This window comes from Variovorax sp. P5_A3 (genome assembly GCF_056400665.1).
Window position 1 is genome coordinate 113,709 of record NZ_JBFUKW010000007.1, and the last position, 110,679, is coordinate 224,387.

Sequence of the window (110,679 nt, forward strand, 5' to 3'; positions counted from 1 at the left end):
GAAGATCGGCGTGTCGGCGCCCGGTTCGTCCACCAACATGGTGTCCAATCTCGTGCTGTCGCGCGGCGGCCTGAAGGCGAGCGACGTGAGCTACATCGGCGTCGGCGTTGCCGCCGGCGCACTGACGGCGTTGCGTTCGGGGCAGATCGACGCGATCAGCAACACCGACCCCGTGATGACCATGCTCGAGCAGAAGGGCGACGTGAAGATCATCAGCGACACGCGCACGCTCAAGGGTACGCAGGAGGTCTTCGGTGGCCTGATGCCGGCGGCGTGCCTCTATGCATCCTCGGAGTTCATCCAGAAAAATCCCAACACCTGCCAGGCGCTGGCGAATGCCATCGTGCACGGGCTCAAGTGGCTGCAGACGGCGGGGCCGGGCGACATTATCAAGACGGTGCCGGAGACTTATCTGCTGGGCGACCGCGCGCTGTACCTCGCTTCCTTCGACAAGGTGCGCGAAGCGATCGCTACCGACGGACTGGTGCCGGCCGACGGCCCGAAGACCGCCCTGACCGCGATTGCGAGCTTCGATCCCACGGTCAAGGCCGACAAGATCGACTTGTCCAAGCTCTATACCAACGATTTTGCGCGCCGCGCCAAGGACAGGTTCAAAGCCTGACCTCGACGTCCCGCAACCCGGCTCCGGCCGGGTTTTTTCTTGCAAGCCATGGCCGACTACGCGCTCGAACTTCTCGATATCAGCTGCACCTTCCGCTCGAAGGACGACCACAGCCAGCGCTATACCGCAGTCTCCCGCACCACGTTGCGCATCCGCGATGGCGAGTTCGTGTCGGTGGTCGGGCCAACGGGTTGCGGCAAGTCGACCTTGCTCAACGTGGGCGCCGGGCTGCTGGAACCGTCATCGGGCACGGTCAAGGTGTTCGGTGAGCCGCTCGCCGGCATCAATGCACGCGCCGGCTACATGTTCCAGTCGGAAGCGCTGATGCCATGGCGCAGCGCGCTCGACAACGTGATGGTGGGCCTGCAGTACCGCGACGTGCCCGATGCAAAGGCACGCGCGCAGGCCGAGGAATGGCTGGCCCGCGTCGGGCTCGGCGGCTTCGGCGATCGCTATCCGCACCAGCTCTCGGGCGGCATGCGCAAGCGCACGGCGCTCGCGCAGGTGCTTGCCTTGGACCCGGACATCATCCTCATGGACGAGCCGTTCAGTGCCCTGGATATCCAGACGCGGCAGTTGATGGAGAACGAGGTGCTCGACCTGTGGGCGGCGAAGAAAAAGGCCGTGCTGTTCATCACCCACGACCTCGACGAGGCCATTGCGATGAGCGACCGGGTTGTTGTTCTTTCTGCTGGTCCGGCGACGCATCCGATCGGCGAGTTCGCCATCGACCTCCCGAGACCGCGCGACGTGGTAGAGGTCCGTACGGACCCACGCTTTGTCGAACTGCACACGCAGATATGGAACGTCCTGCGCGACGAGGTCCTGAAGGGCTACGCGCAACAGCTCAAGAAAGTTGCTTGAGATGAGGATTCGGCCGAGCGAAAGCAATGCGCGCTTCTGGCAGATCGCGGTGCTGGTCGCGCTGTTGGTCGCCTGGCACGTGGCATCGCGCAACCAGCAGTTCGCGTTCTTCCTCGGCGAGCCGATCCAGGTCACGGGGCGGATCTGGAGCTGGTTCATGCCGGTGGGCATTCCGCCGAATCCTCTGTTCCCCGACGGCTTGGCGGGCAATGCCGACATCTATCTGCATCTGGGCACGACCTTGATAGAGACCGTGCTGGCCTTCGTCATCGGCACCTTGCTGGGTCTCGCCTGCGGCCTCTGGCTCGCATTGGCGCCGACCGCGAGCCTGGTCTTCGACCCCTACATCAAGGCCGCGAACTCGATGCCACGCGTGATCCTCGCGCCGATCTTCGCGCTGTGGTTCGGCCTGGGCATCTGGAGCAAGGTGGCGCTGGCGGTCACGCTGGTGTTCTTCATCGTGTTCTTCAACGTCTATCAGGGCGTGCGCGAGGTCAGTCCGGTGGTGCTGGCCAACGCACGCATGCTCGGCGCGAACCAGCGGCAACTGCTCCGCACGGTCTACCTGCCGAGCGCCACGAGCTGGGTGTTCTCCAGCCTGCACACCTCCGTGGGCCTGGCCTTCGTCGGTGCCGTGGTCGGCGAATACCTGGGGTCCGCGCGTGGTGTCGGCTACCTGATCCTGCAGGCAGAGGGCACTTTCGACGTCAACACCGTGTTCGCGGGCATCGTCGTGTTGACGGCGTTTGCATTGGTGCTCGACGGCATCGTCGGCGTGATCGAGAAGCGCCTCATGAAGTGGCAGCCGCGCAGCGGCGAGACCGAAAAGCTCTGAGGCCGGCGCCCGCCGCCGGCATCCCGCTTCAGCGCTTCTTCTTCGACGGCGTGCCGCCGCGCGGCTCGCGCACGACCTGGGTCGACGAGCTCTTGGAGACCTTGGTTACGTTCTTCGACGGGACGCTCGTGCTCTTCAAAGGCGGCGCGCCGCGCAGGCGTGAGAGGCCCGAGCCGACGCTTGCCGTGCGCGCCGCCTTGACCGGCAGGTACACCACCACGTTGAAGCCCTTCTGGAAGGAATGGTTCGGCTTGACGTCGTTCCATTCGGCAACGTTGGCCGGGTTCAGCTTGTAGCGGCGCGCAATGCTCGCGACGCTGTCCTTGCCACCGGCCTTGACCAGCGTGCGGCGCGTGACGATCTCGGGCTGGAAGCTCAACTGTCCGGTGTCGGCGACGACCGCCGCGACGTCTTCCTGCATACGGGAACTGCGCGGCACGATGAGCGTGGAGCCCGCCTTGATGAGCATCCTCGGCGGGATGCTGTTGATTGCCCGCAGGTCGGCGTCGGCCATGCCGGAGCGTTGGGCGGCATCGGCCACGGTCATGGTCGTGGGCACGGTCCAGGCGGTCCAACTCGCGTACTGGCCCTGCGAGTAGGCCTCGAAGTTGCGCTGGAAGACGGCGGCGTTGTCCCACGGCAGCAGGATTTCCGGCGTGCCCGCCGCGAGCAGGACGGGCTTGTGCGCCGATGGATTGAGCGCGCGGAAGTCCTCGATGTTCACGTCGGCCAGCTTGGCCGCCAGCGTCACGTCGAGGTCCCGCTTGAGCGTCACCGTCTGGAAGTAGGGGTGGTTGGCGATCAGCGGCAGGTCGGCGTTGAAGCGTTCCGGATTCGCGACGATGTTCTTGACCGCCTGCAGCTTGGGCACGTACATCCGCGTCTCGGCGGGCATGGTGAGGTCGCTGTAGGTGGTGGGCAGGCCGGCGCGCTGGTTCTTGGCGATGGCGCGGCCCACGTTGCCTTCGCCCCAGTTGTAGGCGGCGAGGGCGAGTTGCCAGTCGCCAAACATGCCGTAGAGCCTTTGCAGATAGTCGAGCGCCGCGCGCGTGGACGCGACGACATCGCGCCGGTCGTCGCGGAAGATGTTCTGCTTGAGGTCGTAGTCGGTGCCGGTGGCCGGCATGAACTGCCACATGCCCGCGGCGCGCGCGCTGGAGACAGCCTGCGGATTGAAGGCGCTCTCGATGTAAGGCAGCAGCGCGATCTCGGTCGGCATGTTGCGTCGCTCGAGTTCCTCGACGATGTGGAAGATGTAGCGGCTGGAGCGCTCGGTCATGCGCTGCATGTAGTCGGGCCGGCTCGCATACCACTGCTCGCGGTCGCGCACGAGGTCGTTGTCCAGGTCGGGCATCTTGAATCCGCGGCGGATCCGGTCCCACATGTCGGTGGGCGGCGCCAGGGTCACGACGGCACGCGACTTCGCGTCACCGGAGGTGATGGGCGAGAGCGCACCACCCGGGTAGACCGGCGCGGCGCTGCTCGAAGAACCGTTCGAAATGCCCGTGGACGAACCCGTACCGGTGGCGCAGCCTGCGAGGAAGAGAGAGCCCGCAAGGCAGGCGGCAACGATAAGTTTCATCGAAAGTCGTTTTTCCATTGACGCAGCGCGGCGAAGACCTCGGTCTCGGCGGCCTGCGGTGAGAGGCCGGCGTGAGCGTGGACCGCTCGACTGACGGTGGCTTCGCGGCTGCGAAGAAAGGGGTTGATCAGGCGCTCGGTCGAGAGCTGCGAAGGCAGCGTGGGTTCGCCGCGCGCACGCAGTGCTTCGCACCGCGCTGTGTACTGAGTGAGATCGGCGTTGTCCGGTTCCACCGCGCGCGCGAATCTCAGGTTAGCGAGTGTGTATTCGTGCGTGCAGCATACGCGGGTGTTGCCCGGCAGGGCGGCCAGCGCATCGAGCGAGGCCAGCATCTGCGCGGGTGTGCCTTCGAACAGGCGGCCGCAGCCACCCGAGAACAGCGTGTCCCCGCAGAAAACCAGCGGGGCGAGATCGCCCGCGGCGGAATTGCGCGGATCGGCCGGCAGGAAGTACGCGATGTGCCCGGCCGTGTGGCCCGGGACGTCGATCACCTCGAAGCGCAGGCCCAGTACTTCGGCATGGTCGCCATGCGAAAGACGCGCGAATGGCTCCGGAATCTTCTCGCGGGCAGGGCCGAAGACCGGCGCACCGGTGGCTTCGTGCAACGCTGCCACGCCACCCGTGTGATCGGCGTGATGGTGCGTGACTAGAATCGCGGCCAGTTGCAGATTGCCGTGCCCGAGTGCTTCAAACACCGGTGCGGCGTCCCCTGGGTCGACCACGATCGCGTTGCGCCCGTCCTGCAGCATCCAGATGTAGTTGTCGGCGAAAGCGGGCAGCGGAACGAGGGTCATGAGCGGTCAAATTATAGGTTTGCATGATTGGTTCGAGACCCCCCCCGGCCGCTATCTGCTGGCCTGGGAGCAGGCCCAGTTCGACCAGGCGGTGTCCGATCTGTTCGGCTATCACGCGCTTCAGCTCGGCCTTGCCGAGGTCGAGGGACTCCGGACCAATCGCATGCCGCATCGCTGGCTGGCCCTGTCCGACCCGGCGCAGGCGCCGCGTGGCGCGCTGGTGACCGACTTCTCGGCGCTTCCGTTTCCCGCCGCCAGCCTCGACCTCGTCGTGCTGCCGCACACGCTCGAACTCAGTCCCGATCCGCATGCGACGCTGCGCGAAGTCGAGCGGGTGCTGGTGCCCGAAGGCCGTGTGGTCATCTGCGGGCTCAATCCGGCGAGCCTGTGGGGCATGCGGCAACGGCGCGCGCATCTCTACCGTCGTCTCGGCTTCGGCGAACTCTTCCTGCCCGAGGCGGGCGACTTCATCGGCTACCGGCGCATGCGCGACTGGCTGCGCCTGTTGAGCTTCGAGGTCGAATCGGGGCGCTTCGGCGTCTATCGGCCGGCTGTGCGCAGCGAAGCCTGGCTGGAGCGCTGCCGGTGGTTCGACGACGCCGGCGAGCGCTGGTGGCCGATCTTCGGCGCCGTTTACTTTCTGGTGGCGGTCAAGCGCGTGCGCGGATTGCGGTTGCTGAGCGCCGAATGGCGCCGCGCGGCCTCACGCGCCAGCGCGCCCGTCCCGATTGCAGGCAAGATGCACCGCGACAAGACACATCGACAGCAAGAAGGAAACGGTTTTTGAACGAAGTACAGATCTACACCGACGGCGCATGCAAAGGGAATCCCGGCCCGGGCGGGTGGGGTGCATGGCTGAAGTCGGGCGCCACCGAGAAGGAACTCTTCGGCGGCGAGCTCAACACCACCAACAATCGCATGGAACTGCAGGCGGTGATCGAAGGGCTCGCTGCGCTGAAACGCCCCTGCAAGGTCACTCTCTACCTGGACAGCCAGTACGTGCGCATGGGCATCACCGAATGGATCCGCGGCTGGAAGGCCAAGGGCTGGCGCACTTCGACGAAGCAGCCGGTCAAGAATGTCGAACTCTGGCAGCAACTCGACAAGCTGGTGGCCGAGGGTGGCCACCAGATCGAATGGCGCTGGGTCAAGGGGCACTCGGGCGATCCGGGCAACGAGCGCGCCGATGCGCTCGCCAACAAGGGCGTGGACAAGGCGCTGGGGCGGATCTAAATTCGCTCGAGCGGTTCCAGCGCCTCGCCCATGCTGGCCCTGAACAGCAGGTCGTCGGTGATGCGCAGGCGCCGGCTCATCTCGCGACCGATGTTCATCTGGATCAGCGCGAACTGCTCGACGTCACGCTCGAACAGCCGGTAGAGATTGGCCGACGAAAGTTCGATGGCGCTGCAATCCACGTTGGCGCGAACCGAGGCGCTGCGCGGAAAGAGATCCAGCAGGGCCATCTCGCCGAAACAATCGCCCCGGACGAGCCGACGCAGCAGCAAGTCGTGGCCTTGCCAGCTCTTCGACACCGTGACGCGACCGGTCTCCAGCACATACATGCCGCTGGGAGGGTCACCTTCATGAAAGAAGTAGTCGCCTGCCGCGACCTTCACCACCGGAGCGGGGGCCAGCAGGAATTCCAGGGTCTCGCCGCCGATGGCGCCGAAAATGGGCATCTGCTGCATCAACTCGATTCTGGCTGCGAGCATGCGCAACTCCTCGATTCCTCGGTTTCGGGTCGCGAACCTTACACCACGCCGTCGAACATCATCACGTCGACCGAATCGCCCGCGGCCACGCTGCCTTGATCGTGGTGAAGCACGACCAGGCCATTGGCCTCCACCATCGAGCTGAGCACGCCCGAACCCTGGTTGCTGGCGATGCGCACTTCGGGCAGTCCGTCCGGCACGGCCTGCACGCGGCCACGCTGGTATTCGGTGCGTCCGGGCTTCTTGCGGATCGGGTCGATGCTCCTGGCCCGCAGCAGGGGCGGCGGTGAGGAGCAGGTCGCGTTGCAGCCCATCATGCGCAGGAGGGCTGGTCGCACGAAGGCGAGGAAAGTGACCATGACGGCGACCGGATTGCCGGGGAGTCCGAAGAGCACGGCAGGCCCGCGGGCATCGCTTTCCGTCGGAATCAGGCCCACGGCCATCGGACGGCCGGGCCGCATCGCCACGCGCCAGAAGGCCATGTCACCAAGCCGCTGCATGACGGCGCGGGTATGGTCGGCCTCGCCGACGCTGACGCCGCCGCTGGTGATGATCGCGTCGGCTTCGCTGGCCGCCCGGCGCAACGCGGATTCGAGCGCGGCCGGGTCGTCGCGCACGAGTCCGAGATCGATCACTTCGCAGCCCAGGCGCTTCAACAGGCCGAACACGGTGTAGCGGTTGCTGTCGTAGACCGCACCTTCGCGCGGCAACTCGCCCAGGCTCAGGATCTCGTCGCCGGTGGAGAAATACGCCACGCGCAGGCGGCGCACCACGGGCACCATCGGCAAGCCAAGGCTGGCGACCATGCCCAATGCGGCGGGCGAGATGATCTCGCCGCGCTGCAATGCGGGCTTGCCTTGCATCAGGTCTTCACCGGCCAACCTGCGGTTGTCGCCGCGACGCAGTGCGCTGGCCGGAAAACGCACTGCATCACCTGCGATCTGGCAGCACTCCTGCGGAACGACGGTGTCGAGGCCCGCAGGCATCATCGCGCCCGTCATGATCCTTATTGCGTCGCCGACAGCCAGCGTGCCGCGCCAGGCGGCGCCGGCCAGTACCGTGCCCACCACGCGCAGGCTCACCGAAGCGTCACTCGCGGACTTGTCGAGTACCGCGCCATCGAACGCAAAGCCGTCCATCGCCGAGTTGTCGTGCGGCGGCACGCTCACAGGGGAGACGATGTCCTCGGCCAGCACCCGACCGAGTGCGTCCCGCAACGCGATGCGCTCGCTGTCGGTGACGATGGCCTGATCGGCCAGCCGCGCGAGGAAGGCCTGCACGGCATTCACGCCAAGGGCCTCCGGGTCGTACCCGGCCAATGGGGCGGCGATGTCGGCGATGCGGCTCATGGACGGGGACCCATCAGGAACCTTCGAGCGCCTGCAACTCGGCCAGCGTGTTCACGTTGAAGAACGCATTGGGCGCGTCGCCGGGCTGGTCGAAGGGCACGAGCACCGTTCGGTGCTGCGCGGTCCACGCGTGGACCTTGCGACCGCCGACCTCGGTGAATCGAACGAGGCTTTCGAGCAACGAAGCGCGCAGCAGGCAAAACACGGGTTGAGGGCGCAGCACTGTCGCACCGCCGGGTTCGTCCGCGGCTCCGGGTGCGTTCACCATGGCGATCTCGGCGTCCTGAGCGACCAGCGCAGCCGACAGCCGACTCGCAAGGTCGAGCGCAAACAGCGGCGTGTCGCAGGGTACCGTCAGCAGGCAAGGCGTTTCGCAGTGCGCCAGCCCGCTCAGGAAGCCCGCCAGCGGGCCAGGAAAGTCCGCCAGCCCGTCAGGCCACACCGGCACGCCGAAGGACGCATAGGTCGACAGATTCCGGTTGGCGTTCATCATCATCGCGCCGACTTGCCCCCGGAGCCGCCGCACTGCGTTCAGCGCGAGCGGCGTGCCATTGAAGTTCTGCAAGCCCTTGTCGACGCCACCCATGCGCGAGCCGCGCCCGCCCGCAAGCACAAGGCCGGTGATATCGCCGGCAGCGAGGGTAGGAGGCCCGCTCATCCGCCGATGTAGCTCATTTCGACGCGGCGCGGCGCGCCGGCATCGGTGTCGGGCTCGCGCAATGCGCGAAGCTCGGAGTAGCGGTCGGCACGCCCCTGCCAGATGTGGCCGATCTCGGAGGCGATCTGTGCGTCGTCGGCATCGCCGCGCAGCAGCGGGCGCAAATCGTGACCTGCGCTGGCAAAGAGACAGAGATACAGCTTGCCCTCGGTCGAGAGTCGAGCCCGGCTGCAGTCATGGCAGAAGGCCTGCGTCACGCTGCTGATCACGCCGATCTCGCCGCCACCGTCCTGATAGGCCCAGCGCTGCGACGTTTCGCCGAGCGCGCTGGCTTCGAGCGGCGACAGGGGAAATTCCTCGGCAATGCGCCGAATCACCTCGGCAGAGGGCAGGACTTCGTCCATGCGCCAGCCATTGGTCGCACCCACGTCCATGTACTCGATGAACCGCAGCACCACGCCCGTGCCGCGGAAATGGCGCGCCATGGGGAGGATCTCGTGCTCGTTGGTACCGCGCTTGACGACCATGTTGACCTTGATCGGGCCCAGCCCGGCGGCGCGCGCGGCCTCGATCCCCGCCAGCACTTCGGCCACGGGGAAATCCACGTCGTTCATGCCGCGGAACACGGCGTCGTCCAGCCCGTCGAGGCTGACAGTCACGCGCCGGAGGCCGGCGGCCTTGAGCGCGTCCGCCTTGCGACTGAGCAGCGAGCCGTTGGTCGTCAACGTGAGGTCCAGTGGATCGCCTTCAGGCGTGCGAAGCTCGGCCAGTTGCCCGATCAGCACCTCAAGGTTCTTGCGCAGCAGCGGCTCGCCGCCGGTGAGGCGGATCTTGCGCACGCCATGCGACGCGAAGATGCGTGCGAGTCGCGTGATCTCTTCGAAGCTCAGCAACGCGCTGTGGGGCTGATACTTGTAGTCCTTGTCGAACACTTCCTTCGGCATGCAATAGCTGCAGCGGAAGTTGCACCGGTCGGTCACGCTGATGCGCAGGTCGGTCAACGGCCGGGCCATCCGGTCGAGAAGGACGCCGGTGGCGGGAACCAGGTGCCCGGCCGAAGGCGTCGCGCGACGCGCGCGGCCGATCTGGGAAACGTGGACGACATGCTTGCTCATGGGAAAGAGCAATTTAACCCATCGACCCGGCGTGCGCGCGTTCGCGCCTGCTTGACCACAGCGGGGTAAACCATGCCGCTCCTGGCGTTTTTGCGACTTCGCCCCCCCGCGACGAATCTGACCTCGCGGTCAGCCGTGCTTCACCGCGACAGTCTTGAGGGTCGTGAATCCGTACAGCGCCTCGAAGCCCTTTTCGCGGCCATAGCCCGAGGACTTGACGCCGCCGAAGGGCAGCTCGACGCCTCCGCCCGCGCCGTAGTTGTTGATGAACACTTGCCCGCTCTTCACGCGCTTGGCCATGCGGAACTGGCGTGCGCCGTTGTTCGTCCAGATGCCGGCAACCAGGCCGAACTGCGTGGCGTTGGCGAGCGCCACCGCCTCGTCCTCATCGCGGAACGACATTGCGGCCAGCACCGGGCCGAAGACTTCTTCCTGCGCAAGCCGGTGGTCGACGGGCACGTCGCGCAGGAGCGTGGGCGCCTGGTAGAAGCCGGTCTCCGGTGCTTCGTCGACGACGACGCCCGTCGCCACCATCGGGATGCCGGCGACGTGAGCGTCCGACAGGAAGTCCCACACACGCTGCTGCTGCGTCTGGCGGATGAGCGGGCCCACGTCCAGGTCCATCGCCGCCGGGCCGACCCGCAGCGCTTCGAAAGCATGGCCGAGGCGTTCGAGCAGCGGTTCGTAGATCCCGGCCTCGATGAGGACGCGCGAGCCGGCGGAGCAGGTCTGCCCGGCGTTCTGCACGATGGCGTTGATCAGCACCGGGATGGCCGCGCTGAGGTCGGCGTCCGCAAAGATGATCTGTGGGCTCTTCCCGCCCAGTTCGAGCGTGACGGGGCAATGGCGCTCGGCGGCTACTTGCTGGATCAGCGTGCCCACCTTCGGACTCCCGGTGAAGCTGATGTGGTCGATGCCCGCGTGCCGGGCCAGCGAATCGCCGACTTCATGGCCATAGCCTGTCACGATGTTGAGCGCACCGGGCGGGAAGCCGGCCTCGGCCGCGAGTTGCGCCACGCGGATCAGGGAAAGGCAGGCGTCTTCCGACGGCTTGACCACGCACACGTTGCCCGCGGCCAGTGCGCCGCCAACGCTGCGCCCGAAGATCTGCATCGGGTAGTTCCACGGAATGATGTGGCCGGTGACGCCGTGCGGCTCGCGCCAGGTGAAGACGCTGTAGCCGTCCTGGTAGGGAATGGTCTCGCCATGCAGCTTGTCGCAGGCGCCCGCATAGAACTCGAAATAGCGCACCAGGGCCAGCGCATCGGCGCGGGCCTGCTTCACGGGCTTGCCGCAGTCGCGTTGCTCGATGAGCGCCAGCTCGTCGACGTGCTCGGCGATCTTCTGCGAGAGCCTGTAGAGCAGGCGCCCGCGATCGGCGGCGCTGACCTTGTGCCAGGTCGTCTCGAAGCAGTGCCGCGCAGCGCGCACGGCGGCATCGATGTCGGCGGCGTTGCTGCGCTGCAGTTCGTCGAAGGTCTGGCCGTCGGAGGGGTCGATCACCGGCAGCGTGCGGCCGGACGAGGAAGCAACGCTTTCGTTGCCGATGTAATTGAGTTGCATGGGGGAAATCTTAGCGAGCTCCCGCCATGTCGCCGCCGCCGTCTCTCTCTCTAGCGCGCGGCGGTGCTCTTCGGCAGGGCACGGATCGCGTTGAGCATGCGCTCCACGTGTCTGTCCGGACTCAGGTTCTGGTAGTAGTAGGCGACGTTGCCGTTGGGTGCGACTACGTAAGAGAGACGGTTGGCGAAATCGGGCCGTGTCTGCATCACCGCATCGAATCCCTCGATGACCGTCTTCGACTGGTCGGACGCGACCGGGAAACGGCTCTGGCACGACTTGACCGAGAACTTCGTGAGCGTGTCGATGTCGTCGGCGGAGACACCGATCACCGATGCACCCAGTGCGCTGAACTGGTCGATCGCTTCGGCGAAGGCGTGCGCCTCGATGGAGCAGTCGGTGGAGTCTGCCGCAGGAAAGAAATACACCACCACCGGACCCTTGGCGAGCGCTTCGGCCAGTGAGTAGCGGAAGGTCTTGCCGCCCAGGGCCGCCGTGGCGGTGAACTTTGGCACCGGATCGCCGATGTCCAGCGCGGCCAGGGCGGGAGGCGCCACGGCCGCCGCGAGTGTCAGCAATGCGGCGCGCGCGAAGATCGATAGCATCATGATGTAACCCCGAATGACGGCGTTTCGAATTCTAGGACTGGCGACCACGTCGTGTGGGAAGAGGCCGTCGCCAGGATGCGGGCGCGATCAACATGAGCACCCAGTGAAAGACGACATGAAACCAGGCCCGATTCGCTTGATCAGGCTGGCGCTGCTGTTTGCCGCGATCGCGCTGCTGGCCGCCTGCGGCTCGTTGCCGATGGCGCCCAAACGGACGACCGAATTCGCACCCCAGCCCGACAAATCGACCCCGCTCGCGAAGATCGTGGCCGATTCCACGCCGCCCGACGAGCACTCCGGTTTCCGGCTGATGCCGCTGGGCGTTTACTCGCTGGATGCACGCATCCAGCTGGCCCGCAGGGCGCAGGTTTCGCTGGTCGTCCAGTACTACCAGCTCGAGAACGACGCCACCGGCCGTCTGCTGATGCGGGCGCTTCGCGAGGCCGCGGCGCGGGGCGTCAAGGTGCGCCTCCTGGTGGACGACCTCTACACTGCCAAGAGCCAACAGCCGCTCTTGGCGCTGGCCCAGACGCCGAATATCGAGGTGCGCCTCTTCAATCCCTTCTGCTGCGGACGGGACGGGTTCGTGTCGCGCTTCGCCGCATCGCCGCAGGAGATCCCGCGGCTCAACCACCGCATGCACAACAAGCTCTTCATCGCCGACGGCGTGATGGCCGTGGTGGGCGGGCGCAACATTGCGGACGAGTATTTCGTGCTCAGCCCCGCGCAGAACTTCATCGACATGGACGCCCTGGTGGTCGGCAAGGTGGTGCGGGAGCTGGAGCTGATCTTCGACGCCTATTGGAACGCCGAGGAGGTGTGGCCGATCCAGGAGATCGTGAAAGGCGAGGGCGGCCGCAACCCCGGGCCGAATGACTTCGACCACTGGATCGGCATGAGCTCGATGCCACCGAAAATCGAGCTGCCTCCCTCGGACATCCTCGGCTACGGACCGATCGGCGAAGAGCTGGACGCCGGGCGCATGGGCCTGCTGTGGGGCGAGGCCCACGCCGTTGCCGACCCGCCGAACAAGCCAAGCTACATGACCGCAGACGAGGCGTTTTCGACCAGCGTGACCATGAAGGTCTGGGAACTGCTGCTCGAAGCAAAGTTCGAGGTGGACCTGACTTCGCCTTACCTGGTGCCGGGCGAGAGGGGCATGGTGGCGTTCGACGATCTGTCCAACCGCAAGGTGAAGCTCACGCTCCTGACCAATTCACTGGCTGCGACCGACGAGCCCCTGGTGCACACCGGTTATGCCCGCTACCGTCGGCGGCTGCTGCTCGGGGGTGCGGATCTTTACGAATTGAGTCCCGCGCGGACGATGGCCAACGAACGATTCGGCTCGTTCGGCAGTTCCCTGGGTCGCCTGCACGCCAAGACGGCGGCCATCGACGGGCGGCGTGTCTTCATCGGTTCGATGAACCTCGACCCGCGTTCCGCGACGCAGAACACCGAGATGGGCGTGGTGGTCGACAGCCCCCAGCTCGCGCGAGAGATGCTCCGCGTCATCAAGATCAGCAAATTGCAGAACTCCTACCGGCTGCGGCTGTCCAAGAACACGGGCACGCTCGAATGGCTCACCAACGATGGCGAAAAAGAGATCATCCTGACCGTCGAGCCGGAATCAGGCTTTTTCCTGCGCTTCTACAACAAGCTCCTCGCACCGATCGTTCCTGAAATGCTGTTGTAATCGCCGGATTGGCCAAGCCGCTTCGTCCCCTTGCAAATCACACGCTTCGCCTCAAATGCTGGCCATGAACGATACCCAAACCCCTGCGCACAAGACCGACCTGGCTGTGACGCATGTGCTCGCCCAGCTCCTCGAGCGGCTCGAGCACAGCGCCGTGCCGGTGGGCGCCGAGCAATATCGCTCGGTCGTGATGCACCTTGTCGACGAATTCCGCGATGTGGAGCCGGGCGCCCAGCTCGGTCAATTGCTGGATGCCTACCCGGCGGCCTCCGAGGTGTATGAAAACATGAACTACCAACACGCCGGCCTGTGCCGCTCGGCTCTCGACACCTCGCTGTCGGCCGAACTGGCAGCCAAGTCCGCCATCGAGCGCGCCATGCGTCGCGCCGGACCGGAAACCGCCCATGAGTAAGGCCGAAGTCAAGACGGCGGTCGTGGCCGACGGGCTGCGCTACAAGGCGAAGGCGCCGGGCTCGCCGTTTCGCGCGTCGGCTTCATTCAGCGGCGCGACGATGTCCTGCTTCATGTGCGGCAAGCATCGTGTGCGTTCACAGATGCGCACCCGGCAGCTGTTGGGCAAGTCGCAGACGGTCTGCGCGCCGTCCTGCAAGGCGCTGGACGAATTGGTGGAATCAGGCGGGGCCTGATCCCCATTTCGGGGCGCCTAATTCGCGGATGTGACGCGGATTTGACGCCCGATTTTTAGTACTTCGTACCGCCTATCAATTCCGAAGAATTCGATCTACAGTTGGAAACAATTGATGCTGCCAATATGCATCAATACCAAAGTTCTAATTTTTGGTCGATTCAATGATCCCAATTCATTCGTCAGCCTTTCAAGGTCTGGGTTCGCGTCGATTGCACGTCAAAGGACGGACCCTGTGAGCCGCCCGCGTCACGTCATCATGCAGGTCGTCAAGCGCTCGGGCGGCGCCACGCACCACGTCGAGTTCTGCATGGACGACAACTTCGCCGAGCGCCTGCGACAACTGCGCTCGCTGGTGCCTCCGCTCAATGCGCTCAATAAGCAACGCGATCTCGTCATCGACAAGGTGCGTGTGCGCATGCCGACGGCGGTCTGGCGCTGCGGCGGGGACATCGACAGCTCGGTGGAAGGCTCGTGCATCGTCATCGCGGCCGAGGGCTTCTTCAATTGCGGCGCCAAGGACCGCAAGACGAAGGAAAAGCTCGTCACCTACACCTTCCCGATTTCGCGCCTGATCGAGCTGCACATGGAGCGGCCGGCGGGCGAGACCTTCTACATCCGCGACGGCATCTTCACCAACGACGAGCCGGCCGAATCGGCGGCAGGTCGCTGGGTCGCATCGCTGCACGAACTCGAAGAGATGCGCGTGCCCGAGGCGCCATCCGATTTCGACACGCTCCAGGGCGTGCCGCTGCGTACGGAACAGGGCGCGCTGCCCGCCCACGGCATCAGGATGAACTGACCGCGGCCGAGGGTGGCCGCGGAAGGCATCGACTACTGGATCTTGACTTCGACCCGGCGGGCCTCAGCAGGGGGGCCGTCGGCGGTGGTCTGTTCGGGCTTCGCGAGCTCGACCTTGTCCTCCGGCACGCCGGCCATCTTGAGCGCGGCACCGACTGCGATCGCGCGCTGCTTGGCGAGCTCCGCATTCTTCGCGGCATCGCCTGAAGCGTCGTGATAGCCGCTCACGAGCACCCGGCTGCCGCTTTGCACGGCCTTCACGATGTCGACCAGGGCCTCGCTCGAACCCACCGGCACTTCCGCGCTGCTGGTCGCGAAGTAGAACTTGACCACGCCGCCTTCGTTCTTGATCGAGGCGCCCGTATCGGCCGCGGCGACCGGTGCGGCAGCAGGCACCGCAGCCGCGGGTGCGGGAGGTGCGACAGCCGGCGCGGCGGGCGCTGCAGGCGCGGTTGCTGCGGGTGGCGCGGCGTGCGGTGCCATCGCGCCCGCGTCCCCGGCATGGAACTTGACCACCAGCGGCACGATCAGCAGCGCCACGATGTTGATGATCTTGATCAGCGGGTTGACCGCGGGGCCGGCGGTGTCCTTGTAGGGGTCGCCCACGGTGTCGCCGGTCACGGCGGCCTTGTGCGCCTCGGAGCCCTTGCCGCCGTGGTGGCCGTCCTCGATGTACTTCTTGGCGTTGTCCCAGGCGCCGCCGCCCGTGCACATGGAGATCGCGACGAACAGGCCGGTCACGATGGTGCCCATCAGCAGGCCGCCGAGCGCCTTCGGTCCAAGCACGAGGCCGACCAGGATCGGCACGACCACGGGCAGCAGCGAGGGGATCATCATTTCCTTGATCGCCGCACCGGTCAGCATGCTCACGGCGCGGCCGTATTCGGGCTTGCCGGTGCCTTCCATGATCCCGGGGATCTCGCGGAACTGCCTGCGCACTTCCTCCACCACGGAGCCGGCCGCTCGACCCACGGCTTCCATGGCCATCGCGCCGAAGAGGTAGGGGATCATGCCGCCGATGAAGAGGCCCACGATCACCATCGGGTCGCTCAGGTTGAAGCTGATGTTCAGCCCGAAGCTCTCGAGCTTGTGCGTGTAGTCGGCAAAGAGCACCAGCGCAGCGAGTCCGGCCGAACCGATCGCATAGCCCTTGGTGACGGCCTTGGTGGTGTTGCCGACCGCGTCGAGCGGGTCGGTGATGTCGCGCACGCTCGCCGGCAGCTCCGACATCTCGGCGATGCCGCCGGCGTTGTCGGTGATGGGGCCGTAGGCGTCGAGCGCGACCACGATGCCGGCCATGCTCAGCATCGCAGTGGCCGCCACGGCAATGCCGTAGAGGCCGCCCAGCATGTACGAAGCCAGGATCGCGATGCACACGCAGATCACCGGCCAGGCGGTGGAGCGCATCGACACGCCGAGGCCGGCGATGATGTTCGTGCCGTGGCCGGTGGTCGAGGCCTGCGCAATGTGGCGCACCGGCGAGTATTGCGTGCCGGTGTAGAACTCGGTGATCCACACGAGCGCGGCGGTCAGCGCGAGGCCGACGAAGCACGCGCCGAACAGCTTGAGCTGGCTGCCGGAGTCCGCGATCGCGTTGTCTGGAATCAGCCAGCTCGTGACGAACCAGAAGGCGATCAGCGACAGGATGCCCGCGACCGCGAGGCCCTTGTAGAGCGCCGGCATCACGTTGACCATGCCCGGCGAGGCCTTCACGAAGAAGCAGCCGATGATCGAGGCAATGATCGACACTCCGCCGAGTGCCAGCGGGTACATCACCGCATTCACCGGCGCCGCGGTCACCATCAGCGCGCCGAGCACCATGGTGGCGATCAGCGTCACCGCATAGGTCTCGAACAGGTCGGCCGCCATGCCGGCGCAGTCGCCGACGTTGTCGCCCACGTTGTCGGCGATCACGGCCGGGTTGCGCGGATCGTCCTCGGGGATGCCGGCTTCGACCTTGCCCACCAGGTCGGCGCCGACGKCGGCGCCCTTGGTGAAGATGCCGCCGCCGAGCCGCGCGAAGATCGAGATCAGCGACGAGCCGAAGGCAAAGCCGATCAGCGGATTGAGCAGTGTCGCGAAGTTCTTGTCCGGCGTGACGCCGCCCGCGAGGAACCAGTAGAAGGCCGACACCCCCAGCAGGCCCAGCCCCACCACCAGCATGCCGGTGATGGCGCCGCCCCGGAAGGCGACGTCAAGTGCCGCGCCGATGCCTTGCGTGGCAGCCTGCGCGGTGCGCACATTGGCGCGCACCGAGACGTTCATGCCGATGAAGCCGCAAGCGCCCGAAAGCACCGCGCCGATGATGAAGCCCACCGCGGTGGTCACGTCGAGGAAGATCCCGATCAGGATCGCGAGCACCACGCCGACGATGGCGATGGTGCGGTACTGCTTTGCGAGGTAGGCCGCTGCGCCGGTCTGGATGGCCGCCGCGATTTCCTGCATCCGGGGATTGCCCGGGTCTTTCGAAAGAATCCAGCTGCGCGCCCAGAACCCATAGGCTACGGCCACGAGGCCGCAGACGATGGCGAGGACGAGAGGGGTGTTGCCAGTCATGCCTTAGCTTCTCCAGTAGTTCGTTTCGTAACTTGTGGAGACGTCAGCCTGACTGTGCGCAACGCGTACGGGTCAGAGCTTCCGTCGCGTTGCTTCCTCGAAGCCCCGGTGCCGCAAGGGCATGGGACCGATTGGCCAACGCGGCCAATTTACAGGCAAAAGTCGCGTTTTGTGCGACCGCGCTGTGACATGGAAAGTAAACTTCGGGTTTGTCCGCATCCTGCAAGCAACACTTTTAACTACTCCCAAAGACACACACCATGTCCCTCGGCCAAGTTTCCCCCGGTAAAGACGCACCCGAAGCCTTCAATGTCGTCATCGAGATCCCGATGAACGCCGACCCGATCAAGTACGAAGTCGACAAGGAATCGGGCGCGATCTTCGTGGACCGCTTCATGACCACCGCGATGCACTACCCCACGAACTACGGCTACGTGCCGCAGACGCTGTCCGGCGACGGCGATCCGGTCGACGTGCTGGTGATCACGCCCTGGGCACTGGTTCCCGGCGTGGTGGTGCCGTGCCGTCCCATCGGCATCCTGATGATGGAAGACGAGGCCGGCGTTGATGGCAAGGTGCTTGCCGTGCCGACCGACAAGGTGCTGCCCATCTACAGCCACTGGAAGAAGGTCGAGGACGTGAACCCGATGCGCCTGAAGGCCATCACGCACTTCTTCGAGCACTACAAGGACCTCGAGGCCGGCAAGTGGGTCAAGGTGCTGGGCTGGGAAGGCATCGACGCCGCAAAGAAGGAAATCGTGGACGGCATCGCGAACTACCAGAAGTAAGTTTCAGGGCCGGCTATTTGCCAGTTGAGAGAAGCGCCTCGCGGCATCGGTCGCGAGGCGCTTTTTCAATGGTGCCTGCTCGGCGCTGCTGCCCTGCACGAGCCGACCGACGCCGCGCCGGCCATGTATCGGCAGGCCTTCGACGCGGCACCTTGATCTGGCGCAATACAAGTCGATGTCGAAACGACCAGCATCGAAGGTCACGAGTTGTCCACCACCGCACGGCATGACGCACGCTACCCTCCGCATCATTCGCGACGAGCATTCGGCACTTTCTGCCATGCTGCGTTCGATCCTCCTGCTGCTTGCGGAGCACCGTCGCAACGGCACGCTGCCCGATTTCGGAGCCCTGCGGGCCATGCTCTTCTACGTCGACGAGTTTCCCGAGAAGCGCCATCACCGCAAGGAGTCCGAACTGCTGTTCCCGAAGCTGCGGGCGCGAACCCCGATGTCGCGCGAGTTGCTCGACCGGCTGGACGAGGACCATGCGCGCGGGGAACGAAGGATCCGCGATGTCGAGCACGACTTGCTCGCGTTCGAGATGATGGGCGAGGCGCGCCGGGCGGCCTTCGAGCAGTCGGTGGAACGGTTCGCGAATTTCTATCAGGTCCACATGGCGATGGAGGAGCGCGAGATCCTGCCCCTGGCCGAAAGGGTCCTGACCGAGGACGACTGGCAGGAACTGGATGCGGCGTTCACCGCCAACCGCGACCCGCTCACGGGCTGCGAGCCGGAGGCCGACTACAGCGCGCTGTTCACGCGGATCGTGAATGCCGTGCCGGCACCGATCGGCCTGGGCGCATCACGCTAGCCTGGCCACACCCTCATGCGGGCCGGCGAAACGGGCTGCGCTCGTCCAGGTGCTCCATGTAGTTCTCGATGCCCGCACCCTCGCGCTCCAGGAATCGCTCCACCGCATCCGCGAATGCCGGGTGAGCCAGCCAGTGCGCGCTGGTGGTCATCACGGGCATCAGGGCACGCGCCATCTTGTGTTCCCCCTGTGCGCCTCCTTCGAACCGCTCGACGCCGTGTTCGATGCACCATTGCAAGGGCTGGTAGTAGCAGGCCTCGAAGTGCAGGCAATCCACGCGTTCGATCGCACCCCAGTAGCGGCCGTAGGCCACGAGTGGACGTTCGGAGGCGTCGTCGCCGCCCAGGCCCGCGGAGAGCGCGATCAGGCTCGACGCGATCGGCTTGCCGTCACGCTCGGCGACGAAGAGCAGCCACGCCTCGGGCATGCTGGACGCCATGCGATGGAAGAAGTCGCGGTTCAGGTACGGCGGGTTGCCGTGCTCGCGATAGGTGCGGGCATAGCAGCGATAGAAGAAGTCCCAGTCGGCGTCGCTGATGTCGGTGCCTCGCGACCAGCGGAAGCGCACGCCGGCATCGTGGACCTTGCGGCGCTCCTGCCGGATTTTCTTGCGCTTGTCGTGCGAGAGGCTGGCAAGGAAGGCGTCGAAGTTCGTCCAGTACACCCCCTCGAGGGGCAGCGAAGGCACGTCAGTGCCGAGCGTGGGGGCGATGTTCGTCCAGTGGAACTGCACTGTGTGGCGCAGCATCAGGCCGGCTTCCGAGCAGGCCGCGATGTCCTCGTCGGCGCCGAAGAGCAGATGCAGCGACGAGACTTTCGCCTGCTTGCACCAAGCAACCAATGCCTCGGCCAGAAGGGTGCGGCTCGCCTCATCCCGCGCGAGCAGGCGTGCACCCGGCACGGGCGTGAACGGCACGGCGACGACGGCCTTGGGGTAATAGGACAGCCCATGCTGCTCGTAGGCGTTCGCCCAGGCCCAGTCGAACACGTACTCGCCGTAGGAATGGTCCTTGATATAGAGCGGGCAGGCGGCGAAGAGCACCTTGCCGCGCCAGAGCGTGATGAAGTGCGTCGTCCATCCGCTGGCTGGCGATGCGCTGCGGCTGGCGTCCATCGCGTTGAGGTAGGCGTGCCGCATGAAGGGGGAGGGCGCAGCCTGCAGGGCCAGCAGGCCGTCCCAGGCGCTTGCATCGATTTCCGATACCGAACTGTGAATGCGGATGACAGGATCGCTCACTGGAGTCTCGTCAACGCTTGTCGGCCCCGAGGCTCTCGGCGATGTAGATGCCGCCCAGCACCAGTGCCAAGGCGACAGCATGGAAGGCCGACAGCGGCTCGCCAAGAATCAGGACGGCCAGCAAAGGTCCGAAGATCGGAACCAGGTTGAGGAACACGCCGGCCCGTGCGGGCCCGATCAGCCCGACCGCCTGGATGAAGGTGACCTGCGAGATGAACGAAGGCAGCAGGCCGATGAAGAGCACCAGCGCGATGCCCTTGGCGGTCGGCATGAAGAACTGTCCCATCGCGATTTCAGCCGCCACGAGCGGCAGCGACACGATGCATGCCACCGCGGCAGTGGCCGCGAAGAAGACGATGGCCGGCACTTGAGGACGCCTGCGCAGGCCGAGCGCGTAGCCGGCATACAGCAGGCACGCGACGATCATCCAGACGTCGCCGATGTTGAAGTCCAGTTGCGCCAGCAGGGCGAGTTGTCCGCGCGATGCGACGACTGCAATTCCCGCAAGCGTGAGCATGATGCCCACGATCTGCAGGCCGGTGATGCGGCTGCCGAAGAAGAGAAAGCTACCCACCAGTACGAGCACCGGAATGGTGCCCTGGATGATCGCGATGTTGATCGCCGTCGTGTGGTGTGCCGCCGCGTAGAAGAGCGCGTTAAAGCCGGTGAAACCGAACGCGCCCATGAGCGTGATGGCGCGCCACGATGGCAGGAGCGTGCGCCAGTGCATTGCGATCTGCTGGCGCGACGTGAGCCAGAGCGCGAGGCAGCAGACGATCCATCGCGAGAAGGTCAGCATCATCGGCGAGATCTCGCCCACCGCGAGTCGGGCCGCAACCGCGTTGGCACCCCACGTCAAAGTGGTGAACACCAGCAGCAGGTAGGCCTGGCCCTGGGGCCGTGGAACGAAGGTGTCGAAGAAGCTGGCGAGGGAAGATCCGGTGCGCATCGCCTGTCGAGGGTAACAGCCCCTGCGATCGCGCGTGCGCGAGGGGTCGCGGGCATGTCGCAAAGGGGCCGATGACATAATCGTCCAGCCCTTTGTTGCCTCCTCATGAGACTGAAACTCGCGGTCGCGCAGCTCAATTTCGTGGTCGGTGATCTCGCCGGTAACGCACGGAAGATCGTCGACGCGGCACGATCCGCCTACGAGCAAGGTGCTCGCCTGCTGCTCACCCCTGAGTTCTCGATCTGCGGCTACGCGGCCGAGGACATGTTCCTCCGACCGGCCTTCGTATCAGCCTGCGTTGACGCCGTCAGGGCGGTCGCGACCGAACTCGCGGACCTCGACGGCATGGTCGTCGTGGACAGCCTGCCGCCCTACGACATCCTCGACGGGATCCTGGCGCGCTACATGGAAGACGACGAGGGCATCGACGAGATCATCGCGGCGGGCTACGACCACGCCATCGTCGAGCGGGTGGCCCGCCTGATCAAGATCAACGAGTACAAGAGACGCCAGGCGCCGGTGGGAATCCGGGTCACCCATCGCAGCTTCGGCAAGGATTGGCGCTACCCTATCACCAGCAAGTTCAACGAAACCGCCGGAAGAAAGACCGTATGAAGCAAATCACCGCCATCCTCAAACCGTTCAAGCTCGATGACGTGCGCGAGGCCCTGGCCGAGGTGGGTGTCACCGGCCTCACCGTGACCGAGGTCAAGGGTTTCGGGCGCCAGAAGGGCCACACGGAGCTCTACCGGGGCGCCGAATACGTGGTCGACTTCCTGCCTAAGATGAAGGTGGAAGTGGTCGTGAACGAGGTGGACGTGGATCGCTGCGTCGACGCCATCGTCAGCGCGGCCCGCACGGGCAAGATCGGCGACGGCAAGATCTTCGTGACGAACGTGGAGCGCGTCGTGCGCATCCGGACCGGCGAAGAGGACGAAGCGGCGGTCTAGGGCTCGCCCCCAGGCTGCGCGCACTTCGTGTCGCTTCGCCTACCCCCTGCCGGGGGCAACACCGACGGCCCGGCAGAGCCGGTTCCGTGGTGTTCCTGAGTTCGCCCCCAGGCTGCGCGCACTTCGTGTCGCTTCGCCTACCCCCTGCCGGGGGCAACACCGACGGCCCGGCAGAGCCGGTTCCGTGGTGTTCCTGAGCTCGCCCCCAGGCTGCGCGCACTTCGTGTCGCTTCGCCTACCCCCTGCCGGGGGCAACACCGACGGCCCGGCAGAGCCGGTTCCGTGGTGTTTCTGGACTCGGTCGCCGCTGGCCCGCTTTAGGCGCTGCGGTTAGAGGACTTCTGCCAGTTTATCGCCGCGCGGATGGCGGCCCACTTCGTCTCTTAGCGCTTCGAGCAGGGGCGTTGCTTCTGCGCCGGTGCGGACCAGGTCCATTTGCCATTCGCCCATGAAGCCCTCGCGCACGCTGTGCGAAAGGAAGGCCAGGAGCGCGTCGTAGTAGCCGTCGACGTTCAGGATGCCAACGGGCTTGTCGTGGTAGCCGAGCTGGCGCCAGGTCCAGATCTCGAACAGTTCCTCAAGGGTGCCGATGCCGCCGGGCAGGGCGATGAATGCGTCGGCGCGTTCGCCCATCATGGCCTTGCGCTCGTGCATGGTGTCGACGACGTGCAACTCGTCGCTCTGGCGGTTGGCGAGTTCCTTGTCGACCAGGGCCTTGGGGATGATGCCGACGACGCGGCCGCCTGCGGCGCGGGTGGCCTCGGCGACGGTGCCCATCAGGCCGGTGCGGCCGCCACCGTAGACCAGTTGGCCGCCATGCTCGCCGATCCAGCGGCCGACCGACTGGGCCACGGCCGTGAATTCAGGACGCTCGCCGGGTCGGGAGCCGCAATACACACAAATTGAAAAAGAGGGAGTCATCCCGCCATCATGCCGCGCTCGTGCGTCGACTATGTGGCGAAGCGTTGCCAGAGCGCCGCGATCCAGACGCCGCTGCAAAGCAGGATGGAAAGCAGCACGGCGGCGCTGCCGAGGTCCTTGGCAGTCTTGGAGAACGAATGCCACTCCGGACCGACGCGATCGATGGCGGCTTCGATGCCGCTGTTGAGCAGTTCCACGATCAGCACGAGGACCACGGTCGCCACAAGAAGCGCGATTTCGACCCAGCCACGTCCGATCCAGAAGGCCGCCGGCACCATGACGATGGCGCAGGCGACTTCCTGCCGGAATGCGGCTTCGCGCCAGCCGGCACGAAAGCCGTCGAAGGAAATGAGTGTGGCATGCCAGACACGGGCCAGACCTCGCCGCGTTTTCTGCGGGTTGACGGGGTCGGCGTCGCTCATCGCCTGCTGAGGGGCCTGGAGGCGATCAGCCGGGTACCGGCCCACGCGTCGTGCCAGAACTGGCGCTGGGGATGGAATCGCGCGAGGAGGGCCCAGACGAACACCCAGCCGAGGATCAGCACCGCCGACTCGCCGCCCGACAGCTTGAACGGCGAGATGGCCGCGAGCGGCGGCAGAAACCAGATCCAGCTCAGCAGATAGCGCAGCAGGGCGCGACCCTGGCTGAGCGGGCGGCCGAAGCGGTCGACCACGCGGATGCCCCAGGTCTTCATGGCCAGCGTCTGCCCATGGGCCCAGAACCAGACGAAGTACACGCCGAAGACGATGAAAAGGAAGCCCTGCAGCAGGTGCCGGCGCGAATCCATCGCATCGCGCATCTGGCCCAGCGTGCTGAACAGCCAGCCGGCAACGAACACCACGGCAAAAAGCAGCATGCCTTCGTAAAGCCAGCAGGCCATCCGGCGCCAGAGGCCGGGCGCGATGAGCTTCGTCTGAATCTGAGTGGATGCTTCGTCGGAAGCCGGTCGATCGGGGGCGGGGCTGCCGGAGGAACTGGGGGTCATCGACACCTTGACACTTGCATCACGGTGCGGACGAGGGCTGCTCGGTCACACGCACCGGCGGAACGGCTGGGGCCGGTACGTCCGCGACCGGCGTGGCGGAAGTCGACGGCGCCGGCACCTGCGCCTCGGCGCTCACCGGCGGCGAGACTGGCGCGGGCCCGGCGGGCGCAGCGGGCGCACGCGCCGCCGCCGTCATGGGCGCCGGCGGAGGCGCCAGCTGGATGCGGGGCGTGTGCTGGCCGTTGGGCCCGAGTGCGGGAACGGGTGCGAGCTTCTGGGCCGGGACGGGTCGAATCGTGGGCGCCGCACCCGGCGTGCTCACCGTGCTGGCCCGCGCTGCGAGCTTGCCTTTTTCCTCGTCGCTCAGCGCCTGGTAGGCCTCCCACTTGGCCTTGCGCTCATCCACCGGGACCTGCTTGACGTCGGCGAAGTTGAGCCGCGCCTGCGCGCGCTGCTGGTTGCTCAGGCTCGCCCACTCGGTCATCCGGCTGTGGAGGACCTCCTGGTCGGCGGCGGGCAGCTTGGCGTAGTCGCGCGAGATCGCCAGCCACTTGCGCTTGTGTGGCTCTGTCAGTTCATCCCAGTAGGCGGCAAGCGGCTCCAGGGCCCGTTGCTGGCGCGTCGTGAGGTCGCGCCAGAGCGGCTTCGCGACGGTCGGCTTGGCAGGCGTCGTGTTCGCCTGCGTGGAGGACGCAGCGGGCTTGTTCGGTTGTGCCTTGGCGGAAGTTGCCATGAAGCCCGCGCCCGCCAACAGCAGACCCGCGATCACCCATGCGCCATGCGTCCAGACGCACGGACGCGCCAAACTGAGCGCTTCGGCGCGAGGAAGAGGGCGTTGCGGCATTCGGCGGTGAGCGATCAGCGTTCGGATGTGGCTTCGGTCTTCAGGAACTGCGCAAAACCGGGGTCGGTATAGGCCGCCGGCGGCAGATCGTCGGTGAGCAGGGCCGAGTCGACCTCGGCGAGTTCGTTGGCCCGGTTCTCCTCCTGCATGACGCTGATGGCCACGAGCCCGGCGACCAGGGCCACCAGCGGGATGACCGAGCCGATACGCGTCCACCACCAGCCGGCGCCCAGCACCGCCGTGCGGCCGTTCGACACCACCGCGGGGGCGGTACGCAACTGCGGAACCAGCTTGCGGCGAGCCACGGCCTGCACCCGGGCGGCCCGTAGGCGCTCGCCGACCTCGTGCGACAACTCGAGATTGCCGGCGGTGAGGCGGCTGGCAACACGCCGCCCGAATTGCTCTTCGAGCGCGGCGGAGGAGGCAGAAAGCGTTGTATTCATAGCGAAATTCCCTTGGCCTTGAGCGCTTTGCTCAAGGCATGAACGGCACGCGAGCAATGGGTCTTGACGCTCCCTTCGGAGCAACCCATCGCGGCGGCCGTTTCGGCGACATCCATTTCCTCCCAGTAACGCATCAGAAAGGCCTCGCGTTGACGGCCGGGCAGGGCGGCGATCTCTTCCTCGATCTCGCGGAAGATCTGGGCGCGCCGGGTCGTGTCCTCGGCGCTCTCGGTTTCGCGCGTGTCCATGGGGAGGTCGACGTGTCCGAGCAGGTCGAAATCACCGTCGTCGTCCATTGATTCGAAGTCGCTCAGGTTCGAGAACAACGCCCGGCGAGTTTTCTGGCGCCGGAACCAGTCGAGGGTGGAATTCGAGAGGATCCGCTGAAACAGAAGAGGCAATTCGCTGGCCGGCTTGTCGCCGTAGTGCTCGGCCAGTTTCATCATGCTGTCCTGAACGATGTCGAGCGCCGCCTCCTCGTCCCGCACGTGATAGACGGAGCGCTTGAAAGCGCGCCGTTCGACACTCTTCAGGAAGTCGGAAAGTTCTTGTTCAGTGGCCAAGCGAGTCCGGCGCCGGGGGAGCGCCGCGTGGGATGTGTCTCTGTGGGACGTTGGTGTTTTTGCCGCCGCGGATTATGCCTGCGCACTCGGATTGGCTTTGTTCGAGTTGCCAGGGGTGCTTCCGATGTCATAATCCGCGCTGCAAGTCAAAAGGCAAACGGGTCACGGTCCGGCGGTATGACAAATCCGCTCATGGTTGTGGCCTCAAGTCCTGACGCGGCTTCACAAGAGCTGGCGAAGGGGCACCCAAGGTTTTTCGTTCCCGAAAAAACACAAAGGTTGATCATGGAAATCTCAAAGGCGGAAATCACTTCCGCGGCAGCCGCATCCTCCGCGATGGGCAATCAAACGCAAGAACTCATGGGCGCCGAAGTGCTGGTCAAGGCACTGCAGGCCGAAGGCGTCCAATATGTCTGGGGCTACCCGGGCGGCGCGGTTCTCTATATCTACGACGCGTTCTACAAGCAGGACACCATCCAGCACGTGCTGGTGCGCCATGAACAGGCCGCTGTGCACGCTGCCGACGGCTACGCGCGGGCTACCGGCGAGGTCGGCGTGGCGCTGGTCACTTCCGGCCCCGGCCTGACCAACGCGGTCACCGGCATCGCGACGGCCTACATGGACAGCATCCCGATGGTGATCATCTCGGGCCAGGTGCCGACTGCGGCAATCGGGCTCGACGCGTTCCAGGAATGCGACACGGTCGGCATCACGCGGCCGATCGTCAAGCACAACTTCCTCGTCAAGGATCCCAAGGATCTGGCCATCACGATGAAGAAAGCCTTCCACATCGCACGCAGCGGCCGTCCCGGCCCGGTGGTCGTAGACGTGCCGAAGGACGTCTCGTTCAAGAAGGTCACCTACAGCGGCTATCCCGAGAAGATCGAGATGCGCTCGTACAACCCCGTTCGAAAGGGGCACGGCGGCCAGATCCGCAAGGCGCTGCAACTGCTGCTGACGGCCAAGCGGCCCTACATCTACACCGGCGGCGGCGTGCTGCTCGGCAACGCGACCAACGAGCTGCGCACGCTGGTCGACCTGCTCGGCTACCCGGTCACCAACACCCTGATGGGACTGGGCGCCTATCCGGCGAGCGACCGCAAGTTCCTCGGCATGCTCGGCATGCACGGCACCATCGAAGCCAACAACGCCATGCAGAACTGCGACGTGCTTCTGGCGGTGGGCGCGCGCTTCGACGACCGCGTCATCGGCAACCCGAAGCACTTCGCACAGAACGAACGCAAGATCATCCACATCGACATCGACCCGTCGAGCATCTCGAAGCGCGTGAAGGTCGACATCCCGATCGTGGGTGACGTGAAGGACGTCCTGACCGAACTGATCTCGATGATCAAGGAAAGCACCACGCGTCCGGATGCGGGGGCGCTCGCGAGCTGGTGGGACACTATCGAAGGCTGGCGCAGCAAGGACTGCCTCAAGTACGACCGCGGCAACAAGGACGTGATCAAGCCGCAGTACGTGGTCGAGACCCTCTGGAACATGACCAAGGACGCCGACACCTACATCACGTCGGACGTCGGCCAGCACCAGATGTGGGCCGCGCAGTACTACCGCTTCGACGAGCCGCGCCGCTGGATCAATTCGGGCGGCCTGGGCACGATGGGCGTCGGCATTCCCTACGCCATGGGCATCAAGCTCGCCAAGCCGGAATCCGAGGTGTTCTGCATCACCGGCGAGGGCTCGGTGCAGATGTGCATCCAGGAACTTTCGACCTGCCTGCAGTACAACACGCCGATCAAGATCTGCTCGCTGAACAACCGCTACCTTGGTATGGTCCGGCAGTGGCAGGAAATCGAATACTCGGGTCGCTACAGCCATAGCTACATGGACGCGTTGCCCAACTTCGTGAAGCTCGCCGAGGCATACGGCCACGTCGGCATGCTGATCGAGCGCCCGCAGGACGTGGAGCCGGCGCTGCGCGAGGCGCGCAAGCTCAAGGACCGTACGGTGTTCATGGACTTCCGCACCGACCCGACCGAGAACGTGTTCCCGATGGTCAAGGCGGGCATGGGCATCACCGAAATGCTGCTCGGCTCCGAGGACCTCTAACCTGTCGAAAAGCCGGCCCGCGGCGCGGACCGGCCCGTTGTTCAACTTACTTCCGACGAATCTATTGCCCGCCAAGCCCGCGCATTACCGTGCGCGGGGGAGGGCGGCGAAAAGAGGAGTCTGCTTGCCATGAAACACATCATTGCCGTGCTGCTCGAGAACGAGGCCGGTGCACTCTCCCGCGTCGTGGGCCTCTTCTCTGCCCGCGGCTACAACATCGAATCGCTTACCGTCGCTCCCACCGAGGATGCCAGCCTGTCGCGAATGACCATCGTCACCGCGGGTTCCGACGACGTCATCGAGCAGATCACCAAGCATCTCAACCGGCTGATCGAGGTCGTGAAGGTCGTCGACCTGACCGAAGGCGCCTACACCGAGCGCGAGCTCATGATGGTGAAGGTGCGTGCAGTCGGCAAGGAGCGCGAGGAAATGATGCGCATGGCCGAGATCTTCCGCGGCCGCATCATCGACGTGACCGACAAGAGCTACACCATCGAGCTCACTGGCGACCACGGCAAGAACGACGCGTTTCTCGAAGCCATCGATCGCGGCGCGATTCTCGAGACCGTCCGTACCGGCGCCAGCGGTATCGGCCGCGGCGAGCGCATCCTGCGCGTTTGAATATCTGTCCCACATCCACCGAATCTACGAAGGAGAAATCATGAAGGTCTACTACGACAAGGACGCTGATCTGAGCCTGATCAAGGGCAAGACGGTTGCAATCATCGGCTACGGCAGCCAAGGCCATGCGCACGCGCAAAACCTGAACGACAGCGGCGTGAAGGTCATCGTCGGCCTGCGCAAGGGTGGTGCTTCCTGGCCGAAGGTCGAGAAGGCCGGCCTGAAGGTCGCCGAAGTGGCCGATGCCGTGAAGGCGGCCGACGTGGTCATGATCCTGCTGCCCGACGAGCAGATCGCCAACGTCTACAAGAACGACGTCGCCCCGAACATCAAGGAAGGCGCTTCGCTCGCCTTCGCGCACGGTTTCAACGTTCACTACGGTTTCGTGCAGCCGCGCGCCGACCTGGACGTGTGGATGGTCGCTCCCAAGGCGCCCGGTCATACCGTGCGCAACACCTACACGCAAGGCGGCGGTGTGCCGCACCTGATCGCCGTGCATGCCGACAAGAGCGGCAAGGCGCGCGACCTGGCGCTGTCGTACGCCACGGCCAACGGCGGCGGCAAGGCCGGCATCATCGAGACCAACTTCCGCGAAGAAACCGAAACCGACCTGTTCGGCGAACAGGCGGTGCTGTGCGGCGGTACCGTCGAGCTGATCAAGGCGGGCTTCGAGACGCTGGTGGAAGCCGGCTACGCGCCCGAGATGGCGTACTTCGAGTGCCTGCACGAGCTGAAGCTGATCGTCGACCTGATCTATGAAGGCGGCATCGCCAACATGAACTACTCGATCTCGAACAACGCCGAGTACGGCGAGTACGTGACGGGTCCACGCATCGTGACCGAAGAAACCAAGAAGGTCATGAAGCAGGTCCTCAAGGACATCCAGACCGGCGAATACGCCAAGAGCTTCGTGCTGGAAAACGCGGGCGGCGCGCCCACGCTGATCAGCCGCCGTCGCCTGAACGCCGAGCACCAGATCGAGGTGGTCGGCGAGAAGCTTCGCGCGATGATGCCCTGGATCAAGAAGAACAAGCTGGTCGACCAGACCCGCAACTGATCGGACCTTTCCGACGCGACGAGGGCCACCCATGCGGTGGCCCTTTTCTTTCTGGGCGCGGGAGCGCCTGAACTACACTGCGACCGATGCGTTCGACACCCTCCATTGCCATGAATCAGACAGCCCTTTGCGCCGCGAAGACGTGCGCCGGAGGCCGATCGCATGCATGACGACACGATCCCGGACGACGTCGCGCCGCGCAAGCGCCGCAAGGGCATCTACATCCTGCCGAACCTGTTCACCCTGGCGGCCTTGTTCGGCGGGTTCTATGCCATCGTGATGGCGATGAACGCGCGCTTCGATCTCGCGGCGCTCGGTGTGTTCGCCGCCATGATCCTCGACAGTCTCGACGGCCGGGTTGCGCGCATGACGAACACGCAGAGCGCGTTCGGCGAGCAGATGGACTCGCTGTCGGACATGGTGTCCTTCGGCGCCGCGCCTGCATTGATCGCCTACGAATGGTCCTTGAAGGGGCTGGGTCGCTGGGGATGGATCGCGGCCTTCGTCTACTGCGCATGCGCGGCTCTGCGGCTTGCGCGTTTCAACGTCAATACCGGCGTGGTCGACAAGCGCTGGTTCCAGGGCCTGCCGTCGCCGGCCGCGGCGGCATTGGTGGCGGGCTTCATCTGGCTCATGACCGAATGGGGGCGACGCGGCGGCGAGGTTCTCTACCTCTCGTGGCAGCAGATCACGTGGATCACCTTCGGCTTCACGCTCTATGCGGGCCTGTCGATGGTGACCAATGCACCGTTCTACAGCTTCAAGGACATTCAGATGAAGCGGAGCGTGCCTTTCGCGGCGATCGTGCTGATCGCGCTCGGCATCGCGGTGGTCAACATCCACCCGCCAACGGTGCTGTTCGGCATGTTCGTTGCCTACGGTCTCAGCGGCTACGTCGTCTACGCTTGGCGCAAGGCCAAGGGCCAGCAGGTGAGCGTCATCAGCATCTCGACCGACGAACCCGACGAGCGCGGGCTCCACAACTGATTCGGCTGTGCTACATTTCACGCCTCCCATGAACAAGATTTCGCTGGCCCTACTACTGATCCCCTACGGGCGGAGTCGGTAGCGCGCGCGCAAATCCCTCACCACGGCCCGTTCGCACCAGCAACGGGCCGTTTTGTTTTGGGGTTGCTGGTTGATCCAACCACAGCGAGAAATATCAGATGTTGAAGCAACCCAACCTCAAGTACCGTGCCTTCGCACCGGTCGGCCTCAAGGACCGCACCTGGCCCGACGCCGTGCTGACCCAGGCTCCGATCTGGCTGTCGACCGACCTGCGCGACGGAAACCAGGCGCTGGTGGAGCCGATGGACATCGCCCGCAAGATGCGGATGTTCGAGACACTGGTGGCGATCGGCTTCAAGGAAATCGAAGTGGGCTTTCCGTCCGCTTCCCAGGTCGAGTTCGACTTCGTGCGCAAGCTGGTCGAGGAAGATCGAATCCCTGACGACGTGACGATCCAGGTGCTCACCCAGGCGCGTGACCATCTGATCGAGCGCACTTTCGAGGCCTTGCAAGGCGCGCCGCGCGCGATCGTGCATCTGTACAACGCAGTGGCGCCGATCATGCGCAGGGTGGTGCTCGGCATGGACGAGGACCAGATCGTCGAACTCGCGACCACGCATGCGCGCATGTTCAACGCGTTCGCCGCCAGGCAGCCGAACACCCGCTGGACCTTCCAGTACTCGCCGGAAATGTTCTCGGGCACCGATCTCGCATTCTCGAAGCGGGTAGTCGATGCCGTCACCGAAGTCTGGGCGCCGACGCCGGCGAACAAATGCATCATCAACCTGCCGTCGACCGTCGAGCATTCGACGCCGAACATCTTCGCTGACATGATCGAGTGGATGCATCGCAATCTGGCGCGCCGTGAAGCGATCGTGCTGTCCGTGCATCCCCACAACGATCGCGGCACGGGCACAGCGGCCGGCGAGTTCGCGTTGATGGCAGGTGCCGATCGCATCGAAGGCTGTCTCTTCGGGAATGGCGAACGCACTGGCAATCTCGACCTGGTCAACGTGGCGCTCAACCTGTACACGCAGGGCGTATCGCCTGAACTCGACTTCTCGAACATCGATGAGATCCGCGCGACGGTCGAACACTGCAACCAGTTGCCGGTGCATCCGCGCCATCCGTACGTCGGCGACCTCGTCTACACGTCATTCTCCGGGTCGCACCAGGACGCGATCAAGAAGGCCTTCGGTGCGCGAAAGGAGGGCGATATCTGGGACATGCCCTACCTGCCGATCGACCCGAAGGACGTCGGCCGCAGCTATGAAGCGGTGATCCGGGTCAACAGCCAGTCGGGGAAGGGCGGCATCGCCTATCTGCTCGAAAGCGAATACGGGCTCGAGATGCCGCGTCGCCTCCAGATGGAGTTCAGCCAGACCGTGCAGCGCGTCATGGACGTCGCGGGCAAGGAACTGACCGCGGCCGATCTCTGGGCGCTGTTCGAGCGCGAGTACGGCCTTCGTGACGCGACCGGTCCCCAGCATCGTGTGCTCGAAGAGCAAGGGGAGGGCGCGGAGGCCACCGTTGTGCTGCGTGCCGATCTCCCTTGGGAGGGTGAAATCCGGCCGATCGAGGGTCGAGGCAACGGTCCGATCGACGCCTTCATTCACGCCCTGGCCGGCGCGACAGGACATTCGATCCGCGTGATCGACTACCACCAGCATGCGATCGGTGCCGGCGCGGACGCCCAGGCCGTGGCCTACCTCGAACTGCGCGTCGACAGTTCTACCACGCTGTTCGGCGTCGGAATGGATGCGAACATCATCTCGGCGTCTCTGAAGGCTATCGTTTCCGGGTTGTCTCGGGCACGGTCGCAGGGTGCACGCAGCGCACAATCGGTGGCTGAACCGGTTTGATGCGCTGAGGCCCCATGCCCCGCCTCGGCGGGGCAGCAAGAATCCAAGGAGATCCACGATGGCTGACAAACTGATCATTTTCGACACGACCTTGCGCGACGGAGAGCAATCGCCGGGCGCTTCCATGACCAAGGACGAAAAGCTGCGCATCGCCCGCCAGCTGGAGCGGCTTCGGGTCGACGTGATCGAGGCCGGCTTCCCCGCCAGCTCGAACGGCGACTTCGACGCAGTCGCGGCCATCGCCAACGCTATCAAGGATTCGACGGTATGCGGCCTGTCGCGCGCCAACGACCGGGATATCTCGCGCGCGGCCGAGGCGCTCAAGGGCGCCGCCAACGGGCGCATCCACACCTTTATCGCGACGTCTCCGCTGCACATGGAAAAGAAGCTGCGGATGACGCCGGACGAAGTGTTCGAGCAGGCCAGGCTGTCCGTTCGCTTCGCGCGCAACTTGATCGCCGACGTCGAGTTCAGCCCGGAAGATGGCTATCGCAGCGATCCCGACTTCCTGTGCCGGGTGCTCGAAGCCGTCATCAACGAAGGCGCCACCACGATCAACGTGCCGGACACGGTCGGCTATGCCGTTCCGGAACTCTACGGCAACTTCATCAAGTCGCTGCGAGAGCGCATCCCGAACAGCGACAAGGCCGTCTGGTCGGTGCATTGCCACAACGATCTCGGCATGGCGGTGGCCAATTCATTGGCGGGGGTGAAGATCGGCGGTGCCCGGCAGGTCGAGTGCACGATCAACGGCCTGGGTGAACGGGCCGGCAATTGTTCGCTCGAGGAGATCGTCATGGCGGTCAAGACCCGCAAGGACTATTTCGGCCTCGAGCTCGGCATCGACACCCGGCATATCGTGGCGGCGAGCCGCATGGTGAGCCAGACGACCGGTTTCGTGGTCCAGCCCAACAAGGCCGTCGTGGGCGCCAATGCCTTCGCACATGCCTCGGGCATCCATCAGGATGGCGTGCTGAAGGCGCGCGACACCTACGAGATCATGCGCGCGGAGGACGTTGGCTGGAGCGCCAACAAGATCGTGCTGGGCAAACTGAGCGGACGGAACGCCTTCAAGCAGCGCCTGCAGGAGTTGGGCGTGACGATGGAGAGCGAAGCCGACATCAACGCTGCGTTCGCACGCTTCAAGGAACTGGCCGACCGGAAAAGTGAAATATTTGACGAAGATATCCTCGCATTGGTCAGCGACGAGGAGCTCTCGCACGTTGGAGAGCAGTTTGGCTTTGTATCCTTGTCGCAACATAGTGAAACAGGTGAGCGTCCTCAAGCCCGTGTCGTGTTCACGGTGCAGGGCAAGGAAGTCACGGGGGAGTCCGATGGAAACGGGCCAGTCGATGCGTCATTGAAGGCGATCGAGTCCCATGTGAAAAGCGGTGCCGAGATGGTGCTCTATTCGGTCAATGCGATCAGTGGATCGACCGAGAGCCAGGGGGAAGTGACTGTGCGATTGCAGAATGCCGGGCGTGTTGTCAACGGCGTGGGGGCGGACCCCGACATCGTGGTCGCGTCCGCCAAGGCTTATTTGAGTGCGCTCAACAAGTTGCAGAGCCAAGCTGAGAGAGTGGCGGCACAAGGTTGAGATTTACGAGGATCCTTGTATTCGTTTGAAGAAAAGGATGCAAGTAACTGATATTGCGTGTCTTTTTTGAATTCGATAAACTGCGGTTTCCTTACTTCGCCGCTGGAGAGTCATTAATGCCCGAAGCCCGTTCCCACCGAGTTTCAAGCCAGCGGTTCCTTCCCGCATTTCGCCTTGTCGCCGTCGCGCTTTGCGCCACGGCGTTTTTGCTGCCTTCGGCCTTTGCAGCCAAGAAAGAGCCGGCCAAGAAAACGGCCGTCAGCGCCGACAGCAAGCGCAAGACAGCCGCCGTTCCCAAACGCACCACCTCGGCGGACAAGAGTGAACGCGTCGTCAGCGGCGGTCGCAATGTGGTTGCATCCATCCGTCAGAAGAACGGCAAGACTGTCGTGGCCGTGCAACGTCGCTCGGTCGTTCGTGTTGCAGAAATGCCTGCGCGCCAGTCGTTCGGCCAGTTGGCCGGCCTGCACAGCACCGAAGACGCGTTGGACCTGAAGTCCAGCGTGGCCCTCGTGATCGACCAGGACACGCACGAGGTCCTTCTCAGCAAGAACGACCATGCCGTTCTCCCGATCGCATCCCTGACCAAGCTCATGACCGGCTTGCTCATCAGCGAGGCGCAACTGCCTTCTGACGAACTGATCACGATCACGCAAGACGATGTCGACACCGAAAAGGGAAGCCGTTCGCGACTGACGGTGGGTTCGACCCTCCCGCGCGGCGAACTCCTGCACCTTGCGCTCATGTCGAGCGAGAACCGCGCTGCGCACGCGCTGGGTCGGACCTATCCGGGCGGCCTGGCCACGTTCGTGAGCGTGATGAACGCGAAGGCCAAGATGCTTGGCATGAAGGACACGCGCTACGTCGAGCCGACCGGCCTGTCCAGCCGCAACCAGTCCAGCGCGCAGGACCTCGCCTTGTTGGTGAATGCAGCGTATGCCGACGCCACGGTGCGTCAGCTTTCCACTTCGCCGGAATACCAGGTCGAAGTCAACAATCGCGTCCTGCAATTCAACACCACGAACCGGCTCGTGAAGAGCCCTGACTGGGATATCGGCGTGCAGAAGACCGGGTACATCTCGGAAGCTGGTCAATGCCTCGTCATGCAGGCGAAGATCGCCGGGCGCAAGTTGATCATGGTGTTCCTCGATTCGGCAGGCAAGCTCAGCCGTATCGGCGACGCCGAACGCGTCCGTCGCTGGGTCGAAGCCAATCACATGTCGATCCCTGCTGCGCAGCAGAGCGTTGCAGCGCACATCGCTGGCTGAGAAGCCGCGGGCCTCCTGAGGGCCCTGTGATGGGCGATCAGGCGGGCGTCGAAGCGCTGGCCTTGTAGCCAAGGGCGCTGGAGATCTCGTTGGCGGTGGCTTGCAACTTGGGCAACCACCCGTCGTCGAGCCGGTCCGCAGGCGCGGAAATCGACAGGCCCGCGACAAGCTTGCCCTGATCGTCATAGATCCCTGCAGCCATGCAGCGGACCCCCAGTTCGAGTTCCTCGTTGTCGCGTGCGATGCCGTACTGGCGCGCCTTGGAAAGTTCACGCTCCAGCGCTGGCAGCTGCGTGATGCTGTTGCGCGTATGGCCGGCCAGACCGGTACGCGTGGCGTAGCTTCGCACGCGCTGGGGCTCATCCACGGCCAGGAACAACTTGCCCGTCGATGTGAGATGCAGGGGCGCACGCCCGCCGATGGCACGTACCACCTGCATGCCTGAGCGCTCGCTGTAGGCGCGCTCGATATACACGATTTCGTCCCCCTGGCGCATGCTGAGGTTCACCGGCTGCTGCGTGAGCTTGTGCAGCTCACGCATGGGCGTCATCGCAGCGTCACGGACGTTGAGGCGGCCCTTGACCAGATTGCCGAGTTCCAGCAGCCGCATGCCGAGCCGGTAGCTGCCTGCTTCCGGCCGATCGACGAACCGGCCGACGGCCAGGTCGTTCAGGATGCGGTGAGTAGTGGACGGATGCAGGCCCGTCTTTTCGCTGATCTCCTTGAGGGAGATCGCTTCTTCGCGGGATGCGAGGACGTCGATCAGCGAAAACATCCGCTCTATGACCTGGATCACAGGCGTGGCTGGAACGTCGGATTGGGGTTTTCTCATGTGCAACGCGGTTGGATACCGGTCGCGATTTTACTTGGTGAAATCGATTGTTGCCTGCCACCGGCCGTCGATTAGCACTTCGTGCGGCGTGTAACGGGCCTTGTAGTTCATCTTGGCGCTGCCCTCGATCCAGTAACCGAGGTAGACATGGGGCAGCTGGAGCTTTCGCGCCTGCTCGATTTGCCAAAGCACGCTGTAGTTGCCGTAACCCGCGCCGGCCTCTGGCTCGTAGAAGGTGTAGACCGCCGAGAGCCCGTCGTTGAGCACATCGAGGATGGAAACCATCTTCAGCGCGCCGGCACTTCCATCTGGCAGCGTTTCGCGAAACTCCACGAGGCGCGAATTGACCCGGCTCTGGAGCAGAAACTGGGTGTACTGGTCGATGCTGTCGTGATCCATGCCGCCGCCGGCGTGCCTGCCATTCTGGTAGCGCAGATAGAGCTGGTAGTGCTCGGGCACGAAGCAGAGCTTCAGCACGCGTGCCTGCAGGTTGGCATGGCGCGTCAGGACCCGGCGTTGGCTTCGATTGGGGCGAAAGTCGTTCGCGAGCACACGCAGCGGAACACAGGCACTGCACCCATCGCAGTACGGCCGGTAGGTGAACATGCCGCTGCGCCGGAACCCGCTCAGCACGAGGTCCGAGTAGGCGTCGTTGTTGATCAGGTGGCTGGGCGTGGCGACCTGCGAGCGCGCCTGCCGGTCCGGCAGGTAGCTGCACGGATAGGGTGCTGTCGCGTAGAACTGCAGCGTGTGGAGCGGGAGATCCTTGAGGTGCGTCACGTCGTTGGGGAAGGTCGCGCGGACAGGAGTTCGCTCCAGTATAGGGGCTCGAAGCGCCATGCAGGAGCCGTCTTCAGGCGCGCGTGGGCGACGTGCGACACAAAGCGTTGACGCGGCATTTCCCGGGCACCGAGGCTTGCCAGATGAGAGGTGTTTTGCTGGCAATCGATCAACCGGACGCCATGCCGCCTGCAGAAACACACGAGCGCCGCCAGCGCGATCTTCGAGGCATCGGAGCGGCGCGCGAACATCGATTCGCCGAAGACGGCATGCCCGATCGATACGCAATAGAGTCCGCCTGCCAGTTCGCCATCGATCCAGGTTTCGATGCTGTGGGCGTGGCCGGCGCGGTGCAGGGCCACGTAGGCGCGAACCATCTCGGGAAGGATCCAGGTGCCGGTCTGGCCCATGCGTGGCGCCTGCGAACAAGCCGTGATCACCGTTTCGAACCCATGGTCGATTCGAATCTCGCAGCCCTCGGTGGCGCTGAATCGGCTCAGCGTCTTGCGCAGCGACCGGTGCAGCCTGAACCGCCCGACGTCGAGGACCATGCGCGGATCCGGACTCCACCACAAGATCGGCTGGCCTTCGCTGAACCACGGGAAGATGCAGTTGCTGTAGGCCTGCAGCAGGCTTGCGACATCGAGACCGCCGCCGGCGGCGAGCAGGCCGGGCACGGGGTCCGATTCACCCCACGCCAGCGCGGCATCGGGCAAGGGGTCGCCAGGGTCAAGCCAAGGTAGTTGCATGATCGGATGTTTACACGGCTTCACCCTCTGCGACGGGTGCGCGAGCCGAATGTTCCCGAAGCCCATATAGTTGTTCTTGTGCTTGCAACAACTGCTCCAGACAAAGAGGACCACAGTGACCACAGAAACGAATCCCATGCGCTTCGGCAGCGGCCAAGCCGTCAAGCGGCTGGAAGACGAGAACCTCCTGAACGGCACCGGGCGCTACACCGATGACGTCACGCTGGCAGGTCAAGCCTGGCTGAGCTTCGTGCGATCCCCGTATCCCCATGCGCGACTGGCGTCAGTCGACACCACGTCGGCTGCGGCCATGCCTGGTGTGCTGGGGATCTTCACCGGCGCCGACCTGGCCACGGCTGGCGTCAAGCCCATGCCCGGCGCGGCCGCCTTCAAGCGGGCGGATGGCTCGGATTGCGCCACGCCCGCGCGGCGCGCCTTGGCACTCGATCGGGTGCGCTTCGTGGGGGAGCCGGTCGCGGTGGTGGTGGCGGAGACGGCCCGGCAGGCGCGGGACGCAGCCGAGGCCGTCATGGTCGATTACGAGGAACTGCCGATGGTGGTCGACCTCGCGGGTGCCATCGCCGACGGCGCGCCGCTGATCTGCGACGAAGCCACAGGCAACATCGCTGCCGAAATGCGCCATGGCAGCAGCGAAGCGACGGAAGCCGCGTTCGCCAAGGCCAGCCACGTGGTGGCGCTCGATGTGGTCAACCAGCGCGTCGTCGCGCTCACCATCGAGCCGAGGACGGTGCTCGCCGATTTCGACACCGCATCGGAACGGATCACGATCCGCATGAGTACCCAGATGCCTTCGGGCGTTCGCGACTCGATCTGCGACGCAATCGGCCTGCCAAAGGAAAAAGTGCGCGTGGTCGTCGGCGACGTAGGCGGTGGGTTCGGCATGAAGACCGGAGCCTATCCGGAGGACATTGCGGTTGCCTTCGCCGCCCGCGCGCTGCGGCGGCCGGTGAAATGGGTGGCCGATCGCAGCGAGGAATTTCTGGCGACCGCACATGGCCGGGACATCGAATCCCGCGCGGAACTGGCGCTCGACGCGAACGGCAAGATCCTGGGGCTGCGCATCAAGACCCATGCCAACGTCGGGGCGTACGCAACCGGTACCGGCGTCGCGATCCAGTTGCTGATCGGGCCCTGGGTTCAGACCAGCGTCTACGACATCCAGACCATCGACTTCCACTTCAAGGCCGTACTGACCAACACGGCCCCCACCGGCGCCTACCGCGGCGCCGGACGGCCCGAGGCCATCTACACGATCGAGCGCCTGATGGACGAGGCCGCGCGGCAAACCGGCATCGACCGGATCGAACTGCGTCGGCGCAACTTCATCCAGCCGGAGCAGATGCCCTATACGAACCCGATGAAGCAGACCTACGACACCGGCCAGTTCGAATCGGTGATGAACAAGGCGCTTGCGTTGGCCGATTGGCAGGGTTTCGACAAACGCGCGGCTGAATCGAAACGTCAAGGGCGAATGCGCGGCCTGGGCATCGCGACTTTCCTCGAATGGACGGGCGGAAACGTGTTCGAGGAGCGGGTGACTGTCGCGGTTCAGGCCGATGGCGTCATCGAGGTGTTCTCCGCTGTCAATGCGATGGGGCAGGGCATTGCGACCACTCTCGCCCAACTCGTAGTCGACGCGTTCGGGGTGCCCATCGAAAAAGTGCGGATCGTCATGGGCGACACCGACCGTGGCGATGGCTTCGGCAGCGCCGGTTCCCGCTCGCTGTTCACCGGGGGCTCGGCCGTGCGCGTGGGCGCCGAGCGGACCATCGACAAGGCAAAGGAACTCGCAGCGCAGGAACTGGAAGTGTCGGCGGCCGACATCGAATACGCGGCTGGCGTCTTCAAGGTGACAGGCACCGACCTGCAGGTCGACCTGTTCACCCTGGCAGGGCATCAGCCTGAACGCCAGATCTTCATGGATTCGACCTCCACGGTGTCCGGGCCAACCTGGCCGAACGGCTGCCATATCACCGAAGTCGAGGTCGACCCCCCGACCGGCGACATCAGCGTCCTCAGCTATGCCTCGGTCAACGACGTGGGGCGGGTGGTGAATCCGATGATCGTGCGTGGACAGCTCGAAGGCGGTGCGGTTCAAGGCATCGGGCAGGCGCTTTACGAGCAAGTGGTGTACGACGTCGAAACCGGCCAGCCGCTTACCGGCAGTCTCATGGACTATGCGGCGCCGCGCTCGGACATCGTCACCTCGATGTTCCGCATGGAAATGGATGAATCGACGCCATGCAAGAACAACCCGCTGGGCGTGAAGGGCGTGGGCGAACTCGGCACCATCGGTGCAACGCCCGCCATCGTCAATGCGGTGGCGGATGCGCTGGCGCGCAACGGACTGGCCGACCGCACGCCGCACCTGGATATGCCGCTGACCCCGGCGCGCGTCTGGCAACTGATGGCGTCAGCGGGCTGAGCCGCCGGCCGCTCAGAAATCCTCGAGCGGCAAGCCCACGTAGTTTTCCGCGAGCGAGGTCGAGGCAGCACGGGAGTGGACCAGGTAGTCGAGTTCGGCTTCCTGGATCTTCTGGCCGAACTCGCCGGTCTCGGGGAACCGGTGCATCAGCGAGGTGAACCACCACGAGAAGCGCTCCGCCTTCCAGACCCGGCGCAGGCACAGGTCCGAGTAGCGGTCGAGCGCCGATGCCGATTTTTCGCCGTAGAAGATCTCGAAAGCGCGCGACAGGTAGCCGACATCGGCTGTGGCCAGGTTCAGGCCCTTGGCGCCGGTCGGAGGCACGATGTGGGCCGCGTCGCCGGCCAGGAACAGGGTGCCGAAGCGCATCGGCTCCGCCACGAAGCTGCGCAGCGGCGCAATGCTTTTTTCGAGCGAAGGGCCCGTCACGAGCCGGTCGCGGGCTTCCGGATCGAGGCGCAGGCGAAGCTCGTTCCAGAAGGCTTCGTCGCTCCAGTTCTCGACCCGTTCCTCGGTTGGGACCTGCACGTAGTAGCGGCTGCGCGTCGCGCTGCGCATGCTGCACAGCGCAAATCCGCGCGAGGTATTGGCGTAGATCAGTTCGTGCGACACCGGCGGCACGTCGGCCAGCACGCCCAGCCAGCCGAAGGGGTAGATCTTCTCGTAGGTGTGAAGCGATTGCGCCGGAACGCTGGCACGGCTGACACCGTGGTAGCCGTCGCAGCCGGCGATGAAGTCGCATTCGATCTCATGCGTGACGCCATCCTTCTCGTAGCGCACGCGCGGCGACTTCGTGTCGAAGTCGTGAAGGCTTACCTGGGACGCGCTATAGATTGTCGTAAGGCCTTCCGCCTCCCGGGCCGCCATGAGGTCGCGAGTCACCTCGGTCTGGCCATAGACTGTCACTTGCTTGCCATCCGTCAGACCATGCATGTCGATGCGATGGCGGGCACCCTTGAACAGCAGTTCAATGCCCTCGTGCGGCAGGCCTTCGGCCTTGGCGCGCGTATCGACGCCGGCGCGTGCGAGCAGGTCCATCGTGACTTGCTCGAGCACCCCAGCACGGATGCGCCCCAGGACGTATTCGCCGGTCTGCCGCTCGACGATGACGTTGTCGATGCCCGACTTGTGCAGCAATTGGCCGAGCAACAGACCGGCGGGTCCTGCACCGATGATGGCAACCTGAGTTCGCATGTATGTCTCCTGATGGCGTTTCGGCAAGCGTAGGGCGGGGAGGCCGTTTCGGCACATGCCCATGGCACGCTGTGTGCGATCATGAGGCAACCTGCGCGATGATCGCGCAACACTTCATCGCATGACCATCGCCAAGCCAGACTTCATCGAAGGCATCGCCAAGGGCATGGCCGTGCTCGAAAGCTTCGATACCGAGCGCCAGCGCCTGAACGCGACGCTGGCTGCCGAGCGCGCGGGCCTCACGCGGGCAGCGGCCCGGCGCCACCTGCTGACGCTCGCGCATCTCGGCTATCTCGAGACCGACGGCAGCTATTTCTGGATGGCGCCGAAGGTGCTGCGCTTCTCGGGCAGCTATCTCGCGTCGTCGCGATTGCCCCGAGCGCTGCAACCGACGCTGAACCGCCTTGCCGCACAGACGCAGGAGTCCTTTTCCGCCGTGGTGCTCGACGGCGAGGAAGTCGTCATTGTCGCGCGCAGCGGCAGCTACGGCGCCCCGACACGGGTACTGGCTTATGGCCTGCACCTCGGTGCGCGCCTTCCTGCACATGCAACGTCGACAGGCCGCGTGCTGCTCGCCGCGTTGAGCGCTTCGAAACTCACGGAGTGGTTCAAGGGGCGCAGCCTGCAGCGGCTCACGCCCCACACCATCACGCAGGCGCGGGTTTTGCGCCAGCGCATCGCACAGACACGCAAGGACGACTTCTGCTTCGCCAGCGAAGAGCACGAACTCGGCGTGCAGGCGCTTGCCGTGCCGTTGCGCGACATGCAGGGGCATACGGTGGCGGCGCTCAACGTCGTGCTGTCCGGCGGCCGCCATCAGGAGGACGCACTGCGTCGCGACATGCTCCCGCTGCTTTTCGAGGCGGCGCGCGAGGTGAGGGCGCTTCTGTAGGTGTCGACGAGCATCATCGCCGCTACCATCCCGAGGATCGCTTCTCGGGTGAATGAACGATGAGACTACTTCTGCTGGAAGATGACGTGATGATCGGCGAGACCGTGCTCGATCTGCTTCGCGCCGAAAAGTACGCGGTCGACTGGGTCAAGGACGGGGACGCGGCGGACATGGCGCTCCGTGCGCAGCAATACGACCTGGTCCTTCTCGACCTCGGCGTGCCACGCCGTGACGGCTTGGAGGTACTGCGTGCCTTGCGCGCTCGCAAGCAGCGCATGCCGGTATTGATTGCGACGGCCCGGGACTCCGTGCAGCAGCGCATCGAGGGCCTGGATGCCGGTGCCGATGACTATGTCCTGAAACCCTATGACCTCGACGAGCTGCTGGCGCGCATTCGAGCGCTGTTGCGCCGCGCATCCGGACGGGCAGAACCGGTGTACGAACACATGGGCGTGAGCGTGAATCCTGCGACACGCGAAGTCACGGTCGCCGGTCAGCCGGTCATGCTTTCAGCGCGTGAATGGGCGGTGCTCGAACCGCTCCTGGCGCGGCCCGGCATGGTGCTGTCACGCGCGCAGCTGGAAGAAAAGCTCTACAGCTGGAAGGACGAGATCAGCAGCAATGCCGTCGAGGTCTACGTCCATGGACTGCGCAAGAAGCTGGGCGCAGACTTGATTCGAAACGTGCGCGGAGTGGGCTACATGGTGCCCAAGGAATGAAGTCGCTCCGTGCCCGCCTGCTGTGGTTCTTGCTGGCAGCCATCGTTCTTGCGGCGGGTACACAGGCTTTTGTTGCCTACCGAACGGTGCTCAGCGAAGCCGACGACATCTTCGACCATCACATGCAACAGATGGCGCTTTCGTTGCGCGCCGGGCTGCCGCCGAGCGCGACCGTCGGTGGGATCGGTGCGGGTGACGAGAACTTCGAATTCATCGTCCAGGTCTGGACCCTGGATGGCATTCGCATCTTCGAATCGGCGGCACAGGCCGCGTTACCCCAGCGCGCCGTGCTGGGCTTTTCGAACGTCCAGGCCAGGGGCACGACCTACCGGGTGTTCTCCTTGCAGACCGGCGCGCTGGTCATTCAGGTGGCGCAAGACATGGCTGCCCGACGCCGCATGGCGGGGACACTGGCGCTGCGCACCGTCGGGCCGATTGCGCTGGCGGCGCCGCTGTTGATGCTGGTCGTGTGGTGGGTGGTGAGTCTGTCGCTCGCGCCGGTGGCGCGCGTGCGCAGTCAGGTCGCGGCGCGCCAGGCTGACGACCTGTCGCCGCTGAGCGAGAGGGATCTACCCGAGGAGGTGCGACCGCTGGTGCACGAACTCAATCTGCTTTTCGACCGCGTTCAAAGGGCCTTCGATGCGCAGAAGCACTTCGTCGCGGATGCCGCGCACGAACTGCGGTCGCCGCTGGCCGCATTGAAGCTTCAAGTGCAGGGCTTGCAGCGCGCGACCGATGAACCCACCCGCGATCTTGCCGTAACACGGCTGTCCGCCGGGATCGACCGCGCAACGCGCTTGGTGGAGCAGATGCTCGCACTCGCGCGACACGAAAGCAGCGCCGCGGCCGGCGCCCGCCCGGAGTCGGTGAGCCTGCCGGACGTGGCGCGGCTGGCGATTTCCGACGTCGTTGCCACCGCGCACGCACGCCATATCGACATTGGCGTGGTCAGGGCAGATCCTGTGCAGATTCCCGGTCAGTCCGAGGCCATGCGCACGCTGCTGCGCAACCTCCTCGACAACGCCGTGAAGTACTCTCCGGACGATGGCCGCGTCGACGTCAGCATCGTGGCGAACGCGGAGAGCGTCGAGCTCAGCGTGGACGATAGCGGTCCAGGCCTGCCCGCGAGCGAGCGCCAGCGGGTGCTGGATCGCTTCTACCGGTCCGGCGAACCTCAGGTGCCGGGCAGCGGACTCGGCCTTGCCATCGTGAAGTCGATCGCCGATCTGCACGGTGCGACCGTTTCACTCGACCAGTCCGCGAGCCTCGGGGGATTGCGAGTGATGGTGAAGTTTCCTCTAGTGTCCTGAGTTTTTTCTCATTGCTTTTCGCACGCCACTTGTTTAAGGCGCGCTTAAGTGACTGGCCCGACATTCCTTTCGTTGAATTTCTCCAAACCTCGAAAGGATTCCAGATGAAGACCAGTTTGACCTCGCCCCGCGCGCTTGTCCTTTCGCTGGCAGCTGCCGGCGTGATCGGCGCCGTGGCCACCGGTGCGTATACCAGTGCCAACGCCGTGGGTTCGCCGGCGCCTTCGGCCATGCCGGTTGCTGATGCGCCGCAGGTCTTGATGCCCGACTTTTCCACCATTACTGCGCGCCACGCTCCGGCGGTGGTCAACATCAGCGTGACAGGCATGACGAAGACGTCGGGCGAAGGTCCGCAAGGCATGCAGGGGATGGATCCGGATGACCCCATGTACGAATTCTTCCGCCGCTTCCAAGGCCAGGGCGGCCCGCGCGGACAGCAACAGCAGCGCGAGACGCCGGTGCGCGGACAGGGCTCTGGCTTCATCGTGAGCGCCGACGGCATCATCCTGACCAACGCGCACGTCGTAAAGGACGCCAAGGAAGTGACCGTCAAGCTGACCGATCGCCGCGAGTTCCAGGCGAAGGTCCTGGGCTCGGACACGAAGACCGACGTCGCCGTCCTCAAGATTGACGCCAAGAACCTGCCGACCTTGTCCGTCGGAAACACCAAGGACCTGAAGGTCGGCGAATGGGTGCTTGCCATCGGTTCCCCGTTCGGCTTCGAGAACACCGTGACCGCCGGCGTCGTCAGTGCCAAGGGGCGTTCGCTGCCGGACGACGGCTATGTCCCGTTCATCCAGACTGACGTGGCCGTGAATCCTGGCAACTCCGGCGGCCCGCTGATCAATACCCGTGGTGAGGTGGTCGGCATCAATTCGCAGATCTACAGCCGCAGCGGCGGATACCAGGGAGTGTCCTTCGCCATCCCGATCGACGTGGCGATCCAGGTGAAGGACCAGATCGTCGCCACGGGCAAGGCGAGCCATGCGCGCCTCGGCGTCGCGGTGCAGGAAGTGAACCAGGCCTTCGCCGACTCGTTCAAGCTCGACAAGCCTGAAGGTGCGCTCATTTCGAACGTGGAAAAGGGCGGTCCGGCCGACCAAGCCGGGCTGCGCTCGGGCGATGTGATCCGCAAGGTCGACGGCGATCCGATCGTTGCGTCTGGCGACCTTCCGGCCTTGATCGGTCAGAAGAAGCCCGGCAGCAAGGTCTCGCTCGAAATCTGGCGCCAGGGTGCGCGCGAGGAAATCTCCGCGAAGCTGGGTGACTCCGCCGAAAAGTCGATCACGGTTGCGAAGGGCGACAACAGCAGCGGCCAAGGCAAGCTCGGCCTTGCGCTGCGCCCGCTGCAACCGCGGGAACAGCGCGAGGCGGCGGTCGACGGCGGCCTGCTGATCCAGGAAGTGGGAGGCCCCGCGGCAATGGCAGGCGTGCAGCCTGGCGACGTGCTGTTGGCCATCAACGGTACGCCGGCGAAGAGCATCGAGCAGGTACGCGAGGTCGTGGCCAAGGCAGACAGGTCGGTGGCACTGCTCATTCAGCGCGACGGCGACAAGATCTTCGTGCCTGTTCGCCTCGGTTGACCTCAAGGCCGCGAAACGGCATTTCGAGACAAAGTGCCGGTTCCCGGGGCCGCGCTTGGTCCGATGTGCAAAAGTACCTTGGTGGAGATTTCTATGGACAGTAACAATTCGTGAAACAACTGAATCAGAGGAATCCCATGGTGCGGCGTGACTTGGCCTTGACTGTTCTCGAGTTGGAACCCGGTGAATTTCACTGGGTTCTGATGGAGGCAGTGCAAGCAGAATCCGATGAATGCCTGGGATACCGGCCCATCGATTCCTCCACCCGGGGTCTTCCCGATTATTCCGAGGCGCTCATCCAGGGCGCTTCGGCCTTGCGCGTTCTGCAAGGGCTCGCGCCGTTCGGCAAGCCCATGACGCCCGTCGGCATCGGGGAAAGCACTTCGGCCCCTTTGGCAGACGAGAGCGCCAGCACGAACGGCCCCAACGTCGCCGATCCCGACTCTTGCATGTTTACCACCGGGCATCCGGTCCTATAGGCGACCTTGCCTAGCGGTTCCACACATCGAAGTGAAGAGCCGTCACCGCGATCACCTTCGCCGCTCTCGATCGAACCGTTTCCCTGAGGGACACGCCGCGCAGCACCATCAGCGGTTGCGCGGGTGTGTCGCATGGCGCAGCAGCCTTGTCGAACATGCGATTCGAGGCGAACGACATGCGTGCTTTGGCGGCGAGCGAGAGGATTTGTTGCATGTCCTGCAAGGTACGGTACCGCGCCGCAATCGAAAATCTCTCCAATGGGTGCATGACACCCCCAAGCGGCATACTCCGGAAGGTCGGCGCACTGTGTAGGCGCGTGCGCTTCGTGCCTAGGAAAGAAAAGATGCCAAGACTGATCGTGCTCCAGAAGAATGGCTCGGCCAAACAGGTCAATGTGATGGGAACGCCGTTCGTCATCGGCCGGGCGGACACCTGCGACCTCGTTCTGGACAATCCTCTCGTGAGCAGGTCCCATGCCGTCTTCGAGGCCGTGGGACAGGACATGACGATTCGCGATCTGCAGAGCCACAATGGAACGTACGTGAACGGCGAGCGGAAGGAAACCTTCACGCTGAGCAACGGTGACGAAATCAAGATCGGGAGCTACCAGATCCGCTACCTGGCCGATGGTGGTCCGATCGCCGCGGCCGAGGCATTGCGGCTGGTGACCGTTCCGGGCAAGCTCTCAGATATCGATCTCCTGAAACTGGGCGTGAAGTCCTGAACATCTCTCCGAAGCAATGAACGCGCGGCGCAGCACCACATACCTTCCGCGACGCTCCGTCGCGGCTGCGTTGGTCGCGTTGCCCGCCTTCTGGCTGGGCGCCCGCGCTCAGGCGCCGGCCCGGCGGCGCGCCACGCCGTCCCAAACCGAGGGGCCGTTCTACCCAGTGACCTTGCCAGCGGACACGGACTACGATTTGCTGCACAACGGCTCAGCAAACTACATGGCGGGTGAGCCAACCTGGGTTGACGGCATGGTCTCGGATCTGGACGGGCGCCCCCTGACCGGCGCGTTCGTGGAAATCTGGCAGTGCGATCAGGCCGGTCACTATCACCATCCAGGCGATGGCGATCGCGCCGACCGGGCCTTCCAGGGCTTCGGGAGGGTGGCGGTCGATACCCAAGGCCGGTATCGGTTCCGGACGATCCGGCCCGTGCCCTATACCGGCCGAACGCCGCACATCCATGTCAAGGTCAAGCTCGGTCCACGAGAATTGCTGACCACCCAACTCTATGTGGCGGGCGCACCGGGCAATGCGCGCGACTTTCTGTGGCAGAACCTGGCCCAAGAGGATCGGGCGGCAATCACCGTTCCTTTCGATCGTGCCCCGGATGGCTGGAAGGCAAGCTTCCCGATCGTCATCGCAACCTGAAGGTCCGTGGGTGTGAATTAATGCCCGTGCGATGGGCGCGGGCGCCGGGCGGAGTGTCCGTCGCGCTGATCGTTACAAGTATCCTCACGCGCAACAAGTTCCGCAAATTGTTGGAACTTTACGCCTCGCATGAACGCCCTGCTGCCACACACTGCTCGACATCACGACTTCCTTGCGGAGGCCCCCTGATGTTCTCCGGCGACGGCCTGTTTGCAATCAAGGTGGTGGCAGCAGCTGCGCCCGTGGCGGGGTTTGTTGCAGTTGCGCATGTGCGAGCCCGGCGACGAGCTCGGCGTGCGCACGAAGCAGCCACCGCAACCGGCGCCACGCGAAGCGTCAACGTCGAAGTCCCGCGATCGGTCGACGACATGCTTGCATCGGTCCGCTTCGATCTCACGCCGAATCTGATGGGCTTACTCGCCGCAGCCAACAGTGCGTCGCTGCGCGGGTTCGAGACCCCCGACGCGGTGATGATGGCGCTCGAAGTCGACGCCGTGTGGAACACAACAGGAACGGGGCATGCCTCGACCGACGAGGTCCAGCCTCAGCGGACCCGCGCCATCGCCACGAGGGAAGTGCTAGTGCTTCGGTCCAGCAATCCGGCCCGCGAAAGCATCAAGGTTCGATTGACAATGCTCTTGCGCGCCCATCGCTCCACGCCGGAGGGCGAGGCACTTTACTGCGCCGCCGACGGCGAGATCCGTACCTCACCGCCTCGGCGCCTCCGCGTTGCAGAGGTCGGAGAACGCAAGCAGTTCTACTGGGTTCGCTCCGGCTCGCCGGCCGAGTCCACGCACGGGCCCGGCTAGATCTTCGTCTGAGGGCCGCGAGCCGTGGCCCTCCCCATTCATCTATACGGCATATGGCGAGCGCCTCGCGGATTGACCGCGCAGGTGAAGCTTCCGTTCGGCTAGTGCTTCTGGTGAATGTGTCCTAACTTCGCGCGCAGTACAGTCAGTTTCACGACAGAGAGGTTCTGACGTGACTTCATTGCTGGTTCGCATCGTGGTGCACATGGCTTCGGAAACGGGTAAGCGTTCGAACGACGCCCCTGAAATTCCATGAGCCCCGTCATCTCACTCGACATGCGTACAGTGCCCGGCTCGGTGACAGGACGAGGCACACACGGCAGAGTGTCGCTGGACTGGGTGGACATCGCGCCCGGCAGCGCGCACACCCTGCCCGAAGGAATGCGCCTGGAGGATTACGAGATCGTCGGACCCATCGGCGAGGGCGGCTTCGGCATCGTCTATCTCGCCTGGGACCACGCGCTGGAACAGCACGTCGCGATCAAGGAATACCTGCCGGCCATCCTGGCCTCCCGCGCCAGCGTTTCGCCAGCGGTGGTGGTCAAGTCGCAGCGCCACAAGGACGACTTCTGCCTCGGCATGCGCAGCTTCCTCAACGAGGCGCGGATCCTGGCGCGCTTCGACCATCCGTCGCTGGTGAGGGTGCTGCATTTCTGGGAAGGCAACGGCACCGCCTACATGGCCATGCCGTACTACGAGGGGCCGACACTGGCCCGCGCGCTCAGTGAACTCGGCCGTCCGCCCGATGAGACGGAACTCTGCGCCTGGCTGCATCCGCTGCTGGATGCGCTCGGCACCATGCATGCGGCGAGTTGCTTTCACCGCGACATCGCGCCCGACAATATCCTCCTGACCGACCATGGCCCGGTGCTGCTCGATTTCGGCGCGGCGCGGCGTGTGATCGAAGGCGTGGGCTCTTCGCCGACGGTGGTTTTCAAGCCGGGTTACGCCCCGATCGAGCAATACGGCGAAGTCGCATCGATGAAGCAGGGCGCATGGACCGATCTTTACGCCTTGGCGAGCGTCGTCTACGCAGCCGTGACGGGGCAGCCGCCGATGCCGTCGATCGAACGCCTGATGGATGACCGACTGAAGCCGCTTTCCCAGGTGGCTCACGGTCGCTATAGCGAACCGTTCCTGGCCGCGATCGATGCCGCCCTGTCCTTGCACCCGCGCAACCGCCCCCAGAGCGCGGCCGAATTCTGGACCTTGCTGAGTTGCGGCCAGCAACTCCAGGATCTGGATCTCGTGCGCGCGGTTCGAGGCATCGATGTGCCGACCGGCACGGGCACCACGCTGCTCATTCCCGAACTGCCGTCCGAGCCGACGATGCCGGTCGACGAGGACCTGGATTCCTTCTTCGAGGCACCGCCGATGGCGTCGCCACCGGAGCGCACAGTTGCACCGGAGGCTGACGCTGAAGCTGAAGCAAGCTCGCCACCCGATGCGCTGGACGCCGAGGACACCATCGACGACTCGCTGCCACCACTTGAGCATTCGGTTCCGCAGGATCGGCGACCTCCCGTTTCGAACTGGCCGCCCCTGCGCGTCGCGCCGAGCCCGAAGCAACGCAGAAGCAGTCGAATCAGGGTCGTCGCGCTGGTGGCGACGATGGGTTGCATCGGATTGGCCGCGGTCGGTTATTACCAGTTCCGCGATCACGTCGAGGCCGAGCCGGTGGCGCGCATGGCCCTGCCAACCTCACCCGTGCCCGCCCCGATTCCGGCCCAGGCATTGGCGCCAGCCCAGGTTCCGACCCAGATTCCGACGCCGACGGCGGCGCCAGCACCGGCGACCGAAGCCATGTCGGCGACAGAAGCCCTTTCATTGCCCGAGCCGGCTCGCGCGACTGTGGACGCGGTGCCCCAGACACCGAGGCAAGCACCGGAGCCCGTCGTCGCCTTGCCGGCACCTTCACTGCCAGAGCCGGAGCTCACATCCACCGCCCCGACGTCGTCGACGCCAGTCGAAACGAACGCGCCCAAAGCACGACTGCCCGCACCGACGCAGACCATCACCGAACCGGCTCGCAAGGCAGTCGCGCGGGCGCCCTCCGAAGCTGCACGTCCGGTCCGGCGGGAAGCCCGCGCACCCGTCGCGGAACAACCGATCCTGCCCGCCGTCGTCCAGGTGGCTCCCCCCGAGCTTCCGCAGATTCCACAGGCGCACACCAAGTGCACGGACATTCTTCAACGCGCCTCGCTGGGCCCGGTGAGTGCCGAGGAGACGGCCATTCTGAGAAAGGGGTGTGAATGATGACAACGACCTTCGCTCGATGCCTGCAAGCCGCATCCTTGGCGGGTGTGATTTCGCTGACGCTGGGACTGGCCGGTTGTGCGTCGCCACCCGTGGTCACTTCATCCAAGACCGAGCAGCCCTTCGATCAGGCAGTGGCGCAAGCCACCGACAGCCTCGTCATGCAGGTGCAGCAGAGGCAGACCTTGTTTTCCAGGATGGGATCGAAGCGAAGCGTCGTGCTCGATCCGATGATCGATGCCGGCAGCGCACAGCAGACCGGGGCAACGCAAGTGTTGCAGGACCGGGTCACCGAGCGCATGAACACCAAGGTCGAGACGATGGAGATCCTGCCGTTCGACAGCGCGAACCTCGCCAAGGCCCGCTACCTGCTGACCGGCACCATGACGCGCCTCTCGGTCGAGGAGCCGCGCAGTCCGCTGCAGATCAATCTCGCCCTGACCGAACTCGCCACCGGAACGGTCGTCGCCCAGTCGTCGTCCGTGGCGCGCGACGAAGGCCTGGACCACACGCCCCTGCCGTACTACCGGGACACGCCCGTGCCGACCAAGGACCGGGTGATCGAAGGCTATGTGCGCACCACCGCGACGCCCCCTGGCCAGCACGGCGATGCGTACTACCTGGAGCGCCTCGCGGCCGCGCCTGCGATCAAGGAGGGTACCGCGCACTACAACGCCGAGCGCTACCAGGACGCACTCGCGCAATACAGCGCCGCGGGCGGCGATCAATTGCGCGTGCTCAACGGCATCTACCTGAGTTCGGTGAAGCTGGGGCGCACAGCCGAGGCCGAGGAAGCCTTCGGCAAGATCGTCGCCTACGGCATCGCCAACCAGCAATTGGGCGTGAAGTTCCTGTTCAACCCGAACACCACCGTGTTCTGGTCAGAACCCAGGATCAGCGGGCCCTATGCGATGTGGCTGCGCGAAATCGCCAAGGCCAGTGCCGACGCCAAGGTGTGCATGGACATCGTCGGCCATACCAGCCATACGGGACCGGTGGCCTACAACGACAACCTGTCGCTTCAGCGCGCCCGTTACATCCGCCAGCGCCTGATCGGCGAATCCACCGTGTTGACCGACCGCACCACACCCAGCGGAAAAGGCTTCCGGGAAAACATCATCGGCAGCGGGACCGATGATGCGATCGATGCGCTGGACCGCCGGGTCGAATTCAAGATCGTCGGCTGCAGCTGAAACGACCTTGGGCGCTCACAGGGACGCATTGCCGTTCTGCGACGGCCAGAACAGGCGCCACCACGGTCGCTTGGCTTCAGGCGCATTCGACGCCTTCGTGATCAGGTCCGCCGCCACCGATGCGCGAACGCGCTCGCGCAGCGCCGTTTCGTACGCATGGGCCGGCGCCCGGGCGCTGCGGTCGCCTCGCAGGGCCTGACGGCGCCAAGCGTGCGCGTGCTCGGCGAGTTCGGCGTCGGTCAGGTCGTCGGGGTGAGGCAACTGCTGAGTCATGTTGACCAACATTGTGGCTCGGACGGCGCCAATCATGGTTTTCCACGATACAACTTGCGCCACTTGGTGACGCGCAGTAACCACACACTTGATTTCGATCGATCGTTTTTTTTGTCAAGCGCATCGAACTGGGCGCGCAGTTCGCTATGTCACATCGTCGTCATGACGCGTGGAGACCATCCGTCCCGCGTCGCAGTTCGCGGCGCGGTCGCCTTGCGCGATCGAAGCAACTTCGCACAACAACGCTCATGAAACTACGTCTTGCCGCCACCGCGGCCTTGCTTGGCCTTGCCAGTCCGGCCTTCGCTCTCAACATCCTGCTGTCCAACGACGATGGCCTGACCAGCAACCTGAAGGCTCTCTACGATTCGCTGAAGGCCGACGGCCATGACGTGATCGTTTCCGTGCCCTGCACCGGACAGAGCGGTCGTGGCGCGGGGATCGTGATGTACAGCACCTCGACGATCATTTCGGACAACGACAAGACGCAGATCGACGCCGAAGGCGGTTGCCACAACGGTGCAGCACCCACCGGCGCACCGGCCGTGGGTCCGTTCACCAAGGCCGGCTACACCGGCGGCGACTACAACTACGTGCACGGCACGCCTGTAATGGCCACGATGTACGGCCTCGACGTGCTCGCTCCCGCCCGCTGGGGCAAGGCGCCCGACCTGGTGCTGTCCGGCCCCAACGAAGGCCAGAACGTCGGTCGCGTCGTCAACAGCTCGGGCACCGTGGGCAACGCCCAGTTCGCCGCAGGGCGCGGCCTGCCGGCCATCGCCCTGAGCGCGGGCTCCGACACGGTCGACAACGCCGGACTCGCCAATGCCTACTCCAAGGTGGTCGCGCAACTCTCGGTCAAGCTCGTGAAGGAGTTGCAGGCCAAGGCAGGCTCGGGGCCTCTGCTGCCCGATGGCCTCGCGCTGAACGTCAACTTCCCCAACAAGCCGACGACCGACCTGGCATGGGCGTTCTCGCGCCATGGCAGCTTCGAGTTCTACAGCCTGAAATTCAACAACACCGTGCCGTACGGCCTGGGCGCCGCCGTCAACGCCGCGTCGTCCGCGACCCCGGCGCAGGCCGAAGACGAATCGCTGGTCGTGCAGACCAAGATCGCCGTCACGGCCATGCAGGTGGGCTTCGACCACCGTCCGGCAGGGCAGCAATGGCTGCGCCTGCGTCTGCGCGACCTGCTGAGCAAATGAGCGCGATGCACAGCATGAATCGAAACTTCGGGGCGATGGCCCTTTGCAGCGCTGCGCTGTGGCTGACGGCTTGCGGTGGCGGTGGCAACGGCACGGCGATCCTGCCGGTCACGCCGCCGGCGGCGATCAAGCCGACCGTCACAGTCGACGATCTCGCCACCGGCAGCTATGTCGTCAGCACGGGCGACTCCAACGCACCCACGGTGGGCAAGTACTACGCCGCCGCGGACGGCAGCCGCTTGCTCGTGATCGGCGACAGTGACGATCACGCCAAGCAGACCTATCGCCGCGACGCCGGCGGGGCGTGGGTAGGCGTGCCCGCTGCCGACAAGGACGTGCGTGTGACCCTGATCCAGAGCAACACGCAGGCGGACGCCGGCGCGAGCATCGCGAAGGTCGTGGGCCACTATCGCGTGCAGGCGTCCGCCGGCGTGACGGCCGACTTCACAGTGGCTGCGGATGGCACGATCGTGACAGGCAGTTCGGCCTGCAAGCTCTCCGGCAAGCTGTCGGCGGGCACGCTGCCGAACACGCTGAAACTCAGCCTCGCCACCAGCGGCTGCGGCAGCTTGCCCGCCTCGTCGTCTGGCGTCATCGCGATCGACCGCGACTATGCACCGGCATCGTTCCGCATGCTGGCGGACGACGGCGCCCAGCTCGTCGACCTCTGGGCCTACGCCGAATAGTCGGAAGTTCAGCGCAAATGACATCGACCTCGCGAGATTCGTGCATTTGTGCGCGGATTGCATCACTCGGCAAAAAGTAATCCATTCGTATACGGGAGACCCTGTTTGACAATCGCGCCAAACTTCTTGGGTCTCCTGCGTCATGGACACTTCTCGCTGGGTTGAAACGTTTCGTCGATTCCTGGGCAACCTGTTGGGTGCGCCCAGGAAGCGCAAGGCGTCACGGTCAGTGCCGCGCGTCGTGGCCTCGATCGATCGGTCGGTCCCTTTGCCCGTTCCCACGGCGAAGCAGCCGATCCGGGAGCCCGACCTGTCTCCCGAGCCCGTCGCTGCGGTGTTGAAACAGCCTGTCGTCGTTGCGCCTGCGGCTGTCGAGCAGGCGAGGGCGCCCGCTCCCATCCCGGTGAAGGTCGCGCCACCGTCGCCCGCCGTCGCGCCCCCCTTGTTCATCCAGGAACTGATGCAGCCTGTCGTGAAACTGGTGCCGGAAGATCCTCCTGCGGCGGTCAAGCCCATGCGCACGCTCGAAGAGGTCAGGGCGGATCTGGCCCGGCTGCGCGCGAACGCAAAAGAGCGACATGCCCAAGCGCAGGCCCAGGTCCAGATTCAGGCGCAAGCCCGCCGCAGCGTCGCTTTCGAGCCGACAGACTTCCTGGATTTCGCCAAGCCGGAACCCCCGCCCAGCGACAACCCCGAATCGGGCTTCGCCTCGACGGCCTACCTGGACTTCACCACCCTGAAGTCGCGCGAAGGCACCTGAGGCAACGGACTCTCAAGCGGCAAGGCGGCCCGTCGACGCATCAGCAGCCGACAGGGCCAAGTGGGGTGAATTCAGCAGCAATTGCGCTGTGTTGTCGAGGTGCTCCGCAATGAGCGACTGGGCAATCTGGACATCCCTGTCGAGCACTGCGTCGACCAACGCCTGGTGCTCGCCTTTCACGTCGCGTTCCGTCACCCCGAGCGGCGCCGACAACTGCCGATAGCGCTCGCTTTGCTGATAGAGGATCTGGTGCATCCTCAGCAGCCACTGGTTCGGGCAACCGGCCACCAATGCCCGATGGAATTCGCCATGGCTCAGCGCCCACTCGGCGCTGAGCTGCGTAGGGAGTTCAGGATCGCGCTCGGCCACGCGTGACAGGCGATGGAAGGCCGACACGATGCCACCTTCCCAATCCAGGTCGCCGTGGCAGATGGCCTCGGCCAGGCAGAGCTTCTCGATCTCGATGCGCGCCTTGACCAGGTGCAGCAGTTCGGCCGCCGACACCGGGCTCACCCGATAGCCGCGTGCCGGCTCCGACACCACCAGCGCCTCGGCCTCGAGCATGGCGAGGCCCTCGCGCACCGCGCCTGCGCTGACTTCGATCTCTTCGGCCAGCGCCGCGATATTGAGCTTGGAACCCGGCAGCAGGCGGCCACCGATGATGGCCGTGCGCAGGCGTTCATAAACCAGCCGTGTTTGGCTGATGCCTCGGGGGCGCTCGCTCGTCGCAGCCACTCTTGTAAACCCTAACAATAGATAAATATCTTGTCGATATAGTTTGGTGCAGAGAATATATTATTTCCGAGAAGCCTACAAACTTCGAACTGGAGAGAGACAGATGGCCGACATCCAACTGCGCACCCGCAAGGATCCGAACCGCGCCGACGATCACAGCGTCCACTCGCTGGATCGTTTCGTCTTCACCGTGCCGGACCTGGACGAAGCGGCCCGTTTCTACGATGCCTTCGGGCTCGAACTCCGGCGAAGCGACGATCGGCTGGATCTCCACACCGTCGGGCATCCGCAGGCCTGGGGCTCGTTGTTCCAGGCGCCGGGGCCGAAGAAGCTCCAGTACCTGCGATTCGGCTGCTTCGCCGAAGACCTGGCGCCCATCGCCGAGCACATCGAACAGCAGGGCATTCCCCGCTGCGATCCGCATCCGCTGGGCGACGCGGAAGGCATCTGGATCCGCCATCCGGACGGCTTCGCGGTGCAGATCGTGGCGGCGCCCAAGAGCTCGCCGGATTCACGCGCCGAGCGCATCGCCGAACCTGCCGTGCCACCGGGCACCGGCGCATCCCTTGCGCGCTCGCGCATTCCAAAGGTACGGCCGCGCAGGCTGTCGCACGTATTGCTCTTTTCGCCGAACGTGGCCGATGCCATCGTGTTCTACCAAGGCGCGCTCGGCTTGCGCCTCACCGATCGTTCGGGCGACCTCGTGGTCTTCATGCACGGCGCCCATGGGAGCGATCACCACCTGATCGCCATGGCCAAGTCGGACGGCCCGGGCCTGCACCACACCAGTTGGGACGTCGGCAGCATCGACGAAGTCGGCCGCGGCATGGAGCAGATGTACGCGGCAGGCTATCCGCGCGGGTGGGGCGTCGGGCGCCACGTACTCGGATCGAACTACTTCTATTACGTGCGCGACCCGTGGGGCAGCCACGCCGAGTATTCCTACGACATCGACTACGTCCCCGGCGGCTTCGAGTGGCCGCACGCCGACCATCCGCCGGAGGACTCCTTCTATGCATGGGGGCCCGCGGTGCCGGAGGACTTCATCACCAACTTCGAGACCCGCAACGGCTGACGCCCAGGGGCGCGGCGCCGTCGACTTCCCCTCCACCTCATCAAGGAAAACCCATGCGCTTTGCAGCTTTCCAAAGCAACGGCCGGCCGGCGCTCGGCCTTCGTCTCGACCAGGAGATCGTCAACCTCACGGCCGAAGGCCTGCCCGCCACGCTCGACGAGCTGTTGCGCGCCGGGCCTGCTGGCCTCGCCGAGGCAAAGCGCGCCGGGGCATCGGCGCGTTCGCGCCTGCCCATCTCGGACATCGACTGGCTGCCACCGCTGCAGTCGCCGTCGAAGGCGATCGCCGTCGGACTCAACTACGTGGACCACGCGGCCGAAGGCAACTTCGACCCGCCCAAGTACCCGGTGCTGTTCCACCGTTTTCCGTCGTCCTGGGTCGGCCACAAGCAGCCGCTGGTGCGTCCGCACGTGTCGACGCAGTTCGACTACGAGGGCGAGTTGCTGGTCGTCATCGGCAAGGGCGGCCGCTACATCGACAAGGGCAGGGCGCTCGATCACGTCGCGGGCTATTCGCTCTTCAACGACGGCTCGATTCGCGACTACCAGTTCAAGTCGGCGCAATGGATGATGGGCAAGAACTTCGATCGCTCCGGGTCCTTCGGCCCCGAGTTCGTCACGGCGGACGAACTGCCGTCGGGCGCCACCGGCCTGAAGCTGCAGACACGCCTCAACGGCCAGGTGCTGCAGGAGGCGAACACGCGCGACATGATCTTCGACGTCGCGACGCTGGTGTCGGTGTGCTCCGAGCCCTTTGCATTGCAGCCGGGCGACATCATCATCGCCGGCACGCCCGCGGGCGTGGGGTTTGCGCGCAAGCCTCCGATCTTCATGAAGACCGGCGATGTGTGCGAGGTCGAGATCGAAGGCGTCGGGCTGCTCTCGAACCCGGTCGTCGACGGCGAGTGAACTGACAACGAACAACAGCAGGAGACAAGCATGAACATGGACCGCCGGACCTTCGTGGCCGCCGCGGGCGCCCTCGGCGCCAGCGCGATCTTGACGAATCACGCCTCGGCGCAGCAGCCCGCGGGCACGCCCATCCGCGTGGGCGGCACACTGGCGCTGACCGGCCCGCTGTCGGCTACTGGATTGGTCCACAAGCTCACCGGCGAGATCTATGTCGACTCGCTCAACAAGCGTGGCGGCCTGCTGGGCCGGCCGGTCGAATGGGTGCTGAAGGACGACCAGTCCAAGCCCGACCTGGCGCGTACCCTGTACGAGCAGCTCGTGACCTCCGACAAGGTCGACCTGCTCATCGGCCCCTATGCGACAGGCAACATCCTGTCTGCCATGGGTGTGGCGCAACGCTATAACAAGACGCTGGTGCATCACACCTTCGGCATCCCGAACCTGGCCAAGTACGACCAGCAGTTCCCCGCGTGGTCGATCGGGCCAGACCCAGAGAAGACGCTGCCGGCCCTGGTGCTGGATGCGCTGGCCGCTTCGTCCGCGCCACCAAAGACCATCGCGGTCGTGACGAGCAAGTTCCCCTCGGTGCACTTCGTCGCGCTCGGCGCACGCGAAGTCGCCAAGCAGCGCGGCGTGAAGGAAGTGCTGTTCCTCGAATGGGACTTCGGCAACCGCGACTTCGGCCCGATCGCCGGGCGCGTCAAGGAAGCGAATCCCGATTTCATCTGGACCGGCGCGATCGGGCTGGAAGGCAACCAGTTGCTCGATGCGATGAAGAAGATCGACTATGCGCCGCTGCACCACTTCTATCACGTGCCCGCGCCGGCACCGATGCTCAAGGCGCCCGAGGCCAACGGCGCGCTCTCGATGACGATCTTCGAGGACCATCCGCCCTTCACCAACAACGCGGTCGCGGCGGAATTCGTCAAGGTCTACCGTGATCGCGCGGCACGTGCCGGCATGCCCGACACCGCCGTCGAGACCCAGGCGGCGGCATCGTTCACCGCGTGGCAGATCATCGAAGCCTCGGTCATCGCGACCAAGGGCCTCGACGACAAGGCCATGGCCGCATGGCTGCGGGCGAACCAGGTCGACACCATCCAGGGCAAACTGCGCTTCAACGAGCGCGGCAATTTCGGCGCCGACCTGAGTCGCGTCAAGCAGGTGCAGAACGGCAAGTGGGTCACGGTGTGGCCTGCCGATTGGGCCGCACCGGGCGCCAAACTCCAGACGCGCGGCGCATAGGAAGGATGAACTTGCCCAGCGCCACGCTCCTGGCCCAGTCCGTCCTTGCAGGCCTGTTCACTGGCGCGCTCTACGGGCTGCTCGGGCTGGGGCTGAGCCTGTCGTGGGGGATGCTGCGGCAGATCAATCTGGCGCACTTCGCGCTCGCCTTTCTCGGCGCCTACCTGACCTACGAACTGTCCAGCCATCGCGGAGTCGATCCGCTGCTGACGCTGGTCTTCATCGTGCCCCTCTTCTTCGTGCTGGGCGCGGCGCTGCACTGGGTGCTGACGCGCTTTCGGGTGAGTCCCTTCAACTCGCTGCTGGTCACCTTTGGCATCACCGTGATCATCGAGGCGCTGCTGCAATGGACGTGGACGGCCGACTATCGCAAGCTGGAGTCCGCCTATGCGGAGCACAAGCTGCGCCTCGGGCCGCTCTTCCTGCCGGTGCCAGAACTGATCACGCTGGGGCTGGGCGTAGGCATCTCGCTGGCGGTCTGGCTGGCGCTGCGCCGCACGGACCTGGGCAAGGCGATGCGCGCGGCCGCCGAAGATGCGCCGATCGCTGCCGCCTTCGGCGTCAATCAGAACGCACTGGCGCTCATGCTCTCGGGCCTCAACGCGGCGCTGGCCGGTGTGGCCGGCGTGTGCATCGCGTTGGCCTACACGCTGTCGCCGTCGCAGATCTATGCGTGGATCGGCGTCGTCTTCGCCGCCGTGATGCTGGGTGGACTCGGCCGGCCGCTCGGTCCCTTGATCGCCGGCTGCATCATCGGCGTGACCGAGGCCGTCACCATGGCGGTGACGGCGCCTTCGTGGGCGCCGCTGGTGTCCTTCTCGCTGCTCATGCTCGTGCTGCTGGTGCGGCCGGGGAGGGTGGCGTGAAGCGGTCCTTCCTGTGGATCCTCGCGGCAGGTGCGGGCCTCGCGGTCGTGCCGTGGCTCGGCTTGCCGGCCTTCTACGAGTCGATCCTCTACCTGATCCTGCACTGGATCGCGCTTGCCACTTCGTGGAACCTGCTGTCGGGCTACTCGGGCTATTTCTCCTTCGGGCATGGCGCGTTCTTCGGCATCGGCATGTACACCACGGCCACGCTGGCCACCCGCTTCGACGTGCCCTTTCTCTGGACGCTCCCGGCCGCAGCCGCCGTCGCCGCGGCGTTCGGCGCGCTGCTGGGCGCGGTGGCGTTCCGGGTGCAGGCGGTACGCGCCGAACTCTTCTCGCTATTGACCCTGGCCGCGACCTTCGTCGTCGCGACGATCATCCTCAACACGCCGATCGACGGCGGACCGGGTGTGTACATGAGCGCGGTGGCGGTGCCCCACATCGGACCGTCGCCCTCCGGCACCTTCTACCTGCTCTCGCTCTTCGTGGCCGTGCTCACGGTGCTGGCCGCCATTGCGATGTACTACTCGCGCTTCGGCACCGGCCTGTTCGCGATCCACGACGACGAAGACGTGGCCGAGGTCATGGGCGTGCCGACCTATCGCTACAAGCTGGGCACGTTCGCGCTCTCGTGCGGACTCGCGGGCGTGGTCGGCGGCGTGCACGCGCTCTTCATCTCCTACGTGACGACCGGCGACACCTTCACCATCGCAATGCCGCTCACCGTCGTGCTGATGTCGGTGCTCGGCGGCACGCGCCACTGGGCCGGTCCCATCGTCGGCGCCACGGCCATCACGCTGCTGCTCTACGCCTTCACGGGCGGCGACAGCGCCATCATCGGCAAGGGACTGACCGGCCTGGTGCTGATCGTCGTGATTCTCTTCATGCCCGAGGGCGTGCTGGGTCAGGCGCTGAAGTGGTGGGGTGCTCGCAAGGGTGCCACTGCGCGCATGAAGCAGGCACCGATCACTCCACCTGCCCGCACAGAGCCGCCGCGAACCGTGCCCGCAAGCGGCACCATCGTGTTGCGTGCGCGAGGTGTGCGCAAATCCTTCAAGGGTGTGCAGGCATTGCGCGGCGTCGATCTCGAAGTGCGACAGGGCGAAATCCTCGGGCTGCTCGGGCCGAATGGTTCGGGCAAATCCACGTTCATCAACGTCGCGAGCGGACACTATGCCGTAACGGCAGGCCTGATCGAGTTCGCGGGCCAGCGGATTTCCGGCATTCCGGCGCACCGCATCGCGCACGGCGGCATCGCGCGCACCTACCAGATCCCACGGCCCTTCGCGCATCTGACAGTGCTGGAGAACGTCGCCTTGCCCGCGATGTTCGGCGCTGCCGCGCTGGACCGTCGCACGGCGGAAGCGGAAGCCTGGCAGTGGCTCGCCTTCACCGGTCTCACCGAGCGCGCGAACGCGTTGCCGGGCGAGCTCAACCTGCATCAGCGCAAGTTCCTGGAATTCGCGCGGGCGCTTGCCTCGCGGCCCCAACTGCTGATGCTCGACGAGGTGCTCTCGGGTCTCACGCCGTCGGAGATCGACGAAGCAGTGGCGCTTATCCGACGCATCCGCGACCAGGGCGCGACCATTGTCTTCGTCGAGCACGTCATGCGGGCGGTGATGGCGCTGTGCGACCGCGTCGTCATCTTCAACCGTGGCGAGGTGCTGGCGGAAGGCGCACCACGCGACGTGATGCAACGTCCCGAGGTGGTCGCAGCCTATCTCGGCCATGCCATGGAGGAGGGCGCCGCCGTCGAGGCGGCCGCGGCGTCGACGCAAGTGATCGCCCCGGAGCCGGCCCATGCTTGAACTGCATTCGATCCGCGTCGCGTACGGGCAAGCGACCGCGCTGTGGGACGTCTCGCTGTCGATCGGCCAGGGTGAGCTCCTCTGCGTCGTCGGCCCCAACAGCGCGGGCAAGAGCACGCTCATCAATGCCATCGCAGGCCTGCATCGCATCTGCGCGGGAAGCATGGCATTCGATGGCGAGGACATCTCCCGCCTCGCGCCGCATCGTTTCTGCGCGCGCGGCATTGCGCTGGTACCTGAAGGGCGTCGTCTCTTCACCGAGATGACGGTGCGCGAGAACCTCGAACTCGGCAGCTACCTTCCGGCCGCGCGCGCCGATCGCGCACGCTCGCTGGAGCGCGTTTGCGCGCTGTTCCCCGCATTGACCGAAAAGCTGGCGCAGCCGGCCGGCTCGCTGTCGGGCGGACAGCAGCAGATGGTGGCGATCGGCCGGGCGCTGATGGCACAACCCCGGCTGCTGCTTCTCGACGAACCTTCGCTCGGGCTGGCGCCGAGCATCGTGCTCGACATGTTCCACGCCATCCGCCGTATCCATGCCGAGGGCATTGCGGTCCTGCTGGTGGAGCAGAACGTCAGCATGGCGCTCGATATCGCCGAACGCGCCGCCGTACTGGAAGAAGGTCGCATCGTCGCCCTCGGCCGGCCCGATGAACTGATGGCGCGTCCCGAACTGCGCCGCGCCTATCTCGGGCTCGATGCCGCAAACGCCACACACGCCACAATCTGAACATGACACAACCCATCACAGTCGGCGTCATCGTCGGCAGCAACCGCCGCGAATCCATCAACCGCAAGCTGGCGCAAGCCATCGTCAAGCTGGGCCCTTCCACGCTGCGCTTCGAGGACATCCGCATCGACGACCTGCCGATATACAACGGAGACCTGGAAGGCAACAGGCCCGACACGGTGAACCGCTTCACCGCCGCCGTCGCCGCCTGCGACGCCGTGCTGATCGTGATGCCGGAGCACAACCGCTCGTTGCCTGCGCTGCTCAAGAACGCCATCGACTGGGGTTCGAAGCCCACGGACAAGAACGTCTGGCGCGACAAGCCTGCCGCCATCACCGGCACATCGCCTGGCGCCATCGGCACCGCGGTCGGACAGCAGCACCTGCGGCAGATCCTGGGCGTCCTCGGGGCGACGGTCATGGGCGGCGAAGCCTACGTGTCCTTCAAGGCCGACCTGCTGGATGCCGAAGGCGGGATCGCGAACGAGGCGACGGGGGTGTTTCTCCAGGCCTTCGTCGACAGATTCGCCGCACTGGTCGGCAAGCTGGTGCCCCGTCCGCCTGCAGCCTGAAGCTGCTGATACCATGGCCGTGCAACGATCGAACCCGATACGGCATGCCCCAACTCATCCTGACGACGACCGGGGGGACGACCCGCCAGGTCCTTCTCAAGGCGCACGACAACACGCTGGGTCGGAGCGCGCACAACGATATCGTCATCCCGTCCGCCGAGGCCAGCCGACAGCACGCGGTCATCACCGTCGAGGCGGCGTTCATCACCATCAGGGACCTGGGCAGCCGCAACGGCACCTACGTGAACGGCGATCGCATCGAGAGCCAGGTGCTCGTCGAAGGTGACATCATCCGTCTTGGCACGCACGAGTTGATGTTCATCGCGGGCGACCAGGAGTTCAGCCGGGTCGAGGCGCAACGCATACCCACGGTGCCCGGCTTTCCGCCCAGCCTCGATCGCGACGATGACCTTGACCATGACCGTGCGCCGACGATGCCCGACGAGCCGCGCAGCCGGCGCGGGAAGCTCTGATCAGCTGGGCTTGGTCTGCAATTGAACCGCACCCTTGAATCCGGCCTGCTCAGGGTCGCGCTGGCCTTCATCACGCTGCTGACGCTGGGCCTGCTGTCCGGTTGCGATTCACCCGTGCGGCTCATGCCGACGCCGGTCAGCTTCAGCAACGGCGACGTCGACCCCTTCGAGAAGATCGGCGCCAAGCTGAAGACCACCGAGGTCCCGGTGTTCTACGCGACCAACCGCCTTGCGTTGATCGAGGAGCCGGAACCGCTGCACACGATCGTGCCCACAGACGACCTGCGATTCGGCGTGGCCCATGTCCGCGTCGGCGACGAGACGCTCGACTGGGAGACGCTCCACAGGCTCTCGACCAGCGACGATCCTTCGGAAAGGCCTATCGTCCATCTCGAAAGCCTCGAGCAGATGGCGGTGCTGAAGTCCAATCAGGAAGTGAAGAACTCGCCGGAGGCACAGGCTTTTTTCGCGATGGTGAACAAGGCCCTGGAAGCCAGCCCGAACAGCGAGCTGCTCATTTACGTGCACGGCTCCAACAACACGGTCCCGCGTGCGGCTGCGCAGGCCGCGCAATTCCGGCATTTCACGGGTCGGCGCATGATCGTGCTGTCCTTCATGTGGCCTTCCGCGGGTTCGATCCTGCGCTACCTCACGGATGTCAACAACGCGGCCCGGACGGTCGAGCCTTTCGCGCGGCTGGTCGAACTGGTGGCCGAGAACACCAAGGCCTCGCGGATCGATGTGCTGGCCTACAGCGCCGGGGCGCAAGTGCTAAGCCCGGCATTGGCGCACCTGGCGACGCCGCGGCCCGGCGAGTCGAGGACGGAGCTGCAGGCGCGCTTGCGACTGGGCCAGATCTATTTCGCGGCGCCGGACATCGACACCCGACGCTTCGTCAATGAGCTCGGCGCGTACATCGACATCATCGATCGCGTCAGCATCGCGGCCAATCTCAATGATTCGGTGCTACGCTTTGCCGCCATCGTCGGCCGTGCATCGCGCGCGGGCCGGCCCGACGTCACCGAGCTGAACGCCGACCAGACACGCTTCCTGGTGGAGGCATCGCAGAAACTGCGCTTCGACCTGATCCGCGTGGACCCGAACGACATTCCCAACCTGCCGGAGAGTTCGCACGACTTCTGGTACGACGACCCATGGGTGAGCGGCGACATGCTTGCGCAATTCCTGCTCAGCGCGCCACCGCCGCGACGAGGGCTCGACGAACAGCGATCACCTGGGGGTGCCCGCTACTGGACCTTCCCGTCCGATTTCTACGACCGCATCTACCGGCTGTTCAAGCGCTGAACGCGTTCAGGCCAGCATCTTGTCGGCGATCAGGTGCCAGTGCAGTTCATCGACCGGCGTGATCGACAACCGGTTGCCCCTGCGCAGCACCACCATGTCGGCCAATTCGGGCGTGGAGCGCATCTCGGGCAGGGAGAGCAGGCGGGTCTTGCGCAGCGCCTGCACATCCAGCAGCAGCCAGCGTGGCGCATCAGGCTTGGAGGCTTCGTCGTAGTAGGGCGAGGAAGCATCGAACTGCGTCGGATCGGGTCGCGTGCCGGATGCGACGCGGGCGATGCCCACGATCCCCGGCTCGGCGCAACTCGAGTGATAGAACAGCACGCCGTCGCCGACATGCATCGCATCGCGCATGAAGTTGCGCGCCTGGTAGCTGCGCACGCCGGTCCATGGGACGGTGGCGTTCGGCGCGGCCAGCGCGTCATCGATCGAGCACTCGTCCGGCTCGGATTTCATCAACCAGTATTGGGGCACGTCAGGATCTCAAGAGCTTCGTTGCGGCAGTGAGTGTAGAGATCTCACTCGGCGCGGATATCGTTGGCTCGGACGACTTCGCCCAGCAGCTTGTAGTAGTGGCGGGTCAGTTCGGCCAATTGCTCGGGCGTGCCGCCACCGGCGTCGTCGCCACGCTCGGCGATGGTCTTCTGCACGTTCGGATCCTTGAGCGCACTGTTCATCGCGGTGTTGACCTTCTTCACGATGTCGCCGTTCAGTCCCGGTGGGCCGTACAAGCCGATGAACGAGATGATCTGGAAGTCCTTGATGCCCTTCTCGGTGGCCGTCGGCACATCGGGGAACGCGGGCACGCGCTTGGCGCCGGTGGACATCAGCGCCTTGAGCTGGCCGGACTTGAGGAAAGGCGCCACCACCGACGAAGCGTCGAACATGGCGTTGACGCGGCCCGCAATCAGGTCGGTCATCGCCGGACTGCTGCCCTTGTAGGGCACGTGGTTCATCTTGGGCTTGCCGATGCGCTCGCGGAACAGTTCCATGGCGGTCTGCACCAGGCTGCCGGGTCCACCCGAGGCGTAGTCGATGCCGTTGCCCGCCTTGTCCTGCGCCTTGACCCAGGCAATGAACTCGGTCAGGTCCTTGACCGGCAGGTTCGAGGGCACGACCAGCATCAATGATGAGGTCAGCAACAGGCCGATGGGCACGAACTTCAGCGGGTCCGCCATCGCGGTGTTGCGATAGGTGTGCGGGTTGAGCACCATGTTGCTGCCGTTGCCGACGAGCAGCTTGTAGCCGTCGGGAGGGGCCTTCATGATGAAGTCGGTGGCGATGTTGCCGTTGGCGCCCGGCTTGTTGTCGATCACTACCCCCTGGCCCAGGCTGGTCTGCATGCCGGCAGTGAGGATGCGCGCCGCGAAGTCCGTCTGTCCGCCCGGCGGGTAGCCGACCACCAGCGTGACCGCCCGGGTGGGCCATGCCCCCTGGGCCGCCGACACGCCGGGCAACATGCCCGCGCCAACGCCCAGACCGACCTGCAACGCGATGCGCCGCGAAAGAGCAACGTCCGACTCGATGGGCAACATGATGTTCTCCCGACCTTGGCGAGGTCGATCGCGCATCATAGGAGTGCAGGGGAAGGCTCACAAGAGCGCCCTCGGATGCCATCGATGAACGGCCTCGACCTACTTCTTGTTGCGGCGACCGATCAGGCGCCCGAGGGCGGCGCGGACGCCGGGCTTGTCGCGGGCGCCGGCCGCTATCGGTGTGGCGCGGTACAGCGCACGCTGCTCTTCGAGCACCAGCTTGAGCGCCGCGAGGTTGCGCTCGCTGTAGATCCAGACGCCCGAGACCACGAAGTGCCCTGGCAAGGCATCGGCCTTCGGCGTGATCTGCACATTGACGGCGCCGATGCGATCCACCGTTTCGGCCCGCGAAGTGGCCTGTTCCGCGCCGCCGCCAAGGACATCGACCCGCCGCGTGAAGACGAAGCTGATCGCCTGGATCTGGTGAAAGTGCTCGGCAACGAAAGCGCAGATTTCCAGGAAGATGAGGCGCCCGACGTGGCGGCGTTCGTCACGAACGACCCGTGTCGGCGTGAAGGCTTCGACGTGCACTTCCGTCCCCATGTTCAGCACCGGGACGGGATCGAGCGTCCCGAGGAGGACGCTTCCGTCGTAGACATGCATTGGGAGACCCAGCTCGTAGGGGTTCGCTTCGGGGCCGGTGATCCGGAGTTTCTTGAAGGTCATGAATGGCGTGTGGGGCGGGCCTCATGGCGTTTGCGCGCGCACACGGGTAGAACGCTTTGTGTTTGGGCGAGACTGTAGTTGCTGCCAAATACCGAACCGGATGCGCTCGCAGATAGTTTCCATACGGACAAGACGAATTTCACGCATCCGCAATCGGATACACAAGGGGCTCTCAATGAAAACGTTGCTTCTGTCTGTGGCGATACTCCTCCTGGCCGGTTGCGGACAGCCACCTTCGACGGCCATGCAGGCTCCCCAGTCCGGCAACTATTGCTCGGCGGCGGTTTCCGGATCCTGCCTGGGGTGCGACATCAGTTGTCCGCCGAGGGCCAGGCCTTCGTGCWAGACAGGCAGCAGCACGACATCGAACACGGGAGGCTTGTGCACTCGCGCGGCGTCATGCACTTGCCAATGAGCTGCCTGCGGAGCGCGGACGGCGGATGGCGTGGGTCTGGGTCTCTCGGTGGTCGCCCGCCTGGCTCGCGCATTGAAGTCGGAGGTTCGACTCGATTCGGCGGCGGGCAAGGGCACGCGTTTGCAAAGTCAGGCCCAAACGTGACTTCTGACCGCTCATCGGCGTGAGCAACTGCCCAGGATGCGCCAAACGGCGGATGCACAAGAAGCCGGCCCGGATGCAGACTGTTGAACTTCACAACACGTAGAGGTCGAGGATGGAATTCATGCACTGGCTATGCATTGGCGCGGGATTGGGCGCGGCGGCGACGGGTTGGTTCCTCGTCGTGCCCCTGTACCGGGGCGGGCGGCCGCTCAATGATCGAATGGCCGATCAGGTCACGCAGTCCGCCGCGCTGGTGAAGGAGTGCAACACCACGATGGGTGCGGGAACAGCCTTCGGACGGCTTTCGACGATCCGTTGACCGGCCTCGCGGCCGCATCTTCCAGTTCCAGCGGGAGAGGTTCGATCAGATCCCGGCGCCGCTCGTGAACTGCTCCGACTGGGGCGAGAGCAGGCCATTCGTTCTCGCATAGTGCAGCGCCTGCGTCCGGCTGCTGACGCCGATGCGCTTGTAAAGCCGCCACATGTGCACCTTGACGGTGTCTTCGCTGATCTCCAGGCGCTGCGCCATCTCGCGATTGCCGAGACCTTCGTTGAGCAATTGCACCAGTTGGCGTTGTCTCTTCGTCAATCGTCCGCCCGGCGCGGGTGCCTCGTCGCTGTCGGTGTCGCTCTCGATGTCTTCGATGAGCAGGGCTCGCAGCGAGGCAGCAAGCTGCGTGGCGCCACTGGCCTTGTCGATATAGATGTCGGCGCCGTGCGCGAGGCATTGCGCCTCCATGTCCGCCGCCGGAGAAGCCGAATAGACCGCGAGCGGAACGCTCGAGAAACTCTGCTTTATCGCGATCACGCCGGAACAGCCCGTGGTGTCCGGGAGATTCAAGTCAAGGCAGAAAAGGTCCGGGGTGCCATGCTTTGCCACGGCGTCGTCCAATCGGGAAAGGCGGTCCAGTTCGACGATATTGGCCGCAGGACGCACTCTGCGCAGCACCATGGAGACTGCGTCTCTGATGAGTGGATGGTCGTCAATCACGTAAATGCTCATGTCGTCTTCTTGTCCAGGCTGTCGAGTTGATTGAGAGTTTTTGATCCTCGCATGGCGCGCCTTATATTGCATGACGGTGCCCTCCGGCAGATGGACTCGATGAGGCGTTTGTCACATTCGGCCTGCTTTGAAACCCGAATCACCGGAACTTTCCAACATTGAAGAGGAGGGATGTCAGCGTCAAGAAAATGACGATTTCCGGACATGCAAGGCATTGGACTAAGCTATAGCCCTTGATTGATTTGACAAAGGCGACTCATGACTCAGACCTATTCCCAGCTTCAAAAGAAGATTTCAATGCTGCAACGACAGGCGGACGCCCTTCGCGAGAAGGAAGTTTCAGGTGTCATTTCGCGCATCAAGGTGGCCATAGATCACTACGGGTTGACCGCGGGCCAACTCGGCTTCGGCGCGGCCCCGGCCGGCAAGAAGGCCGTTCCGAAGCCCGCGTCACCGACGGGCGCCAGGTACAGCGACGGCAACGGCAATGCGTGGTCGGGTCGCGGTCCGCGCCCGCATTGGCTTCGCGACGCGCTGGCGTCGGGCAAGTCGCTCGAAGATTTCATGACCGGCGCTGCAGCAGTGGCGCCCGGCAACAAGGCCAAGACCCGCAAGTTCAAGCGTCGGCCTTCGTCGGTGCTGTATCGCGACGGAAGCGGCAACTCATGGACTGGACGTGGTCCTCAACCGCGCTGGATGAAAGAGGCCCTGGCCAGCGGCAAGACGCTCGAGGAACTGAAAGGCTGAAGCCTCAGACGAGTGCGCCGGGCATCGTCATGATGTCCCAGGCGCCACCGAAGCCGCTCGGAATGGGGCGATCGACCGGTGCCTGCATCGTCGCCAGGACCGTGCGGCCGGCCTCCTGTGCGGCCTGATACGAAGGCAGCGGTCCGGTCGCGGAATCGATGAGCGTGGGGGAAAGCCGAAGCCAGCCTCCCGGTTGAACAATCAACCAATAGAAATGCCCGGCAATGGGTTCTTCGACGACTAGGCTCAGGGCTGGCTTCATTCGCTGTGAAATCAAGTTCATGCGGCCCCCATTGGATCGCGGAGCGCAGCGGCCTCCCTAGGTAGGAAGTCACGGCCGCCGGCGAAATCTAAAGTTCGCGGGAACCCGTCCCCCGCGAACGCACGGGAGCCTCAGTGCTTCTGTTTTCCGGGTGCGTCCGAACTACCTCCACGAGAGCATTCGCACGCGTTGCAGCTTCGGCCACGGTGACCGGGATCCGGATCGTCATGTCGAGCAGCATCTGGGCCATGCCCTTGCCGAGCGGGTCCATGCGCATCGACGAAGGGCCACCTCCATCGAGCGCGTCGTGCAGCACGAGGTTCATCGATGCAGTGCCCGGCAGGTAGAAGCGCTCGACCGGACCATGGACGAGGTGCGCGAAGTAGTCGCGCACAGCCTGCGGCGTCACTCGGTCCCACAGCAGGGGCATCCACTCGGGGCGGCGGGCGACGAGCCCGATGTTGGAGAGATTGCCCTTGTCGCCGCTGCGTGCGTACGCGAGCTCGATCAACCTCACTTCCCTCATCGGCTCGTCGGAGTCCGACCATGCAGCTGAAATTTCGACCGCGGGATCTTCGACATCGCCTGCGACCGCCGGCATCGCTACCGGGCAACGCTCGCCATCGAGCACGAATGCCATCGGCACATCGTTCTTTTCGAGCAGGAAGGAGAAGGGCTTGATCAGCGGCGACACGGCCGGCCGTCCACCGCCGGGCCCCGTCGTGCCGGGTGCCCAGGAGGTGCCCGCCGGCGCGATCTCGCGCGCGAACATCGCGAGCGCCGCCTTCTGCCGATGATTCGCCACCACGCGCATCATCACCTCGCGCGCATGCCGGGTCCGTGCATGCGGTCCGTACAGCGATTCCGATCCGATCACTTCGATGTGGGTCGATGTGAAAGGAGGCTGGCCGCTCTCGCGCAGGATGCGGCTCGTTCGCTCGATGATGGCCTCGGCCGTGCGCCGCGCCTTCCGCTCGGCGTCGATGCCGATGATCACCATGCTGCCGGCGCAACGGAAGCCGTCGAGCTCGGTCGCGGACACCTTGTAGGTCGGGGAGGGCGCACGGCCCTTTGCCGCGCTGACATGCACACGGTTCTCGGCCTGCTGCTCGATGACGACATGGCGGAAGTCGCAGGTCACGTCGGGCAGCATGTAGGCAGCCGGGTCGCCGATCTCGTAGAGCATCTGCTCGGCGACCGCGGCGCGGATCACCTTGCCGCCGGTGCCCTCGGGCTTCGTGACGACGAAGCTCCCATCTGCATGGCACTCGACAATCGGATAGCCCATGTTCGCCCAGTCGGGGATGTCTTCCCAGTCCGTGTGCAGGCCGCCCGTCGCCTGGCAACCGCATTCGATGATGTGGCCCGCGAGGCTGCCCGAGGCCAGCAGGTCGAAGTCCTCGCTCGTCCAGCCGAACTCGTGCATCAGCGGACCGAGGGTGACGGCACTGTCGACGCAGCGGCCGGTGATCACCACGTCGGCGCCTGCCGCCAGCGCCTCTGCGATCGGCACCGCACCGAGGTAGGCGTTGGCGCTCAGCACCTTGTCCGGCAGTTGCTCGCCGGTGAACATGTCCTTCACGCCGCGCTCGCGCAGCGCGGGCATGAGCGCGCTGACGTCATCGCCCTCGACGACGGCGATGCGCAGCGCGATGCCTTCGGCCTCCGCCATCGCCCGCAGCGCACTGGCACACCCATGGGGATTGATGCCGCCCGCGTTGCTGATCACCTTGATGCCTTGCCGCTCCACTTCGCCGAGCACGGACTTCATCGCGATCTCGACGAAGTCGGTGGCGTAGCCCATCTCCGGCTTCCGGGCCCGCGCCGCCGCGAGGATCGACATCGTGGTCTCGGCCAGGTAGTCGAACACCAGGTAGTCGAGCCGGCCCAGCTTCACCAGTTGCGGAGCGGCCACCATGCTGTCGCCCCAGAAGCCCGAAGCACCGCCGATGCGGACGATCTTCTGTACGGTTGATTCGGTCATGGCTCTTTTCCTGCGCTAACGCGATGCATCCAGCTTATCGGGAGACGTCTCGAAAAGGCTTGCGCCAAGTCGCTACCGATAGCCACTCCGCGCAAGACCTCCGCAAGCGCAAAGGCTAGCCTCCACGGCCAAGAGGAGTCACCCATGGAATTTCTGGATGCGCCACCGCTGCCTTTCTATTTCAGTCCTGATCACGAGCAGTTCCGCGCCAGCCTGCGCGACTTCATCGCGCGCGAAATCACCCCCTTCGTGAACGAGTGGGACGAGGCGGAGACCTTTCCGCGATCCCTGTACCAGCGCGCCGCCGAGATGGGCGTGCTCGGCCTGAACTACCCTGAGGAATACGGCGGCACGCCGGCCGACCTGTTCTACCAGGTGGTGGTGGCGGAAGAGTTTGCCCGGTGCGGCTGCGGCGGCATCCAGGCCTCCCTCAATTCCCACAGCATTGCCCTGCCGCCCATCCTTGCCGCCGGCAGCGAGGCGCTCAAACGCCGCGTGCTGCCGCCGGTGCTCGCAGGGCAGAAGATCGCGGCGCTCGCTGTGACCGAGCCTTCGGGCGGCTCGGACGTTGCAAGCCTTCACACGACCGCCATCCGCGACGGCGACCACTACGTCGTGAACGGCGAGAAGACCTTCATCACCTCCGGCATTCGCGCCGACTTCATCACGACCGCCGTGCGGACCGACCCTTCGAACAAGGGCGCCGGCGGCATCTCCGTGCTGGTGATCGACGGCGACACGCCCGGGCTGACGCGCACCCCACTCAGGAAGATGGGTTGGTGGAGCTCCGACACCGCGCACCTGCGCTTCGACAATTGCCGCGTTCCGGTCGCGCATCTCGTGGGCGAGGAGCACCGCGGCTTCAAGACCTTCATGAACAACTTCAATTCGGAGCGGCTGTTCATGTCGGCGCTCGCCTGCGGCATGGCGGAAGTCTGCCTGAAGGAGGCGGTCGACTGGACGCGCCAGCGCGTGTCCTTCGGCACGTTCTTGTCGGACCGACAGGTGGTGCGGCACAAGCTGATGGACATGACCCTGCGCATCGACGCGGCACGCACCCTTGTCTACGACCTGACCTATCGCATCCAGCACCAGCTCGACGACCCGGCGCGGCTGGTCGCCCGCGTGTGCCTGGCCAAGGTGCAGGCGACGCAAGCCATGCAGTTCTGCGCGGACCAGGCCGTGCAACTCCTCGGCGGCATGGGCTACATGCGCGGCACGAAGAGCGAGCGCATCTACCGCGAGGTGAAGGTGATGATGATCGGCGGCGGCTCGGAAGAGGTGATGAAGGATCTCGCAGCCCGCCAGCTCGGCCTCTAGGACAACAAGGGCAAGGCACATGGCAACCATCGAGTCGAACATCTCCACCGGCAGCGAATCCTTCCAGGCGAATCGGGAAGGGATGCTGGCCCTGATCGAACGGGTGCAGGGCTACGAGGAACGCAGCACTGAGACCTCGGCCAGATCACGCGATCGCTTCGAGAAGCGGGGGCAATTGCTGCCGCGCGAGCGTCTGTCACTGCTGCTCGATCCCGGCACGCCCTTTCTTCCGATCTGCTCGCTGGCCGGGCTGGGCCTGGACAACCCCGACCTGGAGAAGAGCGTGCCGGGTGGCGGCGTCATCAGCGGCATCGGGTGGGTGTCGGGAGTGCGCGTCATGGTGAACGCCTCCGATTCCGGCATCGACGCCGGTGCATTGCAGCCGATGGGCATCCCGAAGCAATTGCGCGTGCAGGAACTGGCGCTGGAGAACAAGCTGCCTTATGTGCAACTGGTGGAAAGCGCGGGCGCCAACCTGATGACCTACAAGGTCGAGGAATTCGTGACCGGCGGCAGCCTGTTCCGCAATCTCGCACGCATGTCGGCGGCCGGGTTGCCGGTGATCACCGTCACGCACGGCTCATCCACCGCGGGCGGCGCCTACCAGACGGGCCTGTCGGACTACATCGTGATGGTGCGGGATCGCTCCCGTGCCTTCCTCGCAGGCCCGCCGCTGCTGAAGGCCGCGACGGGCGAGATCGCGACCGAGGAAGAACTGGGCGGCGCGCTCATGCACACCTCGATCTCCGGCCTTGGCGACTACCTGGCCGAGGACGATCGAGACGCCATCCGCATCGCGCGCGAGATCCTGGCTCACATCGACTGGAACCGTGACATGCCGCCCGAGCGCCCGGTCAACTACAAGCCTCCGCGCTACGACGCCGAGGAACTGCTGGGCATCATGCCCATGGACCCCAAGCGGCCGGTGGACATGAAGGAAGTCATTGCCCGCATCGCCGACGACTCGGAGTTCCTGGAGTTCGGCGAGAACTACGGCAGCGCCACGGTGGTCGGCCACTGCAAGATCGAAGGACTGCCGGTCGGCATCGTCACCAACAACGGACCGATCGATCCGGCCGGCGCCACCAAGGCCACGCATTTCATACAGGCCTGTTGCCAGTCGAAAACGCCGATCATCTACCTCAACAACACCACCGGCTACATCGTCGGCAAGGCCTACGAGGAGGCAGGCATCATCAAGCACGGCTCCAAGATGATCCAGGCCGTGACCAATGCGACGGTGCCGCAGATCACGATCTACTGCGGCGCGTCCTTCGGCGCCGGCAACTACGGCATGTGCGGCCGCGGCTTTCATCCGCGCTTCTGCTTCTCGTGGCCCAACGCCAAGACGGCGGTGATGGGCGGCGAGCAGGCCGCGAAGACGATGGTCATCGTCACCGAGGCGGCCATGAAGCGAAAGGGCGAGGTCGACCAGGCCAAGCTCGATGAGCTGGAACGCCGGATCATCGACCGCTTCGACAGCCAGATGAGCGTGTTCACCACCAGCGCGCGCGTGCTCGACGACGGCGTCATCGATCCGCGCGACACGCGGGCGGTGCTTGCGAAGGTGCTCTCGATCTGTCGCGAGGCGGAACTGCGACAGCCGCAACCGATGCAGTTTTCCGTTGCACGCCCCTGAACCTCTCACGGACACGCTTCATGACTGCCTCGACACTGTCCCCGACGCCGTTCAGAAAGATCCTGATCGCCAACCGCGGCGAGATTGCGCTGCGGATCATCCGCAGCGCACACGCCCTCGGCTACCGCACCGTGGCCGTGTATTCGACGGCCGACGCCGGCGCGCGCCACGTGCGCGAGGCCGACCAGGCGGTTTGTATCGGCGAGCCACTGCCGGCGCAGTCGTACCTGTGGATCGACGCGATCATCGATGCGGCGAAGCTCAGCGGCGCGGACGCCGTGCATCCGGGCTACGGCTTTCTCGCGGAGAACGAGGATTTCGCCCGAGCCTGCAAGGACGCCGGTCTGGTCTTCATCGGTCCTTCGGCCGAGGCCATCGCATCGATGGGTCACAAGGCCGGCGCGAAGACGCTCATGAAGGCGGCGGGCGTTCCCTGCATCCCCGGCTACCAGGGGGATGACCAGAGCGAAGATCGCCTCGCCGCCGAAGCCGGGCGCATCGGCTTTCCCGTCATGATCAAGGCGGCTTCCGGTGGAGGAGGGCGCGGCATGCGGCTGGTTTCTTCGGCCGCAGAGTTCCCCGAACTGCTCCGCAGCGCGCGTTCGGAAGCCCAGGGCGCATTCGGCGATCCCGAGGTGATCCTCGAACGCGCCATCGTGGAGCCCCGGCACATCGAGATCCAGGTTTTCGCCGACCGCTACGGGCATGCCATCCACCTCGGCGAACGGGATTGCTCGGTACAACGACGCCACCAGAAACTCATCGAGGAAGCGCCGTCGCCGGCGGTGAACGCCGAATTGCGGGCCCGCATGGGTGCGACGGCCGTCGCCGCCATCAAGGCCATTCGCTACGAAGGCGCGGGCACGCTCGAATTCCTGCTCGACAAGGATCGCAATTTCTACTTCATGGAGATGAACACCCGGCTGCAGGTCGAACATCCAGTGACCGAGTCGGTCACCGGGCTCGATCTCGTCGAACTGCAATTGCGCATTGCCGCGGGCGAGCCGCTGACGCTCTCGCAGGACCAGGTGCAATTCCACGGCCATGCGATCGAGGTCCGGCTCTGCGCGGAGGATGCCGACCAGGGCTTCGTGCCCCGAAGCGGCACGATGGCGCTGTGGAGGATGCCCGCCGGCCTGCGCGTGGAAGAAGCGCTGGATTCAGGCGCCGAAATCCCACCTTTCTACGATTCAATGATTGCGAAGCTCGTCAGCCACGGCCGCACTCGCGACGAGGCGCGGCGAAAGCTCGCATCCGGCCTGCAGGACGCGGTGGCCCTTGGTGTCACGACCAACCAGTTCTTCCTGCAACGATGCCTGGCGCATCCGGTGTTTGCCGAGGGCAGCGCAACCACGGCCTTCATCGCCCAGCATCAGGAAGCGCTGCTCGCGAAGGATGTGGCCCTGCACGGTCGGGCAGCGGCCCTGGCGGCCGTGCTCCTGCATGAAAGCGCCGGCGATAGTCGCCAGAGCCCGGGCGCCCGGCGCCTGCCGCACCGGTTGCCGATCTCGCTGTGCTTCGATATGGGCGGTCGTTCGGTGAACGCGAGCATCGCCATTGCACATGACCGGTCGTTTCGCGTGACCATGGAGGGGCAGGCTTTCGAGATCAAACTCCTTGACCTGAGCGAGGCCTTGCTGCGTTTCGTCTGCGACGGCGTGCAGGAGAGCGCCGCCTTCCATCGCGATGGCACGACGCTGTGGCTCCACTGTCGCGGAATGCCCGTGCACGTCGAGGACAAGACACGCGCCGCATCCAGCCGGCAAGGCGGGGCGACCAGCGACGGCAGGCTTCGCGCATCGATGAACGGGCGGGTGGTCGCTGTCATGGTCGGCGTTGGCGACATCGTGCGTGCCGGGCAGCCGATCGTCACGCTGGAAGCGATGAAGATGGAGCATGTTCATGCGGCGCCCGTCGCCGGCAAGGTCACGGCCCTGCACGTCGGGACAGGCGACCAGATCGCGGCCAGCCGGGTCGTCGCCGAGATCGAAGCCATCGCCCAGGAAGGGGCTGGCGCCCCGGCCTGAGCCGGAACCGGAACCGGAACCGGAACGGCTATTGCCTGCTGGCGATCGTCATCTCACGGTCGTTGGCCGTGATGTCGAAGAGCGAGAGCAATTCCTGACCGAGGACGGCGTCGACCGATTTGCCACCGACCGGCCCGACGAGCACCGTCGACACCGGCACCTTGAAGGGTCCGAAAGTCATCGCCACACGCTCGATGCGACGCCCGTCCACGATGCCGCCTGCAGTCTGTATGTGCGCCGGCGCGCCCCCGATCAGGTTGGCCCGGGCCGCGAAGTCCTCGGTGACGACGACGCCGGCGTGGACCGTCGCGCCCTTGTCGATGACGAACTGGACCGGAAAGCCGTTTACCGTGCCCCGAATCCAGAACCGGCCGTCCTGCCCGATCGGCACCGTGACCTGCCTGGAGCCATCGACGGCGATGAACTCTCCCTTGCCCTGGGGCGGGTTCGTGGTGTCGACCAGCACGCAGCCCTTGGGAACCCCCGTCGTCGCACCCTGGCCCCATGGGACGTTCGTGTAGGTCTTGCCGCATCGGAACACGGGCTCCGCCGAGGCCGGCGACTGCATGAGCATGAAGCAGGAAGCCGTTGCAGCGAGCGCCACGGCACCGCGCCACTTCGGCTTGCAACTGGAGTGATTCGACATGGCGTCACCTCGCGTCGTTGGACGGACTCCACGATGCTCCCACCCATGCCGGCATCATGTCATCCAATGCCGACGTCGGCCAAGCGGTTTCCGGCGCCCGATCGACGGCATGCGTTCGTCGGCGATGCGGCGCATCGGCACATGACGCCATCCCATTCGCGCCCGGCCTAGACCAGGAGGCGATCCGCTTCGTCCAGCGGGTTCCTCGCCTCGCCGAGGTGCGAGCGATGCAGGCGCACGAGCGCGAAGGCCCGTTCCTGCGGCGGGTCGCCGGGCACGCGGGCGATGTCGAACTCGACTTCGGCACCGGCTCCGTCGGCCGCCTCGGCTTCGGACAACAGCACGTTCATCCGGCTCAGGTGCATGCGCCGGTGGCTGACCTGCAGCAACTCCCCGGCCTCCGAGAACGCGGTGCAGACGGTCTCGAGTTGCCGGTCCAGGGTCTCGGCCCGGGTGCCCAGGGCACGGAGCTCGGCATCGTTTTCCTCGAGTTGTTCGCGCAGCCGGGCGGCATCCTGCGCCGGGGCTGCCGCGCCGTCGGCGCCGACCATCGAGCGCATGCCGGTGGTGCCCTGTCGTTCGAGCAGGCGCAACCGTGTCGCGAGCAGGGCGCGTTCCTGCTCCAGATCTTCACGGCGGCTCGTGTCCGCTGCCACGCGCGCCAGCGCTTCGAGCATCAACTGGTCGACCAGTCGCTCCACGACCTCTTCCGCGAGCGCGGCGACGTCGGGTCCGCACAGCCTGAGCTTGTGGTCGCCGAAGCTCACGGTGGTCTGCTCGACATCGTGGCGCGTCGCCTGGCCTTGCAGCGCGACGCCCAGCGTGCGTCGTTCCGAAAACGCCATGCCGAGTACGGCATGAGCCTCCGTGAGCCCGGCGTTGGCGTCGAAGAGGGCACGCAGCGGCTCCGACTGGGCGATGACGCGCGAGACGTCGTCCGCCGCGCCAAAGAAAGCCCGGATGCAGGGGTCCGTCGACCAGGCCGCCACGCTGGCTTCGCGCGCATCCGGCCACGAAGCCACCAGACCGCGGATGTACGCCAGCCCCTTGCCGACCGACGCCTCGAGCCTCGCCTGGCAGCGGGATGCGTGTCGAAGCCGCGGGCTCAGGGCGATCACGCGCTCGACCATCTCGCCGAGCCGCGGATCGCTGGCCGGTGCGTGACCGCCGTCTCGGCCGAAAAGCCGGGCGATGATCCCCATGCTGCGCTTCAGCTGAAGTGGTCGCGCAGCACCTGGGCGCTGAGCGTGCGCTTGTGCCAGAACAGGTTGTGGATACGTTCCTGCAGCTTGCCCAGCGCCGTGGGGTCGATGCCTTCGAACGTCACTATCGCGCCGGGGCGCGAACTCTCGGCCTTCTCGCGGTGGATTTCGTCGCACGGCGGAAAGCCGTACTTGGCCAGGAATTCCTTGATGTCGTCGTCGGTGACGTCCGGGTCGAGGTTGGTGAGCAATAGACGGCTCATGGTGTCCTCCTGGGTTGCTGCCTGGGGATCAGGCCATCACGTGCACGCCGCCGTCGACGTACACCGTCTCGCCCGACAGGCGTCGGGCATAGGGGGTCGCGAGAAATGCGCAGGTAAAGCCGACATCCATGATGTCGACCAGTTCGCCGAGCGGTGCGCGCTGGGCCGCTTCGGTGAGCAGCAGGTCGAAGTCCTTGAGGCCGGAAGCGGCCCGCGTCTTGAGCGGCCCCGGCGATACCGGGTGCACGCGGATGCCCTGGGGGCCGAGTTCGTAGGCAAGGTAGCGCGAGGCGGCTTCCAGCGCCGCCTTCACGGGCCCCATCACGTTGTAGTTGGGCACGACCTTGTTGGCGCCGTAGTAGCTCATGGTGAACATGGTGCCTCCGTCCTTCATCAGCGGCGCCGCGAGGCGCGCCATGCGGATGAAGGAGTGGCACGAGATGTCCATCGCCTTGGCAAAGCCTTCGGCCGAGCAACTCAGCAAACCGCCCTGCAAGTCATCCTTCGGTGCCCAGGCCAGGGAGTGCACCAGCACGTCGAGCCGGCCCCAGGTCTTCTCGATCTCGGCGAACACGGCCTCGAGTTCGCCCGGCTGCGAGACGTCCAGCGGCAACAGGAGCGGCGCCTGCATCTCACGCGCCAGCGGCTCCACATAGCCCTTGGACTTCTCGTTCAGGTAGGTGATGGCCAGTTGCGCACCGAGTTCGTGGAAGGCCTTCGCGCAGCCATAGGCGATCGAATGCTCGTTGGCGATGCCGCACACGAGCACCTTGGCGTCCTTCAGTACCGGCTGGGGAATGTCCATGCTCACGATGAGTTTCCCTGTCGAGCAGTCGCCACGACCGCGAGCGTATGGCGCGCGATCATCAGTTCTTCGTCGGTCGGCACCACCCACACCGACACCTGGCTGTCCTTCGTGCTGATGCGCGGCCCGTCGGTGCGGTTGGCCGCGGCATCGAGCGTGATCCCCAGCCATTCGGCGCCACGGCACACGCGCTCGCGGATCACCGCTGCATGTTCGCCGATGCCGGCGGTGAAGACAAGCGCGTCCAGCCCTCCGGCCGCCGCCGCGAGCGAGCCGAGCTCACGACCGAGGCGATAGACGTACAGGTCGACCGCGAGGCGGGCGCGGGCATCCTCGCTGGCCAGCAGTGCCCGCATGTCGCTCGACAGACCCGAGACGCCCAGCAGCCCCGACTGCTTGTAGATGAGGTCCTCGATGGCGCGCGCATCCATGCCCATTTCGTCCATCAGGTAGATGAGCACGCCGGGGTCCAGGCTGCCGCATCGCGTACCCATGGGCAGACCATCGACCGCCGTGAACCCCATCGTGCTGGCCACGCTCCGGCCGCCGATCATCGCGCACATGCTGCTGCCGTTGCCCAGGTGGGCGACCACGGTGCGCCCTGTGGCGGCGAGCGGATCGAACTGGCCCAGCACGCTGGCGACGTACTCGTACGAGAGTCCATGAAAACCGTAACGCCGGACGCCCCTGCCGGTGATGGAAGGCGGCAGAGCGAAGGCCTGCGCCACTTCGGGCTGGCCACGATGAAAGGCCGTGTCGAAGCAGACCACCTGGGGCAAATGCGGTTGGAGCCGGGCGATCGCCTCGATCGGCGCGAGGTTGTGCGGCTGGTGCAGTGGGGCCAGCGGACTCAGCTTGCGCAGCGCGGCGATCACTTGGGGCGTGGCGCGCACGGGCCGCACGAAGTCCAGCCCGCCGTGCACCACGCGATGCCCCACTGCGGCAAGCCGATGACCCTCGCGGTGGTCCTGGAGAAATTGGGTGAGATAGCCGATGGCTCCTTCATGCCCGAGTTCGGTGCCTGGCGCCCAGGCATGCGCACCGACCTCCGCACCGTCCGCACCCTTGGCGGTGAACTTTGGCGCGGTGTAGAGACCTTCGATCTGGCCGCGCAGCAACAGGGCGTTGTCCTCGCCGTCCGCATCGAACGCACGGAACTTGATGCTCGACGACCCGGCATTGAGGACGAGGACGACATCGGCCATGCTGTCAGCCCAGTGTCTTCACGCCTTCGCGGCGTGCTTGAGCGACCAGCGCCGCGACGGCGCACGAGGCGAGCCGCGCGATCACCGAGTCGGCCCGGCTGGTCAGGATGATGGGTACCCGTGCGCCGAGCACGATGCCCGCGCAATCCGCGCCGGCCAGGAAGGTCAGGCTCTTGGCCAGCATGTTGCCGGCTTCGAGGTCAGGCACCAGCAGCACGTTGGCCCGTCCCGCCACCGGCGAGTCGATGTTCTTGATCCTGGCCGCCTCGACGTTGATGGCGTTGTCCAGCGCCAGGGGCCCGTCGACGAGGGCGCCGGTGATCTGGCGGCGGTCGACCATCTTGCACAGCGCGGCGGCTTCCACGGTCGAGGGAACCTTGGGATTGACCGTTTCCATCGCCGACAGAATCGCCACCCGGACCTCGGGAACGCGAAGCGCATGCGCGAGGTCGATCGCGTTCTGCAGGATGTCGGCCTTGTCCGCCAGGGTCGGCGCGATGTTGATGGCCGCGTCGGTGATGATGAGTGCATCGTCGTGCCCCGGCACGTCCATCACGAAGCAGTGGCTGACGCGCCGGGCGGTCCGCAATCCCGAGTCGCCCTTTACTACAGCGGCCATCAGTTCGTCCGTGTGCAGGCTGCCCTTCATCAGGGCTTCGGCCTTGCCCTCGCGCACCAACTGCACGGCGGCGGCCGCCGAAGCCTGGCTGTAGGGCGCATCGACGATCGGCAGGCCCGATACATCGAGCCCGCCGGCCGCGGCCACGGCGAGGATGCGTTCGCGCGGACCGACCAGGATCGGCGCGATCAGCCCGAGTTGCGCCGCCTCGACAGCGCCCGCGAGCGAGCTGGCGTCGCACGGATGCGCCACGGCGACGGGCGTCGGCGGGAGCGTCCGGCAGAAGTCGATCAGGCGCTGGTACTTGGCGTGTGGCGTGTGCATGGCGCTCCTGGTCTGCTTGGTCGAAAGGATGCAAGACCTAGGCGCGCCGCGCGACCGCGCGCTTGCGCGGGGCGGCACCGATCTTGTGCGCGGGCTTCACGCCAAGGACCTCCCTGATGCGTTGCATCATGGCCATCTGGACTTGCGTGGGCGCCGTGGCCTGCACGCGCCGGTCGGCGGTCAGCTTCTCGAGCAGCGCGACCAGCCGCTCGCGATCGGCGGGGTCGTCCAGCAGCAGGGGAAGGGTGTCGATGGCGCGGTCGGGCTCGTAGCGCGCGACGATTTCCTGCTCGCCGCGAATCCGGCGCCAGTCGTGCGGCGACATGCCGGGCAGATAGTCCGCATAGTCCGGCAGCAATTCCTTGCGCAATTCCAGGCGGGACAGGGGCAGCGGTTCGCCGTGGCGCATGAGCAGGAAGGCCACGCGCGCCAGGGCCTCGACGTAGCCGCCGTGCTCGATCGACGCCAACGCATCGCGCACGATCGGCATGTCGCGGGCGTCGGCGGCCGGGGCGATCGGTGCCGGCACCCCTTCGGAGACGGTCGACGGCGCCGGCGTCGTGGCGTAGGTGGCGAAAAAGCCGGCCTCCGTCATCGCGTCGCGAATCGCACGGTAGTGGTCAAGCATCGCGCTGAACAATTCGGCATGGCGGTTCTCGGCCTTGCGCAACGGGTGCTTCTCGTCGAGCGCCCGGCGCCGCGCCGTGACCGTCTGCGCCGCGGGCGCAAGCCACGCCATCCAGGGGTTGAATTGCGAAAGCGCCCAGTTCTGGACGCGCAAGGGATGGAAGGCGCGAAGCATCCTGGCGGTCTGCTCGTTCGACGTCGCCTGCACGAACGGGCGCGCGAAGATTTCGTAGGCGAGCTGGTTGAAATCCGAGAGTTTGGCCACGGCTTCGAAAGGCTTTTCGTCGACACGCTGGAAGCGGTTCAGGCGTGCCGCGATGTCTTCGAGCCGGTGCTCGCGGAATTCGACCTCGTACTCGACCTTCCCGCCCTTGCCCGGGGTCTCGGTGATCTCCATGCCGTACAGGCCCGGCGGCAACCCTTCGATCGATTCCAGCACCGACACGATCTGCGAGTGCTCCTTCTTCGCCACCTTGCCCGACACAAAGATGCCCAGGTGGCCGATGTCCTGATGCAGCAGACCGACGATGACCTGGCCGCGCGTCTTGATCTCCTCGGTGCTGCCGTAGACATCCGCCACCCAGTTGAAGGCCTGCTGTGGCGGCGTGATGTTGTCGCCCATCGAGGCGAACAGCACGATGGGGGACTGGATGTCGCGCAAGTCGAAGGCCTTGCCGCTCGCGTTCCTGACGTCACCGCTCCAGAGCTTGTTGCCGACGAAGAGGTTGCGGGTGATCCATTCGATCTCCTCGCGGTTCATGAGGTAGTAGCCGCCCCACCAGCGTTCGAATTCGAGAAAGCGCGGCGGCTCCGTGTCGGCCTTGTCGAACAGGTGGTAGTACTTATCCCAGAGGCTGTTGGCCGGATTCAGGTTCTCGAAGTTCTGCACCAGGTGGGCGCCGTCGAACTTGCCATTGCCGAGGTCTGCCGTCAGCGACGCAAGCCAGGAGCCGCCGAGCATGCCGCCGGAATAGCGCATCGGGTTGTCGCCTTCGCCGGCGCTCCAGGCGCCGCCCCAATAGGACATCGGTGCGCCGTTGATGACGATCGGGCCCGTGTCGTCCGGGTCGGAGGCGGCCAGCATCATCGCCGCCCAGCCGCCCTGGCAATTTCCGACGATGGCGGGCTTCTCGCTGGACGGATGCAACTCGCGCACCGTCTTCACGAAACGCTGTTCGGCTTCGCAGACATCGAGCAGGGTCTGGCCGGGCTCCGGGTCGCGGAAGAAGATGACGAAGTAGACCGGGTGTCCGGCGCTCAGCGCCACGCCCACCTGGGAATCGTCCTTGAAGCCGCCGATGCCGGGCCCGTGGCCTGCGCGCGGGTCGATGATGATGTAGGGCCGCAGCCGTGCGTTCACCGTGACGCCCTCGGGCGGCGTGATGCGCAGCAGCGCGTAGTTGACCGGGCGTTCGAAGGTGCGCCCGTCGAGCACCGTCTCGGACTCGAAATGCAGGACGGGCTTGAGCCCCTTCGAGGTGTTGTCGATGAAGTTGTCGCCGCGCTGGCGCAGCGTGTTCCAGAAGAGGATCGAGCGCTGCGCCGCGTCGACCGAATAGCTGAACCACGCCAGCGGGTCCATCGACGCCATGCCGGCGAGCGGACTGGCTACTTCATCTTCGAATGCATGCTTGACGCGGTTGGCGAACTTCTCGTTCGCCACCTGCATGCGCTTGCTGAAGACCTCGGCGACCTGGGTGCCGACGCGCTGACGACTTGCAAGCCGGGCTGCTGCGTCCATGGTGAATCCTCCTGCGGGACCGCGATATTGCGCTCTGCACTTTTTAGCAGCAGCGCTTTCGCCGGTAATGACAGTGAGCAAAGAGTTACACCGACGATTGATCCAGATCAAGGGCCACCAGGCGGAGGGTGCGGTCGTCGGGGCACACCGTGTCCGTGAACCCGAGCCGTCGCGCCAGTCCGCGCATGCCCGCGTTGTCGGGCAGCACGTAGCCTTCCATCCGCCGCAGGCCACGGGCGCGGGCCAACGCGATCAGGCTTTCCATCATGTGGCGCGCGAGGCCGATTCCCTGCCAGTCATCCGCTATCGTGACCGCGAACTCGCAGGAGTCCTTGCCCGGCGTCCAGGCAAAGCGGCCGCCACCGACGATCCGTTGCCCGGCGCTTTCGCCGTCGACCGCCACGAGGGCCACCTCGCGATCGGCGTGGGGGTGCGTGGCGGCGTCGAGCATCGCGGGCGGCAATTCGCGCAGAGGGGCGAAGAAGCGTGTGTAGCGCGAGCCGGGCGAAAGGCGCTGGAAGGCGCTTTCGAATGCCTCGCTGTCGTCCGGGCAGATCGCCCGCACCGTGACGCGGCGCCCCCCACGCAGCGCTGCCACGTGCATCAGTGGTTCGTCGGCAGGGTCGGTCACGTCGGCGTTCCCGTCTTCTGGACCCACGCCTGCAGGTTGACCATCTCGATGTGCAGCCCGTGGAGTTCCGGGCGAACACTTTGATTCAACGCTGACGCGGTGTCAACGTCAGGCTGCCAGTGCGCGACGGCTCCGGTTCGGCTTGGACAGGAGGTTCATCCAGGCTCATGCTGCATCGCGCAATTCGCGACGCAGAATCTTGCCCACCGTGGACTTGGGCAAGGCCTCGACGAAGCGCACGATCCGGGGCACCTTGTAGGCGGTGAGTTGCGCGCGGCAATGTGCGATGAGTCCGGCCTCGTCCAGGGAGGCATTCGCCGCCTTGACCACGAAGAGCTTCACCGCTTCGCCCGATTTCTCGTCAGGCACGCCGACGCACGCGCATTCGACGACACCCGGGCAGGCGGTGGCCACCGCTTCGACTTCGTTGGGGTACACGTTGAAGCCCGAGACAATGACCATGTCCTTCTTGCGGTCCACGATCTTCAGGAAGCCTTGCGCGTCGAAGATGCCGATGTCGCCGGTGCGGAAGTAGCCGTCCGCGGTGAATGCGGTGGCATTGGCCTCGGGCTGCTGCCAGTAGCCGCCCATCACCTGCGGGCCTTTGGCGCAGATCTCGCCGGCCTCGCCGATGGCGACTTCGCGGCCGTCTTCGTCCAGCAGCTTGATGTCGGTCGACGGCATCGGCAAGCCCGTGGTGCCGGTGAAGTCCTGCACCGAGGTCGGATTGAAAGTCAGGACGGGCGATGTTTCCGACAGGCCGTAGCCTTCGCGGATGAAGGTGCCAGTCATCGCGCGCCACTTGTCGGACACCGCGCCGATCACGGCCGCGCCGCCACCGCCCGCGAGGCGCAGGTTGGACCAGTCGATCTCCTTGCTCTTCGGATGCGCCACCAAGCCGGCGTAGAGCGTGTTGACGCCCATGAACACAGTGGGGCGTGCCCTCTTCATCGTGTCGAGGAAGCTGTCGAAGTCGCGCGGATTGGGCACGAGCCAGTTGTCGGCGCCGACCGAGAAGTAGCTGATGAAGTTCACCATCAGAGCGAAGATGTGATACAGCGGAATGGCCGTGACGACGACTTCCTGGCCCGGGCGCAGGACTTCCGGCATGAAGGCCTTGAACTGCTCGGTGTTGGCCACGAGGTTGCGATGCGTCAGCGCCGCGCCCTTGGACAGGCCGGTGGTACCGCCGGTGTATTGCAGGAAAAGCAGGTCGTCGCCATTCACGTCGACCGGCGTGAACGGCTGCCCGGCGCCTTCGGCCAGTGCGTCGGTGAAGGCGACGGCGCCGGTCAGGCGCGCGTCCACGGGCGGGCTGGGCAGGGTGGCGCCGCTGCCGTCGCCCACCCCGACCGTGACGATGGTCTTGAGCCCGGTCTTGCCCGACACCTCGGCCACCGTGGCGGTGACACCGCTGAAAACGATGAGCGTCTCGACACCGGCGTCATTCAGCTGGTGTTCGAGTTCGCGTGGCGTGTACAGCGGATTGACGTTCACCTGTGCGGCGCCGGCGCGGACGATGCCGAGAAAGGCGATCGGGAAGGCCAGCAGGTTGGGCGTCATCACGGCGATGCGGTCGCCCTTTTTCACGCCCAGGGTGCCCTGCAAGTAGGCCGCGAAATCGCGCGAGAGACGGTCGATGTCGGCGTAGGTCAGCGTCTGGCCTGCGCAGCGCATCGCCGGGCGATTCGCGAAGCGCTTCATGGCCTGGTCCATCATGTCCACGACCGAACGGTAGGCATCGGGGTTGATCTCGTTGGGCGTGTTGCCATAGCTGGCCTGCCAATGTCTCTGCGTCATTCGGTCTCCTTATTTGATTGAATTCGGGGTGTGATCCGGGCGTCGGTCCGCTTCGGAACGACGCTCAGGTATTTGTTGCGGCGGCCGTCTGCGGCTCTTGTCGAGCTTCGGCGCCGGCCTCGGGCTCCACGTAGGCCCGGCCGCCGGGCACCAGGGCCGAGTGGGCGCGCCGCGAGTGGATGAGGGGATAGAACATCTCCACGAACCAGCGCTCCTTGCCAAAGACCAGGTCGTCCTGCAGACCGACCCTGGCGGGGTAGCGACGGGTGATCTTGGCCGTGCCGAAGATCAGGTCCCAGACGAACAGCAGGTTGCCGAAGTTGCCCTTGTAGTGCCCGATGCCGTCGTCGTTGGTGAGCGCGTGGTGCGCCCAGTGCGTGGCCGGCGTCGAGATCGTGCGTTCCAGCACCCAGGCGAGGGGGTGCAGCCACTTGATGCGATAGAGCGGGGCATCCCACGGCACGGCACTGTGCGCACCCAGGATCACCGTCAGCTTGACCACGATGTAGACGAGATAGGCATCGCCGAAACCCAGGTAGATGAGCACGCCGGAAGCCCACAGGCCCGGCATCATCAGGTAGTAGAAGAAGTTGTTGCGGTAAGTGATGCGGATGCTCATGTAGTGCGCCGTGTGGTGCGCACGATGCAGCGGCCAGAGCAGGGGAGAGTGCGAGATGCGGTGCCACCAGTACTGCGTCATGTCGTCCGCGACCAGCAGGATCGCGCCCATGGCCCACCACGGCAGGTGCGCCCATGCACCGCGCTGATCGGGCATCGCCAGTTCGCTCAGCTTGCCCGTCACCCCGAAGATGAAGGGCTGCGACACCGCCAGCAGCGCGAGGAACATGAACAGTTCCAGCTTGGTGTCGTCCTTGGTGACGTTGAAGCGTTCATGCTTGCCGGAGCGGATCTCCAGCATGGCAAAGAACAGGATGATCGTGACGAGCACGACGTTTTGGATCAGGTTCACCAGGTTGTCTCCTTGGCGTTGTTTGGGCGGGCCGGGTCCTGTGTCTGAACGCCGGGGCTCTTGGAATGGGGCGATTGTTCAGGTGAACCCCGATTGAGTCCAATGCATAGTTGGTCAAGAATCGATGCAGCGAACGCAATCGCCAACGAAGGAACGGCTCATGGACCTCAAGCGCTGGGCACACATCGTCGCGGTCGCGGACCGGCGAAGCTTCATCCGCGCGGCCGAGCAGGTGCATCTCAGCCAGCCGGCCCTGACGCGCAGCATCCAGGCGGCCGAATCCGAGCTGGGGCTGCAGTTGTTCGATCGCGGAACGCAGGAGGTGGTCCCGACGCCGGCCGGTGAATTCGTCGTCGCACGCGCCCGGCAACTGGTGTTCAACAGCCGCTGCCTGGAGCGCGACGTCGAGCTCTACCGCAGCCGCGGCCTGGGCGACACGGCCTTCGGCGCCGGCCCCTTTCCGGCCGCGACCTTCCTGGCGCCGCTACTGACGGCGCTGCGGCAAGAGTTTCCGGGCATCAAGCTGCGCGTCGAGATCAGCAACTGGCAATTGCTGCTGAAGCGCCTCATCGAGGAAGACATCGAGTTCTTCATCGCCGATGTCAGGGACTTGCCCGCCGACCCCAATCTTCAGGTCCAGGCGTTGCGCAGCGAGCCGGGGGGGTTCTACGTTCGCACCGGCCACCCCTTGGCCGGGCGCGGACACGTGTCGCTGAAGCAGCTCTGGGCGCATGGCCTGCTGTCCGTGAGGCTGCCTGTGGACGTGCGCACCGCGTTGTCCCGCATGCTGGGCATCGGGTCGTCGGACGAACTCCCGCTGGCCCTGGAATGCGACGACGTCGGCGTGCTGAAGAACATCGCGCTCGCCTGCGACTCGGTACTGGCCGCCACGCATGCCGCCGTCGTGCGGGAGGTGGCGGAGGGCAGGCTCCATCCGGTGCAGGTCACGGGGCTGCCGCACCTCGCAACGAAAGTGGGCGTGGCCACGCTGCGAGGCCGCACACCGTCGCCGATGGCCGAACTCATCATCGGCAGGCTGCCGGCGGCGGGCTCGATAGCGGTAGCCTGAAGCTGCAGCCTGTTCCTTCGAAGCCACAACACGCGCTCCGATTCCAGCCCTGAGTCAGCCGGGTATCCCTATCATGGTGCACGGCCAACGTTGGTTGACCCGCCGGAGCCCGTAGCCCTCAAGGAGACGAATGTTGAGACGAACTGCGATCGCGATGCTTCTGCTGATCCTCGCCGGCTGCGCCGGGACTGCGTCCGGGCCGAGACCGGCGACAGCCTGCACGGCTGCACCGGGCAGCTACGCATGCCAGGTGCAGCAATACGCCGATGCGGGTGGAGGCTAGCTGGCGGCGACCGGAGTCCACGCGTCACCCTGGACGGCCAGCAGCCCCGAGCGGCCCGCGACCTCGCCCTGCACCAGGCGGTGGCGAGGAAGGTCCGACGGTTCCGTCGCTGCGGCCAGATCGCCGAGCGCGACGAGGCTGTGGCCCTGCGCCTTCCAGCCTTGCAGCAGTCGCTCGAAGGCCGGCATGAGCTTCATGCCTTCGAGTTCGGCATGCAGGGTGTAGACGTGGTCCCGGTCAGGATCGGCCGTGAGCGACAGCAGATGCGCATGGACGTTGTCCGCATCGATACCATCGATGCCGATCAACTCGTCGAGCGTCGGCAGCGTGGTCGGGAACTGCGGCGGCCCGATGGCGCGCCCGTCGTCGGACACCGGGATGAAAGGCTCCGATCCACGCGTGTCCGAAGCCACCTGGATGCCCAGCGCGGTCTCCGCCTGCGCGGCCGCGGCATTGAACTGCCATCCGGCCGCGCCATGCAGCCGCGGCGGTGAGCCGAAGACTTCCGTGTGCCGATCCACGGCGCGCTTCATCTGGCGCGCGGTCCACTCGGGGTCGCGGTTGAGGAGGTGGTCCTGCCAGTCGATGTGGTCCCAGCAATGCACGCCGACTTCGAAGCCGGCATCGCGGACGGCCCGCAGGGTGGCCGCTTCGCGCTTTCCGATGTCGGGGCCCGGCAGGAGAACGCCGTTGAGCAGCGTGCGCAGGCCATAGTGCTCGAGCACGGAGGTGCGTGCCACCTTGCTCAGGAAGCCGGGACGGAATACCCGCAGGATGGCCCTGCCGGTGTGGTCGGGCCCGAGGCTGAAAAGGAACGTCGCCCTTGCGCCGACCATTCTCAGGATCGACACCAACCGGGGCACGCCTTCGCGAGTACCGCGAAAAGTGTCGACGTCGACCTTGAGTGCAATGCACGCCATGGGCTCAGGCCGCGAGGTCTGCGGCGGCCTCGGCCTCGTCCCGGTAGTAGGCGAAGAGACTGGCCAGCGCCTGCTCCATGCCGACCTTCGGCTTCCAGTCCAGGTCCTGCATGGTCGAGTGGATGTCCGGCACCCGATGGGTCACGTCCTGGTAGCCGCGTCCGTAGTAGTCCGCCGAAGAGACGTCGACGAGGCGCACCGCTTCGGCTGCGTCGCGGTACTCTGGAAGCGTGCGCGCCAGCGCGACCATCATCTCGGCCAACGCCCGGATGGAATGGTTGTTGGCGGGATTGCCGATGTTGTAGATCTTCGAATCGGCCACGCCGTCCTTGTTCGCGATGATCTTGACCAGCGCGTCGATGCCGTCGTCCACGTAGGTGAAGGCGCGCTGCTGGCTGCCGCCATCGACGAGCCGGATCGGCTCGCCGCGCACGATGTGGCCGAGGAACTGGGTGATGACGCGGCTCGATCCTTCCTTGGGCGTGTGGAGGCTGTCGAGCCCCGGTCCGATCCAGTTGAAAGGGCGGAAGAGGGTATAGCGCAGGCCGTCCTGCTGGCCGTAGGCATGGATGACCCGGTCCATCAGCTGCTTCGCGGCGGCGTAGATCCACCGGGGCTTGTTGATCGGACCGTAGACGAGGTTCGACGATTCCGGATCGAAGGCGGCGTCCGTGCACATGCCGTAGACCTCGCTGGTCGACGGAAACACCACCCGCTTGTTGTACTTGAGGCATTGCCGGACGACCGGCAGGTTGGCCTCGAAATCGAGCTCGAACACGCGCAGCGGCTGCTGCACATAGGTCGCCGGCGTCGCGATCGCCACGAGCGGGAGGACGACATCGCACTTCTTCACGTGGTATTCGATCCACTCCTTGTTGATCGTCATGTCGCCTTCGAAGAAGTGGAAGCGCGGATCGTGGAGCCAGGGGGCGACGCGTTCCGACTGCATGTCCATTCCGTAGACGTGCCAGTCGGTGGTCTCGAGGATGTGGCGGGTGAGATGGTGGCCGATGAAGCCGTTCACGCCGAGGATGAGTACTTTGAGCATGGCGGGATGTCCGTGGTTGGAGTTGATTCAGTTGTCGGCGGGCACGCTGCGCGAGCCGAAGTGGTGTTTGAAGCCGGTCGGGTCGATCGGGCCGGCATCGCCCTGCGCGGCCAGGACTTCGAGTGTGGTGCCGTCGCTGGCCAGCAGCCACAGCGCGCCGGCGTCGCAAATCAGCCGGAGACCCGAGCCGGGTGCGGTCAATTGTCGCTCGACAAGCCGTGTGCGATCGATCCGGACCTGCTCTCCGCGAATGCGGAGAAAGGCGCCGGGGTAGGGCGGCGCGAGCGCGCGCACGAGGTTGTGTATCTGCCGAGCGGTTGCGGTGCCGGGGATCAGGCCGTCTTCCGGCTTGCGTCCACCGAAGTAGCGGCCTTGGGAAAGATCTTGCGGCCTTTCGGCGGCCGTGCCGGCCAGCAGTTGCGGGAGGCTGCGCGCGAGCACGATCTCCGCCGCGACCACGACCTTGCCGAAGACTTCGTGCGCGGTGTCATCGATCAGGATCGGCACAGCGCACTGGTCGACGATGGCGCCGTTGTCGGGCTTCTCGTTCATGCGGTGCAAGGTCGCGCCGGTCTGCGTTGCACCGTCGATGACGGCCCAGTTCACCGGCGCGCGGCCCCGGTACTGTGGCAACAGCGAACCGTGCATGTTGAAGGCGCCAAAGCGCGGCACCTGCAGCCACGACGCCTTCAGCATGTGCCGGTAGTAGAACGAGAACAGGAAATCCGGCTTCGCTGCCGTGGCCTCAGCAAGCAGTTCAGGCAGGTGCGGGTCGGCTGGCGTTACGCAGTGAAGTCCGTGCAGCGCCGCGACCCCGGCCACGCTTCCGAACCAGATGTTCTCGCTGGCGGCATCGGCATGGGTGACGACCAGCGGCACCTCGACACCGGCGTCGAGCAGCACCCGAAGGCATCGCACGCCGACGTCGTGGTAGGCGAAGACGATCGCTCGGGCGGGCAAATCGGGCTTCATGGCCGCTTGCGCTCGAGGACGGCGTTGATGACGTAGCGTGGCCGCGCGCGCACTTCCTGGTAGATGCGCCCGATGTATTCGCCCAGGAGTCCGATACCGAACAGTGCCAGCCCGACCAGCAGGAAGAGCAGGGCGAAGAGGGTGAAGACGCCGCCCACTTCGGGGCCCATGAACAGCCGCCGCGTCGCAAGCACGACGAACAGCAGGGCGGAGAGCATCGACACCACGATCCCGAGCAGCGAGAAGGCCTGCAGCGGCACCAGCGAGAAGCCGGTCACCAGGTCGAAGTTGAGGCGCACCAGGCTGTAGAAGGAATACTTGGATTCGCCGGCGTGGCGCTCCTCGTGCCCGACCTCCACCTCGGTCGGGTTGCGGGAGAACTGCAGCGCCAGCGCCGGGATGAAGGTGTTCATCTCGTTGCACTGGTTGATGAGCTGGACGACGTCCCGGCTGTACGCGCGCAGCATCGATCCGTGGTCGGTCATCACGATGCCCGTGAGTCGATGGCGCAAGCGATTCATGGCCCTCGATGCCCAGCGGCGCCAGGCCGAGTCCTGACGGTCGCGGCGGATCGAGCCGACGCAGTCATGCCCCTGGTCCATCGCGTCCAGCAGCAGGCGGATGTCCTCGGGCGGGTTCTGCAGGTCCGCATCCAGGGTGACGATGCGATCTCCCAGGCAGTGTTCGAAGCCCGCGAGGATTGCCCGGTGCTGGCCGAAGTTGCCGTTGAAGAGGATCACGCGCGTCACGTCCGGTCGAAGCTGGAACTGCGCCGCGAGCAGGGCCGCGGAGCGGTCGCGGCTGCCATCGTTGACGAAGATCACCTCGTAGGAAAGCCCAAGCGCATCGAGCGCCGGATAGAGGCGTGCGAACAGGGCGGCAAGCCCCTGCTCCTCGTTGTAGACCGGGATGACGACGCTCAACGCGGGCGCGTCGGCCGGGAGTTCGGTTTCGGGTTCGTGATGGGGAACCGCCTTCAGGACCGTCATGGCCGAGCCCTCCGCAAAGTTGCAACCGCCGCGGCCACGGCGTCGCAGACGCGGTCGACGTCGGCTTCCGTCATGGCGGGAAAGAGCGGCAGCGTGATCGTGCGTGCGCCGATGTCCTCGGCGACCGGGAAGTCGCCACGGGCATAGCCCATGGCCCGGAACATCGAGAACAGATGCATCGCGGGGTAGTGCACGCCGACACCGATGCCCAGGTCTTTCATGGCAACCATGAAGTCCGCACGCGCCGGGGCGAGATCGCGGGGCAGCAGGGGCTGGAACATGTGCCAATTGCCGTGTTGCTCGGCATCCTCGGGGGGCAGGTCGAATCCAAGTGTCCGGTCCCAGCGCTCGAAATAGCGCTGGGCGAGGCGACGGCGGCTCGTGTTGAACGCATCGATATTGCGCAACTGGCCCAGGCCGATGGCCGCGGCAATATCAGTCATGTTGGCCTTGGCGCCCCAAGCCTCCACGTCCATCTCGCCGCCAGCCAGGCGCTTGACGCCCTGCAGGCGCAGCAACTCGAAGCGTCGCGCCTCGTCCTCGTCGTTCAGCACAAGGCAACCGCCTTCGCCCGAGGTGAAGTTCTTGTTGGCGTGGAAGCTGAAGGACACCAGATCGCCGAAGCTGCCGATGGCGCGCCCGTTCCACTGCGCGCCGAATGATTGCGCGGCGTCTTCGACGACCCGCAGGCCGTGCGCGCTGGCGATGGCGTTGAGCCGCGTGCGGTCCACGGGCAGGCCGGCCAGGTCGACCGGAATCAGCGCCCGTGTGCGTGGCGTGATGGCCGTCTCGATGCGATCGAGGTCGATGTTGCGCGTCTTCGGATCGGCATCGACGAAGACCGGCGTGGCGCCAACGGCCAACACCACGTTGGCAGTTGCAACCCAACTCAGCGGCGTGGTGATGACCTGGTCGCCGGGACCCACGCCGCACACACGCAATGCCAGTTCGAGAGAGGCCGTGCCCGAATTGACCAGCCGCACGGGCCGCCCGCCGCAGCGTTCGGACAGGGCCGCCTCGAGCGCCTGGCATTTCGGGCCCGTGGTCAGCCATCCGGATCGGAGCACCTCGGCGACTTCCGAGATAGTGCGTTCGTCGACCGAAGGACGGGTGAACGGCAGGAAAGGAGCAGTGCTTGGATCGGTACTTTTCATTTTCTGGATACCACGACTCGGCGGGAGTCCTGATAAATGATGCGCATCGGAACGCCGCGATCGCGCAACTCGCCGAAGCTCGGGAAGTCCATGTAGGCGGCCGCCTGCGGAAGCGACTGCCAGCGAGCGACGAACTCGTCGAGCGACGCGATCGACAGCGCGGGCTCCATCGCTTGTCCCATGGTGAATTCGTCCTCGTAGTCCACCAACGTGACGTCGCGGCGCAAATAGAACGGCAGCGTCTGATCGTAAGCGCGGACAGCGAAGATCGGCGCTCCGGACTGCAGCATTGGCTGCAGCGCCGATACAAAGGGAGCGGAGCTCTTGAGTTGCCCGAAGGGGTTGTGGGCTGCCATCACGACAGCCACGCCCATGACGTGACCAAGTGCCAACGTCGCGATGGCCAGAGTGGCACCACGCCGTGGCAGCAACCACCAGGCGAAAGCCGCGAACGACAGGAAGGTGACGGCACCCCAGAGGGCCCCGAAACCGAGCTGAGCGAACACTTCGGACGGCGTGGAGTGCGACGTGATCCTCGAACTCTGCGTCGCTGCGATCAGCACGATCGCCCAGACCACCACGGGCACCAGCAAGTGGCGGCGCAGCGCACGCGAACTGGCCTGCTGGAGTCGCAGGCCGACGAGTAGCGCGAGCGCAGGAAACATCGGCAGGATGTACGAGGGCAGCTTCGATCCGCTGGTGCTGAAGAACAGCAGCACGAAGGCTGAATAGACGATCAGGAGGTCTTGCGGTGCGATGCTTGCGGATGGCCCTGAAGCCGGGCGCCGCGGCCATAGCCATGGCAGGGCGCTGGTCCAGGGCAACATCCCGCCAAGAAGCAGCGGAACATAGTACCACCACGCGCCTTCGCGGTTGTGGACCTTGGTCAGGTAGCGCGCGAAGTGTTCATGAATGAAGAAGAACTGGGCGAAGCCCGGGTTGCGCATCGAAACCAACACGAACCACGGTGCAGCCAATACCAGGAAGATCAACGGGCCCGACACCCAATGCATCCTGCGGAAGAGAGTGAAATCCCGGCGCCAGATGCAGGTCAGCACCAATGTAGCGCCAGGGATCAGAATGCCCACAAGTCCCTTGCTGAGCACTGCACCGGCCATTGCGGCCCAGGCGACCCAGATCCAGTTCCTGCGGTCGAGCGCCTTGGGAGAAGCATGCTCGGCCATCAGCGTTGCGCACAGAGCGATCGTAAGGAACAGCGTCAGGCTGGCATCGAGCGTCAGGAAATGCGAATTGCCGAAGACCCAGGTCATGGACGCGGCAATGGCCAGGCTGCGGATGCCGGTCTCTCTGCCCCACAGTCGCCACGCCGTTGCTCCGACCACCAGCACAGTGAGAAAACCGGCCAGCGCCGGCCACAGCCGCGCGGCGAAGTCATTCAAGCCGAAAAGGTGGAGGAAGAGGGCGCTGATCCAGTACTGCAGAGGCGGCTTCTCGAAGTAGAGCAGCCCGTTCAGCCGCGGCGTGACCCAGTCGCCGCTGCGCAGCATTTCCCACGCGAGGCTCGCGTAGCGGCCCTCGTCGGGACTGATCAGCGAACGGGTCGCCAGCGAGCCGAACCAGACCGCGGCCAGCACGGCCAGCAGGAAAGCCAGCAAGCCGGAAGGCAACGGACGTTGGCCGTCGATGATATTTCTACCTTGATCCATCTGATGATTCATGAAGACACTGCAAGGTGTCGTTGGCGCACCGCTCCTTCGATCGACTGGCGCCGCAGCAGCGACGGTTCGGCGAAGCTCAGCGGCGCTGTGTCGCGTCCGACGGGACCGGCCGGATTGCACGGAGCATCGAAACGGAAGACCACCGGGAACAGTGCCCGGTGAGGCGTTGATATGCGCGCCGCGTCAGCATTTGGAGATGCTTTGGCGCCCACCTTTCCGAAACCTGAACGAACAGAGCGCTTGCCGATCATAACGGTCGTCTCCGTTCGCGACAGCCCGACAGCGGGTCGAGCGCCGCGCTGTACGAGGCGGTCTGGACGTCCATGAGTCCGATGGCCGCGTGATAGACATTGTCATGAGTGAGGGGCGCGTCGAGACCGTTCTCCATGCACGGCAATGACAGCTCCGACCGACGAAGCATGCCTTCGCTGAACCAGGTCACCATGGGCACGTGCTTCTGGACATCCGGAGCCAAGCTGTACGGCAATCCGTGAAGGAAGAGTCCGTACTCTCCGAGCGACTCGCCATGGTCGCCGACGTAGAGAAGCGCAGTGTCGAAGCGACTCGACTGCGATTGGAGCCAGTCGATCAACTGGCCCAGAAAGCGATCCGTGTAGGCGATGGAGTTGTCATAGCTGTTGAGCAATTCCGAGTGACTGCATTGGCCCAGCACATTGGTCTTGCACTCCGGCGCAAAGCGCTTCGCGTCGGGTGAGGATCGCTTGTAGTAGTCGGGCCCATGGCTTCCGATCTGATGCATGACCAGGACGACGCCCTTTGCGCGTCGCTCTGCGTCGAGGCCGGCGATGCGCGCGTCCAGGCCGTCGAGCATGACGCCGTCCAGGCATTCATTGCCATCGCAGAGCGCCTTGCGCTTTGCGGGGTCGAGCTGAGCGAAGGCGGCGGCGTGCGGAATCCGGTCGCACACTCCGTTGCACGTGCCGGTCTGGTTGTCGAGCCAGAACACGGCCAGGCCGGCAGCCTGCATGACATCCACCAGGTTGTCGTGGTCATCCTTGCTCGCTTCGAATGCTTGCTTGCCGAGCCCCGAGAACATGCAGGGAACGGAGCCGAGCGTAGTGGTTCCGCACGAACGTACGTCCCGGTAGCTCAGCGCATTTCGCAAGGCCAGTTCGGGCGTGGTGTTACGTGCGTATCCGTTGAGCCCGAAGTGATCCGCACGGGCCCCCTTGCCCAGGACGAGCACAAGCAGCGGAGGCCTGGTCTGCGCCGCAAAACTGGGACCCAGCGCGACGCCGCTGCCCGTTGGTACGAACTGGCGACGATGTCCGAAGATCGGCCTGGCAATCGACGTGGCCGCCGAATAAAACGTCGCCACCGGGTTCATCATGTAGCGCAGATGGGCGTTGTTGCGCATCAGCGGCGCCAGCTGGCGGTTCATCGCCATCGCGCCGCCGGCGGCCACGGCTGTTGCGCCGAGCAGCAACGCCACGTTGCGCCACGCTTGCGAAACGAAACGGGCCTGCTGGACCCGGACGTTCGACAGGAACCAGGCGGGGAGGGCGGACACCAGCAACACGCTGACGACCAACCGCCAGCTGACCAGGTCCCATACCTCGTGCGCATCGGCCTGCAAGGCATTCGCGACAATCGTCGGATCGATCACGACGCGATAGCTCTGCATGTAGTACTGGGCCACTGCCGCCAGCACCACGACGCCAAGCCAGACCGGCTTCATCCAACGTGACCATGCCGTCAGGGACAGCAAGGCCACGGCCCCGCAGGTCGAAAGCAAGCCGACGGATGCGACGGTAGGGAGGTAAAGGCTTGGCGCCCCGCCGATACGCGCCAATTCGCTCCACAAGGGCCAGTTGGCAGCGACCGCGAGATAGATGCCCAGCCAGACGACGATGCGCTGCGGAGATCGCGGGAGCGAGGCCCAGCGGTTGGCATCCTGAGAAAACGGGACGGGATTTTCGGAGGGCGGATCCGGGTCTGCGGTGCCGTGCCGCGCGAAGAGGGCGGGAGGACCGGAATCGAATGGCATCGGGCGACGATAGGCGCCATCACTGAAGGGCTGATTAACAGCCGCATCAGTATCTGTTCAGCTTGCCTTCATCATCTCGCGTGCCGCAACGGATCAGAAGCGCCTGTTGTAGGTGAAGATAAGACCGGCCGTCCCGAGCGCGCCCACCTGCACCGCATCGACAGATGTGAACCGATAGCCGATGGCGGGAATGATGCCCAGGCCGAAGCCGTTGTGATTGAAAGGCACCTTGTCCTCGTACTGGTCCTTGTAACCGTAGATGATGCCGCCTGTCAGCTTGAAATACAGCGCCGGATTGCCGAACAGGTTGTCCCATCGATAGCCGTAGTAAGCATAGGCAGAAGGCTGGCCGAAGGAATTCCTGAAGGCCGAGAGTCCCCAGATCCAGCCATCGGCCTCCGCGCGCTCGATCCCCAGCAAGACGACATAGGTGTGTTCGTCGGAATTGCTCCAGTGCAATGCATAGGGACCAATGACCACCTCCCACGCTGGCTGCTTGTAAAGATCCAGGTCGATCTTCGATTGCGCCAGCGCCGGCTTGGATGCGATCGCCAGCAGCGCGCACGCCATCGCAACGGCCCGCGAATGACGCCAGCGATCGGGCATGGAAATGGCACCGCGAGGCGCGCGGAGGATGCTGTTGGACTGCACTTTTAGGGTCCCTTTCGCTAAGGTCGTTTGCGCTTGATTGTCCCGTGTACGCACGTCGCAATCCGAACGGCATGACAGATCGCAGGCCGAATACGATAACGGACAGGGTGCCTGGAGCCGCGCACTGATGGAGGATTGGCGATTCTTCTGATCCTTCGTGAACAAGGCATGAAGCTTACATTTTACATAATATACATTGTATTATTTTCAGAGATGCCCTATTTAGCGCGTTTGCACCCGCACACCTCTCGCAACTAGGATGGATTTTTTGAGGAGCTATCGTGATGCTCGCCCAGTCCCCGTTGTTTGGCCGACGTGCCCATGCGATCGAACCGAAACCCGCTTCACCTGTTGTGGCAGATGCGGTTGCTTTCAATCCGAGTCCAGATCAAGTCGCCAGGGCAACATTGAGCGCCGCCATGGATGGAGGCAGCCGTCTCGTTGTCGGCGCCAATATCAAGCTCAAGGGAGACCAGATCACCGACTGCGACACGTTGGTGATTGAAGGCGTGGTCGAAGCAAAGTTGAAGGCGCGCGTCATGCAGATCGCCGAGCACGGTGCTTTCAAGGGAACGGCGGACATCGAACTCGTGGAGATTCGAGGACGTTTCGACGGCGCACTCACCGTGCATCAAACGCTCGCGATTCAATCGACGGGTAGCGTGGCTGGAAAGATCCAGTACAGGCGACTCGTGATCGAGGAAGGCGGCCAACTGTCGGGCGAAATCAGTTGCCGCGACGCCCCGGTGCTGCCCACCACGACAGTCTGACTTCTCGCCCTACGCGCAAGTTGGACCCGGCGCGCGCCACCGCAAGAAAGCGAGCGGGAGATATTGCCTTCCGATTCACTGGGTCACCCTCCCGCCAGCTCCGGAAAATCCTCCACGGACCGGGTGTAGTGCGAAGCGGCCGTCTTGGCGCGCAAACGCCGACGCCGTTCGCGGCGAAGGACCCTAGAGACCGAACCGCCGGTGATCGCGGTGCAGAAGAGGTCGATGAATACAAGCAGCGTAGGCGACTGAGCGCCCACCAGCCCAAACAGCTGTGAGAACATGGTGCAAAACAGACAAGAACGTGGACTGACGCCGCGCCAAGGCGAGGTCGATCCAGCAGTAGGCGTAAAGGAAAGTCCCACAGGTTGCGGGCCGAACACGTAGCTGCGCATAAGCGAGATGCGACAGCCGGACCGAAGGGAGCGCCTCAGTCCTTGCGTGCGATTCCGTTATTGGACCAGCGGCCTGAGCGCTCGAAAATGAGATCGGTCCTTATTTCGCCGAGCGTTTTCGCTTTGTCAGATCAAAAAGAGCGCCAGGTCTTGCGAACGCCCTGTACTCACCACTTGCCGTCGCTGGGTTTCTTGCCTCGGACCGCTGCGCTCAGCAACTGCACGGAATCACTCCGATTGGCGCGTTGGGCGAAGTCGCTGGCCGTCATGCCCTGCTCGTTCTTCATGAGCGGATCCGCGCCTTCATCCAGGAGCAGTTTCACCGCTGGGGTGGACCCGTACATGGCAGCCATCATCAACGGCGTGGTGCCGTTGGGCGACTGCGCATCGATGAAGGCATCCTTGTCCAGCAACAACTTCATGATGTCCGTGTGACCATTGGTCGCCGCGTAGTGCAGCGGCGTCCAGCCCGGCTTGTTGATATCCGCATCACGCTCGATCAGCCGGATCACGATTTCTTGCTGACCTTTGAGGGCTGCAAGCATCAGCGGACTTTCGTCCTTCGAATTGCGCGCCTCGACGTCGGTCTTCGGCGAATCCAGAAGCACCTTGATCACGTTGGTCGACGACTCGCGCAGCGCAAGCAACAGGCCGGTCTGTCCTTTTTCATCCCGCGTGTTGGGGTCGAATCCGCGGTCGAGCAGGCTCTTGATCCCGCTGGCATTGTCGACACGGACTCCTCTGAAAAAATCTTCGAAGGCGCCGGCGTGCGCAGCAAAAGAACATGCAAAAACAGCCAGATACAGCAGTTTCTTGAAGTGAATTGTCATGATTTTACGCCATCGAAGAGTGTCTCGAAGTTATCGCTGGTTGCCTTGGCGATCGCCTCGATCGGCAGGTTGCGGAGTTGTGCAATCTGCTGCGCGACGAAGGGCACATACGACGGGTTGTTGGTCTTGCCGCGGTACGGCACCGGAGCGAGGTAGGGGCTGTCGGTTTCGATCAGCATGCGATCGAGCGGCACGAAGGCGGCCACATCCCGCAGGTCCTGCGCCTTCTTGAAGGTCAGGATGCCCGAAAAGGAAATGTAGAAACCGAGATCAAGTGCGGCACGCGCGACCTCCGCAGTCTCGGTGAAGCAATGGAACACGCCGCCGGCCGCCCTGCCAGTGCCGTCTTCGCCCTCGTCCTTCAGGATGGCCAGCGTGTCCGCCGAAGCTTCGCGGGTATGAATGATGAGCGGCTTGCGAGTCTGCTGCGCCGCCCTGATGTGGACGCGAAACCGATCGCGCTGCCATTCCAGATCGGAAATGCTCCGACCCCCCTTGCGCTCTTCCATCTGGTAGTAGTCCAGGCCGGTTTCGCCGATGGCGACCACCTTGGGCAGCGCCGATCGGCGGACGAGATCCTCGACAGTGGGCTCGGCGATGTCTTCGTTGTCCGGATGAACACCAACGGAGGCCCAAAAGTTGTCATAACCGGACGCCAGCGCCTGGACCGCGGCAAATTCTTCCAGCGTCGTGCAGATACAAAGTGCCCGATCTACCTGTGCCGCCGCCATCGCGGCGCGGATCTGCGGCATCTGGTCCGCGAACTCGGGAAAGGTCAGGTGGCAGTGGGAGTCTGTGAACATCGCGGAATTTCGAGGATGGCGGTGCATCCGCACCGCGTGCGGTCCGCGTCGCAGATGGACGGGATTCAGATGGTCTGGGTCGGGCGGTCGGAAGCCATCGTACCGCCCAACGCCTCCTCGATGCGGGCCTTGAGTTGGCGCGATTTGTCGTCGGACGGGAAGCGGATGCCGACACCCGGCGCCCGGTTGCCCGCCGCACGCGCTGGCGTGATCCAGGCGACTTTGCCGGCGACGGGATAGCGCTGCGGATCTTCGGGCAGCGTGAGCAGCACGTAGACGTCGTCGCCGAGCCGGTACTCGCGCGAGGTGGGAATGAAGATCCCGCCCTCGGCGAACAACGGAATGTAGGCCGCATAGAGCGCGCCTTTTTCCTTGATGGCCAGCTGAATGACACTGGGTCTGGCGGGCGCGGAGGGGGTTGGGGCTGATGGTGTGTTCATGGGCGACGGCGTCCCGAGTTTAGGGTGGTTCGCGCTTCGCTCACAAGCGCCTCGAGCATCAGGCCCGCATTGAACGGATGTTCTGCGGTTTTTGCCGCAGTCGCCAGCGACCTCGACCAGCGAGCCAGCGCAGCCCGCGAAGGTGCGGGCGGTAGATCGGCCGGCTCGAAGAATCGTGGCTGGGCACCGCTGTCCGTCGCCATGAGATCGTGGCAGAGCTTCTGCAGTGCGCCGATCGCCTGCGCCGGTGCATGGTCCGCCAGCGCGCTCACGTCACCTCGCGAGAGTGCCTTGGGCAGCAGGCTCCACGCCTTGGGCGATTGACCTTGGCCGGCCAACCGCAGCGCGTCGCTGGGCCGACCACCCGCGGCGCGCAGCAGCCCCGCGGCATCCGCAGCGGCAACGCCCTGCCCGACCAGCCAATCACGCGCTTCGTCGCTTTGCGGCCACGGCAGCGTAAAACCAAGGCAGCGACTGCGAATCGTCGGCAGCAACTGCCATGCGGCCTCACTCGCCAGCACGAATCGGACGTCGCCGACGGGTTCTTCCAGCGTCTTCAGCAGCGCGTTGGCGGTGATGGTGTTCATGCGTTCCGCCGGATACACCAGCACCGCCTTGCCTCTGCCTCGCGCGCTCGTCCGCTGCGCAAAGCCCACGGCATCGCGCATCGCTTCGACGCGGATCTCGCGGCTCGGCTTGCGCTTCTTGTCGTCGATGTCCGCCTGCGATTTCTCGTCGAGCGGCCAGCCCAGTTCCTGCATCGCCACTTCGGGCATGAGCACGCACAGGTCGGCATGCGTGCGCACCTGGATCGCGTGACAGCTGGGACAGTGACCGCACGCGCCCTCTTTCCCGGCCTCGTCCGGCTGCTCGCACAGCCAGGCGGCCGCGAGCGCCAGGCCCAGTTCGTACTGGCCGAGACCTGATGGGCCTTGCAGAAGCCATGCGTGGCCGCGTTGATGGAGCAATTCCGCGAGCGGCCTGCGCAACCAGGGCGAGAGCGATGTCGCGTTCATTGCATGACCTCCGTGCTTCGCACTGCGGTGCGAGCTTGCTTGGAGCGGTCCGGCGCAGCGCTCATGGCGCGCCTCCGCTGTCGGAAGCGACGAGTCCGCGCTCGGCCAACGCAGCTTCGATCTGCTGCCAGACCTGCTCGCGCGACTGGCTGGCGTCGATGCGAGCGAAGCGCGGCGCATCGGCAGCGCGCTGGGCATAGCCGCCCGCGACGCGCCTGAAGAATTCGACTGGCTGCGACTCGAATTTGTCCGGAATGCGCGCACCGGCCAGTCGCTCGGCAGCCGTCTCGGCAGGCAAGTCGAACCAGATGGTGATGTCCGGTTGCAGGAGCTCCTCGGCGCCGGAACCCGGCTGCGCCTGCACCCATTGCTCCAGAGTCGAAAGCACCGCCGGATCGAATCCCCGCCCTGCCCCCTGATAGGCAAAGGTCGCATCGGTGAAGCGATCACACAGCACGACATCACCACGCGCCAGCGCAGGCTCGATCACGCGCGCGACGTGATCTCGCCGCGCCGCGAAGACCAGCAAGGACTCGGTCAACGGGTCCATCGGCTGTTCGAGGATCAGCGTGCGCAAGGTCTCCGCCAGCGGCGTGCCGCCCGGTTCGCGCGTGCGCGTCACCCGGCGGCCCTGCGCCTTGAACAGCGCCTCGAGCGCATCGATGTGGCTCGATTTGCCGGCACCGTCGATGCCTTCGAGTGTCAGGAAGAGTGCCTTCATTGCCCGCTCCGCTCTTTCGGGTCGGCGTTCCGCTGGTAGCGGTTGACCGCACGGTTGTGCTCATCGAGCGAACTGCTGAACTGGCTGGTGCCGTCGCCCCGGGAGACGAAGTACAGCGACTTGCTCTGCGCCGGCTGAACGGCCGCCAGCAGCGCGGCCTTGCCCGGCATCGCGATGGGCGTGGGCGGGAGGCCATTGCGCAGGTAGGTATTCCAGGGCGAATCGGTCTGGAGGTCCTTCTTGCGCAGATTGCCGTCGAAACGCGTTCCCATCCCGTAGATGACGGTCGGGTCCGTCTGCAGCGGCATCCCGATGCGCAAGCGATTGATGAAGACGGCGGCGATCTCCGAGCGGTCCTGCGCCTTGCCCGTCTCTTTCTCGACGATGCTGGCCAGGATCAGCGCCTCGTCGGGTGTCTTGAGCGGCAGGTCGGAGGCGCGGGCGGCCCACGCGGCTTCGAGTTTCTTGTCCATCGCGCGCATCGCGCGCTGCAGCAGGGCGAAGTCGGTCGATCCCTTGGAATAGGTATAGGTGTCGGGGAAGAAGCGCCCCTCGGGGTGCATGCCCGGCCGCCCGAGCCGCGCCATCACTTCCTCGTCCGTCTGACCGACCGTGTCGGGCTTCAACTGTTCGGCCTTGGCCAGCGCCGCGCGGACCTGGCGGAAATTCCATCCTTCGACCAGTACGAGGCTCCGGGTCGCTTCCTCGCCACGCACCAGCACGCTCAGCAACAGGCGCGGGGTGATGCCGCGCTCCAGTTCATAGCTGCCGGCGCGCATCTGCCGGTCCTGTCCCGAGAAGCGGAACCACAGATAAAGGAGCTGCGGCGGCACATCCACGCCGGTATCGGCGACCGCCTGGGCGATGCCGCGCGGCGTGGTGCCGGGCTCGATCGACAGGTCGACGTTGGGCGCCGGCAGCTTCAGCGGTTGGTTGACCCACCACAGGCCGGCGGCACCGACGCCCAGAACGACCAGGGCGGCCAGCAGAAAGAGCGTGAGAAAGAAGCGGCGCACGGGTTCCGACGAAGCAAGCGAACTGAAAGAAGTGGAATGAAGCCCTGCAGACCGAGCGGAACGGGGCTGGCCATGATAATTCAGCGATGACCTCAGTCGTTCTGAATGGCGTGACCGCCCTCTCCCACCTCGGTGTCATTCGCGCCGAGGGCCCCGACGCAGCCGCCTTCCTGCATGGCCAGTTGACACAGGATTTCGCGTTGCTGGACGCGTCCGAAGCACGGCTGGCCGCCCTTTGCACGGCCAAGGGACGCGCGATCGCATCCTTCATAGGCATCCGGCCGGAGCCCGAACGCATCCTGCTGGTGTGCAGCCGCGACATTCTCGCGGCGACGCTCAAGCGTCTCTCGATGTACGTCCTGCGCGCCAAGGCGAAACTGAGCGATGCCAGCGACGATTTCCTGCTCTACGGATTGGCCGGTATGGCACTGACCGCCAACGGCATCGACGCCAGTTCGCCGCCCGGCCGCCACACGGTGGTCGGTGACGCCAGCGCCGTCACGCTCTACCCCTCCGACGGAATTCCACGCGCGCTGTGGATCGCGCCTGCAGGCAGCGCCCCGCCCCAGGGCTCCACGCTCGACCCCGCGCTTTGGCCATGGAGCGAAGTCCGCAGCGGCATCGTCACGCTGACGACGCCCGTGGTCGAGGCCTTCGTGCCGCAGATGATCAACTACGAATCGGTCGGCGGCGTGAACTTCAAGAAGGGTTGCTATCCGGGACAGGAAGTGGTCGCGCGCAGCCAGTTCCGCGGCACGCTCAAGCGCCGGACCTACCTCGTGCAGGCCAGCGACGAAGTCGCGGCAGGCCAGGAGGTCTTTGCCGCGAACGACCGGGAACAGCCCGTGGGCACGGTCGCGCAGGCCGCCCCGTCGCCGAATGGCGGCTGGGCCGCGCTGATCTCGATCCAGATCGCCGCGATCGAAGCCGGCGGCCTGCATGCAGGTTCGGCCTCTGGCCCGTCGCTCACGGTGGAACCGCTGCCCTACGCGCTGCTGGAAGACATCTAGATGCCCCGCTACGTCGCATTCCTTCGCGGCGTGAGCCCGATGAACGCGAAGATGCCGGAGCTGAAGCGCTGCTTCGAAAACGCCGGCTTCACCGACGTGAAGACACTTCTTTCGAGCGGCAACGTCGTGTTCAATGCGCGTGCCAACTCGGCTGCCGCGCTGGAACGCAAGGTCGAAGCCGCGATGAAGCAACACCTCGACCGTTCGTTTCAGACCATCGTGCGCCCCGTCGATGCATTGAATGATCTGCTCGATGCCGATCCCTATGCAGCCTTCGAATTGCCGACCGGTTCCAAGCGGGTCGTCACCTTCCTGCGCAGCGCGCATACCGCCAAGCTCGCGCTCCCCCTGGAAAAGGACGATGCGCAAATCCTCTGCATGCAGGGCCAGGAGATCTTCAGCGCCTACGTTCCGGGTCCGAAGGGCCCCGTCTTCATGACGCTGATCGAGAAGACCTTCGGGACCGACCTGACCACCCGGACCTGGGACACAGTCAGGAAGTGCGCCGCAGCCTGAGCCGCGCTGCGCGCGCCCCGCGGCGTGCAACGGATGTCAGGCCAGCTTCACCAACGCCGCGGCCAACTCATCAGGCATGTCGACCATCACGTCGTGGCTTGTCGCCATCTTCAGCACCCGCCAGCCGGCCGCGCCTTCGACCTTGGCGGCGAAATAGCGGAAGGGACTCGGATCCCAGTTGTCGGCCAGGATGTACAGCCGCTCCTTGATCTTGTCGCCCGCCCCGGTCAGCAGCAGAGGCATCTCGAAGGTCGCCAGCGCCTGCGGTCTGCAGAGGCGATCGACGCGCTCCCGGTTGGCCGCTCCGATGTTGAACATCTCCGCGGGAATCGGCTGCATCAACCCGCTGTGGTCCTGCAGCGCCGTGCCGCGGAATGCGCCCAGGAACTGCGCCGCCACTTCGGGCACCAGCGCCTTCGACAACAGGCCATTCAGCGAATCGCCATGCTCCGGCACGAAGGCATCGAGGTAGACCAGCGAGCGAATCCTGTCGCTCATGCGATCTGCGACGCCGGTGATGACCATGCCGCCGTACGAATGGCCGACCAGGATCACATCGTCGAGCTCTTCCCATTCGATGCAGCCGCAGACATCGCGGATGTGCGTTTCGAGCGTGACGTTCTCTCGCGACTGATGAAAACGCTCGCCGACGCCGGTGTGCGTGGGCGTGAACACCGTGTGCCCCGCGGCGCGCAGGGCGTTCGCCGTTTCCCGGTAGCACCATCCGCCGTGCCAGGCGCCATGAACCAGAACAAAGTTGGCCATCGCTGTGTCTCCAGATATTGGGACGGCCATCTTGAGCGGCGCCTGTGCCGCATGCCATCGGGTATTCCCGGCGGGGCGGGAATCCAACCCGTCAGAGCTTCCGGCGCATCTCGATGTGGGCGATGCCGGCTTCCTCGAACGGCTCGCCGTGCGGCAGGTAGCCGAGGCGCGAATAGAAGGCCTCGGCGCTGCGCTGCGCATGCAGGGTGACTTCGCGATCGCCGCGCGCCGCAGCCACCGCTTCGAGCGCACGCAGCACTGCCGCGCCGTGGCCGCCGCTGCGCAAGACGCGGTGCACCGCCATGCGTCCGATCCGCCCGACGCCGGGCGATTCGGAAACCAGCCGCCCTGTCGCGATGGCCTGGCCCAGCCGGTTGCGCGCGACGGCATGCACCGCGGTCGCATCGTGCTCGTCCCATTCCAGTTCCTTGGGAATGCGCTGCTCCTCGATGAAGACCTCGCGCCGCACCCTGCCGGCGCCATCGCCGAGTTGGTCCCAACTGCCCGTGACGACATCGCGCATCGATTCGCCGGCCTCGTAGCCCGCGAGGATCTCGCGCAACAGCGGCGGGGCCGGCTTGGAGGTCTGCGTGGCGGGGTCGGCATACACGTACACCAGTTCGCAGGTCACGAGCAGTTCATCGCCACGGAACAGGCCGCCATGAAAGAGGATCGACGAGTTGCCCACGCGCACGCACTTCATGCCGACATCCAGTACGTCGTCCACCCGCGCCGAGGCGTTGAACTCGATCGTGGCCTTGCGCACGTACAGATCGCCGCCCAATGCCAGCATCGCCTCCTCGTACGGCAGGGCCATCGCTCGCCAGTAGTCGGCGATCGCGGTATCGAAGTACATCAGGTAGTGCGCGTTGAAGACGATCTTCTGCATGTCCACTTCTGCCCAGCGCACGCGCAGGCGGTGGAAGAAGCGAAAGTCGGATTTGCGGAGTGTCTCGGTCATGGTTGCAAGGCTTCTTTCAGTGCACGGGCCGCGTCGGCATGGGCCTGCAATGCTTCGGGTATGGCGCGACCCATCTTGACGAATTCGTGGATCACGCCGCGATAAATCTCGAGGTCGACCGGCACGCCGGCGGCGCGCAGCTTGTCGGCATAGGCAATGCCCTCGTCCACCACGGGATCGTATTCGGCGAGGCCGATCCATGCGGGCGCGACGCCCTCGACGTCCTCGGCATTGAGCGGCGCAAAACGCCAGTCGTCTCGATCGGCCGCCGAGTTCACGTACAGGCCAAAGAACCAGCTGATGAGCGCCTCGCCCAGCAGAGGCCCTTCGGCGTATTTTTGGTGTGAGGGCGTGTCCTGGTGCGCGGCGGTACCGGGATAGATCAACAATTGCAGGGCGAGCGGTATGCCCGCGTCTCGAGCGAGGATGGCGCAGACCGCCGCCAGCGTCCCGCCCGCGCTGTCTCCGCCGACCGCGATGCGCGAGCCGTCGAGCCCCCACTCCGCCGCGTTCTTCGCCAAGTGCGCGAGCGCATCCCACGCATCGTTCGATGCCGTCGGAAACTTGTGCTCCGGCGCAAGGCGGTAATCCACGGACACGACCGCGCAGCCGCTTTTCTCGCTCAGCACGCGGCAAAGGATGTCATGGGTGGCAATGCTGCCGACGGTGAAGCCGCCGCCATGGAAGAACAGCAGCACCGGCAAGACTTCGTCAGACGGCGCATACAGACGCACGGGCATCGCGTAGCCGTCGCGTGCGGGCAAGCGGAAGTCCTCGACGCGCGCGAGTTGCGGCTTGGGCACTTCGAGCACGCCGGCGCCCTTCTCGTACGCGGCCTTGGCCTCGGCGGGTGTCAGCGAATGCAGTGGCGGCCGTCCGGCGCGGGCCATTCGTTCGACCACGCTGGCCATCTTCGGGGTGAGCGCGATCATCCGGTCAGCGCCCGCCCGTTGTCCCGATCGCGTCAAGCGCGAGGGTTTTTTGAGTGTCCAAGATGCTCTGTGCTTGTTAGATTCGAAGGCTCGCATCGTACCGTCCGCACTACCGTCGCATCACCATGGCTCTCATTCAATACCTCACCCAGATCCAGTTCGACTTCGGCGCCATCCAGCTTCTGCGCAGCGAATGCGAGCGCATCGGGATCTCGCGACCGCTGGTCGTGACCGATGCCGGCGTGCGTGCCGCAGGCATCCTGCAGAAGGCACTCGATGCGCTCGGCGATCTGCCGGTCGCCGTATTCGACCAGACGCCCTCCAATCCGACCGAGGCCGCCGTGCGCGCCGCCGCAGCGATGTACCGCGAAGGCCGCTGCGACGGCCTGATTGCCGTCGGCGGCGGCTCCGCCATCGACTGCGCCAAGGGCGTCGCGATCGCCGCCACGCACGAGGGGCCCCTCAAGACCTACGCCACCATCGAGGGCGGCTCGCCGAAGATCACCGATCGCGTCGCGCCGCTGATCGCCGTGCCCACCACCAGCGGCACCGGCAGCGAGGTGGCGCGCGGCGCGATCGTCATCGTCGACGACCACCGAAAGCTCGGCTTCCACAGCTGGTTCCTCATGCCCAAGGCCGCCATCTGCGATCCCGAACTCACGCTGGGCCTGCCGCCCCGGCTCACCGCCGCCACCGGCATGGACGCCATCGCCCACTGCATGGAGACCTTCATGTCGGCCGCCTTCAACCCGCCGGCCGACGGCATCGGACTCGACGGGCTCGAACGCGCCTGGGGCTACATCGAGCGCGCCACCAAGGACGGCAGCGACCGCGAGGCGCGTCTCAACCTGATGAGCGCCTCGATGCAGGGCGCGATGGCCTTCCAGAAGGGGCTGGGCTGCGTGCACTCGCTGAGCCACAGCCTGGGCGGCATCGATCCGCGCCTGCACCACGGCACGCTCAACGCCCTCTTCCTGCCCGCCGTGATCCACTTCAATGCCGGTGCCGAATCGGTGCGGAAAGACCAGCGCCTGCAGCGCATGGCGCAGGCCATGCACCTCGATTCCGCCGGCGACCTGGGCGATGCGATCCGCGACATGTGTGCGCGGCTGGACCTGCCCAAGGGCCTGGCCGAAGTGGGCGTGACGCCGGACATCTTCGAGAAGGTGATCGACGGCGCGATGGCCGACCATTGCCACAAGACCAACCCGCGGCTCGCCACGCGCGACGACTACCGGCAGATGCTCGACGCCTCGATGTAGGCGCGCCCAGTCTGGCGGGTGAGCGCTGCCGCTCAGCCCTTCTTGCCACCGAACACCAGCAACGCGCCGCCCACCACGATCGCGGCCACGCCGGCCCAGATCGGGAAGTTCACGTTCTGCTTCTCCTTCACCGACAGTTCCACCGGGCCCAGCTTGACCTGGTGGGTTTCCTTGGTGAAGCTGAAGCCGCCGGTGCCCAGGGCGGCAATGCCTGCCACGATCAGGATCAATCCGATGATTCGGGTCGCGTTCATGAGGTGTCTCCAGTATTGCCTCGGACTCTAGCCCTACAGGGGCAGGACGTCGCGCTCGCCGCCGCCATGCAGCCATTCGGCGAATTCGTCTGCCAGTCTGCGCGACTCCTGCGCCGCCACGCTCCAGGCCTTGATGCGCGACTGGACGTCGTTGCCGTAGCGCACGAAGTCGTTGCGGTCGGGCAGCTTGCCGTTGGGCAAGCCCTTGACCCACTCGGGATTCGGAGCCAGCACCACCATGCGATCAAGGAAGCCGGTGGACTTGTGGCGCCACTTGAGCCCTTTGTCGAGCCAGCCCGGCACCACGGCCTTCTGGAAATGCGGGTAGAGCACGATGCCGTCCGGGTTGCCGTAGTCCAGATGCAGGTGGTAGTCCGTGATGCCGCCATCCCAATAGGCGCCGGGAGGTGCGCCGGGGATATCGTGTACGGCTTCCAGCATGAAGGGAATCGAGCACGACGCCTGCAATGCAAGCTCGAAATTGCCTTCGCGCAGATCGACCTGCCGGGTCCGAAAATCCCGCGTGCCGAAAGGCAGCATCGCGCCCGGCGTCGAGAACACCACGCGCTCCAGCCATGCGCCAAGGCTCTTGCGATGCACGCTGTTGGTGATGAAGGCGCCCAGGTAGCCCATCGGCGTGCGCGCCCGCCCTTCCCGCCCGAGGATGTGGCGACCGCGCGCTGTGATCACGTGCAGCCGGTAGCGTGAATGCCCCAGCACCTCCGCCGTGCGGCCGCCATAGAAGCTGCGCAGCCCTTCGCCGAACTGCTCGCTCACCTGTTTCGCGCTCAGCCGCTTCTGGCCCGCGGGCACCTCGAAGTGCTGGTGGATGTAGCCATGCTCGAACTGCTCGAAAGCGGTCCGGGCATCGCCGAGGCAGGCATTGGCGAGCCGCCACGCACCGATCGACGCCCCCACCAGGTCGATGGGCTGGGTCGACCGCGGCAGCCAGTCGCCGAAGAGAAAGCGGTCGATCGGCCCGAGGATCAGGCCCTTGGGCCCACCGGCCGCGCC

General features: G+C 65.2%; 114 protein-coding genes and 2 pseudogenes (2 of these 116 running past the window's edge). 56 read left to right on the plus strand and 60 right to left on the minus strand.

Annotated elements, in window-relative coordinates; translation table 11 throughout:
- The 3 genes in view from AC1D3B_RS12900 to AC1D3B_RS12910 are tightly spaced (at most 48 nt apart) and all read left to right on the plus strand, a layout consistent with a single transcriptional unit that may run on beyond the window.
- On the plus strand, positions 1-622 hold the 3' portion of the coding sequence (locus AC1D3B_RS12900) for an ABC transporter substrate-binding protein (RefSeq protein WP_478191059.1). 413 nt of this gene lie to the left of the window's left edge; 622 of the gene's 1,035 nt are visible here — the last part of the coding sequence; its start codon lies beyond the left edge, outside the window; it ends in the stop codon at positions 620-622.
- Between the two features lie 48 nt (positions 623-670).
- A complete protein-coding gene (locus AC1D3B_RS12905) occupies positions 671-1,486 on the plus strand; it encodes an ABC transporter ATP-binding protein (RefSeq protein WP_478191185.1) in 816 nt (271 codons plus the stop codon).
- Position 1,487: 1 nt separating this feature from the next.
- Positions 1,488-2,321, plus strand: coding sequence for an ABC transporter permease (locus AC1D3B_RS12910; protein WP_478191060.1), 834 nt, complete (start codon positions 1,488-1,490; stop codon positions 2,319-2,321).
- 28 nt (positions 2,322-2,349) lie between these two features.
- Here the strand turns inward: AC1D3B_RS12910 and AC1D3B_RS12915 are convergent, their stop codons facing one another.
- Both AC1D3B_RS12915 and gloB read right to left on the minus strand, forming a co-directional pair.
- Positions 2,350-3,903: a transglycosylase SLT domain-containing protein gene (locus AC1D3B_RS12915; RefSeq protein ID WP_478191061.1), complete on the minus strand. Its 1,554-nt coding sequence runs from the start codon at positions 3,901-3,903 to the stop codon at positions 2,350-2,352.
- Entirely contained in the window at positions 3,900-4,697 is a 798-nt protein-coding gene (gloB, locus tag AC1D3B_RS12920) for a hydroxyacylglutathione hydrolase (protein WP_478191062.1), read from the minus strand. The genes AC1D3B_RS12915 and gloB overlap by 4 nt, the downstream gene beginning before the upstream one ends.
- Here gloB and AC1D3B_RS12925 point away from each other — a divergent pair.
- On the plus strand, positions 4,696-5,484 hold the full coding sequence (locus AC1D3B_RS12925; protein WP_478191063.1) for a class I SAM-dependent methyltransferase: 789 nt from the start codon (positions 4,696-4,698) through the stop codon (positions 5,482-5,484). The genes gloB and AC1D3B_RS12925 overlap by 2 nt on opposite strands.
- Positions 5,481-5,930: a ribonuclease HI gene (rnhA, locus tag AC1D3B_RS12930; protein ID WP_028253889.1), complete on the plus strand. Its 450-nt coding sequence runs from the start codon at positions 5,481-5,483 to the stop codon at positions 5,928-5,930. Before AC1D3B_RS12925 ends, rnhA begins: the two co-directional genes overlap by 4 nt.
- On the opposite strand, the gene AC1D3B_RS12935 is transcribed toward rnhA, so the two are convergent.
- The 6 genes from AC1D3B_RS12935 to AC1D3B_RS12960 all read right to left on the minus strand — a co-directional run bounded on the left by AC1D3B_RS12935 (position 5,927) and on the right by AC1D3B_RS12960 (position 11,699).
- A complete protein-coding gene (locus tag AC1D3B_RS12935; RefSeq protein WP_478191064.1) occupies positions 5,927-6,409 on the minus strand; it encodes a Crp/Fnr family transcriptional regulator in 483 nt (160 codons plus the stop codon). The genes rnhA and AC1D3B_RS12935 overlap by 4 nt on opposite strands.
- A gap of 38 nt (positions 6,410-6,447) precedes the next feature.
- Complete coding sequence (gene moeA / locus AC1D3B_RS12940; RefSeq protein ID WP_478191065.1) at positions 6,448-7,758, minus strand: molybdopterin molybdotransferase MoeA; 1,311 nt, start codon at positions 7,756-7,758, stop codon at positions 6,448-6,450.
- 13 nt (positions 7,759-7,771) lie between these two features.
- Positions 7,772-8,416 carry a molybdenum cofactor guanylyltransferase MobA gene (gene mobA / locus AC1D3B_RS12945; protein ID WP_478191066.1) on the minus strand — a complete coding sequence of 215 codons (645 nt, stop codon included), beginning with the start codon at positions 8,414-8,416 and terminating at the stop codon, positions 7,772-7,774.
- Positions 8,413-9,531 (minus strand): GTP 3',8-cyclase MoaA, encoded by a 1,119-nt coding sequence (moaA, locus tag AC1D3B_RS12950; protein ID WP_478191067.1) that lies wholly within the window; start codon positions 9,529-9,531, stop codon positions 8,413-8,415. Before moaA ends, mobA begins: the two co-directional genes overlap by 4 nt.
- A gap of 129 nt (positions 9,532-9,660) precedes the next feature.
- Entirely contained in the window at positions 9,661-11,094 is a 1,434-nt protein-coding gene (locus AC1D3B_RS12955; protein ID WP_478191068.1) for an aldehyde dehydrogenase family protein, read from the minus strand.
- A 50-nt stretch (positions 11,095-11,144) separates the two neighbouring features.
- Positions 11,145-11,699: a peroxiredoxin gene (locus AC1D3B_RS12960; protein ID WP_478191069.1), complete on the minus strand. Its 555-nt coding sequence runs from the start codon at positions 11,697-11,699 to the stop codon at positions 11,145-11,147.
- 115 nt (positions 11,700-11,814) lie between these two features.
- On the opposite strand from AC1D3B_RS12960, the gene AC1D3B_RS12965 reads away from it, so the two are divergent.
- The 4 genes from AC1D3B_RS12965 (at position 11,815) to AC1D3B_RS12980 (ending at position 14,840) form a co-directional block, all read left to right on the plus strand.
- A complete protein-coding gene (locus AC1D3B_RS12965) occupies positions 11,815-13,392 on the plus strand; it encodes a phospholipase D-like domain-containing protein (protein ID WP_478191070.1) in 1,578 nt (525 codons plus the stop codon).
- A gap of 64 nt (positions 13,393-13,456) precedes the next feature.
- Positions 13,457-13,804 carry a hypothetical protein gene (locus AC1D3B_RS12970; RefSeq protein ID WP_435519172.1) on the plus strand — a complete coding sequence of 116 codons (348 nt, stop codon included), beginning with the start codon at positions 13,457-13,459 and terminating at the stop codon, positions 13,802-13,804.
- A complete protein-coding gene (locus AC1D3B_RS12975; RefSeq protein ID WP_286565993.1) occupies positions 13,797-14,039 on the plus strand; it encodes a hypothetical protein in 243 nt (80 codons plus the stop codon). The genes AC1D3B_RS12970 and AC1D3B_RS12975 overlap by 8 nt, the downstream gene beginning before the upstream one ends.
- A gap of 234 nt (positions 14,040-14,273) precedes the next feature.
- Entirely contained in the window at positions 14,274-14,840 is a 567-nt protein-coding gene (locus tag AC1D3B_RS12980; RefSeq protein ID WP_478191071.1) for a hypothetical protein, read from the plus strand.
- Positions 14,841-14,872: 32 nt separating this feature from the next.
- On the opposite strand, the gene AC1D3B_RS12985 is transcribed toward AC1D3B_RS12980, so the two are convergent.
- Positions 14,873-17,395, minus strand: coding sequence for a sodium-translocating pyrophosphatase (locus AC1D3B_RS12985; RefSeq protein WP_478191072.1), 2,523 nt, complete (start codon positions 17,393-17,395; stop codon positions 14,873-14,875).
- A gap of 260 nt (positions 17,396-17,655) precedes the next feature.
- On the opposite strand from AC1D3B_RS12985, the gene ppa reads away from it, so the two are divergent.
- The 3 genes from ppa (at position 17,656) to AC1D3B_RS13000 (ending at position 18,994) form a co-directional block, all read left to right on the plus strand.
- Positions 17,656-18,183 (plus strand): inorganic diphosphatase, encoded by a 528-nt coding sequence (gene ppa, locus AC1D3B_RS12990; protein ID WP_478191073.1) that lies wholly within the window; start codon positions 17,656-17,658, stop codon positions 18,181-18,183.
- Positions 18,184-18,207: 24 nt separating this feature from the next.
- Positions 18,208-18,339, plus strand: a complete 132-nt coding sequence (locus tag AC1D3B_RS12995; RefSeq protein WP_478191074.1) for a hypothetical protein — start codon at positions 18,208-18,210, stop codon at positions 18,337-18,339.
- 70 nt (positions 18,340-18,409) lie between these two features.
- Entirely contained in the window at positions 18,410-18,994 is a 585-nt protein-coding gene (locus AC1D3B_RS13000; protein ID WP_478191075.1) for a hemerythrin domain-containing protein, read from the plus strand.
- A 13-nt stretch (positions 18,995-19,007) separates the two neighbouring features.
- Here AC1D3B_RS13000 and AC1D3B_RS13005 read toward each other — a convergent pair whose 3' ends face one another.
- A complete protein-coding gene (locus AC1D3B_RS13005; RefSeq protein WP_478191076.1) occupies positions 19,008-20,231 on the minus strand; it encodes a GNAT family N-acetyltransferase in 1,224 nt (407 codons plus the stop codon).
- Between the two features lie 10 nt (positions 20,232-20,241).
- Positions 20,242-21,180 carry a DMT family transporter gene (locus tag AC1D3B_RS13010; RefSeq protein ID WP_478191077.1) on the minus strand — a complete coding sequence of 313 codons (939 nt, stop codon included), beginning with the start codon at positions 21,178-21,180 and terminating at the stop codon, positions 20,242-20,244.
- A gap of 105 nt (positions 21,181-21,285) precedes the next feature.
- Between AC1D3B_RS13010 and AC1D3B_RS13015 the strand changes: the two are divergent.
- The 3 genes and pseudogenes from AC1D3B_RS13015 to AC1D3B_RS13025 all read left to right on the plus strand — a co-directional run.
- A pseudogene (locus AC1D3B_RS13015) lies at positions 21,286-21,492 on the plus strand (nitrilase-related carbon-nitrogen hydrolase); the annotation flags it as partial.
- Positions 21,493-21,537: 45 nt separating this feature from the next.
- Positions 21,538-21,795 (plus strand): annotated as a pseudogene (locus tag AC1D3B_RS13020) (NAD+ synthase); the annotation flags it as partial.
- Positions 21,792-22,130 carry a P-II family nitrogen regulator gene (locus AC1D3B_RS13025; protein WP_478191078.1) on the plus strand — a complete coding sequence of 113 codons (339 nt, stop codon included), beginning with the start codon at positions 21,792-21,794 and terminating at the stop codon, positions 22,128-22,130. The pseudogene AC1D3B_RS13020 and the gene AC1D3B_RS13025, both read left to right, overlap by 4 nt.
- 330 nt (positions 22,131-22,460) lie before the next feature.
- On the opposite strand, the gene AC1D3B_RS13030 is transcribed toward AC1D3B_RS13025, so the two are convergent.
- The 6 genes from AC1D3B_RS13030 to AC1D3B_RS13055 form a co-directional block, all read right to left on the minus strand.
- The gene (locus AC1D3B_RS13030) at positions 22,461-23,051 is read right to left on the minus strand and encodes an LOG family protein (RefSeq protein ID WP_478191079.1); all 591 of its coding nucleotides are present in this window, start codon (positions 23,049-23,051) and stop codon (positions 22,461-22,463) included.
- Between the two features lie 29 nt (positions 23,052-23,080).
- A complete protein-coding gene (locus tag AC1D3B_RS13035; RefSeq protein WP_478191080.1) occupies positions 23,081-23,473 on the minus strand; it encodes a diacylglycerol kinase in 393 nt (130 codons plus the stop codon).
- Positions 23,470-23,931, minus strand: a complete 462-nt coding sequence (locus tag AC1D3B_RS13040; protein ID WP_478191186.1) for an RDD family protein — start codon at positions 23,929-23,931, stop codon at positions 23,470-23,472. The genes AC1D3B_RS13035 and AC1D3B_RS13040 overlap by 4 nt, the downstream gene beginning before the upstream one ends.
- Positions 23,932-24,055: 124 nt before the next feature.
- The gene (locus AC1D3B_RS13045) at positions 24,056-24,769 is read right to left on the minus strand and encodes a DUF3106 domain-containing protein (RefSeq protein WP_478191081.1); all 714 of its coding nucleotides are present in this window, start codon (positions 24,767-24,769) and stop codon (positions 24,056-24,058) included.
- Positions 24,770-24,894: 125 nt separating this feature from the next.
- On the minus strand, positions 24,895-25,323 hold the full coding sequence (locus AC1D3B_RS13050; protein WP_478191082.1) for a DUF3619 family protein: 429 nt from the start codon (positions 25,321-25,323) through the stop codon (positions 24,895-24,897).
- On the minus strand, positions 25,320-25,886 hold the full coding sequence (locus AC1D3B_RS13055; protein WP_478191083.1) for an RNA polymerase sigma factor: 567 nt from the start codon (positions 25,884-25,886) through the stop codon (positions 25,320-25,322). The genes AC1D3B_RS13050 and AC1D3B_RS13055 overlap by 4 nt, the downstream gene beginning before the upstream one ends.
- Before the next feature lie 285 nt (positions 25,887-26,171).
- On the opposite strand from AC1D3B_RS13055, the gene AC1D3B_RS13060 reads away from it, so the two are divergent.
- The 7 genes from AC1D3B_RS13060 (at position 26,172) to AC1D3B_RS13090 (ending at position 35,369) form a co-directional block, all read left to right on the plus strand.
- Positions 26,172-27,956, plus strand: coding sequence for an acetolactate synthase 3 catalytic subunit (locus AC1D3B_RS13060; protein WP_478191084.1), 1,785 nt, complete (start codon positions 26,172-26,174; stop codon positions 27,954-27,956).
- Positions 27,957-28,085: 129 nt separating this feature from the next.
- The gene (gene ilvN, locus AC1D3B_RS13065) at positions 28,086-28,577 is read left to right on the plus strand and encodes an acetolactate synthase small subunit (protein WP_028253911.1); all 492 of its coding nucleotides are present in this window, start codon (positions 28,086-28,088) and stop codon (positions 28,575-28,577) included.
- 40 nt (positions 28,578-28,617) lie between these two features.
- Positions 28,618-29,634, plus strand: a complete 1,017-nt coding sequence (gene ilvC, locus AC1D3B_RS13070) for a ketol-acid reductoisomerase (protein WP_478191085.1) — start codon at positions 28,618-28,620, stop codon at positions 29,632-29,634.
- A 162-nt stretch (positions 29,635-29,796) separates the two neighbouring features.
- Entirely contained in the window at positions 29,797-30,621 is an 825-nt protein-coding gene (pssA, locus tag AC1D3B_RS13075; protein WP_478191086.1) for a CDP-diacylglycerol--serine O-phosphatidyltransferase, read from the plus strand.
- 179 nt (positions 30,622-30,800) lie between these two features.
- Positions 30,801-32,504 (plus strand): 2-isopropylmalate synthase, encoded by a 1,704-nt coding sequence (gene leuA, locus AC1D3B_RS13080; RefSeq protein ID WP_478191087.1) that lies wholly within the window; start codon positions 30,801-30,803, stop codon positions 32,502-32,504.
- Positions 32,505-32,562: 58 nt separating this feature from the next.
- Positions 32,563-34,101 (plus strand): 2-isopropylmalate synthase, encoded by a 1,539-nt coding sequence (locus tag AC1D3B_RS13085; protein WP_478191088.1) that lies wholly within the window; start codon positions 32,563-32,565, stop codon positions 34,099-34,101.
- 116 nt (positions 34,102-34,217) lie between these two features.
- On the plus strand, positions 34,218-35,369 hold the full coding sequence (locus AC1D3B_RS13090) for a serine hydrolase (RefSeq protein WP_478191089.1): 1,152 nt from the start codon (positions 34,218-34,220) through the stop codon (positions 35,367-35,369).
- 37 nt (positions 35,370-35,406) lie between these two features.
- On the opposite strand, the gene AC1D3B_RS13095 is transcribed toward AC1D3B_RS13090, so the two are convergent.
- The 3 genes from AC1D3B_RS13095 to aat are packed head-to-tail and all read right to left on the minus strand — an operon-like array spanning position 35,407 to position 37,730.
- A complete protein-coding gene (locus AC1D3B_RS13095; protein ID WP_478191090.1) occupies positions 35,407-36,201 on the minus strand; it encodes an IclR family transcriptional regulator in 795 nt (264 codons plus the stop codon).
- A gap of 30 nt (positions 36,202-36,231) precedes the next feature.
- Positions 36,232-36,981, minus strand: coding sequence for an arginyltransferase (locus AC1D3B_RS13100; RefSeq protein WP_478191091.1), 750 nt, complete (start codon positions 36,979-36,981; stop codon positions 36,232-36,234).
- Positions 36,978-37,730 (minus strand): leucyl/phenylalanyl-tRNA--protein transferase, encoded by a 753-nt coding sequence (gene aat, locus AC1D3B_RS13105; protein WP_478191092.1) that lies wholly within the window; start codon positions 37,728-37,730, stop codon positions 36,978-36,980. The genes AC1D3B_RS13100 and aat overlap by 4 nt, the downstream gene beginning before the upstream one ends.
- A 115-nt stretch (positions 37,731-37,845) precedes the next feature.
- On the opposite strand from aat, the gene AC1D3B_RS13110 reads away from it, so the two are divergent.
- The gene (locus AC1D3B_RS13110) at positions 37,846-40,176 is read left to right on the plus strand and encodes a xanthine dehydrogenase family protein molybdopterin-binding subunit (RefSeq protein WP_478191093.1); all 2,331 of its coding nucleotides are present in this window, start codon (positions 37,846-37,848) and stop codon (positions 40,174-40,176) included.
- A 12-nt stretch (positions 40,177-40,188) separates the two neighbouring features.
- Here AC1D3B_RS13110 and pobA read toward each other — a convergent pair whose 3' ends face one another.
- A complete protein-coding gene (gene pobA, locus AC1D3B_RS13115; protein WP_478191094.1) occupies positions 40,189-41,370 on the minus strand; it encodes a 4-hydroxybenzoate 3-monooxygenase in 1,182 nt (393 codons plus the stop codon).
- A gap of 121 nt (positions 41,371-41,491) precedes the next feature.
- On the opposite strand from pobA, the gene AC1D3B_RS13120 reads away from it, so the two are divergent.
- From AC1D3B_RS13120 to AC1D3B_RS13140, 5 genes are all read left to right on the plus strand, one after another.
- Complete coding sequence (locus AC1D3B_RS13120; protein ID WP_478191095.1) at positions 41,492-42,262, plus strand: IclR family transcriptional regulator domain-containing protein; 771 nt, start codon at positions 41,492-41,494, stop codon at positions 42,260-42,262.
- Positions 42,263-42,321: 59 nt separating this feature from the next.
- Entirely contained in the window at positions 42,322-42,981 is a 660-nt protein-coding gene (locus AC1D3B_RS13125) for a response regulator (protein WP_478191096.1), read from the plus strand.
- Positions 42,978-44,291, plus strand: a complete 1,314-nt coding sequence (locus AC1D3B_RS13130; protein WP_478191097.1) for an ATP-binding protein — start codon at positions 42,978-42,980, stop codon at positions 44,289-44,291. The genes AC1D3B_RS13125 and AC1D3B_RS13130 overlap by 4 nt, the downstream gene beginning before the upstream one ends.
- A gap of 104 nt (positions 44,292-44,395) precedes the next feature.
- Positions 44,396-45,874: a DegQ family serine endoprotease gene (locus AC1D3B_RS13135; RefSeq protein WP_478191098.1), complete on the plus strand. Its 1,479-nt coding sequence runs from the start codon at positions 44,396-44,398 to the stop codon at positions 45,872-45,874.
- A gap of 110 nt (positions 45,875-45,984) precedes the next feature.
- The gene (locus AC1D3B_RS13140) at positions 45,985-46,353 is read left to right on the plus strand and encodes a hypothetical protein (protein ID WP_478191099.1); all 369 of its coding nucleotides are present in this window, start codon (positions 45,985-45,987) and stop codon (positions 46,351-46,353) included.
- A gap of 10 nt (positions 46,354-46,363) precedes the next feature.
- On the opposite strand, the gene AC1D3B_RS13145 is transcribed toward AC1D3B_RS13140, so the two are convergent.
- Positions 46,364-46,567 carry a hypothetical protein gene (locus tag AC1D3B_RS13145; protein ID WP_478191100.1) on the minus strand — a complete coding sequence of 68 codons (204 nt, stop codon included), beginning with the start codon at positions 46,565-46,567 and terminating at the stop codon, positions 46,364-46,366.
- Positions 46,568-46,697: 130 nt separating this feature from the next.
- On the opposite strand from AC1D3B_RS13145, the gene AC1D3B_RS13150 reads away from it, so the two are divergent.
- The 5 genes from AC1D3B_RS13150 (at position 46,698) to AC1D3B_RS13170 (ending at position 51,988) form a co-directional block, all read left to right on the plus strand.
- Entirely contained in the window at positions 46,698-47,078 is a 381-nt protein-coding gene (locus AC1D3B_RS13150; RefSeq protein WP_478191101.1) for an FHA domain-containing protein, read from the plus strand.
- A 16-nt stretch (positions 47,079-47,094) separates the two neighbouring features.
- Complete coding sequence (locus AC1D3B_RS13155) at positions 47,095-47,730, plus strand: dioxygenase family protein (RefSeq protein WP_478191102.1); 636 nt, start codon at positions 47,095-47,097, stop codon at positions 47,728-47,730.
- A 188-nt stretch (positions 47,731-47,918) separates the two neighbouring features.
- A complete protein-coding gene (locus tag AC1D3B_RS13160) occupies positions 47,919-48,539 on the plus strand; it encodes a hypothetical protein (RefSeq protein WP_478191103.1) in 621 nt (206 codons plus the stop codon).
- Between the two features lie 252 nt (positions 48,540-48,791).
- Complete coding sequence (locus AC1D3B_RS13165; protein WP_478191104.1) at positions 48,792-50,795, plus strand: serine/threonine protein kinase; 2,004 nt, start codon at positions 48,792-48,794, stop codon at positions 50,793-50,795.
- Complete coding sequence (locus AC1D3B_RS13170) at positions 50,792-51,988, plus strand: OmpA family protein (protein ID WP_478191105.1); 1,197 nt, start codon at positions 50,792-50,794, stop codon at positions 51,986-51,988. The genes AC1D3B_RS13165 and AC1D3B_RS13170 overlap by 4 nt, the downstream gene beginning before the upstream one ends.
- A gap of 15 nt (positions 51,989-52,003) precedes the next feature.
- On the opposite strand, the gene AC1D3B_RS13175 is transcribed toward AC1D3B_RS13170, so the two are convergent.
- A complete protein-coding gene (locus AC1D3B_RS13175) occupies positions 52,004-52,273 on the minus strand; it encodes a hypothetical protein (protein WP_478191106.1) in 270 nt (89 codons plus the stop codon).
- 236 nt (positions 52,274-52,509) lie between these two features.
- Between AC1D3B_RS13175 and AC1D3B_RS13180 the strand changes: the two genes are divergently transcribed.
- From AC1D3B_RS13180 to AC1D3B_RS13190, 3 genes are all read left to right on the plus strand, one after another.
- Positions 52,510-53,466 (plus strand): 5'/3'-nucleotidase SurE, encoded by a 957-nt coding sequence (locus tag AC1D3B_RS13180; protein ID WP_478191107.1) that lies wholly within the window; start codon positions 52,510-52,512, stop codon positions 53,464-53,466.
- A 14-nt stretch (positions 53,467-53,480) separates the two neighbouring features.
- Positions 53,481-54,152 (plus strand): hypothetical protein, encoded by a 672-nt coding sequence (locus AC1D3B_RS13185; RefSeq protein ID WP_478191108.1) that lies wholly within the window; start codon positions 53,481-53,483, stop codon positions 54,150-54,152.
- A gap of 142 nt (positions 54,153-54,294) precedes the next feature.
- Positions 54,295-54,912, plus strand: coding sequence for a hypothetical protein (locus AC1D3B_RS13190; protein ID WP_478191109.1), 618 nt, complete (start codon positions 54,295-54,297; stop codon positions 54,910-54,912).
- Positions 54,913-54,924: 12 nt separating this feature from the next.
- Here AC1D3B_RS13190 and AC1D3B_RS13195 read toward each other — a convergent pair whose 3' ends face one another.
- Positions 54,925-55,647: a GntR family transcriptional regulator gene (locus AC1D3B_RS13195; RefSeq protein WP_478191110.1), complete on the minus strand. Its 723-nt coding sequence runs from the start codon at positions 55,645-55,647 to the stop codon at positions 54,925-54,927.
- 103 nt (positions 55,648-55,750) lie between these two features.
- Here AC1D3B_RS13195 and AC1D3B_RS13200 point away from each other — a divergent pair, with 103 nt between their 5' ends.
- Genes AC1D3B_RS13200 through AC1D3B_RS13240 form a run of 9 tightly spaced genes read left to right on the plus strand, consistent with a single transcriptional unit; the run spans position 55,751 to position 64,629 of the window.
- Entirely contained in the window at positions 55,751-56,722 is a 972-nt protein-coding gene (locus tag AC1D3B_RS13200) for a VOC family protein (protein ID WP_478191111.1), read from the plus strand.
- 53 nt (positions 56,723-56,775) lie between these two features.
- Complete coding sequence (locus AC1D3B_RS13205) at positions 56,776-57,630, plus strand: fumarylacetoacetate hydrolase family protein (protein ID WP_478191112.1); 855 nt, start codon at positions 56,776-56,778, stop codon at positions 57,628-57,630.
- A 30-nt stretch (positions 57,631-57,660) separates the two neighbouring features.
- Positions 57,661-58,878 carry an amino acid ABC transporter substrate-binding protein gene (locus AC1D3B_RS13210; RefSeq protein WP_478191113.1) on the plus strand — a complete coding sequence of 406 codons (1,218 nt, stop codon included), beginning with the start codon at positions 57,661-57,663 and terminating at the stop codon, positions 58,876-58,878.
- Between the two features lie 5 nt (positions 58,879-58,883).
- Positions 58,884-59,744: a branched-chain amino acid ABC transporter permease gene (locus tag AC1D3B_RS13215; RefSeq protein ID WP_478191114.1), complete on the plus strand. Its 861-nt coding sequence runs from the start codon at positions 58,884-58,886 to the stop codon at positions 59,742-59,744.
- Complete coding sequence (locus AC1D3B_RS13220; protein ID WP_478191115.1) at positions 59,741-61,552, plus strand: branched-chain amino acid ABC transporter ATP-binding protein/permease; 1,812 nt, start codon at positions 59,741-59,743, stop codon at positions 61,550-61,552. The genes AC1D3B_RS13215 and AC1D3B_RS13220 overlap by 4 nt, the downstream gene beginning before the upstream one ends.
- Positions 61,545-62,279, plus strand: coding sequence for an ABC transporter ATP-binding protein (locus tag AC1D3B_RS13225; RefSeq protein ID WP_478191116.1), 735 nt, complete (start codon positions 61,545-61,547; stop codon positions 62,277-62,279). The genes AC1D3B_RS13220 and AC1D3B_RS13225 overlap by 8 nt, the downstream gene beginning before the upstream one ends.
- 2 nt (positions 62,280-62,281) lie before the next feature.
- Positions 62,282-62,851 carry an NADPH-dependent FMN reductase gene (locus AC1D3B_RS13230; RefSeq protein ID WP_478191117.1) on the plus strand — a complete coding sequence of 190 codons (570 nt, stop codon included), beginning with the start codon at positions 62,282-62,284 and terminating at the stop codon, positions 62,849-62,851.
- 44 nt (positions 62,852-62,895) lie between these two features.
- On the plus strand, positions 62,896-63,324 hold the full coding sequence (locus tag AC1D3B_RS13235) for an FHA domain-containing protein (RefSeq protein WP_478191118.1): 429 nt from the start codon (positions 62,896-62,898) through the stop codon (positions 63,322-63,324).
- Between the two features lie 21 nt (positions 63,325-63,345).
- Entirely contained in the window at positions 63,346-64,629 is a 1,284-nt protein-coding gene (locus AC1D3B_RS13240) for an alpha/beta hydrolase (RefSeq protein ID WP_478191119.1), read from the plus strand.
- 6 nt (positions 64,630-64,635) lie between these two features.
- Here the strand turns inward: AC1D3B_RS13240 and AC1D3B_RS13245 are convergent, their stop codons facing one another.
- The 3 genes from AC1D3B_RS13245 to AC1D3B_RS13255 form a co-directional block, all read right to left on the minus strand.
- Positions 64,636-65,082, minus strand: coding sequence for an EVE domain-containing protein (locus AC1D3B_RS13245; RefSeq protein ID WP_478191120.1), 447 nt, complete (start codon positions 65,080-65,082; stop codon positions 64,636-64,638).
- A gap of 62 nt (positions 65,083-65,144) precedes the next feature.
- Positions 65,145-66,161 carry a Bug family tripartite tricarboxylate transporter substrate binding protein gene (locus AC1D3B_RS13250; RefSeq protein WP_478191121.1) on the minus strand — a complete coding sequence of 339 codons (1,017 nt, stop codon included), beginning with the start codon at positions 66,159-66,161 and terminating at the stop codon, positions 65,145-65,147.
- Positions 66,162-66,260: 99 nt separating this feature from the next.
- A complete protein-coding gene (locus AC1D3B_RS13255; RefSeq protein ID WP_478191122.1) occupies positions 66,261-66,827 on the minus strand; it encodes a hypothetical protein in 567 nt (188 codons plus the stop codon).
- A 680-nt stretch (positions 66,828-67,507) separates the two neighbouring features.
- Here AC1D3B_RS13255 and AC1D3B_RS13260 point away from each other — a divergent pair.
- Positions 67,508-67,705 (plus strand): hypothetical protein, encoded by a 198-nt coding sequence (locus AC1D3B_RS13260; protein ID WP_478191123.1) that lies wholly within the window; start codon positions 67,508-67,510, stop codon positions 67,703-67,705.
- 45 nt (positions 67,706-67,750) lie between these two features.
- On the opposite strand, the gene AC1D3B_RS13265 is transcribed toward AC1D3B_RS13260, so the two are convergent.
- A complete protein-coding gene (locus AC1D3B_RS13265; protein WP_478191124.1) occupies positions 67,751-68,389 on the minus strand; it encodes a response regulator transcription factor in 639 nt (212 codons plus the stop codon).
- A 297-nt stretch (positions 68,390-68,686) separates the two neighbouring features.
- On the opposite strand from AC1D3B_RS13265, the gene AC1D3B_RS13270 reads away from it, so the two are divergent.
- A complete protein-coding gene (locus AC1D3B_RS13270) occupies positions 68,687-69,136 on the plus strand; it encodes an H-NS histone family protein (protein ID WP_478191125.1) in 450 nt (149 codons plus the stop codon).
- A 4-nt stretch (positions 69,137-69,140) separates the two neighbouring features.
- Here the strand turns inward: AC1D3B_RS13270 and AC1D3B_RS13275 are convergent, their stop codons facing one another.
- Positions 69,141-69,419: a hypothetical protein gene (locus AC1D3B_RS13275; RefSeq protein ID WP_478191126.1), complete on the minus strand. Its 279-nt coding sequence runs from the start codon at positions 69,417-69,419 to the stop codon at positions 69,141-69,143.
- A gap of 67 nt (positions 69,420-69,486) precedes the next feature.
- Positions 69,487-71,382 carry an acyclic terpene utilization AtuA family protein gene (locus tag AC1D3B_RS13280; RefSeq protein WP_478191127.1) on the minus strand — a complete coding sequence of 632 codons (1,896 nt, stop codon included), beginning with the start codon at positions 71,380-71,382 and terminating at the stop codon, positions 69,487-69,489.
- 144 nt (positions 71,383-71,526) lie between these two features.
- On the opposite strand from AC1D3B_RS13280, the gene AC1D3B_RS13285 reads away from it, so the two are divergent.
- Genes AC1D3B_RS13285 through AC1D3B_RS13295 form a run of 3 tightly spaced genes read left to right on the plus strand, consistent with a single transcriptional unit; the run spans position 71,527 to position 76,368 of the window.
- Positions 71,527-72,702 carry an acyl-CoA dehydrogenase family protein gene (locus tag AC1D3B_RS13285; protein ID WP_478191128.1) on the plus strand — a complete coding sequence of 392 codons (1,176 nt, stop codon included), beginning with the start codon at positions 71,527-71,529 and terminating at the stop codon, positions 72,700-72,702.
- A gap of 19 nt (positions 72,703-72,721) precedes the next feature.
- Positions 72,722-74,341: an acyl-CoA carboxylase subunit beta gene (locus tag AC1D3B_RS13290; RefSeq protein WP_478191129.1), complete on the plus strand. Its 1,620-nt coding sequence runs from the start codon at positions 72,722-72,724 to the stop codon at positions 74,339-74,341.
- A gap of 20 nt (positions 74,342-74,361) precedes the next feature.
- The gene (locus AC1D3B_RS13295) at positions 74,362-76,368 is read left to right on the plus strand and encodes an acetyl/propionyl/methylcrotonyl-CoA carboxylase subunit alpha (RefSeq protein WP_478191130.1); all 2,007 of its coding nucleotides are present in this window, start codon (positions 74,362-74,364) and stop codon (positions 76,366-76,368) included.
- 28 nt (positions 76,369-76,396) lie between these two features.
- On the opposite strand, the gene AC1D3B_RS13300 is transcribed toward AC1D3B_RS13295, so the two are convergent.
- The 10 genes from AC1D3B_RS13300 to AC1D3B_RS13345 form a co-directional block, all read right to left on the minus strand.
- Positions 76,397-77,014 (minus strand): retropepsin-like aspartic protease family protein, encoded by a 618-nt coding sequence (locus tag AC1D3B_RS13300; protein WP_478191131.1) that lies wholly within the window; start codon positions 77,012-77,014, stop codon positions 76,397-76,399.
- Positions 77,015-77,181: 167 nt separating this feature from the next.
- Entirely contained in the window at positions 77,182-78,216 is a 1,035-nt protein-coding gene (locus AC1D3B_RS13305) for a hypothetical protein (RefSeq protein WP_478191132.1), read from the minus strand.
- 8 nt (positions 78,217-78,224) lie between these two features.
- Positions 78,225-78,479, minus strand: a complete 255-nt coding sequence (locus tag AC1D3B_RS13310; protein ID WP_478191133.1) for an RNA recognition motif domain-containing protein — start codon at positions 78,477-78,479, stop codon at positions 78,225-78,227.
- A gap of 28 nt (positions 78,480-78,507) precedes the next feature.
- Entirely contained in the window at positions 78,508-79,284 is a 777-nt protein-coding gene (gene fabI / locus AC1D3B_RS13315; RefSeq protein ID WP_478191187.1) for an enoyl-ACP reductase FabI, read from the minus strand.
- A 2-nt stretch (positions 79,285-79,286) separates the two neighbouring features.
- Positions 79,287-80,489 carry an acetate/propionate family kinase gene (locus AC1D3B_RS13320; protein WP_478191134.1) on the minus strand — a complete coding sequence of 401 codons (1,203 nt, stop codon included), beginning with the start codon at positions 80,487-80,489 and terminating at the stop codon, positions 79,287-79,289.
- 4 nt (positions 80,490-80,493) lie between these two features.
- The gene (locus AC1D3B_RS13325; RefSeq protein WP_478191188.1) at positions 80,494-81,462 is read right to left on the minus strand and encodes a phosphate acetyltransferase; all 969 of its coding nucleotides are present in this window, start codon (positions 81,460-81,462) and stop codon (positions 80,494-80,496) included.
- Between the two features lie 7 nt (positions 81,463-81,469).
- On the minus strand, positions 81,470-83,800 hold the full coding sequence (locus AC1D3B_RS13330) for a DUF3141 domain-containing protein (protein ID WP_478191135.1): 2,331 nt from the start codon (positions 83,798-83,800) through the stop codon (positions 81,470-81,472).
- An 85-nt stretch (positions 83,801-83,885) separates the two neighbouring features.
- A complete protein-coding gene (locus AC1D3B_RS13335; protein ID WP_478191136.1) occupies positions 83,886-84,431 on the minus strand; it encodes an N-acetyltransferase family protein in 546 nt (181 codons plus the stop codon).
- Between the two features lie 165 nt (positions 84,432-84,596).
- Positions 84,597-86,231, minus strand: a complete 1,635-nt coding sequence (locus tag AC1D3B_RS13340; protein WP_478191137.1) for an AMP-binding protein — start codon at positions 86,229-86,231, stop codon at positions 84,597-84,599.
- Between the two features lie 64 nt (positions 86,232-86,295).
- Positions 86,296-87,150, minus strand: a complete 855-nt coding sequence (locus AC1D3B_RS13345) for a sterol desaturase family protein (protein WP_478191189.1) — start codon at positions 87,148-87,150, stop codon at positions 86,296-86,298.
- A gap of 211 nt (positions 87,151-87,361) precedes the next feature.
- On the opposite strand from AC1D3B_RS13345, the gene AC1D3B_RS13350 reads away from it, so the two are divergent.
- Both AC1D3B_RS13350 and AC1D3B_RS13355 read left to right on the plus strand, forming a co-directional pair.
- Positions 87,362-88,270 (plus strand): LysR family transcriptional regulator, encoded by a 909-nt coding sequence (locus tag AC1D3B_RS13350; protein ID WP_478191138.1) that lies wholly within the window; start codon positions 87,362-87,364, stop codon positions 88,268-88,270.
- A 130-nt stretch (positions 88,271-88,400) separates the two neighbouring features.
- A complete protein-coding gene (locus tag AC1D3B_RS13355) occupies positions 88,401-88,553 on the plus strand; it encodes a hypothetical protein (protein WP_478191139.1) in 153 nt (50 codons plus the stop codon).
- On the opposite strand, the gene AC1D3B_RS13360 is transcribed toward AC1D3B_RS13355, so the two are convergent.
- The 9 genes from AC1D3B_RS13360 to AC1D3B_RS13400 all read right to left on the minus strand — a co-directional run bounded on the left by AC1D3B_RS13360 (position 88,550) and on the right by AC1D3B_RS13400 (position 97,929).
- Positions 88,550-89,473 (minus strand): polysaccharide deacetylase family protein, encoded by a 924-nt coding sequence (locus AC1D3B_RS13360; RefSeq protein WP_478191140.1) that lies wholly within the window; start codon positions 89,471-89,473, stop codon positions 88,550-88,552. The two genes, AC1D3B_RS13355 and AC1D3B_RS13360, sit on opposite strands and share 4 nt — an antisense overlap.
- 4 nt (positions 89,474-89,477) lie before the next feature.
- Positions 89,478-90,521 carry a bifunctional UDP-4-keto-pentose/UDP-xylose synthase gene (locus tag AC1D3B_RS13365; protein WP_478191141.1) on the minus strand — a complete coding sequence of 348 codons (1,044 nt, stop codon included), beginning with the start codon at positions 90,519-90,521 and terminating at the stop codon, positions 89,478-89,480.
- 27 nt (positions 90,522-90,548) lie between these two features.
- Complete coding sequence (locus AC1D3B_RS13370; RefSeq protein ID WP_478191142.1) at positions 90,549-91,493, minus strand: formyltransferase; 945 nt, start codon at positions 91,491-91,493, stop codon at positions 90,549-90,551.
- Complete coding sequence (locus AC1D3B_RS13375; protein WP_478191143.1) at positions 91,490-92,482, minus strand: glycosyltransferase; 993 nt, start codon at positions 92,480-92,482, stop codon at positions 91,490-91,492. Before AC1D3B_RS13375 ends, AC1D3B_RS13370 begins: the two co-directional genes overlap by 4 nt.
- Positions 92,479-93,636: a DegT/DnrJ/EryC1/StrS family aminotransferase gene (locus tag AC1D3B_RS13380; RefSeq protein WP_478191144.1), complete on the minus strand. Its 1,158-nt coding sequence runs from the start codon at positions 93,634-93,636 to the stop codon at positions 92,479-92,481. Before AC1D3B_RS13380 ends, AC1D3B_RS13375 begins: the two co-directional genes overlap by 4 nt.
- Positions 93,633-95,303: a phospholipid carrier-dependent glycosyltransferase gene (locus AC1D3B_RS13385; protein ID WP_478191145.1), complete on the minus strand. Its 1,671-nt coding sequence runs from the start codon at positions 95,301-95,303 to the stop codon at positions 93,633-93,635. The genes AC1D3B_RS13380 and AC1D3B_RS13385 overlap by 4 nt, the downstream gene beginning before the upstream one ends.
- Positions 95,304-95,311: 8 nt before the next feature.
- Entirely contained in the window at positions 95,312-95,566 is a 255-nt protein-coding gene (locus AC1D3B_RS13390; RefSeq protein WP_478191146.1) for a hypothetical protein, read from the minus strand.
- Complete coding sequence (locus AC1D3B_RS13395; protein WP_478191147.1) at positions 95,563-97,323, minus strand: phosphoethanolamine transferase; 1,761 nt, start codon at positions 97,321-97,323, stop codon at positions 95,563-95,565. The genes AC1D3B_RS13390 and AC1D3B_RS13395 overlap by 4 nt, the downstream gene beginning before the upstream one ends.
- Before the next feature lie 93 nt (positions 97,324-97,416).
- Positions 97,417-97,929, minus strand: a complete 513-nt coding sequence (locus AC1D3B_RS13400; RefSeq protein ID WP_478191148.1) for an ABC transporter ATP-binding protein — start codon at positions 97,927-97,929, stop codon at positions 97,417-97,419.
- Between the two features lie 329 nt (positions 97,930-98,258).
- Between AC1D3B_RS13400 and AC1D3B_RS13405 the strand changes: the two genes are divergently transcribed.
- A complete protein-coding gene (locus tag AC1D3B_RS13405) occupies positions 98,259-98,744 on the plus strand; it encodes a bactofilin family protein (protein ID WP_478191149.1) in 486 nt (161 codons plus the stop codon).
- A gap of 562 nt (positions 98,745-99,306) precedes the next feature.
- Here AC1D3B_RS13405 and AC1D3B_RS13410 read toward each other — a convergent pair.
- From AC1D3B_RS13410 to mltG, 6 genes are all read right to left on the minus strand, one after another.
- Positions 99,307-99,969, minus strand: coding sequence for an ankyrin repeat domain-containing protein (locus tag AC1D3B_RS13410; RefSeq protein ID WP_478191150.1), 663 nt, complete (start codon positions 99,967-99,969; stop codon positions 99,307-99,309).
- Positions 99,966-100,772 (minus strand): TatD family hydrolase, encoded by an 807-nt coding sequence (locus AC1D3B_RS13415; RefSeq protein ID WP_478191151.1) that lies wholly within the window; start codon positions 100,770-100,772, stop codon positions 99,966-99,968. The genes AC1D3B_RS13410 and AC1D3B_RS13415 overlap by 4 nt, the downstream gene beginning before the upstream one ends.
- Positions 100,773-100,837: 65 nt before the next feature.
- Positions 100,838-101,212: a PilZ domain-containing protein gene (locus AC1D3B_RS13420; RefSeq protein WP_478191152.1), complete on the minus strand. Its 375-nt coding sequence runs from the start codon at positions 101,210-101,212 to the stop codon at positions 100,838-100,840.
- Positions 101,209-102,228, minus strand: a complete 1,020-nt coding sequence (locus tag AC1D3B_RS13425; RefSeq protein ID WP_478191153.1) for a DNA polymerase III subunit delta' — start codon at positions 102,226-102,228, stop codon at positions 101,209-101,211. The genes AC1D3B_RS13420 and AC1D3B_RS13425 overlap by 4 nt, the downstream gene beginning before the upstream one ends.
- 61 nt (positions 102,229-102,289) lie before the next feature.
- Positions 102,290-102,949 carry a dTMP kinase gene (gene tmk, locus AC1D3B_RS13430; RefSeq protein WP_478191154.1) on the minus strand — a complete coding sequence of 220 codons (660 nt, stop codon included), beginning with the start codon at positions 102,947-102,949 and terminating at the stop codon, positions 102,290-102,292.
- Positions 102,946-103,965: an endolytic transglycosylase MltG gene (mltG, locus tag AC1D3B_RS13435; protein ID WP_478191155.1), complete on the minus strand. Its 1,020-nt coding sequence runs from the start codon at positions 103,963-103,965 to the stop codon at positions 102,946-102,948. The genes tmk and mltG overlap by 4 nt, the downstream gene beginning before the upstream one ends.
- Positions 103,966-104,051: 86 nt before the next feature.
- Between mltG and ygfZ the strand changes: the two genes are divergently transcribed.
- The gene (ygfZ, locus tag AC1D3B_RS13440) at positions 104,052-104,975 is read left to right on the plus strand and encodes a CAF17-like 4Fe-4S cluster assembly/insertion protein YgfZ (protein WP_478191156.1); all 924 of its coding nucleotides are present in this window, start codon (positions 104,052-104,054) and stop codon (positions 104,973-104,975) included.
- On the plus strand, positions 104,976-105,491 hold the full coding sequence (locus tag AC1D3B_RS13445; protein ID WP_478191157.1) for a DUF1697 domain-containing protein: 516 nt from the start codon (positions 104,976-104,978) through the stop codon (positions 105,489-105,491).
- Between the two features lie 36 nt (positions 105,492-105,527).
- Here the strand turns inward: AC1D3B_RS13445 and AC1D3B_RS13450 are convergent, their stop codons facing one another.
- The 3 genes from AC1D3B_RS13450 to AC1D3B_RS13460 all read right to left on the minus strand — a co-directional run bounded on the left by AC1D3B_RS13450 (position 105,528) and on the right by AC1D3B_RS13460 (position 108,149).
- The gene (locus AC1D3B_RS13450) at positions 105,528-106,256 is read right to left on the minus strand and encodes an alpha/beta fold hydrolase (RefSeq protein WP_478191158.1); all 729 of its coding nucleotides are present in this window, start codon (positions 106,254-106,256) and stop codon (positions 105,528-105,530) included.
- A gap of 91 nt (positions 106,257-106,347) precedes the next feature.
- Positions 106,348-107,217, minus strand: a complete 870-nt coding sequence (locus AC1D3B_RS13455) for a YbgC/FadM family acyl-CoA thioesterase (protein ID WP_478191159.1) — start codon at positions 107,215-107,217, stop codon at positions 106,348-106,350.
- On the minus strand, positions 107,214-108,149 hold the full coding sequence (locus AC1D3B_RS13460; protein WP_478191160.1) for an alpha/beta hydrolase: 936 nt from the start codon (positions 108,147-108,149) through the stop codon (positions 107,214-107,216). Before AC1D3B_RS13460 ends, AC1D3B_RS13455 begins: the two co-directional genes overlap by 4 nt.
- Positions 108,150-108,274: 125 nt before the next feature.
- Here AC1D3B_RS13460 and AC1D3B_RS13465 point away from each other — a divergent pair, with 125 nt between their 5' ends.
- The gene (locus AC1D3B_RS13465) at positions 108,275-109,411 is read left to right on the plus strand and encodes an iron-containing alcohol dehydrogenase (RefSeq protein WP_478191161.1); all 1,137 of its coding nucleotides are present in this window, start codon (positions 108,275-108,277) and stop codon (positions 109,409-109,411) included.
- A 32-nt stretch (positions 109,412-109,443) separates the two neighbouring features.
- Here the strand turns inward: AC1D3B_RS13465 and AC1D3B_RS13470 are convergent, their stop codons facing one another.
- Both AC1D3B_RS13470 and AC1D3B_RS13475 read right to left on the minus strand, forming a co-directional pair.
- Positions 109,444-109,665: a hypothetical protein gene (locus tag AC1D3B_RS13470; RefSeq protein WP_478191162.1), complete on the minus strand. Its 222-nt coding sequence runs from the start codon at positions 109,663-109,665 to the stop codon at positions 109,444-109,446.
- A 33-nt stretch (positions 109,666-109,698) separates the two neighbouring features.
- On the minus strand, positions 109,699-110,679 hold the 3' portion of the coding sequence (locus AC1D3B_RS13475) for a patatin-like phospholipase domain-containing protein (RefSeq protein WP_478191163.1). Its footprint extends 90 nt past the window's final position; only the last 981 of its 1,071 coding nucleotides appear in the window; the start codon falls outside the window, past its right edge; the stop codon is at positions 109,699-109,701.

Bases quoted from the DNA above. Each gene is read 5' to 3' on its own strand.
- AC1D3B_RS12905 (WP_478191185.1), top strand. From the start codon at position 671: ATGGCCGACTACGCGCTCGAACTTCTCGATATCAGCTGCACCTTCCGC.
- AC1D3B_RS12910 (WP_478191060.1), top strand. From the start codon at position 1,488: ATGAGGATTCGGCCGAGCGAAAGCAATGCGCGCTTCTGGCAGATCGCG.
- AC1D3B_RS12915 (WP_478191061.1), bottom strand. From the start codon at position 3,903: ATGAAACTTATCGTTGCCGCCTGCCTTGCGGGCTCTCTCTTCCTCGCA.
- AC1D3B_RS12925 (WP_478191063.1), top strand. From the start codon at position 4,696: ATGAGCGGTCAAATTATAGGTTTGCATGATTGGTTCGAGACCCCCCCC.
- gloB (WP_478191062.1), bottom strand. From the start codon at position 4,697: ATGACCCTCGTTCCGCTGCCCGCTTTCGCCGACAACTACATCTGGATG.
- AC1D3B_RS12935 (WP_478191064.1), bottom strand. From the start codon at position 6,409: ATGCTCGCAGCCAGAATCGAGTTGATGCAGCAGATGCCCATTTTCGGC.
- moeA (WP_478191065.1), bottom strand. From the start codon at position 7,758: ATGAGCCGCATCGCCGACATCGCCGCCCCATTGGCCGGGTACGACCCG.
- mobA (WP_478191066.1), bottom strand. From the start codon at position 8,416: ATGAGCGGGCCTCCTACCCTCGCTGCCGGCGATATCACCGGCCTTGTG.
- moaA (WP_478191067.1), bottom strand. From the start codon at position 9,531: ATGAGCAAGCATGTCGTCCACGTTTCCCAGATCGGCCGCGCGCGTCGC.
- AC1D3B_RS12955 (WP_478191068.1), bottom strand. From the start codon at position 11,094: ATGCAACTCAATTACATCGGCAACGAAAGCGTTGCTTCCTCGTCCGGC.
- AC1D3B_RS12960 (WP_478191069.1), bottom strand. From the start codon at position 11,699: ATGATGCTATCGATCTTCGCGCGCGCCGCATTGCTGACACTCGCGGCG.
- AC1D3B_RS12965 (WP_478191070.1), top strand. From the start codon at position 11,815: ATGAAACCAGGCCCGATTCGCTTGATCAGGCTGGCGCTGCTGTTTGCC.
- AC1D3B_RS12970 (WP_435519172.1), top strand. From the start codon at position 13,457: ATGAACGATACCCAAACCCCTGCGCACAAGACCGACCTGGCTGTGACG.
- AC1D3B_RS12975 (WP_286565993.1), top strand. From the start codon at position 13,797: ATGAGTAAGGCCGAAGTCAAGACGGCGGTCGTGGCCGACGGGCTGCGC.
- ppa (WP_478191073.1), top strand. From the start codon at position 17,656: ATGTCCCTCGGCCAAGTTTCCCCCGGTAAAGACGCACCCGAAGCCTTC.
- AC1D3B_RS13000 (WP_478191075.1), top strand. From the start codon at position 18,410: ATGACGCACGCTACCCTCCGCATCATTCGCGACGAGCATTCGGCACTT.
- AC1D3B_RS13010 (WP_478191077.1), bottom strand. From the start codon at position 21,180: ATGCGCACCGGATCTTCCCTCGCCAGCTTCTTCGACACCTTCGTTCCA.
- AC1D3B_RS13025 (WP_478191078.1), top strand. From the start codon at position 21,792: ATGAAGCAAATCACCGCCATCCTCAAACCGTTCAAGCTCGATGACGTG.
- AC1D3B_RS13030 (WP_478191079.1), bottom strand. From the start codon at position 23,051: ATGACTCCCTCTTTTTCAATTTGTGTGTATTGCGGCTCCCGACCCGGC.
- AC1D3B_RS13035 (WP_478191080.1), bottom strand. From the start codon at position 23,473: ATGAGCGACGCCGACCCCGTCAACCCGCAGAAAACGCGGCGAGGTCTG.
- AC1D3B_RS13040 (WP_478191186.1), bottom strand. From the start codon at position 23,931: ATGGCCTGCTGGCTTTACGAAGGCATGCTGCTTTTTGCCGTGGTGTTC.
- AC1D3B_RS13045 (WP_478191081.1), bottom strand. From the start codon at position 24,769: ATGGCAACTTCCGCCAAGGCACAACCGAACAAGCCCGCTGCGTCCTCC.
- AC1D3B_RS13050 (WP_478191082.1), bottom strand. From the start codon at position 25,323: ATGAATACAACGCTTTCTGCCTCCTCCGCCGCGCTCGAAGAGCAATTC.
- AC1D3B_RS13060 (WP_478191084.1), top strand. From the start codon at position 26,172: ATGGAAATCTCAAAGGCGGAAATCACTTCCGCGGCAGCCGCATCCTCC.
- ilvN (WP_028253911.1), top strand. From the start codon at position 28,086: ATGAAACACATCATTGCCGTGCTGCTCGAGAACGAGGCCGGTGCACTC.
- ilvC (WP_478191085.1), top strand. From the start codon at position 28,618: ATGAAGGTCTACTACGACAAGGACGCTGATCTGAGCCTGATCAAGGGC.
- pssA (WP_478191086.1), top strand. From the start codon at position 29,797: ATGCATGACGACACGATCCCGGACGACGTCGCGCCGCGCAAGCGCCGC.
- leuA (WP_478191087.1), top strand. From the start codon at position 30,801: ATGTTGAAGCAACCCAACCTCAAGTACCGTGCCTTCGCACCGGTCGGC.
- AC1D3B_RS13085 (WP_478191088.1), top strand. From the start codon at position 32,563: ATGGCTGACAAACTGATCATTTTCGACACGACCTTGCGCGACGGAGAG.
- AC1D3B_RS13090 (WP_478191089.1), top strand. From the start codon at position 34,218: ATGCCCGAAGCCCGTTCCCACCGAGTTTCAAGCCAGCGGTTCCTTCCC.
- AC1D3B_RS13095 (WP_478191090.1), bottom strand. From the start codon at position 36,201: ATGAGAAAACCCCAATCCGACGTTCCAGCCACGCCTGTGATCCAGGTC.
- aat (WP_478191092.1), bottom strand. From the start codon at position 37,730: ATGCAACTACCTTGGCTTGACCCTGGCGACCCCTTGCCCGATGCCGCG.
- pobA (WP_478191094.1), bottom strand. From the start codon at position 41,370: ATGCGAACTCAGGTTGCCATCATCGGTGCAGGACCCGCCGGTCTGTTG.
- AC1D3B_RS13120 (WP_478191095.1), top strand. From the start codon at position 41,492: ATGACCATCGCCAAGCCAGACTTCATCGAAGGCATCGCCAAGGGCATG.
- AC1D3B_RS13125 (WP_478191096.1), top strand. From the start codon at position 42,322: ATGAGACTACTTCTGCTGGAAGATGACGTGATGATCGGCGAGACCGTG.
- AC1D3B_RS13130 (WP_478191097.1), top strand. From the start codon at position 42,978: ATGAAGTCGCTCCGTGCCCGCCTGCTGTGGTTCTTGCTGGCAGCCATC.
- AC1D3B_RS13135 (WP_478191098.1), top strand. From the start codon at position 44,396: ATGAAGACCAGTTTGACCTCGCCCCGCGCGCTTGTCCTTTCGCTGGCA.
- AC1D3B_RS13145 (WP_478191100.1), bottom strand. From the start codon at position 46,567: ATGCAACAAATCCTCTCGCTCGCCGCCAAAGCACGCATGTCGTTCGCC.
- AC1D3B_RS13150 (WP_478191101.1), top strand. From the start codon at position 46,698: ATGCCAAGACTGATCGTGCTCCAGAAGAATGGCTCGGCCAAACAGGTC.
- AC1D3B_RS13155 (WP_478191102.1), top strand. From the start codon at position 47,095: ATGAACGCGCGGCGCAGCACCACATACCTTCCGCGACGCTCCGTCGCG.
- AC1D3B_RS13160 (WP_478191103.1), top strand. From the start codon at position 47,919: ATGTTCTCCGGCGACGGCCTGTTTGCAATCAAGGTGGTGGCAGCAGCT.
- AC1D3B_RS13165 (WP_478191104.1), top strand. From the start codon at position 48,792: ATGAGCCCCGTCATCTCACTCGACATGCGTACAGTGCCCGGCTCGGTG.
- AC1D3B_RS13170 (WP_478191105.1), top strand. From the start codon at position 50,792: ATGATGACAACGACCTTCGCTCGATGCCTGCAAGCCGCATCCTTGGCG.
- AC1D3B_RS13175 (WP_478191106.1), bottom strand. From the start codon at position 52,273: ATGTTGGTCAACATGACTCAGCAGTTGCCTCACCCCGACGACCTGACC.
- AC1D3B_RS13180 (WP_478191107.1), top strand. From the start codon at position 52,510: ATGAAACTACGTCTTGCCGCCACCGCGGCCTTGCTTGGCCTTGCCAGT.
- AC1D3B_RS13185 (WP_478191108.1), top strand. From the start codon at position 53,481: ATGAATCGAAACTTCGGGGCGATGGCCCTTTGCAGCGCTGCGCTGTGG.
- AC1D3B_RS13190 (WP_478191109.1), top strand. From the start codon at position 54,295: ATGGACACTTCTCGCTGGGTTGAAACGTTTCGTCGATTCCTGGGCAAC.
- AC1D3B_RS13200 (WP_478191111.1), top strand. From the start codon at position 55,751: ATGGCCGACATCCAACTGCGCACCCGCAAGGATCCGAACCGCGCCGAC.
- AC1D3B_RS13205 (WP_478191112.1), top strand. From the start codon at position 56,776: ATGCGCTTTGCAGCTTTCCAAAGCAACGGCCGGCCGGCGCTCGGCCTT.
- AC1D3B_RS13210 (WP_478191113.1), top strand. From the start codon at position 57,661: ATGAACATGGACCGCCGGACCTTCGTGGCCGCCGCGGGCGCCCTCGGC.
- AC1D3B_RS13215 (WP_478191114.1), top strand. From the start codon at position 58,884: ATGAACTTGCCCAGCGCCACGCTCCTGGCCCAGTCCGTCCTTGCAGGC.
- AC1D3B_RS13225 (WP_478191116.1), top strand. From the start codon at position 61,545: ATGCTTGAACTGCATTCGATCCGCGTCGCGTACGGGCAAGCGACCGCG.
- AC1D3B_RS13230 (WP_478191117.1), top strand. From the start codon at position 62,282: ATGACACAACCCATCACAGTCGGCGTCATCGTCGGCAGCAACCGCCGC.
- AC1D3B_RS13235 (WP_478191118.1), top strand. From the start codon at position 62,896: ATGCCCCAACTCATCCTGACGACGACCGGGGGGACGACCCGCCAGGTC.
- AC1D3B_RS13245 (WP_478191120.1), bottom strand. From the start codon at position 65,082: ATGAAATCCGAGCCGGACGAGTGCTCGATCGATGACGCGCTGGCCGCG.
- AC1D3B_RS13250 (WP_478191121.1), bottom strand. From the start codon at position 66,161: ATGTTGCCCATCGAGTCGGACGTTGCTCTTTCGCGGCGCATCGCGTTG.
- AC1D3B_RS13255 (WP_478191122.1), bottom strand. From the start codon at position 66,827: ATGACCTTCAAGAAACTCCGGATCACCGGCCCCGAAGCGAACCCCTAC.
- AC1D3B_RS13260 (WP_478191123.1), top strand. From the start codon at position 67,508: ATGCACTGGCTATGCATTGGCGCGGGATTGGGCGCGGCGGCGACGGGT.
- AC1D3B_RS13265 (WP_478191124.1), bottom strand. From the start codon at position 68,389: ATGAGCATTTACGTGATTGACGACCATCCACTCATCAGAGACGCAGTC.
- AC1D3B_RS13270 (WP_478191125.1), top strand. From the start codon at position 68,687: ATGCTGCAACGACAGGCGGACGCCCTTCGCGAGAAGGAAGTTTCAGGT.
- AC1D3B_RS13275 (WP_478191126.1), bottom strand. From the start codon at position 69,419: ATGAACTTGATTTCACAGCGAATGAAGCCAGCCCTGAGCCTAGTCGTC.
- AC1D3B_RS13280 (WP_478191127.1), bottom strand. From the start codon at position 71,382: ATGACCGAATCAACCGTACAGAAGATCGTCCGCATCGGCGGTGCTTCG.
- AC1D3B_RS13285 (WP_478191128.1), top strand. From the start codon at position 71,527: ATGGAATTTCTGGATGCGCCACCGCTGCCTTTCTATTTCAGTCCTGAT.
- AC1D3B_RS13290 (WP_478191129.1), top strand. From the start codon at position 72,722: ATGGCAACCATCGAGTCGAACATCTCCACCGGCAGCGAATCCTTCCAG.
- AC1D3B_RS13295 (WP_478191130.1), top strand. From the start codon at position 74,362: ATGACTGCCTCGACACTGTCCCCGACGCCGTTCAGAAAGATCCTGATC.
- AC1D3B_RS13300 (WP_478191131.1), bottom strand. From the start codon at position 77,014: ATGTCGAATCACTCCAGTTGCAAGCCGAAGTGGCGCGGTGCCGTGGCG.
- AC1D3B_RS13305 (WP_478191132.1), bottom strand. From the start codon at position 78,216: ATGGGGATCATCGCCCGGCTTTTCGGCCGAGACGGCGGTCACGCACCG.
- AC1D3B_RS13310 (WP_478191133.1), bottom strand. From the start codon at position 78,479: ATGAGCCGTCTATTGCTCACCAACCTCGACCCGGACGTCACCGACGAC.
- fabI (WP_478191187.1), bottom strand. From the start codon at position 79,284: ATGGACATTCCCCAGCCGGTACTGAAGGACGCCAAGGTGCTCGTGTGC.
- AC1D3B_RS13320 (WP_478191134.1), bottom strand. From the start codon at position 80,489: ATGGCCGATGTCGTCCTCGTCCTCAATGCCGGGTCGTCGAGCATCAAG.
- AC1D3B_RS13330 (WP_478191135.1), bottom strand. From the start codon at position 83,800: ATGGACGCAGCAGCCCGGCTTGCAAGTCGTCAGCGCGTCGGCACCCAG.
- AC1D3B_RS13340 (WP_478191137.1), bottom strand. From the start codon at position 86,231: ATGACGCAGAGACATTGGCAGGCCAGCTATGGCAACACGCCCAACGAG.
- AC1D3B_RS13345 (WP_478191189.1), bottom strand. From the start codon at position 87,150: ATGCTGGAGATCCGCTCCGGCAAGCATGAACGCTTCAACGTCACCAAG.
- AC1D3B_RS13350 (WP_478191138.1), top strand. From the start codon at position 87,362: ATGGACCTCAAGCGCTGGGCACACATCGTCGCGGTCGCGGACCGGCGA.
- AC1D3B_RS13355 (WP_478191139.1), top strand. From the start codon at position 88,401: ATGTTGAGACGAACTGCGATCGCGATGCTTCTGCTGATCCTCGCCGGC.
- AC1D3B_RS13360 (WP_478191140.1), bottom strand. From the start codon at position 89,473: ATGGCGTGCATTGCACTCAAGGTCGACGTCGACACTTTTCGCGGTACT.
- AC1D3B_RS13365 (WP_478191141.1), bottom strand. From the start codon at position 90,521: ATGCTCAAAGTACTCATCCTCGGCGTGAACGGCTTCATCGGCCACCAT.
- AC1D3B_RS13370 (WP_478191142.1), bottom strand. From the start codon at position 91,493: ATGAAGCCCGATTTGCCCGCCCGAGCGATCGTCTTCGCCTACCACGAC.
- AC1D3B_RS13375 (WP_478191143.1), bottom strand. From the start codon at position 92,482: ATGACGGTCCTGAAGGCGGTTCCCCATCACGAACCCGAAACCGAACTC.
- AC1D3B_RS13380 (WP_478191144.1), bottom strand. From the start codon at position 93,636: ATGAAAAGTACCGATCCAAGCACTGCTCCTTTCCTGCCGTTCACCCGT.
- AC1D3B_RS13385 (WP_478191145.1), bottom strand. From the start codon at position 95,303: ATGGATCAAGGTAGAAATATCATCGACGGCCAACGTCCGTTGCCTTCC.
- AC1D3B_RS13390 (WP_478191146.1), bottom strand. From the start codon at position 95,566: ATGATCGGCAAGCGCTCTGTTCGTTCAGGTTTCGGAAAGGTGGGCGCC.
- AC1D3B_RS13395 (WP_478191147.1), bottom strand. From the start codon at position 97,323: ATGCCATTCGATTCCGGTCCTCCCGCCCTCTTCGCGCGGCACGGCACC.
- AC1D3B_RS13400 (WP_478191148.1), bottom strand. From the start codon at position 97,929: ATGCCCGATCGCTGGCGTCATTCGCGGGCCGTTGCGATGGCGTGCGCG.
- AC1D3B_RS13405 (WP_478191149.1), top strand. From the start codon at position 98,259: ATGCTCGCCCAGTCCCCGTTGTTTGGCCGACGTGCCCATGCGATCGAA.
- AC1D3B_RS13410 (WP_478191150.1), bottom strand. From the start codon at position 99,969: ATGACAATTCACTTCAAGAAACTGCTGTATCTGGCTGTTTTTGCATGT.
- AC1D3B_RS13415 (WP_478191151.1), bottom strand. From the start codon at position 100,772: ATGTTCACAGACTCCCACTGCCACCTGACCTTTCCCGAGTTCGCGGAC.
- AC1D3B_RS13420 (WP_478191152.1), bottom strand. From the start codon at position 101,212: ATGAACACACCATCAGCCCCAACCCCCTCCGCGCCCGCCAGACCCAGT.
- AC1D3B_RS13425 (WP_478191153.1), bottom strand. From the start codon at position 102,228: ATGAACGCGACATCGCTCTCGCCCTGGTTGCGCAGGCCGCTCGCGGAA.
- tmk (WP_478191154.1), bottom strand. From the start codon at position 102,949: ATGAAGGCACTCTTCCTGACACTCGAAGGCATCGACGGTGCCGGCAAA.
- ygfZ (WP_478191156.1), top strand. From the start codon at position 104,052: ATGACCTCAGTCGTTCTGAATGGCGTGACCGCCCTCTCCCACCTCGGT.
- AC1D3B_RS13445 (WP_478191157.1), top strand. From the start codon at position 104,976: ATGCCCCGCTACGTCGCATTCCTTCGCGGCGTGAGCCCGATGAACGCG.
- AC1D3B_RS13450 (WP_478191158.1), bottom strand. From the start codon at position 106,256: ATGGCCAACTTTGTTCTGGTTCATGGCGCCTGGCACGGCGGATGGTGC.
- AC1D3B_RS13455 (WP_478191159.1), bottom strand. From the start codon at position 107,217: ATGACCGAGACACTCCGCAAATCCGACTTTCGCTTCTTCCACCGCCTG.
- AC1D3B_RS13460 (WP_478191160.1), bottom strand. From the start codon at position 108,149: ATGATCGCGCTCACCCCGAAGATGGCCAGCGTGGTCGAACGAATGGCC.
- AC1D3B_RS13465 (WP_478191161.1), top strand. From the start codon at position 108,275: ATGGCTCTCATTCAATACCTCACCCAGATCCAGTTCGACTTCGGCGCC.
- AC1D3B_RS13470 (WP_478191162.1), bottom strand. From the start codon at position 109,665: ATGAACGCGACCCGAATCATCGGATTGATCCTGATCGTGGCAGGCATT.